101 protein-coding genes and 3 pseudogenes (1 of these 104 running past the window's edge) are annotated in these 114803 nt (G+C 69.9%); 53 read left to right on the top strand and 51 right to left on the bottom strand.

What is annotated here, in order from left to right; all coding sequences use genetic code 11:
• The 6 genes from G5C60_RS01905 to G5C60_RS01880 form a co-directional block, all read left to right on the top strand.
• Positions 1 to 686, top strand: partial view of an ABC transporter permease subunit gene (locus tag G5C60_RS01905; RefSeq protein ID WP_165254371.1) — the 3' portion only. It extends 202 nt beyond the left edge of the window; only the last 686 of its 888 coding nucleotides appear in the window; its start codon lies beyond the left edge, outside the window; it ends in the stop codon at positions 684 to 686.
• On the top strand, positions 670 to 1839 hold the full coding sequence (locus G5C60_RS01900) for a branched-chain amino acid ABC transporter permease (protein ID WP_206438980.1): 1170 nt from the start codon (positions 670 to 672) through the stop codon (positions 1837 to 1839). The genes G5C60_RS01905 and G5C60_RS01900 overlap by 17 nt, the downstream gene beginning before the upstream one ends.
• Complete coding sequence (locus G5C60_RS01895; RefSeq protein WP_165254370.1) at positions 1796 to 2605, top strand: ATP-binding cassette domain-containing protein; 810 nt, start codon at positions 1796 to 1798, stop codon at positions 2603 to 2605. The genes G5C60_RS01900 and G5C60_RS01895 overlap by 44 nt, the downstream gene beginning before the upstream one ends.
• Positions 2595 to 3344, top strand: coding sequence for an ABC transporter ATP-binding protein (locus G5C60_RS01890; protein WP_165254369.1), 750 nt, complete (start codon positions 2595 to 2597; stop codon positions 3342 to 3344). The genes G5C60_RS01895 and G5C60_RS01890 overlap by 11 nt, the downstream gene beginning before the upstream one ends.
• A gap of 63 nt (positions 3345 to 3407) precedes the next feature.
• Positions 3408 to 4370 (top strand): LamG domain-containing protein, encoded by a 963-nt coding sequence (locus tag G5C60_RS01885; protein WP_165254368.1) that lies wholly within the window; start codon positions 3408 to 3410, stop codon positions 4368 to 4370.
• Positions 4371 to 4392: 22 nt separating this feature from the next.
• Complete coding sequence (locus tag G5C60_RS01880) at positions 4393 to 6480, top strand: PQQ-dependent sugar dehydrogenase (RefSeq protein ID WP_165254367.1); 2088 nt, start codon at positions 4393 to 4395, stop codon at positions 6478 to 6480.
• Between the two features lie 106 nt (positions 6481 to 6586).
• Here G5C60_RS01880 and G5C60_RS50910 read toward each other — a convergent pair whose 3' ends face one another.
• The 4 genes from G5C60_RS50910 to G5C60_RS01860 form a co-directional block, all read right to left on the bottom strand.
• Complete coding sequence (locus tag G5C60_RS50910; RefSeq protein WP_206438979.1) at positions 6587 to 6724, bottom strand: hypothetical protein; 138 nt, start codon at positions 6722 to 6724, stop codon at positions 6587 to 6589.
• 507 nt (positions 6725 to 7231) lie between these two features.
• The gene (locus tag G5C60_RS01870; protein WP_165254366.1) at positions 7232 to 8338 is read right to left on the bottom strand and encodes an FAD-dependent oxidoreductase; all 1107 of its coding nucleotides are present in this window, start codon (positions 8336 to 8338) and stop codon (positions 7232 to 7234) included.
• A 190-nt stretch (positions 8339 to 8528) separates the two neighbouring features.
• Positions 8529 to 8891 carry a hypothetical protein gene (locus tag G5C60_RS01865; RefSeq protein WP_206438978.1) on the bottom strand — a complete coding sequence of 121 codons (363 nt, stop codon included), beginning with the start codon at positions 8889 to 8891 and terminating at the stop codon, positions 8529 to 8531.
• Positions 8879 to 9163 carry a hypothetical protein gene (locus G5C60_RS01860; RefSeq protein WP_206438977.1) on the bottom strand — a complete coding sequence of 95 codons (285 nt, stop codon included), beginning with the start codon at positions 9161 to 9163 and terminating at the stop codon, positions 8879 to 8881. The genes G5C60_RS01865 and G5C60_RS01860 overlap by 13 nt, the downstream gene beginning before the upstream one ends.
• A gap of 181 nt (positions 9164 to 9344) precedes the next feature.
• Here G5C60_RS01860 and G5C60_RS01855 point away from each other — a divergent pair, with 181 nt between their 5' ends.
• The gene (locus G5C60_RS01855) at positions 9345 to 10568 is read left to right on the top strand and encodes a cytochrome P450 (RefSeq protein WP_165254365.1); all 1224 of its coding nucleotides are present in this window, start codon (positions 9345 to 9347) and stop codon (positions 10566 to 10568) included.
• Positions 10569 to 10598: 30 nt separating this feature from the next.
• Here the strand turns inward: G5C60_RS01855 and G5C60_RS01850 are convergent, their stop codons facing one another.
• The gene (locus tag G5C60_RS01850) at positions 10599 to 11603 is read right to left on the bottom strand and encodes a LacI family DNA-binding transcriptional regulator (RefSeq protein ID WP_165254364.1); all 1005 of its coding nucleotides are present in this window, start codon (positions 11601 to 11603) and stop codon (positions 10599 to 10601) included.
• 163 nt (positions 11604 to 11766) lie between these two features.
• On the opposite strand from G5C60_RS01850, the gene G5C60_RS01845 reads away from it, so the two are divergent.
• Both G5C60_RS01845 and G5C60_RS01840 read left to right on the top strand, forming a co-directional pair.
• Positions 11767 to 12660: an amidohydrolase family protein gene (locus tag G5C60_RS01845; RefSeq protein ID WP_165254363.1), complete on the top strand. Its 894-nt coding sequence runs from the start codon at positions 11767 to 11769 to the stop codon at positions 12658 to 12660.
• Positions 12657 to 13157 carry a cysteine dioxygenase gene (locus tag G5C60_RS01840; protein ID WP_165254362.1) on the top strand — a complete coding sequence of 167 codons (501 nt, stop codon included), beginning with the start codon at positions 12657 to 12659 and terminating at the stop codon, positions 13155 to 13157. Before G5C60_RS01845 ends, G5C60_RS01840 begins: the two co-directional genes overlap by 4 nt.
• 56 nt (positions 13158 to 13213) lie before the next feature.
• Here the strand turns inward: G5C60_RS01840 and G5C60_RS01835 are convergent, their stop codons facing one another.
• Entirely contained in the window at positions 13214 to 13636 is a 423-nt protein-coding gene (locus G5C60_RS01835; RefSeq protein WP_165254361.1) for a secondary thiamine-phosphate synthase enzyme YjbQ, read from the bottom strand.
• Between the two features lie 136 nt (positions 13637 to 13772).
• On the opposite strand from G5C60_RS01835, the gene G5C60_RS53920 reads away from it, so the two are divergent.
• The 6 genes from G5C60_RS53920 (at position 13773) to G5C60_RS01810 (ending at position 19028) form a co-directional block, all read left to right on the top strand.
• On the top strand, positions 13773 to 13856 hold the full coding sequence (locus G5C60_RS53920; RefSeq protein WP_313884353.1) for a putative leader peptide: 84 nt from the start codon (positions 13773 to 13775) through the stop codon (positions 13854 to 13856).
• Positions 13857 to 13999: 143 nt separating this feature from the next.
• Positions 14000 to 14878, top strand: a complete 879-nt coding sequence (locus G5C60_RS01830; RefSeq protein WP_165254360.1) for an ABC transporter permease — start codon at positions 14000 to 14002, stop codon at positions 14876 to 14878.
• Positions 14851 to 15609 carry an ABC transporter ATP-binding protein gene (locus G5C60_RS01825; RefSeq protein ID WP_165254359.1) on the top strand — a complete coding sequence of 253 codons (759 nt, stop codon included), beginning with the start codon at positions 14851 to 14853 and terminating at the stop codon, positions 15607 to 15609. The genes G5C60_RS01830 and G5C60_RS01825 overlap by 28 nt, the downstream gene beginning before the upstream one ends.
• A 65-nt stretch (positions 15610 to 15674) precedes the next feature.
• On the top strand, positions 15675 to 16721 hold the full coding sequence (locus G5C60_RS01820) for an ABC transporter substrate-binding protein (protein ID WP_165254358.1): 1047 nt from the start codon (positions 15675 to 15677) through the stop codon (positions 16719 to 16721).
• On the top strand, positions 16721 to 17896 hold the full coding sequence (locus G5C60_RS01815; RefSeq protein ID WP_165254357.1) for an LLM class flavin-dependent oxidoreductase: 1176 nt from the start codon (positions 16721 to 16723) through the stop codon (positions 17894 to 17896). Before G5C60_RS01820 ends, G5C60_RS01815 begins: the two co-directional genes overlap by 1 nt.
• Before the next feature lie 37 nt (positions 17897 to 17933).
• A complete protein-coding gene (locus G5C60_RS01810; RefSeq protein ID WP_165254356.1) occupies positions 17934 to 19028 on the top strand; it encodes an NAD(P)-binding domain-containing protein in 1095 nt (364 codons plus the stop codon).
• 18 nt (positions 19029 to 19046) lie between these two features.
• Here the strand turns inward: G5C60_RS01810 and mltG are convergent, their stop codons facing one another.
• The gene (gene mltG / locus G5C60_RS01805; RefSeq protein WP_165254355.1) at positions 19047 to 19880 is read right to left on the bottom strand and encodes an endolytic transglycosylase MltG; all 834 of its coding nucleotides are present in this window, start codon (positions 19878 to 19880) and stop codon (positions 19047 to 19049) included.
• A 43-nt stretch (positions 19881 to 19923) separates the two neighbouring features.
• Entirely contained in the window at positions 19924 to 21723 is a 1800-nt protein-coding gene (locus G5C60_RS01800; RefSeq protein ID WP_165254354.1) for an ABC transporter ATP-binding protein, read from the bottom strand.
• 145 nt (positions 21724 to 21868) lie between these two features.
• On the opposite strand from G5C60_RS01800, the gene G5C60_RS01795 reads away from it, so the two are divergent.
• Positions 21869 to 22333 carry a MarR family winged helix-turn-helix transcriptional regulator gene (locus tag G5C60_RS01795; RefSeq protein WP_165254353.1) on the top strand — a complete coding sequence of 155 codons (465 nt, stop codon included), beginning with the start codon at positions 21869 to 21871 and terminating at the stop codon, positions 22331 to 22333.
• 234 nt (positions 22334 to 22567) lie between these two features.
• Here the strand turns inward: G5C60_RS01795 and G5C60_RS01790 are convergent, their stop codons facing one another.
• Both G5C60_RS01790 and G5C60_RS01785 read right to left on the bottom strand, forming a co-directional pair.
• Entirely contained in the window at positions 22568 to 24025 is a 1458-nt protein-coding gene (locus G5C60_RS01790) for a cation:dicarboxylate symporter family transporter (RefSeq protein WP_165254352.1), read from the bottom strand.
• 142 nt (positions 24026 to 24167) lie between these two features.
• Complete coding sequence (locus G5C60_RS01785) at positions 24168 to 25769, bottom strand: peptide-N4-asparagine amidase (protein ID WP_165254351.1); 1602 nt, start codon at positions 25767 to 25769, stop codon at positions 24168 to 24170.
• Between the two features lie 118 nt (positions 25770 to 25887).
• Between G5C60_RS01785 and G5C60_RS01780 the strand changes: the two genes are divergently transcribed.
• Entirely contained in the window at positions 25888 to 27387 is a 1500-nt protein-coding gene (locus G5C60_RS01780; RefSeq protein ID WP_165254350.1) for a glycosyltransferase family 39 protein, read from the top strand.
• 97 nt (positions 27388 to 27484) lie between these two features.
• On the opposite strand, the gene G5C60_RS01775 is transcribed toward G5C60_RS01780, so the two are convergent.
• Complete coding sequence (locus G5C60_RS01775; RefSeq protein ID WP_206438996.1) at positions 27485 to 28228, bottom strand: hypothetical protein; 744 nt, start codon at positions 28226 to 28228, stop codon at positions 27485 to 27487.
• Between the two features lie 187 nt (positions 28229 to 28415).
• Here G5C60_RS01775 and G5C60_RS01770 point away from each other — a divergent pair, with 187 nt between their 5' ends.
• The 4 genes from G5C60_RS01770 (at position 28416) to G5C60_RS01755 (ending at position 33139) form a co-directional block, all read left to right on the top strand.
• Positions 28416 to 30215, top strand: coding sequence for an ABC transporter ATP-binding protein (locus tag G5C60_RS01770; protein WP_165254349.1), 1800 nt, complete (start codon positions 28416 to 28418; stop codon positions 30213 to 30215).
• Positions 30212 to 32038 carry an ABC transporter ATP-binding protein gene (locus G5C60_RS01765; RefSeq protein WP_165254348.1) on the top strand — a complete coding sequence of 609 codons (1827 nt, stop codon included), beginning with the start codon at positions 30212 to 30214 and terminating at the stop codon, positions 32036 to 32038. Before G5C60_RS01770 ends, G5C60_RS01765 begins: the two co-directional genes overlap by 4 nt.
• A gap of 300 nt (positions 32039 to 32338) precedes the next feature.
• Positions 32339 to 32809, top strand: coding sequence for a DUF5709 domain-containing protein (locus tag G5C60_RS01760; RefSeq protein WP_165254347.1), 471 nt, complete (start codon positions 32339 to 32341; stop codon positions 32807 to 32809).
• Positions 32810 to 32863: 54 nt separating this feature from the next.
• Entirely contained in the window at positions 32864 to 33139 is a 276-nt protein-coding gene (locus G5C60_RS01755) for a type B 50S ribosomal protein L31 (RefSeq protein WP_165254346.1), read from the top strand.
• Between the two features lie 290 nt (positions 33140 to 33429).
• Here the strand turns inward: G5C60_RS01755 and G5C60_RS01750 are convergent, their stop codons facing one another.
• Positions 33430 to 34224 carry a metal-dependent hydrolase gene (locus G5C60_RS01750; RefSeq protein WP_165254345.1) on the bottom strand — a complete coding sequence of 265 codons (795 nt, stop codon included), beginning with the start codon at positions 34222 to 34224 and terminating at the stop codon, positions 33430 to 33432.
• 145 nt (positions 34225 to 34369) lie between these two features.
• On the opposite strand from G5C60_RS01750, the gene G5C60_RS01745 reads away from it, so the two are divergent.
• On the top strand, positions 34370 to 36883 hold the full coding sequence (locus G5C60_RS01745) for a DUF3516 domain-containing protein (protein WP_165254344.1): 2514 nt from the start codon (positions 34370 to 34372) through the stop codon (positions 36881 to 36883).
• A 19-nt stretch (positions 36884 to 36902) separates the two neighbouring features.
• A complete protein-coding gene (locus tag G5C60_RS01740; RefSeq protein ID WP_165254343.1) occupies positions 36903 to 37775 on the top strand; it encodes an acyl-CoA thioesterase in 873 nt (290 codons plus the stop codon).
• Between the two features lie 4 nt (positions 37776 to 37779).
• Here the strand turns inward: G5C60_RS01740 and G5C60_RS01735 are convergent, their stop codons facing one another.
• Together G5C60_RS01735 and G5C60_RS01730 are read right to left on the bottom strand one after the other, a co-directional pair.
• The gene (locus G5C60_RS01735) at positions 37780 to 38784 is read right to left on the bottom strand and encodes a DUF6397 family protein (protein WP_420907331.1); all 1005 of its coding nucleotides are present in this window, start codon (positions 38782 to 38784) and stop codon (positions 37780 to 37782) included.
• Between the two features lie 154 nt (positions 38785 to 38938).
• Positions 38939 to 39352: a roadblock/LC7 domain-containing protein gene (locus G5C60_RS01730; RefSeq protein WP_165254342.1), complete on the bottom strand. Its 414-nt coding sequence runs from the start codon at positions 39350 to 39352 to the stop codon at positions 38939 to 38941.
• A 94-nt stretch (positions 39353 to 39446) separates the two neighbouring features.
• Between G5C60_RS01730 and G5C60_RS01725 the strand changes: the two genes are divergently transcribed.
• Positions 39447 to 39875 carry a PPOX class F420-dependent oxidoreductase gene (locus G5C60_RS01725; RefSeq protein WP_165254341.1) on the top strand — a complete coding sequence of 143 codons (429 nt, stop codon included), beginning with the start codon at positions 39447 to 39449 and terminating at the stop codon, positions 39873 to 39875.
• A 13-nt stretch (positions 39876 to 39888) separates the two neighbouring features.
• On the opposite strand, the gene G5C60_RS01720 is transcribed toward G5C60_RS01725, so the two are convergent.
• From G5C60_RS01720 to G5C60_RS01700, 5 genes are all read right to left on the bottom strand, one after another.
• Positions 39889 to 40494, bottom strand: coding sequence for a GTP-binding protein (locus G5C60_RS01720; protein ID WP_165254340.1), 606 nt, complete (start codon positions 40492 to 40494; stop codon positions 39889 to 39891).
• A gap of 76 nt (positions 40495 to 40570) precedes the next feature.
• Positions 40571 to 40984 (bottom strand): DUF742 domain-containing protein, encoded by a 414-nt coding sequence (locus G5C60_RS01715; protein ID WP_165254339.1) that lies wholly within the window; start codon positions 40982 to 40984, stop codon positions 40571 to 40573.
• A gap of 15 nt (positions 40985 to 40999) precedes the next feature.
• Positions 41000 to 41437, bottom strand: coding sequence for a roadblock/LC7 domain-containing protein (locus G5C60_RS01710; RefSeq protein ID WP_165254338.1), 438 nt, complete (start codon positions 41435 to 41437; stop codon positions 41000 to 41002).
• Complete coding sequence (locus G5C60_RS01705) at positions 41434 to 43974, bottom strand: sensor histidine kinase (protein ID WP_165254337.1); 2541 nt, start codon at positions 43972 to 43974, stop codon at positions 41434 to 41436. Before G5C60_RS01705 ends, G5C60_RS01710 begins: the two co-directional genes overlap by 4 nt.
• A 62-nt stretch (positions 43975 to 44036) precedes the next feature.
• Entirely contained in the window at positions 44037 to 44810 is a 774-nt protein-coding gene (locus tag G5C60_RS01700; RefSeq protein WP_165254336.1) for an MHYT domain-containing protein, read from the bottom strand.
• Between the two features lie 176 nt (positions 44811 to 44986).
• Here G5C60_RS01700 and G5C60_RS01695 point away from each other — a divergent pair, with 176 nt between their 5' ends.
• On the top strand, positions 44987 to 45586 hold the full coding sequence (locus G5C60_RS01695; RefSeq protein ID WP_165254335.1) for a class I SAM-dependent methyltransferase: 600 nt from the start codon (positions 44987 to 44989) through the stop codon (positions 45584 to 45586).
• A 9-nt stretch (positions 45587 to 45595) separates the two neighbouring features.
• On the opposite strand, the pseudogene G5C60_RS01690 reads toward G5C60_RS01695, so the two are convergent.
• A pseudogene (locus tag G5C60_RS01690) lies at positions 45596 to 45736 on the bottom strand (alpha/beta fold hydrolase); the annotation flags it as partial.
• A gap of 197 nt (positions 45737 to 45933) precedes the next feature.
• On the opposite strand from G5C60_RS01690, the gene G5C60_RS01685 reads away from it, so the two are divergent.
• Both G5C60_RS01685 and G5C60_RS01680 read left to right on the top strand, forming a co-directional pair.
• Positions 45934 to 46227: a hypothetical protein gene (locus tag G5C60_RS01685; protein WP_165254392.1), complete on the top strand. Its 294-nt coding sequence runs from the start codon at positions 45934 to 45936 to the stop codon at positions 46225 to 46227.
• 180 nt (positions 46228 to 46407) lie between these two features.
• A complete protein-coding gene (locus tag G5C60_RS01680) occupies positions 46408 to 47259 on the top strand; it encodes a hypothetical protein (protein WP_165254334.1) in 852 nt (283 codons plus the stop codon).
• Positions 47260 to 47495: 236 nt separating this feature from the next.
• Here the strand turns inward: G5C60_RS01680 and G5C60_RS01675 are convergent, their stop codons facing one another.
• Positions 47496 to 47678, bottom strand: a complete 183-nt coding sequence (locus G5C60_RS01675; protein ID WP_165254333.1) for a hypothetical protein — start codon at positions 47676 to 47678, stop codon at positions 47496 to 47498.
• Positions 47679 to 47784: 106 nt separating this feature from the next.
• Positions 47785 to 48828: an acyl-CoA desaturase gene (locus tag G5C60_RS01670; protein ID WP_165254332.1), complete on the bottom strand. Its 1044-nt coding sequence runs from the start codon at positions 48826 to 48828 to the stop codon at positions 47785 to 47787.
• 248 nt (positions 48829 to 49076) lie between these two features.
• Here G5C60_RS01670 and G5C60_RS01665 point away from each other — a divergent pair, with 248 nt between their 5' ends.
• From G5C60_RS01665 to G5C60_RS01655, 3 genes are all read left to right on the top strand, one after another.
• Positions 49077 to 51941, top strand: a complete 2865-nt coding sequence (locus G5C60_RS01665) for an SNF2-related protein (RefSeq protein WP_165254331.1) — start codon at positions 49077 to 49079, stop codon at positions 51939 to 51941.
• Entirely contained in the window at positions 51938 to 53212 is a 1275-nt protein-coding gene (locus tag G5C60_RS01660) for an SWIM zinc finger family protein (RefSeq protein ID WP_165254330.1), read from the top strand. The genes G5C60_RS01665 and G5C60_RS01660 overlap by 4 nt, the downstream gene beginning before the upstream one ends.
• 119 nt (positions 53213 to 53331) lie before the next feature.
• Positions 53332 to 54672, top strand: coding sequence for an esterase-like activity of phytase family protein (locus G5C60_RS01655; RefSeq protein WP_165254329.1), 1341 nt, complete (start codon positions 53332 to 53334; stop codon positions 54670 to 54672).
• A gap of 73 nt (positions 54673 to 54745) precedes the next feature.
• Here G5C60_RS01655 and G5C60_RS51420 read toward each other — a convergent pair whose 3' ends face one another.
• Complete coding sequence (locus G5C60_RS51420) at positions 54746 to 55348, bottom strand: hypothetical protein (RefSeq protein WP_241266409.1); 603 nt, start codon at positions 55346 to 55348, stop codon at positions 54746 to 54748.
• A gap of 383 nt (positions 55349 to 55731) precedes the next feature.
• Positions 55732 to 56898 (bottom strand): xylose isomerase, encoded by a 1167-nt coding sequence (xylA, locus tag G5C60_RS01645; protein ID WP_165254328.1) that lies wholly within the window; start codon positions 56896 to 56898, stop codon positions 55732 to 55734.
• 164 nt (positions 56899 to 57062) lie between these two features.
• Between xylA and xylB the strand changes: the two genes are divergently transcribed.
• From xylB to exaC, 6 genes are all read left to right on the top strand, one after another.
• Positions 57063 to 58508, top strand: coding sequence for a xylulokinase (gene xylB / locus G5C60_RS01640; RefSeq protein ID WP_165254327.1), 1446 nt, complete (start codon positions 57063 to 57065; stop codon positions 58506 to 58508).
• Positions 58509 to 58585: 77 nt separating this feature from the next.
• The gene (locus G5C60_RS01635; RefSeq protein WP_165254326.1) at positions 58586 to 59794 is read left to right on the top strand and encodes an ROK family transcriptional regulator; all 1209 of its coding nucleotides are present in this window, start codon (positions 58586 to 58588) and stop codon (positions 59792 to 59794) included.
• Between the two features lie 302 nt (positions 59795 to 60096).
• The gene (locus G5C60_RS01630) at positions 60097 to 61110 is read left to right on the top strand and encodes an acetamidase/formamidase family protein (protein ID WP_165254325.1); all 1014 of its coding nucleotides are present in this window, start codon (positions 60097 to 60099) and stop codon (positions 61108 to 61110) included.
• 154 nt (positions 61111 to 61264) lie between these two features.
• The gene (locus G5C60_RS01625) at positions 61265 to 61876 is read left to right on the top strand and encodes an N-acetylmuramoyl-L-alanine amidase (RefSeq protein ID WP_165254324.1); all 612 of its coding nucleotides are present in this window, start codon (positions 61265 to 61267) and stop codon (positions 61874 to 61876) included.
• Positions 61877 to 62011: 135 nt separating this feature from the next.
• Positions 62012 to 63280 carry a GAF domain-containing protein gene (locus G5C60_RS01620; protein ID WP_165254323.1) on the top strand — a complete coding sequence of 423 codons (1269 nt, stop codon included), beginning with the start codon at positions 62012 to 62014 and terminating at the stop codon, positions 63278 to 63280.
• A 100-nt stretch (positions 63281 to 63380) separates the two neighbouring features.
• The gene (gene exaC / locus G5C60_RS01615) at positions 63381 to 64904 is read left to right on the top strand and encodes an acetaldehyde dehydrogenase ExaC (protein WP_165254322.1); all 1524 of its coding nucleotides are present in this window, start codon (positions 63381 to 63383) and stop codon (positions 64902 to 64904) included.
• A 240-nt stretch (positions 64905 to 65144) separates the two neighbouring features.
• Here the strand turns inward: exaC and G5C60_RS01610 are convergent, their stop codons facing one another.
• Entirely contained in the window at positions 65145 to 66515 is a 1371-nt protein-coding gene (locus G5C60_RS01610; RefSeq protein WP_241266408.1) for an RICIN domain-containing protein, read from the bottom strand.
• 31 nt (positions 66516 to 66546) lie between these two features.
• On the bottom strand, positions 66547 to 67977 hold the full coding sequence (locus tag G5C60_RS01605) for an endo-1,4-beta-xylanase (protein WP_165254321.1): 1431 nt from the start codon (positions 67975 to 67977) through the stop codon (positions 66547 to 66549).
• A gap of 813 nt (positions 67978 to 68790) precedes the next feature.
• Between G5C60_RS01605 and G5C60_RS01600 the strand changes: the two genes are divergently transcribed.
• Positions 68791 to 70257, top strand: a complete 1467-nt coding sequence (locus G5C60_RS01600) for a non-reducing end alpha-L-arabinofuranosidase family hydrolase (RefSeq protein ID WP_165254320.1) — start codon at positions 68791 to 68793, stop codon at positions 70255 to 70257.
• Positions 70258 to 70349: 92 nt separating this feature from the next.
• Here the strand turns inward: G5C60_RS01600 and G5C60_RS01595 are convergent, their stop codons facing one another.
• The 8 genes and pseudogenes from G5C60_RS01595 to G5C60_RS01565 form a co-directional block, all read right to left on the bottom strand.
• Positions 70350 to 70709, bottom strand: a complete 360-nt coding sequence (locus G5C60_RS01595; RefSeq protein WP_241266417.1) for a hypothetical protein — start codon at positions 70707 to 70709, stop codon at positions 70350 to 70352.
• 108 nt (positions 70710 to 70817) lie between these two features.
• Positions 70818 to 71316 (bottom strand): annotated as a pseudogene (locus G5C60_RS01590) (GtrA domain-containing protein); the annotation flags it as partial.
• 610 nt (positions 71317 to 71926) lie between these two features.
• Positions 71927 to 72133 carry a hypothetical protein gene (locus tag G5C60_RS53485; RefSeq protein ID WP_338145650.1) on the bottom strand — a complete coding sequence of 69 codons (207 nt, stop codon included), beginning with the start codon at positions 72131 to 72133 and terminating at the stop codon, positions 71927 to 71929.
• Between the two features lie 508 nt (positions 72134 to 72641).
• Positions 72642 to 73232, bottom strand: a complete 591-nt coding sequence (locus G5C60_RS01580) for a TetR family transcriptional regulator (protein WP_165254390.1) — start codon at positions 73230 to 73232, stop codon at positions 72642 to 72644.
• Positions 73233 to 73346: 114 nt separating this feature from the next.
• A pseudogene (locus tag G5C60_RS50905) lies at positions 73347 to 73442 on the bottom strand (PaaI family thioesterase); the annotation flags it as partial.
• A 198-nt stretch (positions 73443 to 73640) separates the two neighbouring features.
• On the bottom strand, positions 73641 to 74558 hold the full coding sequence (locus G5C60_RS01575) for an alpha/beta hydrolase (protein WP_338145649.1): 918 nt from the start codon (positions 74556 to 74558) through the stop codon (positions 73641 to 73643).
• A gap of 63 nt (positions 74559 to 74621) precedes the next feature.
• Positions 74622 to 75683: an alkene reductase gene (locus tag G5C60_RS01570; RefSeq protein ID WP_165254318.1), complete on the bottom strand. Its 1062-nt coding sequence runs from the start codon at positions 75681 to 75683 to the stop codon at positions 74622 to 74624.
• A gap of 298 nt (positions 75684 to 75981) precedes the next feature.
• A complete protein-coding gene (locus tag G5C60_RS01565; protein WP_165254317.1) occupies positions 75982 to 76773 on the bottom strand; it encodes an SDR family NAD(P)-dependent oxidoreductase in 792 nt (263 codons plus the stop codon).
• Positions 76774 to 77134: 361 nt separating this feature from the next.
• Here G5C60_RS01565 and G5C60_RS01560 point away from each other — a divergent pair, with 361 nt between their 5' ends.
• Both G5C60_RS01560 and G5C60_RS01550 read left to right on the top strand, forming a co-directional pair.
• Positions 77135 to 77674, top strand: coding sequence for a TetR/AcrR family transcriptional regulator (locus G5C60_RS01560; protein WP_338145648.1), 540 nt, complete (start codon positions 77135 to 77137; stop codon positions 77672 to 77674).
• A 572-nt stretch (positions 77675 to 78246) separates the two neighbouring features.
• The gene (locus tag G5C60_RS01550) at positions 78247 to 79260 is read left to right on the top strand and encodes an NADP-dependent oxidoreductase (protein WP_165254315.1); all 1014 of its coding nucleotides are present in this window, start codon (positions 78247 to 78249) and stop codon (positions 79258 to 79260) included.
• A gap of 101 nt (positions 79261 to 79361) precedes the next feature.
• Here the strand turns inward: G5C60_RS01550 and G5C60_RS01545 are convergent, their stop codons facing one another.
• Together G5C60_RS01545 and G5C60_RS01540 are read right to left on the bottom strand one after the other, a co-directional pair.
• A complete protein-coding gene (locus tag G5C60_RS01545; RefSeq protein WP_165254314.1) occupies positions 79362 to 80372 on the bottom strand; it encodes an enoyl-CoA hydratase/isomerase family protein in 1011 nt (336 codons plus the stop codon).
• Between the two features lie 62 nt (positions 80373 to 80434).
• Positions 80435 to 81157 carry a dehydroquinate synthase/iron-containing alcohol dehydrogenase family protein gene (locus G5C60_RS01540; protein ID WP_338145647.1) on the bottom strand — a complete coding sequence of 241 codons (723 nt, stop codon included), beginning with the start codon at positions 81155 to 81157 and terminating at the stop codon, positions 80435 to 80437.
• Between the two features lie 284 nt (positions 81158 to 81441).
• Between G5C60_RS01540 and G5C60_RS01535 the strand changes: the two genes are divergently transcribed.
• Positions 81442 to 83331 carry a propionyl-CoA synthetase gene (locus tag G5C60_RS01535; protein ID WP_165254313.1) on the top strand — a complete coding sequence of 630 codons (1890 nt, stop codon included), beginning with the start codon at positions 81442 to 81444 and terminating at the stop codon, positions 83329 to 83331.
• 42 nt (positions 83332 to 83373) lie between these two features.
• Here G5C60_RS01535 and G5C60_RS01530 read toward each other — a convergent pair whose 3' ends face one another.
• The 5 genes from G5C60_RS01530 to G5C60_RS01510 all read right to left on the bottom strand — a co-directional run bounded on the left by G5C60_RS01530 (position 83374) and on the right by G5C60_RS01510 (position 90870).
• Positions 83374 to 84273: an AraC family transcriptional regulator gene (locus tag G5C60_RS01530; RefSeq protein ID WP_338145646.1), complete on the bottom strand. Its 900-nt coding sequence runs from the start codon at positions 84271 to 84273 to the stop codon at positions 83374 to 83376.
• Between the two features lie 16 nt (positions 84274 to 84289).
• Positions 84290 to 85120: an alpha/beta fold hydrolase gene (locus tag G5C60_RS01525; RefSeq protein WP_165254312.1), complete on the bottom strand. Its 831-nt coding sequence runs from the start codon at positions 85118 to 85120 to the stop codon at positions 84290 to 84292.
• A 146-nt stretch (positions 85121 to 85266) separates the two neighbouring features.
• The gene (locus tag G5C60_RS01520; RefSeq protein ID WP_165254311.1) at positions 85267 to 86136 is read right to left on the bottom strand and encodes a 3-hydroxybutyryl-CoA dehydrogenase; all 870 of its coding nucleotides are present in this window, start codon (positions 86134 to 86136) and stop codon (positions 85267 to 85269) included.
• A gap of 68 nt (positions 86137 to 86204) precedes the next feature.
• Positions 86205 to 89450: a fused isobutyryl-CoA mutase/GTPase IcmF gene (icmF, locus tag G5C60_RS01515; RefSeq protein WP_165254310.1), complete on the bottom strand. Its 3246-nt coding sequence runs from the start codon at positions 89448 to 89450 to the stop codon at positions 86205 to 86207.
• 202 nt (positions 89451 to 89652) lie between these two features.
• Complete coding sequence (locus G5C60_RS01510) at positions 89653 to 90870, bottom strand: acyl-CoA dehydrogenase family protein (protein WP_165254388.1); 1218 nt, start codon at positions 90868 to 90870, stop codon at positions 89653 to 89655.
• A gap of 225 nt (positions 90871 to 91095) precedes the next feature.
• Here G5C60_RS01510 and G5C60_RS01505 point away from each other — a divergent pair, with 225 nt between their 5' ends.
• The 7 genes from G5C60_RS01505 (at position 91096) to G5C60_RS01475 (ending at position 98986) form a co-directional block, all read left to right on the top strand.
• Positions 91096 to 91920, top strand: a complete 825-nt coding sequence (locus G5C60_RS01505) for an enoyl-CoA hydratase/isomerase family protein (protein WP_165254309.1) — start codon at positions 91096 to 91098, stop codon at positions 91918 to 91920.
• Positions 91921 to 92044: 124 nt separating this feature from the next.
• Positions 92045 to 92689, top strand: a complete 645-nt coding sequence (locus tag G5C60_RS01500) for a hypothetical protein (RefSeq protein ID WP_241266407.1) — start codon at positions 92045 to 92047, stop codon at positions 92687 to 92689.
• Positions 92686 to 95271 carry a putative PEP-binding protein gene (locus G5C60_RS01495; RefSeq protein ID WP_165254308.1) on the top strand — a complete coding sequence of 862 codons (2586 nt, stop codon included), beginning with the start codon at positions 92686 to 92688 and terminating at the stop codon, positions 95269 to 95271. Before G5C60_RS01500 ends, G5C60_RS01495 begins: the two co-directional genes overlap by 4 nt.
• A complete protein-coding gene (locus G5C60_RS01490; RefSeq protein ID WP_165254307.1) occupies positions 95268 to 96395 on the top strand; it encodes an acyl-CoA dehydrogenase family protein in 1128 nt (375 codons plus the stop codon). Before G5C60_RS01495 ends, G5C60_RS01490 begins: the two co-directional genes overlap by 4 nt.
• 92 nt (positions 96396 to 96487) lie before the next feature.
• Positions 96488 to 96931 (top strand): Zn-ribbon domain-containing OB-fold protein, encoded by a 444-nt coding sequence (locus G5C60_RS01485; RefSeq protein ID WP_165254306.1) that lies wholly within the window; start codon positions 96488 to 96490, stop codon positions 96929 to 96931.
• Positions 96928 to 98082, top strand: a complete 1155-nt coding sequence (locus G5C60_RS01480) for a thiolase family protein (RefSeq protein WP_165254305.1) — start codon at positions 96928 to 96930, stop codon at positions 98080 to 98082. The genes G5C60_RS01485 and G5C60_RS01480 overlap by 4 nt, the downstream gene beginning before the upstream one ends.
• 199 nt (positions 98083 to 98281) lie before the next feature.
• Positions 98282 to 98986: an SDR family NAD(P)-dependent oxidoreductase gene (locus tag G5C60_RS01475; RefSeq protein ID WP_165254304.1), complete on the top strand. Its 705-nt coding sequence runs from the start codon at positions 98282 to 98284 to the stop codon at positions 98984 to 98986.
• A gap of 299 nt (positions 98987 to 99285) precedes the next feature.
• Here the strand turns inward: G5C60_RS01475 and G5C60_RS01470 are convergent, their stop codons facing one another.
• Complete coding sequence (locus tag G5C60_RS01470; protein ID WP_165254303.1) at positions 99286 to 99942, bottom strand: TetR/AcrR family transcriptional regulator; 657 nt, start codon at positions 99940 to 99942, stop codon at positions 99286 to 99288.
• 139 nt (positions 99943 to 100081) lie between these two features.
• On the opposite strand from G5C60_RS01470, the gene G5C60_RS01465 reads away from it, so the two are divergent.
• Positions 100082 to 100702 (top strand): TetR/AcrR family transcriptional regulator, encoded by a 621-nt coding sequence (locus G5C60_RS01465; protein ID WP_165254302.1) that lies wholly within the window; start codon positions 100082 to 100084, stop codon positions 100700 to 100702.
• Positions 100703 to 100843: 141 nt separating this feature from the next.
• Here G5C60_RS01465 and G5C60_RS01460 read toward each other — a convergent pair whose 3' ends face one another.
• Positions 100844 to 101530 carry a TetR/AcrR family transcriptional regulator gene (locus G5C60_RS01460; protein WP_165254301.1) on the bottom strand — a complete coding sequence of 229 codons (687 nt, stop codon included), beginning with the start codon at positions 101528 to 101530 and terminating at the stop codon, positions 100844 to 100846.
• 196 nt (positions 101531 to 101726) lie between these two features.
• Here G5C60_RS01460 and G5C60_RS01455 point away from each other — a divergent pair, with 196 nt between their 5' ends.
• The gene (locus G5C60_RS01455) at positions 101727 to 102590 is read left to right on the top strand and encodes an SDR family oxidoreductase (RefSeq protein WP_165254300.1); all 864 of its coding nucleotides are present in this window, start codon (positions 101727 to 101729) and stop codon (positions 102588 to 102590) included.
• Between the two features lie 128 nt (positions 102591 to 102718).
• Here G5C60_RS01455 and G5C60_RS01450 read toward each other — a convergent pair whose 3' ends face one another.
• From G5C60_RS01450 to G5C60_RS01435, 4 genes are all read right to left on the bottom strand, one after another.
• A complete protein-coding gene (locus G5C60_RS01450) occupies positions 102719 to 104263 on the bottom strand; it encodes a 2-oxo acid dehydrogenase subunit E2 (protein ID WP_338145645.1) in 1545 nt (514 codons plus the stop codon).
• Entirely contained in the window at positions 104260 to 105285 is a 1026-nt protein-coding gene (locus G5C60_RS01445; RefSeq protein ID WP_165254299.1) for an alpha-ketoacid dehydrogenase subunit beta, read from the bottom strand. The genes G5C60_RS01450 and G5C60_RS01445 overlap by 4 nt, the downstream gene beginning before the upstream one ends.
• A 5-nt stretch (positions 105286 to 105290) precedes the next feature.
• Positions 105291 to 106310: a thiamine pyrophosphate-dependent dehydrogenase E1 component subunit alpha gene (locus tag G5C60_RS01440; protein WP_241266406.1), complete on the bottom strand. Its 1020-nt coding sequence runs from the start codon at positions 106308 to 106310 to the stop codon at positions 105291 to 105293.
• Positions 106311 to 106415: 105 nt separating this feature from the next.
• Positions 106416 to 106919: a VOC family protein gene (locus tag G5C60_RS01435; RefSeq protein ID WP_338145644.1), complete on the bottom strand. Its 504-nt coding sequence runs from the start codon at positions 106917 to 106919 to the stop codon at positions 106416 to 106418.
• A gap of 249 nt (positions 106920 to 107168) precedes the next feature.
• Between G5C60_RS01435 and G5C60_RS01430 the strand changes: the two genes are divergently transcribed.
• The 4 genes from G5C60_RS01430 (at position 107169) to G5C60_RS01415 (ending at position 111433) form a co-directional block, all read left to right on the top strand.
• Positions 107169 to 108434: an aromatic ring-hydroxylating oxygenase subunit alpha gene (locus G5C60_RS01430; protein WP_338145643.1), complete on the top strand. Its 1266-nt coding sequence runs from the start codon at positions 107169 to 107171 to the stop codon at positions 108432 to 108434.
• Positions 108435 to 108463: 29 nt separating this feature from the next.
• Positions 108464 to 109255: an SDR family NAD(P)-dependent oxidoreductase gene (locus tag G5C60_RS01425; protein ID WP_165254298.1), complete on the top strand. Its 792-nt coding sequence runs from the start codon at positions 108464 to 108466 to the stop codon at positions 109253 to 109255.
• Positions 109252 to 111024: a PEP-utilizing enzyme gene (locus G5C60_RS01420; RefSeq protein WP_338145642.1), complete on the top strand. Its 1773-nt coding sequence runs from the start codon at positions 109252 to 109254 to the stop codon at positions 111022 to 111024. The genes G5C60_RS01425 and G5C60_RS01420 overlap by 4 nt, the downstream gene beginning before the upstream one ends.
• A 70-nt stretch (positions 111025 to 111094) precedes the next feature.
• On the top strand, positions 111095 to 111433 hold the full coding sequence (locus G5C60_RS01415) for a putative quinol monooxygenase (RefSeq protein ID WP_338145641.1): 339 nt from the start codon (positions 111095 to 111097) through the stop codon (positions 111431 to 111433).
• An 83-nt stretch (positions 111434 to 111516) separates the two neighbouring features.
• On the opposite strand, the gene G5C60_RS01410 is transcribed toward G5C60_RS01415, so the two are convergent.
• From G5C60_RS01410 to G5C60_RS01395, 4 genes are read right to left on the bottom strand one after another with little or no spacing between them, the layout of a single operon-like run.
• Positions 111517 to 112548 carry an NADP-dependent oxidoreductase gene (locus tag G5C60_RS01410; RefSeq protein WP_338145640.1) on the bottom strand — a complete coding sequence of 344 codons (1032 nt, stop codon included), beginning with the start codon at positions 112546 to 112548 and terminating at the stop codon, positions 111517 to 111519.
• 4 nt (positions 112549 to 112552) lie between these two features.
• A complete protein-coding gene (locus G5C60_RS01405) occupies positions 112553 to 112768 on the bottom strand; it encodes a transposase (protein ID WP_165254295.1) in 216 nt (71 codons plus the stop codon).
• 5 nt (positions 112769 to 112773) lie between these two features.
• Complete coding sequence (locus G5C60_RS01400; RefSeq protein ID WP_165254294.1) at positions 112774 to 113088, bottom strand: 2Fe-2S iron-sulfur cluster-binding protein; 315 nt, start codon at positions 113086 to 113088, stop codon at positions 112774 to 112776.
• Between the two features lie 2 nt (positions 113089 to 113090).
• Positions 113091 to 114491, bottom strand: coding sequence for an aromatic ring-hydroxylating oxygenase subunit alpha (locus G5C60_RS01395; protein WP_165254293.1), 1401 nt, complete (start codon positions 114489 to 114491; stop codon positions 113091 to 113093).
• Positions 114492 to 114803 lie beyond the last annotated feature (312 nt).

Genomic DNA, 114803 nt, shown 5'->3' with positions numbered 1-114803 from the left:
TGTTCGTCACCGTGCCGCTGTTCTTCGCCGCGGGAGTCGCCATGCAGCGGCTGCTCCTCACCCGGCTCCGCCCGGCGACCCTCACCATGATGTCGGTGCTGCTCACCTTCTCGGTCGCCCTGATCATCGAGGGACTTCTCGGGTACGCCTTCAGCGGCACCCAGCGCCGTATCCGGCTCGGCTACAGCTCGGCCGGTTTCGAGTTCTTCGGGGCGAGGATCGCGGCGGTCAAGCTGATCGCCTTCGGCCTGGCCGCCCTCGCCCTGCTCGGACTGTACGTACTGATGAAGCACAGCCGGTTCGGCCAGGCGCTCCGCGCCACCATCCAGCACCGGGAGGCCGCCCAGCTGCTCGGCATCGACACCGACCGGATCGCCGGCTACGGCTTCGGGCTCGGCCTCGCCACGGCTGCCGTCGGCGGCACGGCACTCGCCCTCGACACCACCATCTACCCCTCGCTGCACTGGCACTGGATCGGCCCGCTGATGGCCATCATCGTCGTCGGCGGACTCGGCAGCGTGCCGGGAGCCGCCATCGCCGCCATGACGCTGGGCATGCTCCAGAGCCTGCTCCAACTCGAACTCTCCACCACCTGGGCGCAGACCGTCTTCTACGTCGCGCTCTTCGCCACCCTGGCCTTCCGGCCACAGGGATTCTTCGGGGGGCGGCTTGCCCAGAGATTCTGAAACCCCGCTGCGGGAAGGCCGGTTCCCGCCCTGGACGGGCAGAGCGCTGCGCCTCGGCGTCCTGCTCGTGGCGGTCGCCGTCGCGCTGTCCTTCCCGTCCATGGCCCCGAGCCCGTACGAGATCACCGTGGGCATCGCGATCCTCAACTACGCGGTGCTCTCCACCTCGTGGAACTTCGTCGGCGGCTTCACCGGCTACATCTCCCTCGGGCACGGAGCCTTCGCCGGACTCGGCGCCTACGGGACGGGACTGTTGGCCACCAAGGCCGAACTCCCGCCCTTCGCCGCGCTGTTCGTGGCCGCCGCGCTGGTCGCCGTGCTCGCCGTGCCGGTCGGCTATGCCGCCCTGCGGGTGCGCGGCGCCTCCTTCGTCATCGTCTCCATCGCCCTGGTCCTCATCCTGCTGCTGGTCTTCCAGAGCTGGGCGTCCTTCACCGGCGGCTCCCGGGGACTGGTCGTGCCACGGCCGTTCCCCGGCATGCTGCGCGCCGATCACCACCGCACCTTCTACTTCCTCTTCGCCGCGCTGCTCGCGGTGGCGCTGCTGGCCTGGTGGCTCATCGACCGCTCGCGGTTCGGCATGGGTCTGAAGGCGATCCGCGAGGACGAGGACAAGGCCCAGTCCCTGGGCACCCCCACCTACACGTACAAACTCGTGGTGTTCGTCGTCTCCGCCACCTTCACCTCGCTGGCCGGCGGGCTCTACGCGCTGTGGTTCGGCGACCTCGACCCGGTCTTCCAGTTCTCGATTCTCAGCGGGGCGTACATGGTGCTGATGGCGCTGCTGGGAGGCGTACGCCATCTGTACGGGCCGCTGCTCGGCGCCGTGATCGTCGGGTACGCGCTGGAGTACTCCAAGCTCGAGTACGGCGACACTCCCATGCACCTGGTCGTGGCGGGGCTGGTGCTGGGCGTCGTCGTGTTGTTCATGCCGGACGGGGTCATCCCGGCCGCCACCGCGCTGCTGGGCCGCTTCCTCAAGACCGACGAAACCTCCATCCGCGAGGTGACCGCCGCCGAATTGCGCGAGCGGAACGACAACGGACAGCGCAACGGAACGGAAGCGACGGACGGTACGGATGGAACGGACGGAACGGAGGTGAGAGACAGTGAGCGAAGCCGAACCGGATCCGGCGGCGGAAGCGGCACCTGAGCCCGAGACCGAGCCCGCGCCTCAGCCCGACCCTCGACCGAGTCTCGCGACCGTCGGGCTCACCAAGGCCTTCGGCGGAGTCACCGCGCTCGACTCCGCCACCGTGACCTTCCAGCACGGCAAGGTCAACGCCCTGATCGGCCCCAACGGCTCCGGCAAGACCACCTTCTTCAACTGCGTCACCGGGATGATCCGCCCGGACGCGGGCCGCACAAGCTACCGCGGCCGCGACATCACCGGAAAGCCCTCGCACCGCATCGCCCGCGCCGGCATCGGGCGCTCCTTCCAACTGTGCCGCGTCTTCCCCCGGATGACCGTGCTGGACAACCTCCTCGCCGCCGTACAGCCGCCCTCCCTCGCGGCGCAGCTTGCCCGCGCGGGCAGGCGGGAGGAGACGGAGCGGGCCCGGGGCTGGCTGGCGCGGATGGGCATCGAGCACCTGGAGCGCGCCGAGGCACGCCAACTGTCCTGGGGGCAGCAGAAGTTGCTGGAACTCGCGGGTGTGCTGATGAGCGAGCCCGAACTGATCCTGCTGGACGAGCCGGCCGGCGGGGTGAACCCGGCGCTCATCGACCGGATCTGCGAACTGGTCCGCGAACTCAACGCCGAGGGACGGACCTTCCTGATCGTCGAGCACAACATGGACCTGGTCATGAGCCTCAGCGACCACGTCGTCGTGTTCGACCGCGGCCGGCCGATCGCCGACGGCCCACCTTCCGTGATCCAGTCCGACGAACGAGTCCTCGGGGCATACCTTGGCGTCTGACTCTGACTCCGCGTTCCTTCTCGAACTCGACGACATACGAGCCGGATACGGCCGCGCGGCACTGGTGCTGCGCGGGCTGACCGTCCAGGTCCCCGCCGGGGCGATCGTCTGCCTGGTGGGGCCGAACGGCGCGGGCAAGTCCACCGTCCTGAAGGTCGCCAGCGGACTCCTTGCCCCGCGCTCGGGCCGGGTCGTGGTCGACGGCGAGGACCTCACCGGCCACGGACCGCAGCGGATGCTCGCCGCCGGAGTCGCCCATGTCCTCCAGGGGCACAGCGTCTTCCGGGAGATGACGGTCGCAGAGAACGTCCTGCTCGGCGGCTACACCCTCCGGGACAAGACGCTCATCGCCGAGCGGGTGAGGTTCGTCCGGGAACTCTTCCCGGTCGTCGGGGAGCGGTGGACGAGCCTCGCCGGGCTGCTCTCCGGCGGCCAGCAGAAACAGGTGGAGTTCGCGCGTTCGCTGATGGTCAAACCCCGGGTGGTGCTCCTCGACGAACCCTCGATGGGGCTCGACCCCAAGACGACCGGTGTCGTCTTCGAGCAGATCGTACGGATGCGGGACGCGGGAACCGCCGTCCTGCTCGTCGAACAGAACGCGCGGCGCGCCTTGGAGGCCGCCGACACCGGCTGCGTCCTCGACCTGGGCCGGGTCCATGTCTCCGGCCCGGCACGGGAGTTGCTCGCCGATCCGCAACTGGGCGAGCTCTACCTCGGAGGCCGGCCCGCGCGCCGATGACGCACATGCGCCCTGGCCCGTGACAAGGCTGTCCGTGATCCGCCTCGCAAAGGAGCGAGTGGAATGTTCATACGACGCAGACGGCACACGGCGGCGGCCCTTGCCGCCTCCCTGACGGCCCTGACCGCGCTGGCCTCGGCACCTGCCGAAGCCGGGGTGGACCGCGGTGCCGTACACCCCTCTCTGAGGCCGCACTTGGCGGCGTACTACGACTTCGAGCACCCGGTGCGCGGTAACCCGGCGAAGGAACGCGATCAGGGCTTCTCCCGTACCGACATCGACCTGGTCAACGGCGGGTCACTGATGCGTACGGCGGACGGGGCGCACCGGGGCAGCCGGAACTCGCTCCAGACGCGGCAGGTGAACCCGGACACGGCGGGCAACGACGACTGGAAGGCGGGCGTGTACGGGGCGACCGGCGTGCCGACGCTGAGAGCCTTCAACGCGGTCAAGGGGATCACCGTCATGGGCTGGTTCAAGATGACCGGCTCGAACCCGGGCCCGAACAGCAACACGCCCGCCCCCGACGACCATTACAACGCCGTGGGTCTGGCGGGCGTGCTGTCGGGGGACTCCGACGGCCACGCGGTCCGCGGCCTGCTGGAGATCATCGAGGTGAACGGCGAGCTGCGGCTTGTGGCCCTCGGCCGGCGCGTCGACGGGGCGAGTTCGCAGACCTTCGCCGCCTCCCAGGACTGGCGGACCCTGCTGCCGGACGGCGCATGGGTCTTCCTCGCCGCGACCTTCGACTTCGACACCGGAGCCATGGCCCTCTACCGCAACGGGCAGCGGCTGGACGGTTTCTACGCCGTCCCCGGCGACCCCTGGGACCTCTCGGGACCTGGACCGCACCGGACCTCGCCCACCGACCCCCGGGGCATCAAGATCGGCGGCAGCTTCCCGCAGAACACCGGTGAACGCAATCCCTGCGACTGCCGCATGGACAGCCTGATGTTCCTCAACCGGGCCGTGGACGGCGACCGGATACGGGCTCAGTACCGGCTGTCGAGCACCGGCCGGAGCTGAGCCCTCAAAAGGAGTGATACCGATGAACACATCCCCCGGCGTCAGACCGAGAGCCCTTTTGCTGGCCCCTCTCGTCGCACTCGCCCTGGTGCTGTCGGTTCTCGTCGCCCTGCCCGGCACGGCGCACGCGGCCGCCGACCCCATCACCGACCCGATCCCGGAGCGGCCCGCGGCCTCCGGGATCGGGCTGACCGTCGAGGAGTACGCCACCTTCCCGAAGACGGAGCCTTCGCCCGGCCCGGTCACCGATCCACGGCTGGTACGGCACGCCCGTATCAACTACTTGAGTGAACTGCCCGACGGATCCGGCCGGATGGCCGTCCCCGACCTCAACGGCAAGCTGTATCTCGTCGAGGACGGCACCCCGCGCCTCTATCTCGACATCGCCGACACCTTCTCCCCCGCCTTCTTCGCCAGCCAGGGCCTCGGCCAGGGCTTCGGGTTCGTCACCTTCGACCCCGGCTTCAAGCGCAACGGCCGCTTCTACACCGTCCACACCGAACTGGCCTCCGCCACCACCGCCGTACCCGACATGCGGCAGCAGGCGACGACGAGGTACCACGGCATCGTCACCGAATGGACGGCCGCCGACCCCTCGGCCGCCACCTTCCAGGGCACCCGCCGCGAGGTGCTGCGCATCGGCTTCGCGGGCACGATCCACGGCATCCAGCAGATCGACTTCAACCCGAACGCCCGGCCCCACACCCCCGACCACGGCCTGCTCTACATCGCCGTCGGCGACGGCGGCCAGGGCGCCAGGAACACCGAGCCGCAGAACCTGTCCCTGCCGCACGGCAAGATCCTGCGCATCGACCCGCGCGGCACGAACAGCGCCAACGGCAAGTACGGGATCCCGGCGCGGAACCCGTTCACCGGCACCGCCGGCGCGCTCGGCGAGATCTACGCGTACGGCATGCGCGATCCGCACCGCTTCAGCTGGGACACCGGCGGCGGCCACCGCATGTACCTCGGCCACATCGGCGAGCACGCCCTCGAATCCGTCTACGAGGTGCGCGCGGGCGACAACTTCGGCTGGAGCGAACGCGAGGGCCCCTTCCGCTTCGAGAAGGCACCGACGGGCCCCTGCGCCCGGATCTTCCCGCTCCCGGAGGACGACGAGCAGTACGGCTACACGTATCCCGTCGCCGCCTACGACCACGACCCGCCCGCCGACTGGAACTGCACCTCAGACGTGGGCCGCGCCATCGTCGGAGGCTTCGTCTACCGCGGCAGTGACCTGCCCGAGCTGCGCGGCAAGTACGTCTTCGGTGACATCGTCGACGGCCGGCTGCTCTTCGCCGACACCAAGGACATGCGGCGCGGCAGCAAGGAACTGGCCCGGCTCTACGACCTGATGCTGTACGACGAGAGCGGCAAGCGCGTCACCATGCGGGACCTGGCCGGGCACACCCGCGTGGACCTGCGCTTCGGGCGGGACGCGGACGGCGAGCTGTATCTGCTCTCCAAGGCCAACGGCAAGATCTGGAAGGTCACCGGGACCCGGAAGTTCGCCTCCTGCGACACCGACGGCTCCACGCTCACGCATGTCATGGCCGGACGGAACTGGTCTCCCGTCACCCCGTCCAAGTGGCGCTTCCCGGGCCACGAGGCCGTCCTCGCCGAGCCCGGCGTCCAGCGTCCCGGCCCCCGCCGGCCCTTCGAGTACGCCGTGCTGGCCGCGGGTCCGGAGTACCGCGACGTACGGATCGATGCCGAAGTGCGCCTCGACACCCCCGTCGAGATCACCAACCGAGACGTGATCATCGTTTTCGGATACCAGTCGGACACGAAGTTCTCCTACGTCCACCTCTCCACGGACAACACCATCTATCCGCACAACGGGATCTTCGTCGTCAACGATGCCGACCGGGTACGGATCGAGGACCAGTGGAACGGCAGGACGGGCGCCCCACCGGCCGTCACCGACGCCGACTGGCACAAGGTGCGGGTGGTGCGCTGCGCGAGCAGTGGCGAGATCGCGGTCTACGTCGACGGCTCGAAACGGCCGCTGATGACCGCCGTCGACACCACGCTCACCTCCGGCAGGGTGGGCTTCGGATCATTCGACAACATCGGGCGGCTCCGCGGACTGAAAGTGTCCTACCGCTGAGGTCGGGCAATTGCCGAACTGGGGCGTTCAGGGCGTCCCAGCACGCCGGGGCGAAGTGTCACAGGGGGCCGCAGACGGCCAAGTGGGAGCGACATTGATCCGCGTTCTACTCGTCGAGAACACCCGCCTCGTGCGGGGAGCGTTCGCCGCTCTCCTCGCTCGTGAGGACGACATCGAGGTGGTGGCCGAAGCCGAGGGTGACGGCGACGTTCTCGCGCGTGCGCTGATGTGCCGCCGGTGTCATCAGTACGAACGCACCGGCGGACCGTCTGGTCCACGGCGTGCGCAAGCTGGTCAGGGGACAGCGCTTCATCGACCCCGAGTTCGCGCTCGTCGCCCTCGACGCGAGAGAACCCCCTGACCCCGCGTGAGGTGGAAGTCCTGCGGATGACCGCTGACGGCACACCCACGCGGGTCCGACGTTTGTGGAGGACGTTCACCCGGGATCACCAACGAGGATTCCGGAGCCGACCGTCGCGGAACACCACCGTTTCTCACGCGTGCGGCGTGAGAACGTCACGTCGGGACCAGGAGAAACGGCGATGCGACCCGGGCGTTTTCGACCGGAGCAGGCGCGGGTCGGCGGCCGACACGGACAGCCCCGTCAGACAGCGCCCAGCGATGAGCGCTGTCGGGCGGACCGGTCCGGCATGCGGTCGGCTCACGCCCGCCGCCGCGACGGTCGACGCCGGCTCGCGGGCCGGGCACTGGCGGCGGCCCACACTTACAGACGGTCTCCGCGTGCTGTGCCTCAGGCCGCGGTGTATCCGAGCTGGCGCCTCATGTAGGGGGTCATGAGGGCCTTGGCCTTGGCCAGGGTGGTGGTGCGGCCGCCGAGGACCGCGGTTTCCCCTCCCAGTACGGGGAGCATGGTCACGCCGTCGGTGGGGCCGAAGGGGACGATGAGCGGCGTGCGGTGGATCGGCCGGTAGGAGCGGGGCTCCTTGCGGTGCTTGCCGGAACTCTGCAGGTACGTGCGGATGTTGTGGGCGGCCAGGTCCGCCTGGGCGAACGCGGCGGGCGTGATCTTGAGCTCGGTGGCGTCATTCACGTCGCCCACCGCGAACACGTCCAGCCACCCCTCGACCCGCAGCGTCCGGTCGACCTTCACGTGCCCGGCCTCGTTCAGCCAGTCGCCATGTCCCGCCAGACGCAGCCAGAGCGTGTTGGGGGTGGTGCCGGTCGCCCAGAAGGAGAGGTCTGCGGCGATGACGTTGCCGCGGGCGTCGCGATAGGTGCCGAAGTCGTTGCCAGGCGACATGAAGGAGTCGAGCTGCACCTCCACGTCGTGGGCCTCCAGCCAGGCGCGGGCCTTGCGCCCGGCTCGTACGCTGCCCGTGGAGTGGAGCAACGCCGGCCCGGAGTGGGCGAGCGTGACCCTGGCGTCCGGCCGGGCCAGGCGGATCTCGGCGCTGAGCTCGACGCCGGAGGGCCCGCCGCCGACGACGAGGACGTGATCGGCGGTGGCGATGTTCTGCTGGTGCTCTGCGAACGACTTGGCCGCCTCCTCGGGGGTGGTGCCGGTGAAACGGGCCGGTTCGGGGTAGTCGGCGCCGCTGGCGATCACCACCACGTCGTACGGCAGCCGCTCGCCCGTGGCCAGCACCACCTGCCGCTCGGTGGTGTCGACGCGGACCGCCTTGCCCACAGCCACGCGGCCGTTGCGCAGCAGCCGGTCGTACGGAATGAAGGGGGCCCCGGTCCACTCCGGGTCCACGCCGGCGCGCAGGGAGGCGATACGGTGGAAGAAGACCTCCTTGCGGTCCACAAGAGTGACCCGCGCCGACCCGTCCAGCCGTTTCGCCAGACGGACACCCGCATAACCGCCGCCGATCACCACTACGTCGCCGTCGTACACACCGAGTCTCCTGTGCCTTGTGGGGGGGAGCGAGTGCCGCGACGGGTCGGCCGCCCTCGGCCACTCGACTGCCGGTGAGCGTAACCCTTGAAACTTAAAGAGACTCACGAACTTCGGTGTGGGTTCTGTGAAGTGACGGCACGGCTGCCGCAGGGGCGCGGGCCTGGCTCGTGTCGGGCGTGGGCTTCCGTCAGGGTGCCGAGCATTCCAGATCGGCGACAATCACCGCGTTCGCCGGAACGATCACAACGTCGTCCTGGTCCTCAGCCTGCTCGAACCGTGTCGTGACGTAGCCCCGCTTGCCGTCCCCGACACACTTCGTGGCGAGGTTTCCGAAGCCGTCCGGGAAGTTGTAGACCTCCGCCGGGGTGTCCTCGCCCGCTTTTCCCTTCACCGGGGCGTCGCCCTTGCCCCGCTCGTCGTCGTGCTCCTGGGAGCAGCCGGTGAGCAGGACGGCGAGCAGCAGCGCACCGCAGGTGGCGACGCCCGCATACGCCGACCGCAGGCGGCGCTTCCCCGACCGCGACCCTGCCGTCATGCTCAGCTCGCGCATGACTCGTCCTTGACGAGCTGTATGTTCGACGGACCGTCGGCGTTCGTCGTGACGTAGGCGCGATAGCCGTGCCCCACGCACTTCGTGGCGAGGTTTCCGAAGCCGTCCGGCATGTTGTACACCTCAGCCGGACTGTCGTCGCCCTCGCGGCCCATCACCGGGGCGTCGCCCTTGCCCCGCTCGTCGTCGTACTCCTGCGAACAGCCCACAAGAAAGCTTCCCGCAGTCAGTACCAGGCCCGCGGCCCAGACCGATGCTCGTACACGCATCATCAGGAGTCCCCCGTACCGGCAAGCTGAATGGTGTCCCTGAAGACAGCGCGGCGACCTCATCCGGTTCCGCCGTTGGCCTCTTGGCATAAACACACCGCCGGAGACGGCACATACCCTTTGAGCGAGTTCCCGGATCAAGACCGGAACTCCAGGAACAAGTACAGGAACAGGGGCAGCTTCTATGGTGACGGCGTGCCGGTTTCCGCTCGGCTCTACGACCACGCTCGCGGAGCTGGAGGACAACCCCCATCCCCGGCTGGCCCTGCTGCGCGCCCACGAACCGGTTTCCTGGCTCCCCGCGCTGGGCGGCTGGCTGGTGACCCGGCGGGATCTCGCCCTGCACGTCATGCGTGACGCGGCCACCTTCACGGTGGACGACCCCCGCTTCTCCACCGCCCAGGTGGTCGGTCCGAGCATGCTCTCCCTGGACGGCGCCGAGCACAAACGGCACCGCGCCCCCTTCACCGACCCGTTCCGCGCGCGGGACGTACACGACCGGTTCGCCGGGTTCGTGGAACAGGAAGCCGCCCGGCTGACGGAGGCGATCCAGCCGCGCGGCAGCGCCGAACTGCGCCGCGAGGTCGCGGGGCCCCTGGCCGTCGCCGTCGTCGCCGAGTCCCTCGGTCTGGTCGACGCGGACGCCAGGGCGGTGCTGTCCTGGTACGACGCCATCGTGAGCACGGTTTCCGACATCACCGCCGGCCGGCCGGCGGACGCCGCCGGAGCAGCGGCCTTCGACGAACTCCGAGAAAGCGTCGAGGCGACGGTCGGCGCACGACGCGATGCGTCGCTGCTCGTCGCGGTGGCCGAGAGCAAGCGCCTGGACCTGCCCGAGGTAGTGGCCAACGCTGCCGTTCTGATGTTCGGCGGCATAGAGACCACCGAGGGCATGATCGCCAATGCGGTACTGCACGTACTGGCCAACCCCGACCAACTCGCTCTGCTGCGAGCCGATCCGAACCTCGTCGACGCGGCGATCGAGGAGTCGTTGCGCCTGGAACCCGCCGCGGCGGTCGTGGACCGCTACGCCACCGCCGACGTGACGATCGGCGGTGCCGAGGTGCGCCGCGGTGATCTGGTGGTCGTCTCGCTCGCCGGCGCGAACCGTGACCCCGATGTCTTCCAGGACCCTGACCGTTTCGACCTACGACGAGCCAACTCGCGCCTCCAGTTGGCCTTCGCCCACGGCCCTCACTTCTGTCTGGGCGCCCACCTCGCCCGCCTGGAGACCCGCGCCTGCCTCAACGCGCTCCTCGACCGCCTCCCGGGCCTGCGGCTCGACGAGACCTCGACTGCGGCGCCCAAGGGTCTGGTCTTCCGCAAGCCACCGGCTCTGCACGTCCGTTGGGACGTGTGGGACGTGTGGGACGTGCCGAAGCACGGCTCCACGAAGGGACGTCAGTAGCCGGCTCGCCCCATTCGGGCCCGCGGTCCGCTACACCCGCACAGCCGATCCCCGCTCACTCATCCGCGGCGCGCAGAGAATCCGCTTCCTCCGCACCCTCGTCCCCTCAATCGCCGCGACGGTCAACCGAGCCGCCTCCGCGGCAATCCCGGCCGGCCCCCAGTCGACGGTGGTCAGCGGCGGCGTGAGTACCCGGGACACCGGATGGTCGTCGAAGCCGACCACGGAGACATTCCGTCCCACCTCCAGCGAGGCCTCCGCCGCAGCCGCGTACACCCCGTACGCCAGCGAATCGGAGAAACAGAAAACGGCGGTCGCGGGCCGCGGTCCCTCCAGCACCCGGCGCGCCACCGCCGTGGCCTCACCCAGTTCCTGGGGACAGGGCACGAGTTCGGTCCGCAGCCCCAGTCGCTCCGCCGCTTCGGACACATATACGTCGGCGGGCCGATCCGGCGTACTGGGCCGGGTCGGCGTCAGCACGGTCACCTGCCGGTGCCCGAGTCCGTGCAGATACTCCAGTACGGCGTCGATGCCGGCCCGGTTGTCGAAGATGACCTGCCCGGCCGTGCGTGCCTTCTGCAGGGAGTCCCCGATGGCCACCACGGGCAGCGCGTCGGCGATCGCGGCCCACGCCTCGGCGGAGGGGTCCACAGGCGACACGAGAAGGGCGTCGACCCGCTGGTCGCGCAGCTGCTTGGCGAGGGCCAGCTGACGGTCGGGGTCGCCGCCCGCGTCGACGGTCAGCGCATAGCGGTCGCAGGCCAGCAGCTCATGGCCGATGGCCGCCATCAGCTGCTGGTGCCAGAGGTCCTGGAGGTCGCCCGCGAGGACACCGACCATGCTGGTACGACCGCTCGCCAGGGCACGGGCGATGGGGTCGGCCTCGTAACCGAGCTCGGCGGCCGCCTTGCGCACCCGCTCCTCGGTCTCCTTGGAGACGTGTTTGCCGCGCAGGGCATACGAGACGGCGGCGGTGGAGAGGCCAGTGGCTTCGGCCACCTCCCGGAGGGTGGTGCGCTTAGTGGGCCTGGCCATACGGGGAAGCCTACCGGGGTCTGTCCGCCCTGGGCCCACCCGGGCCCGCGGGCCCCTCGCGCGCTTGACACAGCATCTTGTTAACCGCTTAACTTAACCGCATCAGTGAAGCGCTTAACTTCTCTCCAACCAAGCTTCTTCACGCCGCCCCGAGGACCGATCCGTGCTCACCGATGTTCACCAGCACATCTGGCCGCCCGAGTTCACCGAGCTACTGCGCGCCCGCACGACACCGCCCTACCTCGACGGCTGGACCCTGCACCTGTCGGGCGAGCCGCCGTACGAGGTCGACCCGGCCGACCACGACATCGCGGCCCGCACCCGACTTGCCGTCGCCGACGGCCTCGACCTGGCCCTGGTCTCGCTCTCCAGCCCGCTGGGCATCGAATACCTGCCGCCCTCCGAGACCTTCGCGCTGCTCGACGCGTTCCACGACGGCGCACTCGCGCTCCCCGCACCCTTCGGCGTCTGGGCCTCGCCCTGCCTGTCAGCACCGGAAACCGATGCGGTCGAACGGGAACTGCGCCGCGGCTGCGCGGGTCTCCAACTCCCCGCCACAGCACTGCTGGACGCGGCCGGCTGGCACCACTGCGCCCCGCTGCTGGACGTCCTCACCCGCCTCGACAAGCCCCTCTTCATCCATCCCGGAGCCGCCCCGCCGACTCCCGGCGCTCCCCCCTGGTGGCCGGCCCTTGTCCCCTACCTCCACCAGATGCATGCGTCCTGGTTCGCCTTCCGCGCCTTCGGCCGCGTACGCCACCCACGTCTGCGCGTCTGCTTCGCCGCACTCGCGGGCTTGGCCCCGCTCCACGGCGAGCGGCTCGCCGCCCGAGGCGGCGGCCGCGGCGAGGTCGACTTCGACGCCTTCTACGAGACCTCGTCGTACGGCACACGCGCGGTGGACGCGCTCGTGCGGGCCGTCGGTATCGACGTGCTCGTCAGTGGCAGCGACCGCCCCTACGCGGCTCCCGTCATCCCCGACCTCGGCGCGGACGCCGCCGTCCACGCCCTGCGCACCGCCAACCCCGCCCGTCTGCTGAAGGGAGCCACCCCATGACGTACGAGGCCCTGCCGGACCGTGTCCTCGACAAGCGCGAGCTGAAGGCGCTGGTGGACGACCTCGCCGCCCGCCCCGGCCTGTGGCGCGAACAGGTCGCGTTCTCCGACGAACAGCGGCACTACGCATCCCTGCACCGCGACGAGTACGTCGACGTCTGGCTGCTGTGCTGGACCCGGCGCAACGACACCGGCTGGCACGACCACGACATCTCCTCCGGCGCGGTCAGCGTCGTCCAGGGCGCGCTGAACGAGTCCAATCCGCGCATCGGCGGCAGCCATCTGTCCGTCACCGTGGGCGCGGGCGAGTCCTTCTGCTTCGGCCCCGAGCACATCCACCGCCTCACCGGCGCCACCGACGACGCGGTCTCCATCCACGCGTACTCGCCGCCGCTGTGGCGCCTCGGCCAGTACGACATCACCGAGGACGGCCTGATGCGCCGGATCTCCGTCTCCTACGCGGACGAACTGCGCCCCCTGGACACCCCGGCCGCCTGAAGCACCGGCCCTGGCTGCCGGGGGTGGTTCGGCGGCCACCCTCAGGACGATCTTGCTCATCCCAGGAAGCTCAGCCTCACATGACGGTTGGCATTGGAGATGTTGGTGTCGACCAGACACACCGACTGCCAAGTCCCCAGTTCCAGGCGGCCACCCAGCACCGGCAGCGTGGCGTGCGGGGGCACGATCGCCGGGAGTACGTGGTCGCGGCCGTGGCCGGGGCTGCCGTGGCGGTGCTGCCAGCGGTCGTCGTCGGGGAGCAGGGTGTGGAGGGTGGCGAGGAGGTCGTCGTCGCTGCCGGCCCCGGTCTCGATGATCGCGATTCCGGCGGTTGCGTGGGGCACGAAGACGTTCAGCAGGCCGTCACGGTCGCCCGCCACCTCCCTGAGGAAGGCCTCGCATTCGTGGGTGAGGTCGACGACTGTCTCCGAGGATCCGGTGGCGACGTTCAGTACACGGGTGGTGAAGGCATCGGACATGAGTCAATCCTCGCTCATCAGCCGGGTTGCGTGCCTGCACCGACCGAGTGCCCGCACCACCCGCCGGGTGATACGCGCAGTCCATTCCGCGAGACGCCATTGACCGTGCACAGCCCATCTGGCTACTTTCAGCCGCATGTTGCGTTCAGCCCTGCTCACCACGCGCGGTCACATCGACCTGCTGCGGGTGGCCTCCGCCGCGTGTCGTCGCGGCCGCTGACGCCCCTCTCCCTCGTATTTCATCTCCGCGCCGCGGCATGCCCGTACGTCTGATCTGAACCGGACGTCGGCGCGCTGACGCGTACCTTCTCCTGCCGCTCTCCCGCCGCTCTCCCGTCGTAGAGCCCCAGTCGTGGAGCACTCATGAGCATCAGCCATGCCCCGCCGGACTCTCACGGGTCCGACATTTCGGGAATATCCAAGTCTGAGAACGCCCTGCCCGAGCTCGAACCCCTCGTCCCCACCTCCGCCCGCAGCACCCGCGTCCCCCGCTGGCTGCGTCGCACCTCCGGCCCCGTCCTCCTCCTCGGACTGTGGCAACTCCTCAGCAGTACAGGCGTGTTGACCCCAGACGTCCTCGCCTCGCCCGGCACCATCGCACGCGTCGCGGGTGATCTGATCTCCGACGGCTCGCTGCCCACGGCGATGGGCGTCTCGCTCCAGCGGGTCGCGGTCGGGCTGCTGCTCGGCACCGTCGTCGGCACCGGACTCGCTCTGGTATCCGGCCTGTTCCGCATCGGCGAGGACCTCGTCGACGCGAGCGTCCAGATGCTGCGGACCGTGCCGTTCGTCGGCCTGATCCCGCTGTTCATCATCTGGTTCGGCATCGGCGAGGCTCCGAAGGTCGCGATCATCACGCTCGGTGTCTCGTTCCCGCTCTATCTCAATGTGTACGCGGGTATCCGCGGCGTCGACTCCCAGCTGATCGAGGCCGGGGAATCCCTCGGCCTGTCCCGCTGGGGACTCGTACGCCATGTGGTCCTGCCGGGCGCGCTGCCCGGTGCGATGACCGGGCTCCGCTACTCGCTCGGCATCGCCTGGCTCGCGCTCGTCTTCGCCGAGCAGATCAACGCGGACGCCGGGATCGGCTTCCTCATGGTCCAGGCGCGCGACTTCCTGCGCACGGACGTCATCGTGGTCTGCCTGATCGTCTACGCCTTCCTCGGCCTGCTCGCCGACTTCATCGTCCGCTCCCTCGAAAGGCTGCTGCTGCAATGGCGACCGACGTTCACCGGCCGGTGACCACCCAAGCCGTACAGGCCGCGCAGGCCGCACAGGCGGTCCATGTCGAGGGGCTGTCCCGCTCCTTCGACGGCCGCGCCGTCATCGACCGTCTTCAACTCGATGTGAGGCCGGGCGAGTTCGTGGCCCTGCTCGGCCGCAGCGGCTGCGGCAAGTCCACCCTGCTGCGCATCCTCGCCGGGCTCGACCGCGACATCGAGGGCACCGTTCTAGTCCCGCGCCGCAAGGCCGTCGCGTTCCAGGCGCCGCGGCTCATGCCGTGGAAGAAGGTGTGGCGCAACGTGCTGCTCGGACTGCCGGGGAAGCCCGAACGGGCCGTCGCCGAGCGGGCGTTGGCGGAGGTCGGTCTCAGCCACCGCTCCAACGCCTGGCCCAAGACGCTCTCCGGCGGCGAGGCCCAACGCGCCTCACTGGCCCGCGCGCTGGTACGCGAGCCCGACCTGCTGCTCCTCGACGAACCCTTCGGCGCGCTGGACGCGCTGACCCGGATCAACGCACAACGGCTCGTCGGCGAACTGTGGCAGCGGCGCGGCTGCGCGGTGCTCCTGGTCACGCACGACGTGGAGGAGGCGGTACTGCTCGCCGACCGCGTCCTCGTGATGGACGGCGGCGTCATCGCGTACGAGACCCGCGTCGAGCTGGACCGCCCGCGTGACATCGCCGACCCCCGGTTCGCGGAGCTCCGCGCCGGTCTGCTGGAACGCCTGGGCGTCGATACCGCCGCCATCTGAACTGCCACTTCTGAACTCCCCCCTCCTGAACTCCCCTTCTCCAGAACGAATTGAACGGATGCACCATGCGACGACGCCTCGTCCCCGCCCTGCTCCTTCCCCTGTCTCTCCTGTCCCTTCTGTCTCTCCTGCTCACCGCCTGTGGCGGGAATTCGGCAGCCGACACCTCGGCGGGCGGCGGGACCGACGGCAAGGGGTCCCTCACCCTCAACGTCGGTGACCAGAAGGGTGGTTCCGAGGCCGTCCTGCGGGCCGCAGGAGAGCTGGAGAACCTCGACTACAAGATCAAGTGGTCGACGTTCACGTCCGGTCCACCACTCTTGGAAGCCGTCAACGCCAAGGCCGTCGACATCGGCGGCGTCGGCAACACGCCGCCGGTCTTCGCGGCCGGCGCCGACTCGAAGATCTCCGTCGTCGCGGCCTGGCACGGCACGTCCAAGGGCGAGGCCATCCTCGTACCGACGAACTCGTCGCTGAGGACGACCGAGCAGCTCAAGGGCAAAGCGGTCGCGGTGGCGCAGGGTTCGTCCGCCCACTACCAGCTGGTCGCCTCCCTGAAGGAGGCCGGGCTGAAGCTGAGCGATGTCAAGGTGAAGTACCTGCAGCCCGCGGACGCGCTGGCCGCGTTCACCGGCGGCAAGGTCGACGCGTGGGCGGTCTGGGACCCGTACACCTCGCAGGTTCTCCAGGCCGAGCAGGGCCGCGTCCTGACGGACGGCGACGGTGTGGTCAACGGCCTCACCTTCCAGGTGGCGGCGCCGGGCGCGCTCGCGGACAAGAAGAAGACCGCGGCCATCGGTGACTACCTGGAGCGGCTGCGGCGCGCCCAGAACTGGGTCTACGACCACCCCGAGGAGTGGGCACAGGTGTGGGCGAAGGACACCGGGCTCCCCTACGAGGTGGCGCTGGCCTCGGTGAAGCGTACGAACGCCTCACGCATCCCGGTCGCCGTCGACAAGCCGCTCATCGCCTCCGAACAGCAAATCGCCGACACATTCACGGAGTTGAAGCTCATCCCGCGCAAGGTCGACTTCGCCGGCTTCGTCGACCCCCGCTTCAACGGCGACCTGCCGGCGTCCACCACAGCTCCCCGCACGTCGAAGGAGTCCTGATGACCGTCCATCTGCACTGGTTCCTGCCGACCGGCGGCGACGGCCGCACCCTCGTGGACCGGCACGCCTACGCCTCCAATCCCGTCGACCCCGCCAAGCCGGTCAGCGGCGTGCGCGCCCCCGACATCGAGTATCTGGCCCAGATCGCCAAGGCCGCCGAGCAGTTGGGCTTCGAGGCGGTGCTGACGCCGACCGGCACCTGGTGCGAGGACGCCTGGCTGACGACGGTGGCGCTGGCCCAGCACACCGAGCGGCTGAAGTTCCTGGTGGCGTTCCGGCCCGGCGTCATCTCGCCGACGCTCGCCGCGCAGATGGCGGCCACGTATCAGCGCATCACACGCGGTCGGCTCCTGCTCAACGTGGTCACCGGCGGCGACTCCGGTGAGCAGCGGCGCTTCGGCGACCATCTCGATCACGACCGGCGGTATGCCCGTACGGACGAGTTCCTGTCGGTCGTACGAGGGGTGTGGCGCGGGCAGCCGTACGACTTCGACGGTGCGCACTATCAGATCGAGGGCGGGCTCACCGCGCTGCCGCCGGACCCGCTGCCGGAGATCTTCTTCGGCGGTTCGTCGGCGGCCGCGGGGCCGGTCGCCGCCCGGCACGCGGATGTGTATCTGACCTGGGGCGAGTCCCCGGCGCAGGTCAAGGAGAAGACCGACTGGATTCGCGGGCTCGCCGAGCGCGAGGGCCGTACGGTCCGCTTCGGCATCCGCTTGCACACGATCTCCCGTGACTCGTCGGCCGAGGCCTGGGCGACCGCGCGGCACCTGCTCGACGACCTCGACCCGGAGACCATCGCGGCCGCCCAGGCGGCGCTCGGCCGCAGTGAGTCGGTCGGCCAGCAGCGCATGCTCGCGTTGCACGGCGGCTCCCGGGACCGGCTGGAGATCTCCCCGAACCTGTGGGCGGGTGTGGGTCTCGTCCGTGGTGGGGCGGGCACCGCGCTCGTCGGCAGCCACGCCGAGGTCGCCGACCGGATCGAGGAGTACCACGCGCTGGGCATCGAGCATTTCGTGCTGTCCGGGTATCCGCATCTGGAGGAGGCGTACTGGTTCGGGGAGGGTGTGATGCCCGAGCTGGCCGTACGCGGTCTGCTGCCGGGCGCTCCGACGGCCGCGGGACCGGTCGCCGCGCGGGAAGGCGCACCGCTGTTCGTGGCGAGCGGGCGCTGACGGGAAGATCGGGGCCCCCGGTCGAGTTAGTAGAAGCGTGAACGAAACCGGGGTTCAAGACGCGGCACAGGAAGTCGACGTGGTCGTCATAGGCGCTGGACAGGCCGGATTGTCCAGCGCCTATCACCTGCGACGTACCGGCTTCGAGCCGGAGCGGGACTTCGTGGTCCTGGACCACGCGCCGCAGCCGGGCGGTGCCTGGCAGTTCCGGTGGCCGTCGCTCACCTACGGCAAAGTCCATGGCATGCATGCGCTGCCGGGCATGGAGCTGACGGACGCGGACCCGGCACGCCCGTCCTCCGAGGTCATCGCGGAGTACTTCGACGCCTACGAGCGCGCCTTCGACCTGCGGGTGCGCCGGCCCGTCGACGTACGGGCCGTGCGGGAGGGCGACGGGGGCCGGTTGCTCGTCGAGACCTCGGCCGGGACGTGGTCGGCCCGGGCGCTGATCAATGCGACGGGCACGTGGGACCGGCCGTTCTGGCCCCGCTATCCGGGCCAGGAGACCTTCCGGGGGCGGCAGTTGCACACCGCCCAGTACCCCGGCCCGGAGGCGTTCGCCGGACAGCGGGTCGTGGTGGTCGGCGGGGGCGCGTCCGGTACACAGCACCTGATGGAGATCGCGCCCTACGCGGCGGAGACGACCTGGGTGACGCGTCGGCCGCCGGTCTTCCGTGAGGGGCCCTTCACCGAAGACGTGGGCCGGGAGGCGGTCGCGCTCGTGGAAGAGCGGGTCCGTCAGGGACTGCCGCCGAAGAGTGTCGTGTCGGTGACCGGGCTGCCGCTCAACGACGCGATCCGGCAGGCGATCGATGACGGCGTGCTGGACCGGCAGCCGATGTTCGACCGGATCACTCCGGACGGCGTGGAATGGGACGACGGGCGTCGCATGGACGCCGACGTCATCCTGTGGGCGACCGGTTTCCGCGCGGCGATCGACCATCTGGCACCCCTGCGACTGCGCGAGCCGGGCGGCGGCATCCGTGTCGAGGGGACCCGTGCGGTCGCCGATCCGCGCATCCATCTGGTCGGCTACGGGCCGTCGGCCAGCACGATCGGCGCCAACCGCGCCGGGCGCTCGGCGGTACGGGACATCCGGCGACTGCTGGCCAGGGTGCCGGTCGCGGCGTGAAAATGACCGAAGCTCGGCTCAGTGCGAGGCAGTCGCGCTCCGGCTGTTCCGGTCGAACTTCGCGACGTTCCTCTGGTGCTCCAAGTAGTCCGCCGTGAAGCGTGTGTCGCCCAGCTTGACGGTGACGAAGTACAGCCAGTCGCCCTGCGCCGGACTGACCGCGGCGCGCATCGCGTCCTTGCCGGGGTTGGCGATCGGCGTCGGCGGCAGCCCCATCCGCTGGTACGTGTTGTACGGGCTGTTGAGCCTCGTGTCGCTCTGGCTGGTGCGGAGCGCGGTGCGGTTCAGCGCGTAGTTGATCGTGGAGTCCAGCTGGAGCGGCATACCGCGTTCGAGGCGGTTGTAGATGACGCGGGCCACCTTGCCCATGTCCGCCTTGGTGGCCGCCTCGGCCTGAACCATGCTCGCGACGGTGACCGTTTGATAGACGTTCATCGCGTTCCGCTCTGCCCCGGCCGTGACCGTGCTGCCGCTGAACTTCTTGTTCGCCGTATTGACCATGTACGAGAGCAGGGATGCCGGAGTCGACTTCTCGTCGATCGGATACGTGCCCGGGAAGAGGTAGCCCTCAGGATTGCCGTTCGCGTCGTCAGGGAGCTTGAGACGAGCCTTGCCCAGGGACTTCTTCGTGGTGCCTGCGGGCAGGGCCAGGGCCTTGTCGACGGCCTTGTACACCTGGCTGGACCGCCAGCCCTCGGGGACCACCAGGGACATTGGCCCTTCGGCCTCGTCCGTGCTCAGCAGCGGGACCGCCACCGCGGTGGCCGCCGCGACGGCTCCGGTCGCGATGAGGGCGATCCGGCCCCGGCGCGTCAGTCGAATCGTTCTCCGTGGCTGAGTGTGGGTCTGCATGCGGGCACGCTAACCCGCAAAGATGGGCAAACCTGGCATATCTTCATTTCGTTGGCTCCAGTTGGGCGTCTCGGCGGACCAGGGCGGCGTAACGGCCCTCGCGCTCCAACAGCTCCTCGTGCGTACCGCGTTCGACCGCGCGCCCGGAGTCCAGGACCACGATCTGGTCGGCACCCCGAATGGTGGACAGCCGGTGCGCGATGGTGAGCGTCGTCCGATTGGCCGACAGGGCGTCGATGGCCTCCTGCACGGCGCGCTCGGTGCGGGTGTCCAGGGCGCTGGTCGCTTCGTCGAGGATCAGCACGGGCGGGTCGCGCAGGATGGTGCGGGCGATGGCGAGGCGCTGCTTCTCGCCACCGGAGAAGCGATGACCGCGTTCGCCCACCATCGTGTCGTAGCCGTCGGGCAGGGAGGCGATGTGATCGTGGATCTGGGCGGCCTTCGCGGCGTCGTGCAGTTCCTCGTCGGTGGCGTCCGGCTTGGCGAAGCGCAGGTTGTCGGCGACGGAGGCGTGGAAGAGGTACGTCTCCTGGGAGACGACGCCGACCGCACGCGCGAGCGTGTCGAAGTCCAGGTCGCGTACGTCGACCCCGTCGAGCGTGACGCGACCGCCCGTGACGTCGTACAGCCGTGGCACGAGATAGCTGAGCGTGGACTTTCCGGCGCCGGTGGGGCCGACGACGGCGAGGCTGCCGCCCGCGGGGACGGTGATGTCGATGCCGTCCAGCATCGGTCCGCTCTTGTCGTCGTAACGGAACTCGACGCCCTCGAAGCGGACTTCACCCTTGACCCGGTCGAGGCGGATCGGGCGCTCGGGCTCGGTGATGTCGATGGGCAGGTCGAGGTACTCGAAGATGCGCTGGAACAGGGCGAGGGAGGCCTGGATCTGCACACCGGTGGACAGCAGGCTGACGGCCGGCCGGAACAGGCCCTGCTGAAGCGAGACGAAGGCCACGAGCGTACCGATGGAGACGGCGGGCCCACCGAACTGAAGCGCCAGGCCGGCGGTCCAGTAGATGACGGCGGGCATGGCGGCCATGACGATCGAGATGACGGCCATACGCCAGCGGCCCGCCATGTTCGACCGCACTTCGAGATCGACGAGGCCCTCGGACTCCTCCGCGAAGGACCGGGTGAGCGAGTCGGAGCGGCCCATCGTGCGGCCGAGCAGGATGCCGCCGACGGAGAGCGACTCGGTGACCGTGGCGGCCATCACCGCCATCTGTTTCTGCCGCTGGGTGGTGATCTTCTTGCGTTCGTTGCCGACCCTGCGGCTGATCCATACGAACACCGGCAGCAGAAGCAGCGAGACGACGGTCAGCCGCCAGTCCAGGGCGAGCATCGCGACGATCGTGGCGACGACGCTCGTGACGTTGGAGACCAGCGATGTGGCCGTCGAGGTGACCGTGGCCTGCATGCCGCCGATGTCGTTCGCGATGCGCGACTGGACCTCTCCGGTGCGCGTTCTGGTGAAGAAGGCCAGCGACATGCGCTGCAGCCGGTCATAGACCGCCGTGCGCAGGTCGTGCATGACGCGCTGGCCCACTGTCGTGGAGATGAGGGTCTGCAGCACGCCGAAGACGCTGGTGAGTACGGCGCTGAGGATCATCCCGAGCGCGAGCAGGCTCAGCAGGCCGGTGCGGCCCTGCGGGATCGCGGTGTCGAGGATCTCCTTCAGCAGGAAGGGTGTGGCGACCGAGACCAGCGACGCGGCGCCGACCAGCAGGCCGACGACGGCCAGCCGGCCGCGGTACGGGCGGAAGAGCTTCAGGATGCGGCGCACCTGCCGCGGCTGTGCGGCCTCGGCGGTTGGCGGTGTCCAGGAGAGTTCGTCGGGACGCATGGGCTCCTACGGGATGTGGGACGACGACGGATGGTGGTGCGCCGGGATGGATGGTGGGCTGGGACGAGAGGCAATTTTGACTGGAGGAGCATAGCTCATTGTTACCTATACTCACAATGAACGAGGTCCTGATATTGTTCCCGCTATGAACACCCCCGAGGCCGACGGCCTGCTCGCCGAGCAGTTGCTGCGGTTGACCCGTCGTGTGCACCGCATCCAGAAGCGTCATCTGGAGAAGCGCGGGCTCGGCATCACTCCGGCCCAGTCCCGGCTGCTGCGTACCCTCGCGCACTACAGCTCACCGCCGCGCATGACCGATCTGGCCGCGCGTCTCGAGGTGGTGCCCCGGGCCGTGACGACGCTGGTCGACGGTCTGGAGACGAGCGGCAAGGTGTGTCGCGTACCCGACCCGACCAATCGCCGGGTCATACGGATCGAGCTCACGGACGACGGACGCCGGGCCCTGCGGGAACTGCGCGGTGCGCGCCGGGCCGCCGCGGAGGACATCCTGGCGCCCTTGACGGACGAGCAGCGCAAGGTGCTCGGGGGGTTGCTGGACACGCTGGTCGACGGGATGGGCGCGGTGGAGGAGCCGGACCGGCGGTGCTGAGTCCGACTCCCGGTCCTGCGCGTCGTCGGCATCGCCGGAGCGGGGCTGGGCGTCGGTCAGGGACGAGACCGCCGAGGGCCGCGGCCAAGGCGGGGGTCGCGGCCAAGGTGGGGGTCGCGGGACAGCCCGCCCCGGCGACGCACACGAAGGGCGAGCACGACTGCGTCGGCTCGGAGAAGCCGGAGGACTGACGGAGCGGGGCCCGGCGGTGAGCGGTACGCCGGGCCCCGTGTCTCAACTTGCCTCGCCCGCGGGCTCCTTGGCTGTCGAAGCCTTGGCCTCGACAGGGTCTTGCGCCTCGGAAGCGGGCTCCTCGGCCTTCGGCGTGTTCCCGGTGTCCTTCTTCGGCGCCTTGTCGGCGTCCTCCTTCGACGCCTTCTCGGTGTCCTCCTCCACGAACGCGATCTCGCCGTCGAGCATCTTCTTCGCCCGTTCGGTGTCCAGCGCGCCTTCCCAGCGGGACACCGCGAAGACCGCGACGCAGTTGCCGAGCAGGTTGGTGGCGACGCGCATCGAGTCCATGATGCGATCCACGCCGAGGAGCAGGGCGACGGCGCCGGCGGGGATGACTCCGAGCGAGGATGCGGTCGCCGACAGGGCGAGGAATGCCGAACCCGGTACGCCCGCCATGCCCTTACTGGTCAGCATCAGCACCAGGATCACGGTGATCTGCTGGCTCAGGCTGAGGTCGACGCCCACGGCCTGAGCGATGAACAGCGTGCCGATGGAGAGGTAGATGGAGGCGCCGTCGAGGTTGAAGGAGTAGCCGGTGGGCAGCACGAGGCCCACGGCGTCGTCCCGGGCACCGGCCTGGCGCAGCTTCTGCATCAGGCGGGGCATGACGGTCTCACTGGACGCGGTGCCGAGCGCGAGCAGCAACTCCTCGCGGGTGTAGCGCACGAACTTCCACAGGCTCAGCCCCGTGACCACCTTCAGCGCCACGGCGAGCAGCGCCAGGAACAGCGCCGCCACCGCGTAGCAGAGGACGATGAGCTTGCCGTATGTCTCGATCACCCCGAGGCCGTACTCCCCCACCAGGTGGACCATCGCGCCGAACACGGCGAGCGGCGCGAGCTTCATGACGAAGCCGACGATCGCGAAGATGACCTCCTGGGCCTGCTCGATGGCGGGCAGGATCGCGGGCACCTTGGTGTTGCCCAGGTGGAGCAGCGCGGCGCCCACCAGGCAGGCCAGCACCAGGACTTGGAGCAGGGCGTTCTCGGCGAACGCGCCGATCGCGCTCTGCGGGAGTGCCTCCAGGATGAACTCGCTGGTCGACGGCAGCGAGCCGCCGCCGGTCTTGTCCTCGACCGCCGAGGAGTTGAGCTGGGACGGGTCGACGTTCATGCCCGATCCCGGGCCGAAGACGTTGGCGGCGATCAGACCGATGAGCAGCGCGGCCGTGGAGGCGACCTCGAACCAGATCAGGGCCTTGAGCCCGATCCGTCCGAAGGCCTTCAGATTGCCGGCCTTGGCGATGCCGACGACGACCACGCAGAACACGAGCGGCGAGATGACGGTCTTGATGAGGCGCACGAAACCGTCGCCGAGCGGCTGGAAGGTCGTGGCCGTGTCCGGCCACAACCTTCCGACGACGATTCCGAGCACAAGCGCGCAGGCGACCTGCGCGAACAATGAGGTACGCAGTATGCGTGCGACGCGTCGCGGCAGGGACGGTACAGACGGCGGCACGGGCACTCCTCCGAAGTGACTTCTGGGATGCGGAAAGCGGATTCCGCGGTGATCACTATCGGGGGAGATTGCTACCGCAGGAGACCTCTACGTCACACACGTGTAAATCATCGAGGATGTGTCAGGTCCCACACGTTCAGGCTCAGCAGCCGCTTCTGTCCTCCGTGACCGTCCCCTGCACGGTGACCAGACTCCGGTCGTAGCACCCGCCCGAGCCGTGCAGCCGGTAGCGCTCGCTCGTCGTCCCGACCGCATGCCGCTGGTCGCGCGGCACATTCGCCGTATACGTCGCGTCGCCCGCGTAGGTGTCGTCGAGCCGTGACCACGCGGTGCGTAGACCACCCCTCGTCTCCACGACCGCGGCCCGGTCCCCCAGCGACATGACCGTCCGCAGCCGGTCACCCGCGCCGAGGGTCGTGGCGCCGTCCATCGTGTATGTGCGGTGCGTGCGGGTCGACTTGGCCGGTCCGCGCCCGTCGACGGTGACCGTCTCGTCGTCGGTCCAGGTGGCCTTCAGGGCGTCCGTGTTCTCACCGTCGGTCCACCGGTGCACGGAGTTGTTGGCCAGCTGGCGGCTGACGGTGGTCGTCACGCGACCGTGCGAGGTGTCGACGTACCCGGACACGGTCAGCCGGTGGCCGGCCTCGGTGTCCAGCCGATGCTCCGAACCTGGCGTGTACGTCGAGGAGTTGGCGAGCTCGCCCACCTTGTGGGCGGTCACCTTTCCGGTGACCCGCTCGCTCTTGGCGTCCTGCGAGACCAGGACGTTCACGGGGGCGCTCCAGCCGGTCTGCCCCTCCGGAACGCCCACTACGGAGACCTCGATCCGGTGCGGGCGACCGTCGTTGAGGAGCCCCGCGAAGGGGGTCAGGTCGTACTCGATGGGCTTGATGTCGAAGGCACGCGGGCCCGGAATCACGTACCAGAGGAAGGGATTGGACCAGCCGCCGGTCCACACGGTCGGGAACGGCGTGGCGATGCCCGCCAGTCGGCCGTCGACCTTGATCTGCACCTCGCGGTAGGGACCGTGGTCCGCCTTGCAGGAGTACGGCGCGGCGTCGGGCACCGTCAGATACCAGTACTCCTCGCAGCCGCCACCCGATCCCGTGGCGTACACCTCGGCGACGATGCGTTCGCTGTTGCGGGGCGTGGTGAGGGCGCCGTCCTTGAGGGTGAGGACGCGGTCCGGAGTGGTGGCCGTGGGCCGGCCCTCGTAGAAGGTCAGCGTCACCTTGACGTCGAGGATGCCCGTATACGTGTCGTCGACGACGTTTCCGATGAGCATCTCGACGTCCTGGCTCCGCCGGAACGTGTCGCTGTAGCGCGTGACGTCCTTCTCCACCGACCACTCGATGCCGTCCGGCGAGGGCTGCGGAGTAGACGTACGCAAGACCTCGACTCCGCCGATGTGCAGATAGCCGAGCCGGTCGAACTGCCGTCCCTTGACCTTGCCATCGAGCCGCAGCACGACCTTGCTCCAGCGGTCACCGCAGCCGCTCGGGGGTGCGTACGTGCCCTTGTAGGGCGTGAAGTCGCGGAACTGCGCCTCGGCGACTGTGACTTCGCAGGACTTCGCGTCAGGTCTGGTGACGGGCGGTGCGGCGGTCAGGGGGTCGTGCCAGTCGGTGCCGAACTCGGCGGGCGGATCAGCGGATTGGGCGGCGGGGGCAGGTGTCGCGCCGAGGAGGGTGCTCGCCATGAGGGTCACTCCGGCGAGCATGGACATGATGATCCGTCTTCTCATGGCCCGTGTTCTACGGGGAGTTGGCGCCGCTCGCAATGAGCCCTCGGCGTATGACGGCACTCTCGACGGGTTTCTGCCTCCTCAGTACGGTGGTGCGACCGGTTGGCGAGGGGGCGCTATGGATCGGGAACGGGACGATGACGTACTGGCCGAGCCACCTCGCCTCGCCACCGTTCCGGTCGCCTGTCTGGCCGTCGGTTTCGCCGCCCTACTGACCGCGCTGTCCGGCCGGTACGGGTACCACCGGGACGAGTTGTACTTCCTCGCGGCGGGCGATCACCTGGCGTGGGGGTATGTCGACCAGCCGCCGCTGACGCCGCTCATCGCGCGGGCGGCCACCGCGCTGTTCGGGGACTCGACGGTCGGGCTGCGGGTCGCGGCAACGCTCGCGTTCATGGCCGTCATCTTCGTGGTCGCGTTGCTGGCAAGGGAGTTGGGCGGCGACCGAAGGACGCAGATGCTCGCCGCGGGGCTGGCGGGTCTGGGCGCACAGCCGTTGGCGGTCGGGCACATGGTGTCGACCGCGACCTTCGATCTGCTGGCGTGGCTGGTGATCTGCTGGCTGGTGCTGCGGCTGCTGCGCACCGGCGACGGGCGGTGGTGGCCGGCGATCGGCCTGTGCGTGGGGATCGGTCTGCTGAACAAGTACCTCGTGGCGCTGCTGGTCGTGGCGCTGCTCACGGCGGTCCTCGCCGTGGGGCCGCGGCGGGTGCTGCGCACTCCGTGGCTGCTCGTCGGCGCCGCTGTCGCCCTGGCGGTGGCGGCACCCAACCTGTGGTGGCAGGCCGACCACGACTGGCCGCAGTGGACCGTCGCGGAGGGGATCAACTCGGACGACGGGACCGAGAACCGGATCCTGTTCCTCCCCGAGCAACTCATCTATCTCTCACCGCTGTTCGTGCCCGTCTGGGTGGCGGGGTGGCTGCGGCTGTGGCGCGATCCGGCGCTGCGCTGGGCCCGGGCGACGGCCGTGGCGTATCCGCTGCTGTGTGTGCTGGTCCTCGGGCTGGGCGGCAAGGGATATTACGCCCTGCCACTGCTGATCGTGCTGCTGGTGGCGGGCTGCGAGCCGGTCCTCGCCTGGACGCGTCGGCATGGCCGTACGTGGTTCGTGGTCGCCGTCGTACTGACCTCGGCGATCAACGCGATGGTGACGCTGCCGGTGCTGCCGCAGAGCGCGCTCGCCGTACCGATGGCGCTCAACAAGGAACAGGGAGAGCAGGTCGGTTGGCCCGCACTGGCCGACGCGGCGCGGGAAGGGTGGTCCCAGATACCTGCGGACGATCAGGCTCGCGCCGTGATTTTCACGCAGAACTACGGCGAGGCCGGCGCCCTTGACCGCTACGGGCCCGCACGCGGGCTGCCCCGGCCCTATTCCGGCCATATGAGCTACGCCGACTGGGGTCCTCCGCCGGACTCGGCCGACGGAGCTGTGCTCCTCGTCCGGCAGGAGGACGCGCGCGCCATCGAGCGGTATTTCACCGGCTGCCGTCAGGTCGCCCGCGTCGACAACGGGCACGGTGTGGAGAACGAGGAGCAGGACGCGGCGATCGTCCTCTGCTCGGGAACGACCGAGCCGTGGTCAAGGCTGTGGCCCTCGCTCCGGCACTACTACTGAGGACCCGGATACATAGGAATCGGATACTGAGGACCTGGACTTGTGGCTGGTGGGAGCTGGTCGGGCCGTGCCGATGGACAGATCGATGGCGGGCTCGTCAGGCTTTGAGGTCCGCCTCGTCGCCCATCACCACGACCGGGTCCTTGGCCGGGTCGAGAGTACGCAGCAGGTACTCCATGCCCGACTTGGGCAGGCTCACACAGGCCGACGTACCGCTGCCGTGGTCCATGTGCAGCCAGATGCTGCCGCCCTTGGACTGGCCCTCGGGGCGGGTCGGGTCGTTGGGCGAGGTCCCTTTGACGCGGTTGTAGTTGATGGCGATGACGTAGTCGAAGTCGTGCCAGTGCGACTTGGCCCAGTAGCGCGGGGCCTGGAAGCCCGCGGACCGGGTGTACGGGAGCTTGGCGCCCGGGTCGGGGAGGACGCCGCCCGCGTCGCTGAGCGTGAACACGCCGACAGGGCTGCGCTTGTCGCCCTCGCTGTGGTCGGTGGTCCAGCCCTTTTTGCCGTTGTGACCCTGCCAGCTACGGGTCTGGTCCCAGGTGGAACCGGACTTGGTGTAGAGCACGATCTTGGAGTCCGCCGAGTCCTTGCTCTCGCCGTAGACCGCCACGACCTGGCGGGAGTTGGCGGGAATCTGCTTGTGAAGCCTGTCGCCGACGTCGGGGATCCGCTTGAGGTCGACGGTGCGTGCCTGTGCCTGCCGAGGCCGGTCACTCGACTTCGCGTCGCTCGCACGACCGCTCCCGCCGTCCGAACCGCCACAGGCCGTCAGGGACATGAGAAGGGCACCACAGGCCGCAGCCGCGGCTGTCGTACGCATCGCACCGCCTATTCGCATGCGTTCCATCGTCGCACCGTGTTCCGGACGATTGCGCCCGGGCCCTGGGTATCCCGGCCATATCGGGCGGTCCGGGCCGAATCTTTGCCCGGCGGCGGAAAATCGTTTGCCTGCGGACACGCTGTGACGCGAACCTTTCACGGTTTGTTGCCTCCCCCCACCCCGTTCTACGAGCCCCTGGGACGTCATGCAGATTCAAGACCTTCCGTATCCCGACCCGGGTGTGCCGGACGCGCGCTCGGGTCCCCGATTCCTGGTGTGGCTCGGCCGGAATCAACTCGGCGGACAACTGAAGTCCCTGGCCTGGGGACTGCTGCACTTCCTTTCCGTGTCCGCACTGCCCTTCTGTGTCGGCTTCGCCGTCCAGGCCGTCGTGGACCGCTCCGGTGGGCGGCTCGCCCTGGCGGGTGGGCTGATCGCGCTGTGCGGGCTCGGTATCGCGGTGGGCGACACCATGCTGCACCGGGCCGCGGTCACCAACTGGATCACCGCGGCCGCCCGCGTCCAGCAGCTGCTGGCCCGCAGGACCGCCCAGTTGGGCTCCGCGCTCACGCGGCGCGTCGCGGCCGGTGAGGTCGTCGCGGTCTCCACCGGAGACGTGGAGAAGATCGGCTGGTTCGTGGAGGCCGTGTCGCGGTTCACCGCGGCCGCCGTGACGATCGTCCTCGTCTGCGTCGCCCTGGTCGTGTACGAGCCCGCCCTCGGGATCATCGTCGCCGTGGGTGTGCCCATCCTGGCGCTCGCGGTGCTGCCGCTGCTGCCGCGCGCGACCCGGCGTGCCGACTTCCAGCGCGAGAAGGCGGGCCGCGCCACCGAGCTGGCCTCGGACACGGTCGCGGGTCTGCGCGTGCTGCGCGGCATCGGCGGCGAGGAGCTGTTCCTGGACCGATACCGCCGGGCCTCGCAGGAGGTACGGCGGGCCGCCGTCCGCAGCGCCCGGATGTGGTCGCTGATCTCCGCGATCCAGGTGCTGCTGCCTGGTCTGCTGCTGATCGCGGTCATCTGGCACGGCGTCCATCTGGCCCGTGAGGGGCGGATCACCATCGGCGAGATGGTCACCGTGTACAGCGCCGTCATGATCCTCACGTATCCCCTGCACCACTTCGAGGAGATCGCGATGGCGTACTCCTTCTCCCGGCCGTCCGCGAAACGTGCGGCCCGGGTGCTGGCACTGGAGCGGGCGACGGACAGCGACGGCTCGCGTGAGGCTGTCGTGCCGGCCGGGGATCTGTACGACCCCGCGACCGGTGTGCTCGCTCCGGCCGGGCGGCTCACCGCCGTGGTGTGCGGGGACCCGGACGCGGCGGGTGTGCTGGCCGAGCGGCTCGGCGGACACGCCGCGGCCGCCTCGGACCTGCCGTCCGCGTTCCTCGGCGGCGTACCGCTGGACGAACTGCCCCTCGACTCCGCCCGCACAGCCGTCCTCGTCCAGGACAAGGACCCTGTGCTGCTGTCCGGCAGCCTCCGCGAACTGCTCGACGTGCCCGCCTCGGGCGACGTGAGCGCCGAGGAGGCGCTGGCCGCCGCGCAGTGCGGCGACGTCCTGGACGCGCTCGCCCAGGGGTCGCTGGACGCCGAGGACCCGATGGACGCCCGGATCACCGAACGAGGGCGTTCTCTGTCGGGAGGCCAGCGCCAGCGGCTCGCGCTGGCGCGGTCCCTGGTCACGGACCCGGAGGTGCTCGTCCTCGACGAGCCGACGTCCGCCGTGGACTCGCACACCGAGGCGCGGATCGCCGACGGCATCCGGTCCCTGCGGGAGGGGCGTACGACCGTGGTCTTCACCTCGTCCCCGCTGCTCCTGGACCACGCGGACCGGATCGTGTTCGTCCACGAGGGCGAGGTCGCCGCGGTCGGCGTGCACCGCGAACTGGTGCACAGCGAACCCCGGTACCGCGCCGTGGTGACCCGTGAGACCGACGACGAGGCCGCCGCACGCGACATGGACCACCTGGAAGCACTCGAAGAGATCGAGGAGACCGCATGATCGGCGTGGCGCCACCGGCCTACGACCCGGCGGCCCCGACGACGGCGAACACCCTGCCCGTCGGCGCCCCCGCGACCGTACGCGCCTACGTGGCCGAACTGTTCCAACGGCACCGCCGGGCCTTCCTGCTGCTCATCACCGTCAACACGGTCGCTGTCGTCGCCTCGATGGTGGGCCCCTACCTGCTGGGCTCGCTGGTCGAGCGCGTCTCCGACGGAGCGGTCGCGGCGCGCGAGCTGCATCTGGAACGTACCGTCGCGGTCTTCGCCCTGGCCCTGGTCGTCCAGGCGGTGTTCGTACGCCAGGTGCGGCTGCGCGGCGCCATGCTCGGCGAGCGGATGCTGGCCGACCTGCGCGAGGACTTCCTCGTACGGTCGGTGGGGCTGCCGCCGGGCGTCCTGGAGCGGGCAGGCACGGGCGACCTGCTGTCCCGGATCACGACGGACATCGACCGGCTGGCCAACGCCATGCGCGAGGCCGTACCACAGCTGGCCATCGGTGTGGTGTGGGTGACGCTGCTGCTCGGCGGGCTCGCCGTGACCGCGCCGCCGCTCGCGCCCGCCGTGCTGGTCGCCGTCCCGCTCCTCGTGGCCGGCTGCCGCTGGTACTTCAAACGCGCGCCGTCGGCCTACCGCTCGGAGGCCGCCGGGTACGCCGCCGTGGCCGCCGTCCTCGCCGAGACCGTGGATGCCGGACGCACCGTCGAGGCCCACCGCCTGGGCGAGCGCCGCATCGAACTGTCCGACCGGCGGGTCAAGGAGTGGACCGCCTGGGAGCGGTACACCATGTGGCTGCGCTCGGTGCTCTTCCCGGTCATCAACATCACGCATGTCACGGTCCTCGGTTCGGTCCTGATGATCGGCGGGTTCTTCGTGCTCCAGGGCTGGATCGGGGTCGGCCAGCTGACGACGGGCGCGCTCATCGCGCAGATGCTCGTCGACCCGGTGGGCCTGATCCTGCGCTGGTACGACGAGCTGCAGGTGGCCCACGTCTCGCTGGCCCGGCTGGTCGGCGTCCGCGACATCGAGCCGGACGCCGGTGACGGATCGCTGGACCCGGACGGGCGGGACGTGCGCGCCGACCAGGTGCACTTCGGCTACCGGGCCGGCGTCGACGTCCTGCGCAAAGTCTCGCTGGAGGTCGCGCCGGGCACCCGGCTGGCTCTGGTCGGCCCGTCCGGCGCGGGCAAATCCACGCTGGGCAGGCTGCTCGCCGGGATCTACGCGCCCCGCGTCGGCCGCATCACCCTGGGCGACGCCGAACTGTCCCGGATGTCCGCCGAGCAGGTCCGCTCCCATGTGGCGCTGGTCAACCAGGAACACCACGTCTTCGTGGGGTCCCTGCGCGACAACCTGCTGCTCGCCCTCCCCCACTCTCGGCTTCGCTCGAGCGGGGGGACCCCCATGGATGCCCATGACTCCGAGCTGTGGGCGGCTCTGGGCGCGGTCGACGCCGACGGCTGGGCGCGGGCTCTGGACGACGGTCTGGACACCGAGGTCGGCTCGGGCGGGCTGGGTCTCACCCCGGCCCAGGCCCAGCAGATCGCGCTCGCCCGGCTGGTCCTCGCCGATCCGCACACGCTGGTCCTGGACGAGGCCACCTCGCTCCTCGATCCGCGCGCGGCCCGCCACCTGGAACAGTCCCTGGCCCGTGTCCTCGACGGCCGCACGGTGGTCGCCATCGCCCACCGGCTGCACACCGCCCACGACGCCGACGTCATCGCCGTCGTCGAGAACGGCCGCATCAGCGAACTCGGCAGCCACGACCAGTTGGTCGCCGCCGACGGCGCGTACGCGGCGCTGTGGCGGTCCTGGCACGGCTGAGCCGCCGCTCCGGCATCCGGTCCGCCTGTGTTCGGGCGGGCCGGCCCCGCGGCCGTACCGGTGGCCGGGCCAGCAGCGCCCAGGGCCCGTGTCATCCCGAAAGGGCCGGGCCCTGGCCAGGCATCGGCTCCGTGGCGTTGCGGTGTGTCGACGAGGGGTGGAAGGCTGGATGTCGGCACGGGCTCGGGGAACGCCCAGGCACCACCCGGTTCGACATGGGCGAGGCCTGAGCCCAGCGGCCCGTGCGCCCGCCGCCGAACGCGGTGACAGCGGGTCGGCCCGCATCACCTGGAGGTACCCGTGGACAGCGCCGACGGATGGGGAGACGACGTCTACCAGCCGGACGGATCCGAGGTTCAGGACGACGCCGGGTTGCTCGACGCCGAAGACACCCTGGAATCCGACGGTGTGGACGATCCTCTGGACCGCGGCTGGTCCCCGCCGGAGCGGCCGTGGGCCGTGGAGCGCAGAGACGTGACCGCGGCCGAACGGCATCGAGGCGAGACGCTGGACGAACGCCTCGCGGAAGAACTGCCGGAGGTGGCGCCTCTTGACGGAGACGGTATCGGCGACAGCCCGGACTCCGACGGCGAGGCCCTGGACAACGAGGTGGGCGCCGTCCGCTCCGGACGTCTCGTGGCGCCCGACGAAGGTGCGCACGAGGACGAGGAGAGCCGGCTGATCGCCACCGACGTGGGCATCGACGGTGCCGCCGCCTCGGCGGAGGAGGCTGCCATGCACATCGTCGACGAGGACGCCCAGTCCGGCTGATCCACCTGTTCCGGCGCCCTGTCCGCGCACAGACTCCCCCTTCAAGGAGCACTCATGCAGCAGGACCAGCACCCCGACTACCACCCGGTCGTCTTCCGCGACCGCGCCGCCGGTTACGCCTTCCTCACCCGCTCGACCGCGACGAGCGACCGGACGATCGACTGGGACGACGGCCGGACGTACCCCGTCGTCGATGTGGAGATCTCCTCGGAGAGCCACCCCTTCTACACCGGCACGGCACGGACCGTGGACACGGAGGGGCGGATCGCCCGCTTCGAGAAGCGGTACGGCAGCCCAAGCCCGGCGTCCGGCGGGGACGACGCGGCGTGAGTCCGTCCGGCCGGGGCCGGTAACGGGTGGTAAGGCTCGCCGACCCGTGCCGGTAACGGGTAAGGCTCGCCGATCGGAGACGGCGCCGGGTACGGCTTGGCGGCCGAAGGCTGCAGCGGGTGGGCCGGTCCGGTCGGGGAGGGCGATGCGTGTGTCTTGCCGGCCGGACACGGCAACGGATACCTCTCGTCGACCGGACTCGGGATCGGGTCCGCCTCGGCAGCCGGAGACCGTGTCCCGAGCGCGCGTCCGGCTGACGGCGACACCGTCCCCGTAGCCGACGCGGTCGCTCAGATGACGTTGAGCGCCGCTGCGCAGCCCACTCCGCCGAGCAGCATGAACGCCGGCATCAGCACCTTCAGCTCGACCCAGCTGCCCGCCCTGAACCGCATCACCTTGGGCGGCCCCACCGGGTACCAGCGCTTGCGGCCGATCGGTATCGGCCACAGGATCGGGCAGCCGGACACCGTCAGCGCATCCCCGATGTCGTGCACCAGCGCGCCCAGGACAACCGGCAGCCCAAGCCACAGGTACTCCTGGCCCGGCGCCGTGAACAGCCAGTCGGAGCCGTTGCCCGGCTCGTCCAAGACCCCCGCCAGGATCCAGGCACTCGTCGCGGCGAGCAGCCAGACCAGGACGTCGGCGCTTGAGCCACGCGTCGCCCGCCACAGCAGCCCCTCGATGGCGAGCACTATGTGCACGAAGAGGATGGCCAGGACCGCCCAGCGCTCGCCTGTGATCGCGATGACGGAGGTGCCCGCACCGATCAACGCCGCCCACAGCCAGGTGTGCGTCAGCGTGCGGTGCCCGCCCGAGCGACGCGGATCGCCCTGCTTCTTCGTCCCCTTGTAGACGGCGTACGAAAGCTTGTCGACGATCTCGCACAGACCCCGTGAGAGGGGTCCGAAGGCCCGCGAGATGGTGGCCGCCTTGTGGTCGAGGTCCGGGGCGAGCGCGGCGCCGGCGCAGATCAGCGCGCCGACCAGGAGCACCGGCCAGGGCATCGTGTGCCCCGCGGCGGCCGCCGCGGCTCCGACGCCCAGCCAGGCCGCAGCCCCCGACAGTGAGTGTGCTGGTCCCATCATGGCCGTGCCCCGCCCCATTCCTCTTGTGCTCGCGCCCAGTTGCCCAGGTGCGCTGATGCCTCGTCGGCGCCACAGCGTAGCGTTCGTGATCTTCGGCTCGGCAACCGATTCCCTCATTGCGTGGGATCACAGGCAAGATGGGAACGTGACCCTTATCGATCAGCTGCCGCAGACCGCGGATCCCGACGCCCTCTACGAAGCCTTCGAGTCGTGGGCCGGGGAACGTGGTCTCACGCTCTATCCCCACCAGGAGGAGGCGCTGATCGAGGTCGTCTCGGGTGCGAACGTGATCGTGTCGACGCCCACCGGATCGGGCAAGAGCATGATCGCGGCCGGTGCGCACTTCGCGTCCCTCGCCCGTGACGAGGTCACCTTCTACACGGCGCCGATCAAGGCTCTCGTCTCGGAGAAGTTCTTCGAGCTGTGCAAGCTCTTCGGCACCGAGAACGTCGGCATGCTGACCGGCGACGCCTCCGTCAACGCCGACGCCCCCGTCATCTGCTGCACCGCCGAGGTGCTCGCCTCCATAGCGCTGCGCGACGGCAAGAACGCCGATGTCGGCCAGGTCGTCATGGACGAGTTCCATTTCTACGCCGAGGCCGACCGCGGCTGGGCCTGGCAGATCCCGATCCTCGAACTGCCACAGGCCCAGTTCATCCTGATGTCGGCCACGCTCGGCGACGTCTCGATGTTCGAGAAGGACCTCACCCGCCGGACCGGCCGTCCTACCGCGGTCGTCCGCTCGGTGACGCGGCCCGTGCCCCTCTCCTACGAGTACAAGCTGACGCCGCTCACGGAGACACTCACCGAACTTCTCGAGACCAAGCAGGCACCCGTCTACATCGTGCACTTCACCCAGGCCCAGGCCGTGGAGCGGGCCCAGGCGTTGATGAGCATCAACATGTGCACGCGTGCGGAGAAGGACCAGATCGCCGAGCTGATCGGCAACTTCCGCTTCACCACCAAGTTCGGCCGCAATCTCTCCCGTTACGTGCGGCACGGCATCGGCGTGCATCACGCCGGCATGCTGCCCAAGTACCGGCGCCTGGTGGAGAAGCTGGCCCAGGCCGGTCTTTTGAAAGTCATCTGCGGCACGGACACCCTCGGTGTCGGCGTCAACGTCCCCATCCGCACGGTGCTGTTCACGGCTCTGACGAAGTACGACGGCAACCGTGTGCGGACGCTGCGCGCGCGGGAGTTCCACCAGATCGCGGGCCGCGCCGGGCGGGCAGGATTCGACACGGCGGGATTCGTCGTCGCCCAGGCTCCCGAGCACGTCGTCGAGAACGAGAAGGCCCTCGCCAAGGCGGGCGACGATCCGAAGAAGCGTCGCAAGGTGGTCCGCAAGAAGGCCCCCGAGGGGTTCGTCGGCTGGACGGAGAACACCTTCGCCAAGCTCATCTCCTCCGATCCGGAGCCGCTCACCTCCCGCTTCCGGGTCACGCACACCATGCTTCTGTCGGTGATCGCCCGGCCCGGCAACGCCTTCGCCGCGATGCGGCATCTGCTGGAGGACAACCACGAGCCGCGCAAGCAGCAGTTGCGGCACATCCGCCGCGCGATCGCCATCTACCGCTCGCTTCTCGACGGCGGCATCGTCGAGAAGCTCGAAGAGCCGGACGCCGAAGGCCGCATCGTGCGCCTGACGGTCGACCTGCAGCAGGACTTCGCGCTCAACCAGCCGCTGTCCACCTTCGCGCTCGCGGCGTTCGAACTCCTGGAGCCCGAGTCCCCCTCCTACGCGCTGGACATGGTGTCCGTCGTCGAGTCGACGCTGGACGACCCCCGGCAGATCCTCGCCGCCCAGCAGAACAAGGCCCGCGGCGAGGCCGTCGCGACGATGAAGGCGGACGGCGTCGAGTACGAGGACCGGATGGAGCGGCTCCAGGACGTGTCGTACCCCAAGCCGCTGGAAGAGCTCCTCTTCCACGCATACGACACCTACCGCAAGAGCCACCCGTGGGTCGGCGACCACCCGCTGTCGCCGAAGTCCGTCATCCGTGACATGTACGAACGGGCCATGTCCTTCACGGAGTTCGTCTCCTTCTACGAGCTCGCCCGCACCGAGGGCATCGTGCTGCGCTACCTCGCGAGCGCGTTCAAGGCCCTCGACCACACCGTGCCGGACGACCTCAAGTCCGACGATCTGGAGGATCTGATCGCCTGGCTCGGCGAGATGGTGCGTCAGGTCGACTCCAGCCTCCTCGACGAGTGGGAACAGCTCGCCAACCCGGAGGAGATGACGGCCGAAGAGGCCCAGGAAAAGGCCGATCAGGTCAAACCGGTCACCTCGAACGCGCGCGCCTTCCGCGTCCTCGTCCGCAATGCCATGTTCCGCCGCGTCGAGCTCGCCGCCCTGGACCACGTCGAAGAACTCGGCGAGATGGACGCCGAGTCCGGGTGGGACGCCGATGCCTGGGGCGAGGCCATGGACAAGTACTGGGACGAGTACGACGACCTCGGCACCGGCCCAGACGCTCGCGGCCCCAAGCTGCTGCTCATCGAGGAGGAGCCGCAGAACGGCCTGTGGCGCGTCCGGCAGACCTTCGCGGACCCGAATGGCGATCATGACTGGGGCATCAGCGCGGAGATCGACCTCGCGGCTTCCGACGCCGAGGGACGTGCCATCGTCAAGGTCACCGATGTCGGCCAGCTGTGAGCACAGGAGAACGTGACACATGACGAACCCAGCGGAACGACTCGTCGATCTGCTCGACCTGGAACAGATCGAGGTCAACATCTTCCGTGGCCGCAGCCCGCAGGAGTCCCTGCAGCGGGTCTTCGGCGGGCAGGTCGCGGGCCAGGCTCTCGTCGCCGCCGGTCGCACGACCGACGCGGAACGGCCCGTGCACTCGCTGCACGCGTACTTCCTGCGTCCGGGCCGGCCGGGTGTGCCGATCGTGTACCAGGTCGAACGGGTCCGCGACGGGCGGTCGTTCACCACGCGCCGCGTCACCGCCGTGCAGCAGGGACGCACGATCTTCAATCTGACCGCCTCCTTTCACAAACCTGAAGTGGGGAGCTTCGAGCACCAGCTGCCGCCGGCCCGCGAGGTCCCGGATCCTGAGTCGCTCCCGACCGTCACTCAGGAGATCAAGGAGCATCTGGGCGCGCTCCCCGAGACGTTGGAGCGCATGGCCCGACGCCAGCCCTTCGACATCCGCTATGTGGACCGGATGCGGTGGACCCCCGAGGAGGTCGAGCACGCCGAGCCGCGCAGCGCCGTGTGGATGCGCGCCGTCGGGCCGCTGGGCGACGACCCGCTCGTTCACACCTGCGCGCTCACGTACGCCAGCGACATGACTCTCCTCGACGCCGTCCGCATCCCGGTGGAGCCGCTCTGGGGTCCGCGCGGCTTCGACATGGCGTCTCTGGACCACGCCATGTGGTTCCACCGGCCGTTCCGCGCCGACGAGTGGTTCCTGTACGACCAGGAGTCGCCGATCGCCACGGGTGGCCGGGGTCTGGCCCGTGGTCGCATCTACGACCGCGAGGGGCAGCTGCTCGTCTCGGTCGTCCAGGAAGGACTGTTCCGCAAGCTCGAGGCCTGACGGGTCAGGGGTTTCTGCGGCGCAGCCATCCGAGGAGGCCGCGCGAGCGTTCCGGTTCCTCGACGGTCTGCCGCTCCTCGATCGGCCGGGGTTTCCGACTCGTATGCGCTGTCTCGACGCCGCTCACCGTGCCGAGCGGCGTAACGGCCGACGTGGTGGGCGCCGGTGTGGCCGGAGGCGCGGGCCTCGGTGTCGGACGCGGAGCGGGCCGCTCCGTGCGCGCTTCCTCGATTGCGTCAGCCAAGTCGGTACGGAGCCAGTTGATCTCGTCTGGGTCCTCCGCCGTCATGATCCGCGCGGCGACGTGGGCGGCTGGTGAATCGGGCGCGCCGGGGGCCGGCTGTTCTGGCCGGAAGCGGTTCAGATAGGCGCGTTCGTACGGGTCCTCGACGATCTCCGCGACCTGCACGGGATCCAGCAGGGACGCCACGGCCGCGGCTCGCACCCAGGGATCCTCGCTCTGCCGCAGCAGAAATCCCACATGCCGGCCCCGCCAGTTGCGGGCTCGAAGGTCCACGCCCGCGTCCAACTGGTCGCGCAGCCCCTCGGGCGTACGGCCGCTCAGCAGCGGGGCGTTCTCCTTGCTCGCGGCGAACTGCCGCACTTCCTCGGCCAGATACAGCCAGACCACCGCTCGGTAGCGGTTCAGGTAGAACTTGACGGGCGCGATCAGGCCCAGGCGCGCGAACCGTGTGAACCGGGCTGCTGTCACGCCCATGAGGGCCGCGCCCTCCGAGGTGCCCACGGCCTTGACGCGCTCCCGCAGCGCGTCGGGAAAACCGGCTTCGGAACGGACCCGGTCGATCTCCGTGCGGGCCACGCGACGGCCTCCGCCCCCTTCGTCCGGAACAGTCCTGATACATCCGAGTCGGACGGCGAGGTCGAACTCGCCTCGTTTGAGCTCCAGTTCCCGCGCGGCGCGGCTCGGCGAGAGCGACGGCCGGACCGCCGCCGCGGCGGCCGGAGTCGTCGTGGGCATGGCGGACTGCGTGATCGTGTTGCCGGACATGATGGTTCTCCCCCGTACAGCGACGTGCATTGCGTGCGTTTGCCTTGCTTGCGCTGACTTGCATGCGCGCTTGCTTCGGGAAAAACCGTAGCCGGTTCGCCGCTCCTCGCGCCGAGCCTGTGGATAACTTTGAGCGCGTCCACGTCTCCGCAGGTCAGAGGTCTATGGCGGGTGCGTGCTCCGGGTGTCGCGCATCGACGCGGAGATGTTCGCCAACGCGATTGACCAGGAGCGTCATCTCGTAGGCGACCTGGCCGATGTCTGCTTCGGCCGCGCTCAGCACGCACAGGCAGCTGCCGGCGCCCGCTGCCGTGACGAAGAGCACCGCGTCGTCGAACTCGATCATCGTCTGGCGGACTTGACCGGCGCCGAAGTGCCGGCCCGAACCCTTGGCCAGGCTGTGCAGGCCCGATGACACGGCGGCGAGGTGTTCGGCGTCCTCGCGCCTGAGGCCCGTGCTCGCTCCCGTCACCAGCCCGTCGTTGGACAGCACCAGCGCATGCCGTACGTGTTCGACGCGCTCGGTCAGGTCGTCCAGCAGCCAGCCTAATCCCTGGTTCTGCGCCATGATCTGTCTCCCCGTGTTGTGAGTCACTCCTGGCCGAAGGATCTGACGAGCCAGCCTTCCCCACAGCCGCCGTCCGAGCAAGCAGGATGGGTGTATGGCACAGAAGATGACTGATGACGAATGGCGGGCGTTCGTCTCGCACGGCACCCGCACCGGCAAGCTGTCGACTGTTCGAGCCGACGGAAGTCCGCACGTGACACCGATCTGGTTTCTGCTCGACGGAGACGATCTGGTCTTCAACACCGGAAAGGACAGCGTCAAGGGACGGAATCTGACCCGGGACGACCGGATCGCCCTGTGCGTGGACGACGACCGGCCCCCGTACGCCTTCGTGGTCCTGCGAGGGCGCGCCCGGATCTCGGAGGATCTCGATGAGGTTCGGCTCTGGGCCGGGCGGATAGGGACGCGCTACATGGGCGAGGACCGGGCCGAGGAGTTCGCTGCCCGCAACGGCGTGCCGGGCGAACTCCTCGTGCGGGTGAGCATCGAGAAGGTCCTCGCGCAGGCCGCTGTCTCGGACTGAGCGAGCCGAAACGTCATCCGACGGAGTCGAGCAGCCGGGCGGTGTGCATCCGCCCGGCGTACTCCACGAGTCGTATCAGGACCTCCTTTCCCGAGTCGCGATCACGGGCGTCGCAGAGCACCACGGGTGTGCCCTGGTCGAGGTCGAGGGCGCGTGACACCTCGTGGGCGCCGTACGTACGCGCGTCCGCGAAACAGTTGACGGCCACGACGAACGGGATGCGCCGGTGCTCGAAGTAGTCGACCGCGGGGAAGCAGTCCCCGAGCCGCCGGGTGTCCGCGAGGACAACGGCGCCGAGGGCACCCTGCGACAGTTCGTCCCACAGGAACCAGAACCGGTCCTGGCCCGGCGTGCCGAACAGGTAGAGCGACAGACCTGACCTGATGGTGATGCGTCCGAAGTCCATGGCGACGGTCGTCGTGACCTTCTGGTCCACACCGTCGGTGTGATCCACCGACTGGCCCGCCTCACTCAGCTGTTCCTCGGTGCGCAGCGGCCTGATCTCGCTGACCGCTCCCACCAGGGTCGTCTTGCCCACGCCGAATCCGCCGGCGACCAGGATCTTCAACGCCAGAGGGGCCGTCTCGCCGTTCGGGGCGCCGGGCTGCTCGGAGACCATCGATCACTTCTCTCGCTTCTGATCCGTCATTGACAGCGCTCTCACTCGCTGGATCGCAGTGTTCTCAGTCCTTTGATCACAGCGCTCTCAGTCCCTCGATGACCTCGCGCAGGATGCGCTCGTCGGGCAGCTGGGCGGGCGGCACCGGGCGGCTGACCGTGACGCAGCGCAGCTCCAGGAGGTCGCCGAGGAGCACCCTGACCACGCCGACGGGCAGGTCGGCGCCCGCGGCCAGTTCGGCGACCGACTGGGTCTCGGCACGGCAGAGTTCGATGAGGGCCAGGTGTTCCGGGCCGAGCGCGGTGTCGTCGTCGGCGTCCGGGGCGCCCGTGTCCAGTGTGACGAGCGCGATCAGGTCGAAGCGCACGCCCGTGGGACCGGGTTTGGTGCGTCCTCCTGTCATGGCGTACGGGCGGACGAGCGGCCCGGCCTCGCTGTCGTACCACTGGCTGCCCGGCTGCTCGGGGTGGCCTTTTCTGTCCTCGGTCATGTCCGCCGCCTTCGCTCACCCGGAGGCGGGCGGTCGCGCGGTGACACGCGGCGCCGTGGAGAGGTGCTCGCCCACCCGTTTGACCAGACGCGCCATCTCGTAGGCGACCAGCCCGATGTCGGCCGTCACGGCGCTGAGAACGGCGAGGCAGGAGCCGTCACCGGCGGCCGCCACGAACAGGAAACCGTCGTCCATCTCGACCATGGTCTGGCGTACGCCGCCGACGCCGAAGTGCCGGCCCGCGCCCTTGGCCAGGCTGTTGAAGCCCGAGGCGACCGCGGCGAGGTGCTCCGCGTCCTCCCGCCTAAGGTCGCTGGAAGCGCCCATCGCGAGGCCGTCGTTGGAGAGCACCACGGCGTGCCGTACGTCGCCGACACGCAGCACCAAGTCGTCCAGCAGCCAGTCGAGTTCACCGGTCCGTGGTGCGGTCCTCATGCCCGGGTCCTGGATCACGCGGGGTCTCCTTCGCTGCCGTCGCCGCCCGCTATGGGGTCGGGGGTTGCGCCGAGGCCGGGTGAACGGCCGCCGCCGCGGGTCCAGCCGGCGCGGTAGGCCGCCATGCGGTCCCGTACCAGTTCAGGGGTGCGCTCGTCGTCAACCTGCGGGTCCGCCGCTTCCGCGGGCTCGGCTGGGCGCTCCGCACGCAGCTGCGGGGCGAGACTGGCCTGTCGTACGCGCCGTGGGAGCCCGTCGGATTCCTCGGCGTCGTCAGGTGGGCGGTGCAGCCGCAGGGTTGTGACGCCGGGCGGCGGGCCTTCTTGCGAGCCGTCGCCGAGGGCGTGCGTGCCTGCTTGTGCGGGGGCCACCAGTGCGGGCCGCTCGTACAGGGACTCTACGGAGTCTTGTTGCGAGGCGGCGACGGGCACGCGCGCGTACTCGCGTTCCGCGGGCGCCCCTGTCTCCACCCGGTCGGCATCGGAACGTTCCGCCGTGGCCGTGTGAAGCAGCGCGGTGGGCAGCAGGACGACCGCGGTGGTGCCGCCGTAGGGCGAGGTCCGCAGATGCACCTTGATGCCGTGCCGGGCGGCGAGCCTGCTCACCACGAAGAGTCCGAGCCGGTCGCTGTCGAAGAGGTCGAGCGTCTTGGACTGCTCGATGCGGCGGTTCGCCTCGGCGACGGTCTCCTTGCCCATGCCGAGCCCCCGGTCCTCGATCTCCACCGCATAACCGTTGCCGACCGGCTCACCGGTGATCCGCACCTTGGTGTGGGGCGGTGAGAACTGGGCGGCGTTCTCGACGATTTCGGCCAACAGGTGCGTGAGGTCTGCGACCGCGGCTCCGATGACCGACGTCTCCGGGAGGTGTCGTACCTCCACGCGCGCGTAGTCCTCGACTTCGGAGACGGCGGCACGGACCACGTTCGTGAGCGACACCGGCATCCGCCACGCCCGGCCGGGAGCGGCCCCGGACAGGATGATCAGGCTCTCGGCATGCCGGCGCATGCGCGTGGTGAGGTGGTCGAGCCGGAACAGGTCGCTCAGTTCGTTCGCGTCGTCGGACCGGCGTTCCATGCTGTCCAGCAGGTTGAGTTGGCGATGCACGAGGACCTGGCTGCGGCGGGCGAGATTGACGAAGACTCCGGAGATGCCGCTGGCCAGTTCCGCACGTTCGACCGCGGCACGCAGGGCGGCGCGGTGCACGGTGCTCAGTGCCTCCGCGACCTGGCCTGCCTCGTCCTCCGCGGGCGGGCCGGGAGGAGCCTCGGCGCGGACGTCGATCTCCTCTCCCTCCCGCAGCCTGTGCATGGCGTCCGGGAGTTTGCGGCGGGCGATCTCCAGGGCGTTGTTGCGCAGGCTCACCAGCTCGACGACGAGGCCGCGTCCGATGCGTACGGAGATGACGAGCGACGCCGTCACCGCGACGAGCCCCAGGAGGACCGCGGCACCGGCCGGCGAGAGCAGGCCGCGCGGGAACGGGTCGCCGCGATCCGCGACGCCGTGGCCCGCACTCGCCTCGATCGTCCGCATGTCGTCCTGCACGCGCGCGTGCGCCGCGTTCCAGGTCGCCTCGGGCGCGGCCTGGACGGCCTTGGCGCCGGGCCGGCTTCCGAGCACCTTGTCCTCGACGGCGCGTACGGCAACGTACGCGCTCCCCTCCGCCAGGTCGCGCCAGGCGGCTCGTTCGGGCCCGCGCAGGTCCGCGACAGTGGATTCGGTGAGCAACCGGCGTGCGTCGACAGCGCCGGTGAACAGCCGCAGCCGCTCTCCGTCGAGGGTTCCGGCGAGCCGGGCCCCGGCGAGCACCGCGCCCTCCTGTGCCAGCGCCTCCGCCGCGCGGGAGAACTCGAGCACCACGCGCGCGTCGGAGCCGAGATCGGCCTCCTGGATGCCGGTGAGCGCGCCGCCCACTCCGAAGGCCGTCGAAATGGTCTGCGTGTACTGCGCGTACGTCTCTTGCCATCCTGTCCGCCGATGGAGCACGGCGGTCCGCAGGGAGCGCAGTTGTTCGGCTCGGGTGACGAATGTTTCAAGGCGCTGTGCCACTCCGGAGGGCAGCTCTTCGCTGTCGGCGACGGTGTTGTGCTCCCCGAGTCGCAGCTTCGCCACGGCCCGGTCGGTGCGTGCCGCCAGTTGCTTGAGGGCGCTCTCCTGCTCGGCGGCGGGGTCGGTCGCACGGCGCACGGCCGCGGTGCGTTCGGCCTGGAGCGCGGCGACAGCGGCAGCCACTGGGGCACGTACCTGGGAGTCCACCCGTTGCAACTGCCTCAGACGTGAGACGTCCTGGGCGGTGGTGACGGTGGCGTACCCCCAGAGGGCGAGCAAGGAGATGACGGGGACCATCAACAGGCAGACGATCTTGGCCCGTACGGTGCGGGGGCGCGGACTCCAGCGACCCGCGCGCGTGGGCGTCGCACTCGGCGCTGTGCCGGCCGGCTCTTCCGAAGCCGAGCCTTCGTCTGCCGGGGGTCCGGCGTGCGCGCGGCGGCCCCGTGCGGGAGCCGGGGGTGGCGGCTGGGAGCCGCCTGTTGGGTTCCTACGGGGTGTACGCATGGCCTCCTCGCTCGGAGTGGTTCTGGCGGGCGCCTGCCGAGTCGCCGGTCCGGGATCGGCCGCTAGCGGGCGGCGCTCTCTGCGGGTCGCCGGGCCGATGCGGACGCCTCGTGTTCTCCAGCGGTCGGGGAGAGCGCGACGAACGCCGATGTCAGGAAGAGATAGGACCCGAGGCCGACGGCGAGGGGGAAGATGAACTGCATCGCCGTGGCCCCGGGCAAGGCCTCGCCGGACGGGGAGACACGCACGCTGACCGCGATCATTCCGGTGTAGTGCATGCTGCTCACCGCCACTCCCATGACGAGGGAGGCGACGGCGACCGCGATGGGCGACTTGATGTTCAGCGCCGCCCACAGGGCCGCGGTCGCCGCGACGACAGCGATCACGACCGACATCCCGACGAGCACCGGGTCGTAGTTCACGTCACCGTGCAGCCGCAGCGCGAGCATGCCCAGGTAGTGCATGCTCGCCACGCCGAGGCCGGTGGTGAGGCCGCCGAGGACCAGTGCCCGACCGCGGTCACGGCCATAGCCGACCGCGAAGACACCGGCGCCGACGACAGCCATGGCGACGAGCAGGCTGAGGATGGTCAGTGGCACGTCGTAGCGGATCTCGGTGCCGCTGACACTGAAGCCGAGCATGGCCACGAAGTGCATGGTCCAGATACCGATGCCGATCGCCGAGGCCGCGGTGAGCAGCCAGTTGCGGCGCGACCGCCCCGAGGCGCCGAGGGCGCGGATCGTACAGAGCAGCCCGAGGGCGGCGCCTGTGCAGGCCATCACGTACGACAGCACGGGGGTCAGCCAGCCGAAGGTGGCGTGGTCCAAGTGTCCCATGGCCCCGGGACGCTAGTCCGACCCGGGGCGCATGAAGGGGGCGCATTTCGAAAGCTGTTGTTATTTGACGCAGGCTGTACCTGAACGATCGCATCACGCTCGAACGTGTGCACCGCCTCCCGGTTCAGGTCGGAGTCGTCCATGTCGCTCGGCGCCGATGCGAGATCATGCGGAGCATGAGCGACGACCACGCACACGTGCAGGAGTTCTTCACGGCCCGCGCGGCCGACTGGGACGCCCGGTTCCCCGACGACGGTCCGGCGTACGCGGCGGCGGTCGCCGAACTCGGCCTGCGAAAGGGCGACCGTGTGCTGGACGCGGGCTGCGGCACGGGACGTGCCCTGCCGCCGCTGAGGGAGGCCGTGGGGGCCTCCGGAGTGGTTCTCGGCGTGGACCTGACTCCTGCCATGCTGGAGGCGGCGGTAAGGGCGGGACGGGATCGTGCGGGACAGCTGCTGCTTGCCGATGTGGCCACGCTTCCGCTGCGCACGGGGTCGCTCGACGCCGTCTTCGCAGCGGGCCTCGTCGCGCACCTGGCGGACCCCACCGAGAATCTGCGGGAGTTGGCGCGAGTCGTGCGCCCCGGCGGGAAGCTGGCGCTCTTCCATCCCATCGGCCGGGCCGCGCTCGCGGCACGCCAGGGTCGGCAGATCACACCGGACGACCTGCGCGCGGAGGCCAACCTCGGCCCGCTGCTGTCCGGCTCCGGCTGGCGCATGACGTCGTACTTCGACGAGGACGCCCGGTTCCTCGCACTGGCCGTACGCGAAGGCTGAGGACGCGCCTCACGACGCTTCGGCGACCGCCTCGGCGAAGGCGTCCGGGTTGTCGAACATGATGTTGTGCCCCGCGTCGGGCACGGTCACCACACGCACTCCGGCGGCCTCCAGGGCTTGCCTTCCTTGGAGTTCGCCACGAGCCCACCCAGAAGGAGAGCACCCTGTAGCCGGCGATCAAGCGGCTCGGAAGGCAGGCGGTGGTCCGGGCGGCGGAACCCGGCGCCGTGACGCTTCAGCGCACCGTTCCCCTTCTGATGCCGAGACTTCAACTCTACGTTGATAAGCAGCAGGTGAACGATCAGCGATGGCAACCACGCAGGGGGAAGGTGGCCCGCATGTCCGGCATGTTAGCCAGACTCCGCAAGTTCGTTTCACGCCCGGGAACGGTCGGGTCTCAGGAGGACCGGCGTCCGCAGAAGCGCACTCACAACCTGTTCGAGGCGGCCGCGGCCTATGTGTCGGCGTGCGCCGAGGACGACCAGGACGGCATCGACGAGGCCGCCGCCTGGGTGTCGCCGGAGGCGTTGTCGTTCGGAGTGAACGAGCTGGCGTGCCGGGCGGTCATCGCCCTCGCGCGGGAACGCGACGAGTCGCCCGCTGCGGTGGCACGGACACTCCTCGGGCTGCCCGCGACCTGACGGCGGGCAGCCTGTACCGAACGGGGTCCAGGGCGTGGCGGTCGGCCCGGAGGCGTGATGGACGGCCGTTTCGTCCCATCCAGCCGGATAGCTGCAGCTCCGCGTGCACCCTGGCTCCGTGACAACAGCCGAGCGATCGCATTAAGGTGCGCCGACGGACGTAGCTATGGGGAGGCTGGGATGGCCGGGACGGATGATGTCGCCGTCGCCGCCGAGGACGACGACGCGCTGTATGTGCTGACGGCGGTGCTCTTGACGCCCGCGCAGTTCCCCAGCGTGCTGGGCGACGACTACCCGGAGGCCTGTGCGGCGCTCGGACTGGCACCGCTCGCCGACGGGTACGGCCTGGTGCTCGGGCAGGACGGGGACGGAGCGCGGTGGACGGTCGTCGTCGACGACGTCTCGCTGGTCGCCGTAGCCATCGCGTCCTGGGACTGCGGCATGGAGTACGACCTGTCGCCCGACGAGCGCTCGATGGTCGCGGCGCTGCCCGGGTGGCCGCTGGCCGTGGCCGTCGCGGCACCCGGCGTACCCGCCCCCCACGACCCCGCACCCGAAGTCGCCGAACAGCAGCCGCTGTCCCCGCCGGACACCTCCGTCTGGGGCCCGGCCCAGCGGCGGCTCGGGGCGGACGAGATAGCGCTCCAGTGGGCGGCCTGGCGGGAGCAGATCGACGACGAGGAGTTCGTGCGTCCGGGCGGCGAGGCCCCCACCGAGGAGACCACACAGAGCGCGGACGACACGGACGAGGGCGGGAGCGAACCGCGCAGCGGTATTCAGCGCGTCCTCTCCGAGGCCCGCTCGTATGTGAACACACCACCACCCCTCGGCCGCGTACGCTCATCCTTCGCGCCGGGTGACGCGCGGACCTTGCGGGCCGACGGTCCGGGCTGGTCGATGGTGGCCAGGACCGACGACATCGCCTTCGTGCTGCTCGACGAGAAGCCCGGCGAGATCCTTCCCGTGGGCCGCGGGCCGGAGCTGCCCGGCCTGCTGGATGCCCTCGACAAGATGGCCGTACGCCCGAGCTGAGCTCATGCCGACAGAATGGGACCCGCCCACCGGCGTGCCCCGGCTTATCGCTTCGGCACGAGATGAGGACCTGAACACAGCAGCCGGGTTCCCTGTGGGCCCGGCACCCGTCCACGTTCGACGCACTCAGTGCATGGGTGAAGAGCCGCCCGCGAGCCGTGCCGTCGGCAGGCCCGCGAGCGGCGAAGTGGTCAACTCCTGTGTCGTGGAAGGGAACTGACCGGGTTGGTGCAGTCTCAGCGGCCGAGCTCCTTGCGCGTGACGCGGCGCAGCCTGCGCCGCTGTGAGGGGTCCAGCGTCAGATACGCTGCCGCCGGAACTCCCAGAATGATCAGGAAGGCAGCCCACCAGGGCAGCCAGATCAGCAGGATGAGTCCGGCCGCCACGCCTCCTGCGGCGATCTTCGCGTTCTTCGACATCTTGTGTCGCCTCCTTCGCGGCCACTGCCGCTCTCTGTCCTGAGAACGGGTCCATGCCCTCGGCGGTTCCAGGCCGCGACCCTGATACGACCCTGAGGCGCGCCCCCTACTCGACCCTGAGGGGTTCCCCGACCTCGTGCATGTGGCGCAGGGCCTCACGGTAGGAGTCCACGAGACCCGTCTCCGCGTAAGGGATACCCAACTCTCGGCAGTGGGACCGCACCAGGGGCTGGGCCAGCCTCAGGTGCGGGCGCGGCATGCTCGGGAACAGGTGGTGCTCGATCTGGTAGTTGAGGCCCCCGAGGAACCAGTCGGTGACGATGCCGCCCCGGATGTTGCGGGACGTGAGCACCTGGCGGCGCAGATGACCCCAGCGCTCGCCCTCGGGGTCCGGCATTTCCATGCCCTTGTGGTTCGGTGCGAAGGCCATGCCCAGGTGGAGGCCGAAGAGTGCCTGATGGAGCGCGGCGAAGGCCAGAGCCTGACCGAGCGACATGGAGGTGAGCAGCAGCGTCGCGTAGGCGGCGATATGGGTCACCAGCAGAATGCCCTCCACCATGCGCTCGCGCGCGGGCTGCCGACGCAGGTCCTGGAAGCCGTGGATCTTCAGAGCGACGCCTTCGAGGAGGGTGAGCGGGAAGAACAGCCAGGCCTGGTTGCGGGTGAGCCAGCGGCGGAAGCCGGACCGGCCCCTGGCCTGTTCGCAGGTGAAGACGAGGACGTCGGCGACGACGTCGGGATCCTTGTCGATGTGATTGGGGTTGGCGTGGTGGCGGTTGTGCTTGTCGTTCCACCACGAGTAGCTCATGCCCAGCAGCAGGTTGCCGTGGACGAGCCCGATCAGACGGCTCGCGGACCGGTTGCCGGTGATCTGGGAGTGGCCCGCGTCGTGGCCTATGAAGGCCGTTCGCGCGGACAGGACGGCGAGCAGCGGGGCCAGGAGGAGCACCCACCAGGAGTGGCCGATCAGGACGACGCCGACGACGACAGCGGTCAGGGACAGTGCGTTGACGGTGATGCCGAGCGCATACCAACCGTGCCTGCGCTCGAGGAGATCCTGGCCTTTGACGGTACGCAGGAGCGGCGTGAACTCGCTCCCGGCCAAAGCTCCGGGAGGGGGTTCCGCGACTACTGCGGCGGTCTGGGGCATGGTGGTCTCCGGTCTCTCAGGGAATGGGCTGACCTGAAGAAACGTACGGATCAGTGACCTTGAGCGACTATGGCGGCACCACCCGTGTCCGTGCGGGGGGATTCACCCCGCCTTCGGGTGGACCTGCCAACACCCTCAGGCAGAGTGACCCACGTCATACCCCCACCAAGCCCCTCGAGCGCCCCGGTGCTGTACCCTCGGCCACCTTGCCCTCTCTGGTAGTCAAATTTGAGGAATAAGCTATCGCTGTGCAGAGAATTCCTGCGCCAACCCCCTTCGAGATCTCCGAACTGGCCCGCTGCTGCGCCGTGTTCGTGGCCGCCGAACCGGCCCGCACCGGCAGCATCGCTTTCTGGCGCCCCGACGGCGATGATCCTCCCGCCGTGGGATCCGGCTCCGTCGAGGAGCTGACCGTCGTCCTGCCCTGCGAGGACGGTGTCGAACTGGTGACCGTGTCTGCGGTGCTGCTGCCGGTACGAGCGGCGCTGCCGGTCCTCACGCGCGCGCGTGCCGCCGCGTACGCACACAGAGCGGCTGCCTTCTGGGGCGCGGCGGCCGTGCTCGCGCTCCAATTCGCCGCACGTGGACTGCTGTTGCCCGGTCTGAGCGCCGGAGACCATGACGCGTGGCGTGCGGGTCCACTCCGGGCGGCGGACGTGGAGCGGATTCGCGAACTCGCCGCCGCCATGCCACCGGATGCGCACGCGATACCGGTCGACGAGACCGAGCCGCTGCGCCTGCCGGACCCGGAGCGGCTGGTGCGGGCCTTCCTCGACGCGGTCGCCGACACGCTCCCCCGGTCCACTGCGGCGTCGCTCGCAACGGGCGGTCCTGCCTTCGCGGCCCCCGCACCACAGCACATTCCCGAGCAGCGCGCGTGGGCCGTCGACGTCGCCGCGGGACACGACGCGGGCGTACGGATCTCGCTGCGCATCGAGGTGCCGGGCCTCGCCTCGGCCGTGTCGGACGGGACTCGGCTGCCCTTCCGTTCGGTGCTCCAGCTGCACAGTGTGAGTGATCCCGCTCTGATCGCGGACGCCGCCGAGGTCTGGGCCGGGACGGGCGCGTCGGGCCCGGCCTTCGGCCCGCGTGCGCGACTGGACGCGCTGCTCGCGCTGCGCCGCGCGGCCCGGGCCTGGGCTCCGCTCACGCCCCTGCTGTCGGCGGCCGTGCCCGACGCGGTCGAACTCGCGGACGAGGAGGTCACCGAGCTTCTCGGCGAAGGTGCGCGGACGCTCGCGGCTGCCGGGGTGGAGGTGCACTGGCCCAAGGAGCTGGCGGGCAGGCTGACGGCCCGTGCGGTCATCGGACCGCCGGATGAGGAGCAGAACCCGGGCAGGCTGTCGTCGGACACCCCGTCGTTCCTGTCGGCCGACGCGCTGCTGGCCTTCAACTGGTCATTCGCCCTGGGTGATCAGCAGCTGACGCGGCAGGAGCTGGACCGGCTCGCCGAGGCGAACCGCCCCATGGTGCGCCTGCGCGACCAGTGGGTGCTCGTCGACCCGCGGGAGGTGCGCCGCGCCCGTGCCGAGCAGGATCGCAAGCTCACGCCCATCGACGCGCTGAGCGCCGCTCTGACGGGCTCCACGGAGGTCGACGGCCGCCTGGTCGACGTACGGCCCACGGGGTGGCTGGCGACGCTGCGGGAGCGGCTCGCTGACCCGGAGGGGCAGGAGCCGGTCGGGCAGCCCGCCGCGCTCGCCGCGACTTTGCGTGACTACCAGCTGCGTGGCCTCAACTGGCTCGCTCGGATGACCTCGTTGGGACTGGGCGGCTGTCTGGCCGACGACATGGGCCTGGGCAAGACCATCACGTTGATCGCCCTGCATCTGCACCGGCAGACCGACGAGTCGGCAGCGGGCCCCACGCTCGTCGTCTGCCCGACGTCCCTGATGGGCAACTGGCAGCGCGAGATCGAGAGGTTCGCTCCGGGCACCCCCGTGCGCCGTTTTCATGGGCCGCGGCGGAGCCTGGAGGCGCTGGCCGACGGTGAGTTCGTGCTCACGACATACGGCACGATGCGTCTCGACGCGCAGCGTCTGGCCGGAGCGTCGTGGGGCATGGTCGTCGCGGACGAGGCACAGCACGTGAAGAACCCGTACTCGGACACGGCACGCCGGCTGCGGACGATCGGCGCACGCGCGCGCGTGGCGCTCACCGGAACTCCGGTGGAGAACAATCTCTCCGAGCTGTGGGCGATTCTCGACTGGACGACTCCGGGACTGCTGGGCAGGCTCGGCACATTCCGCAGCCGGCACGCGCAGGCCGTCGAGAGCGGCCAGGATCCAGCGGCGGCGGATCGACTCGCCGAGCTCGTACGGCCGTTCCTGTTGCGCCGTCGCAAGTCGGACCCGGGCATCGCGCCCGAGCTGCCGCCGAAGACCGAGACCGACCGTGCCGTGTCGCTCACCAAGGAACAGGCGGGTCTGTACGAGGCGGTGGTCCGCGAGACGCTCGCGGAGATTTCCGGCGCCGACAGCATGGCGCGTCGCGGCCTGATCGTGAAGCTGCTCACCGGGCTGAAGCAGATCTGCAATCACCCGGCGCAGTTCCTCAAGGAGGAGAGCCCGAAAATCGCGGGCCGCTCCGGAAAGCTGGAGCTGCTGGACGAGCTGCTCGACACCATCCTCTCCGAGGGAGCGAGTGTTCTGGTCTTCACGCAGTACGTGCGGATGGCGCGGCTGATCGAGCGCCACTTGGCGGCGCGTGGCGTGCCGTCTCAATTCCTGCACGGCGGCACGCCGGTCGCCGAGCGGGAAGCCATGGTGGAGCGCTTCCAGGAGGGCGAAGTGCCTGTCTTCTTGTTGTCGTTGAAGGCCGCGGGCACCGGTCTGAACCTGACACGGGCCGAGCACGTCGTGCACTACGACCGCTGGTGGAACCCGGCCGTCGAAGCACAGGCCACCGATCGTGCGTACCGCATCGGCCAGACCCAGCCGGTGCAGGTGCACCGGCTGATCGCCGAGGGGACGATCGAGGACCGCATCGCGGACATGCTGCTGCGCAAGCGGGAGTTGGCGGACTCGGTGCTCGGCTCCGGGGAGTCGGCGCTCACCGAACTGACCGACACCGAACTGGCCGACCTGGTGGAGCTGCGAGGAGGCGCGCGATGAACGACCCGCACGACGAGACCCAGGAGCGCACCTTCGCCGCGCTGCCGCCCGCGCACGGGCGAGGCTTCGCGCAGACGTGGTGGGGGCAGGCCTGGCTGAAGGCGCTGGAGGACGCCGCGCTCGATTCGGAGCAGGTGAGGACAGGTCGCCGGCTCGCGCGCGCGGGAACCGTGGGAGCCGTGTCGGTGCGCCCCGGGCGCATCACCGCGGTTGTTCAGGACCGCGACCGCACTCCGCACCGCGCCGATGTACTGCTCCAGCAACTGTCCGAGGACCAGTGGGACCAGTTCCTGGACATGGCCGTGGAACGGGCCGGGCACATCGCGGCGCTGCTCGACCGTGAGATGCCGCCGCATCTGGTCGAGGACGCGGCAGCCGCCGGTGTCGAACTCCTGCCGGGCCTGGGTGATCTGGAGCCGGAATGCGGCTGTGGCGGGTGGGACCACTGCGGCCACACCGCGGCGTTGTGCTACCAGGTGGCACGGCTGCTGGACCAGGACCCGTTCGTGCTGCTGCTGATGCGCGGTCGTGGCGAGCGCGAGCTGCTGGACGAGTTGCAGGCGCGCAGTGCCCCGCGGGCCGAAGCGGCCCCCGTGCAGGATGAGCCGCACGAGGGCGTGGACGCGGCCGAGGCGTACGCGGCGGTGGACATCCTGCCCACGCTGCCCGCCACGCCTCCCCTGCCCGGGAGTCCGGGACAGCCGCCCTCGCTGGACACGGAAGCGGGCCCCGCGCCCGGGATCGACCCGACCGCTCTGGAGTTCCTGGCGACGCAGACGGCCCGTGAGGCGCACCGGCTGCTCGCCGAGGCGCTCAGGCCCGGGCACGAACAGCATCCTGTGCAGGAGGAGTTGACGGTCGCGCAGGACGCCGTACGGCTGGCCGCGGGCACCCCTGAGGCACCTGTGACCGAACGGCTCGCCGAAGGGTCGGACCGCGACCGCGAGGGGCTGACGCTCGCCGTCCGCGCCTGGGAACACGGAGGTGTGGCCGCGCTCGACGTGCTGGAGGCCGAGTGGACGGTGGGGGCGGAAACACTCGCACGCGCGCGTGCCGCTCTCGAGTCGGCCTGGGAGGAGGACGAGCGGCCGCAGCTGCGCACGTCCCGCAATCGCTGGACCGCCGTCGGCAGGCCGGCACAGCTGCGACTGGGGCTCGACGGCCGCTGGTGGCCGTATCGCAAGGAACGGGGGCGATGGGCTCCCGCGGGCCCGGCCGCCCAGGATCCGGCGACGGCCCTGGCCCTGGCCCTGGCGGAAGGAGACGAATGACCCTGACGCCGCCCATCGGATGAGTGGTTGACGCGCGGCGTTCATCTGTCGGCCGTACGACGTTCGGGACGGGGGCGAAATCTGGCCGCTGTCCACGAACTTGTGCCTCAGGAGGCCCGATGTCCCCGCATGCCGTCGGTCGGCGCCGCGTTCACCGTTCCGTCGCCGCGGGCCTGCCGCTCGCCGTGCTGGCCGCGTTCGCGGTGGCAGGCCCGGCTGTCGGTGCCCCCTCCGGGGACCCGCGTGTCACGGGAACCGCGACGCTCGGCGACACCCCGCTCGGCGTGTTCAGCAACGCTCTGCTGCCGGGCACAGTGGGCAATGACCGCGGTGTGGACCTCGGTGGCATCGGTAGCGACATGTATCCGGCCGACCGCAAGGGCGAGTTCTGGACGGTCACCGATCGCGGTCCCAACGGCCAGATCACGGTGGACGGCACGAAGCGCCGTACGTTCCCCGTGCCCGGCTTCGATCCGGCCATCGTGAAGATCCGCGCGTCCGGGGACACCGTCAGGGTGCTGGACGCGATCCCGATCACCACCTCCTCCGGGCAGCCCGTCACCGGTCTGTCCAACCAGAAGGGGCGCGACGAGGCGCCGTACTCGTACGACGCGAAGACGCCGCTCTCGTACAACCCGAACGGTGTGGACACCGAGGGCATCGTGCGCGCCAAGGACGGCAGCTTCTGGCTCGTGGACGAGTACGGGCCTTCCCTGATCCATGTCTCCGCGCGCGGGAGCGTGCTCACCCGTTACGTGCCCGAGGGGCTGAACCTGACCGGCACGGACTACCCGGTGGTCGAGGCGCTGCCCTCGATCCTGCTGCACCGGAAGGTCAACCGGGGCTTCGAGGGTCTCGCTCAACTTCCGGGCGGTGACCTGGTGATGGCCGTGCAGAGCCCGCTGTCCGTACCGGACAAGGATGCGGGTGAGGCCTCGCTCACGACGCGCTTCCTGCGCTTCTCGCCGAAGAAGATGGCTGTCACCGCCGAGTACGCGTACCGCTTCGACCCGGTGAACGTGGTCGATCCGAGCGAGGACGACACGTCCGAGCTGAAGATCTCCTCCGTGGTCGCCGTCGGCCGTGACCGGCTCCTCGTCGAGGAGCGCACCGACAAGGCCGCCAGGTTGCATGTCGTGAAGCTGAGCCACGGCGCGGACATCCTCGGTGACAAGTGGGACGACGACACCACGTCCCCGTCTCTGGAGCAGATCGACGACCCTGCCGCCGCTGGTGTTCCCGTGCTGCACAAGCGCCTCGTTGTCGACCTCGGCAGGGTCGAGGGAGTGCCCGGGAAGATCGAGGGCATCGCGCGCGTGGATCACGACATACTCGCCCTCATCAACGACAACGACTTCGGGATGACGGACGGCGCGGGCGCGTTCGACGCACAGGGACGCCTGGTGGACAGTGGGATCGAGACGACGGTGACGTACGTACGGCTCCCGCGCGGGATCTGAACGTCTGGTTCCGCTCAGCGTTTTCATGCGGCACACGCGCGTAGCTCACGTTCGTACGGCACGCGCGCGTGGCTCACGTCAACGGCTTGGTGAGCTTGCGGTTCCCGGCGGGGTCCGCGGCCAGACTGCACGCGACGTTGTCGATGCCGAGCTTGAAGCCGGTGGAGTCCGGATACTGCACCAAGGTGCCGCGCACGGTCCCGGCCGGTTGCTTGACCGCCTTGTCCTGCAGAGGCTTCTCGCACAGCTCCGATGCCGCCTTCTTGAGGGCGGCATCGGTCGTGTAAGTGCCTTCCAGCTCGGTCACTTTCACGACTTCAGCATCATGCGCCGTACGGCACGACCGCTTTGCCGCCTGGCCCGGCTTGCTGCCGTCGACGTTGAAGCAGTCACCGGTCTTCAGCATGTAGTACGGCACTTCGTCTCCCGCGGGAGACGGGAGCAGTGACTCCAGGTCACTGGGCAGGCCGCTGGGCAGACCACTCGGCAGATCGGACGGCACGTCGGAGGGCAGGGAGGGCAGTTCGCTGGGCACCTGCGACGGGATGCTCAGCGACGGCGTGGGGGTACGCCCTGTGGTGCCGCTGCTCCCTGCGGGCGATTTCTTGCCCGACGAGCCGTCGTCGCTGGTGGCCACCAGTACCACCGCGGCGACGACCCCCACCGCCACGATCACGGCTAGCAGAACGAAGAGCGCGTTGCGGCGCCTTCCCGGACCGCCGGGTGATCCAGGAGGCGGCGGTGGCTGCCAGCCTCCGCCGCCCTGCCATGGCGGACCATCGCCTCCGGGAGGCGGGCCGTATCCCCCGGGAGGTGGGCCATAGCCCTCGGGGGGCGGGCCGAAGCCTCCGGGAGGCGGGCCGAAGCCGCCGTTGCCCGGAGGCGGCGTGTCGTCCGGTGGCCGAGGAGGCTGGGGCGGTAAGGGCGGCATGGCCATACCGTCAAGAGTCGCCTCGAACCGGTCATGATGCGACCCCTGCGCGGAACTTGATACGGACTCATGGCATGGATCGCACGATTCCGGAGAATTCCGCGCAGGGTCTCACCAGTTGAGGCCGATCAGCCCCGCGCGCCCAGCAGATGGTCCATGGCCAGCTGGTCCAGGCGCTCGAACGCCATCCCGCGCGCGGCAGCCACCTCCACGTCGAACTCCTCGAAGGCCGCACGGTCGGCGAGCAGCGCCTGCAGGCCGTCCGCGGCGGTGGGCTGTGCCAGTTCGTCCAGGCGCGAGGCGCGCAGGGCCTCCTGGACCTCCGGGTCGGCGCGGAAAGCGGCCGAACGCTCCTTCAGGATGAGGTAGTTGCGCATGCAGCCCGCGGCCGACGCCCACACACCGTCGAGGTCCTCGGTCCGCGGCGGCTTGAAGTCGAAGTGCTTCGGCCCCGCGTAACCGGCGCGCTCCAGGAGATCCACCAGCCAGAACGCCGCCCGCAGATCACCCGCTCCGAAGCGCAGGTCCTGGTCGTACTTGATGCCGGACTGGCCGTTGAGGTCGATGTGGAAGAGCTTGCCCGCCCACAGGGCCTGGGCGATGCCGTGCGGGAAGTTCAGCCCGGCCATCTGCTCGTGGCCGACTTCGGGGTTGACGCCGTACAGCTCCGGCCGCTCCAGGCGCTCGATGAACGCCAGCGCGTGGCCGACCGTCGGCAGGAGGATGTCGCCCCGGGGCTCGTTCGGCTTGGGCTCGATCGCGAAGCGCAGGTCGTACCCCTGGGAGGTCACGTACTCGCCGAGGAGGTCGAAGGCCTCCTTCATGCGGTCGAGTGCGACGCGTACGTCCTTGGCGCCGCCGGACTCGGCACCTTCCCGGCCACCCCAGGCGACGTAGATCTGCGCGCCCAGTTCAACCGCGAGGTCGATGTTGCGGATCGTCTTGCGCAGCGCGTAGCGGCGCACGTCCCGGTCGTTGGCGGTGAACGCGCCGTCCTTGAAGACGGGGTGCGTGAACAGGTTCGTGGTGGCCATCGGCACGGTCATGCCGGTCGTGTCGAGCGCCTGGCGGAAGCGCTTGATGTGCGACTCGCGCTCGGTGTCCGAGGATCCGAAGGGGATCAGGTCGTCGTCGTGGAAGGTCACTCCGTAGGCACCCAGTTCCGACAGGCGCTGCACCGACTCGACCGGGTCCAGGGCGCGCCGGGTGGCGTCGCCGAACGGGTCCCTTCCCTGCCAGCCGACGGTCCACAAGCCGAAGGTGAACCTGTCCTCGGGGGTGGGCTGGTAGTTCATGCCGCGGCTCCTTGTTCGCTCCGACTATTTCGTCATGGCGCTTAACAAATTAGTATGCGGAGGCATCTCTGGGAAGAGACGAGGTGTGAAACCCGGGCCGTGTCGGTCCGGGCACCCTGAAACCGGCCGTACCCCGCGGAGCCGCGGAAAAGAGGGAGAGCCCGATGTCAGCAGCCGAGGGTCCGCTCGTCGTCGGCGTGGACACGTCCACCCAGTCCACCAAAGCACTGGTCGTGGACGCGGCCACCGGAGAGGTGGTGGCGAGCGGACAGGCACCGCACACCGTCTCTTCCGGGGCGGGTCGCGAAAGCGATCCACGGCAGTGGTGGGACGCGCTGTGCGAGGCGCTGCACCAGTGCGGCGACGCGGCGCGGGAGGCCGCGGCGGTGTCCGTGGGCGGCCAGCAGCACGGACTCGTCACGCTCGACGCCCAGGGCGTTCCGGTACGCCCTGCCCTGCTGTGGAACGACGTGCGGTCGGCGCCGCAGGCCCGCCGCCTGGTGGACGAAATGGGCGGCCCGAAGGCCTGGGCCGAGCGCACGGGCAGCGTGCCGGGCCCGTCCTTCACGGTCACGAAGTGGGCGTGGCTCGCCGAGCACGAGCCCGAGGCTGTCCGTGCGACCGCGGCCGTGCGGCTGCCCCACGACTACCTCACCGAGCGCCTGACGGGGCTGGGCACGACCGACCGGGGTGATGCGTCCGGTACGGGTTGGTGGGCGTCCGGGACCGAGACGTACGACGAGGAGATCCTCCGCCACGTGGGGCTCGACCCGGCCCTGCTGCCCCGGGTCGTCCGACCCGGTGAGGTGGTCGGGACCGTACGCGACAGCGGCGACCTGCCCTTCTCCAAAGGCACGCTGGTCGCACCGGGCACCGGGGACAACGCCGCCGCCGCGCTCGGACTCGGGCTGCGCCCGGGCACCGCGGTGCTCAGCCTCGGCACGTCCGGCACGGTGTACGCGGTCTCGACCCGACGGCCCACCGACCCGACCGGGACCGTGGCGGGCTTCGCCGACGCGCGCGGCGACTGGCTGCCGCTGGCCTGCACCCTCAACTGCACGCTCGCCGTGGACCGCGTCGCCACCCTGCTGGGCATCGACCGCGAGGCCGTCGAGCCGGGCACGAACGTGACCCTGCTCCCCTACCTGGACGGCGAGCGCACTCCGGACCTGCCGCACGCCTCGGGGCTGCTGCACGGACTGCGCCACGACACAACGCCCGGGCAGCTGCTGCAGGCCGCGTACGACGGCGCGGTCCACTCACTGCTGGGCGCTCTCGACCTGGTGCTCGACGCGGACACGGACCGCTCGGCTCCGATCCTGCTCATCGGCGGGGGCGCTCGCGGAACGGCCTGGCAGCAGACCGTGCGCCGCCTGTCGGGACGCCCCGTTCAGGTACCCGAGGCCAAGGAACTGGTCGCACTCGGCGCCGCCGCGCAGGCCGCGGGAGTGCTGACCGGCGAGGACGCGGCGGCGGTGGCCCGGCGCTGGGACACAGCGCGCGGACCGGTGCTCGATGCCGTGGAGCGGGACGAGGCGGCGCTCGCACGAATCGCCGGGGTACTCTCCGACGCGGCCCCGCTGCTGGAGCGCCAATCGGACGGGCACTGACGAAACCCCTGCGGGCGCGGCCCCGCACTGACCAGGACAGCCCTTATGGGGCCCACCGGACGAGGACTGACGGAGGCATGACCGCACCGCTGCACGAGGCCCACCCCAGCAGTCCCGGACGCCGCCTGCCCGACACCCAGCAGGGCATGCGCCGCCGCAACCTCTCCCGCGTGATGCACACCGTCAACGCCGAGGGGCCGCTGTCCCGTGCCGCCGTCGCCTCCCGCATCGGGCTGACCCGGGCGGCCGTCTCCACCCTCGTGGACGAGCTGATCCGCTCGGGGCTCCTCGAAGAGCTGGGCCCGGAGCGGCCAGGACGGGTGGGGCGGCCCGGCTCGGCGCTGGCCGTCAGCGGGCACGGTCCCGCCGGGATCGGCGCGGAAGTCGGCGTCGACCATCTCGCCGTGTGCGCGGTGGACCTGCGCGGCAAGGTGCGGGCACGGGCGGTCCGGCACGGCGCCAACCGCGGCCGGTCACCCGAGCCGGTACTGAGGGAACTGACCGCGCTGGTACGCCAGGTCGTCGCCGAGGCGGACCGTGAAGGCCTGTGGCCCGCGGGTCTCGCCGTCGCCGTGCCCGGCCTGGTGGCCCGCGACGCCCGGACCGTGGTCCGTGCCCCCAACCTCGACTGGCAGGACACGGACCTCGGGGCACTGCTGCCCGGCGAGCTCCCGCTGACGGTCGACAACGAGGCGAACTTCGGGGGTCTCGCCGAACTCTGGCTCAACGAGGCGGCACCGCGTGACTTTCTGCATGTCTCCGCGGAAATCGGCATCGGCGGGGCCGTGGTCGTGGACGGCCGGCTGCTGCGCGGCAGGCACGGGTTCGCGGGTGAGTTGGGGCATGTGCCGGTACGTCCCGACGGGCCGGCATGTGCGTGTGGTGGGCGGGGCTGTCTCGAGCAGTACGCGGGCGAGGAGGCCGTGCTGCACGCGGCCGGCCTGGAACCGGGCGAGGACCGCGTCGGACTGCTGGCCGAGCGCGCCGCGCAGGATGACCAGGACGTGCGACGGGCTCTGCGCGGCGCCGGGACCGCGCTGGGCATCGCGCTGACCGGCGCGGTCAATCTGCTGGACCCTGAGGCCGTGGTGCTGGGCGGGGCCCTGTCCGAGCTCGCGCCCTGGCTGCTGCCGTCGCTGGAACGGGAGTTGGCACGGCGCACGGCCGGCCCTGCGTGCGCGGTGTTCGTCTCCCGGCTCGGGCCTGAGGGTCCGCTGCTGGGCGCCGCGCACTCGGTGGTGCGGGCGGTGCTCGATGATCCGGCGGCGGTGGGAGGCGGGACATAGGGCCGCGGCTCACTCCTCCTCCCCCGGCGTCGCGAGCTCTTCCGGCGATATCCCGCGACCGTATCCCCTGCGTCAATCACTCTTACGGGTTACCGAGTTATCCACATTTACAGTGTTGTCCACGGATCTGGCTGACCCACTTCCGCCTCAACCGGCAAGCGCCGTACCGTAATTCACGCGAGGCGCCGCTGTCAGGGCGGCAGAGGCAAGTCCATGGACCGCGTGTCCAAGGACCGGGGGGATCGGGGGATTCACATGTCAGAACTGGTGCTGCTGCGGAGCCAGAACGGAGCTGTGCAGCCATGAGCGACCCACGGATCTTGACAGTGCGCCCAGAACCGGGCGAGTACGCGTGGACGTTCGGCGGTGCGCCGCCCGTGGCGCGGATCGCGCCGGGCACGGTTCTCGACCTGTATACCGAGGACTGTTTCGCCGGACGTGTGCGGTCCGAGAAGGACCTGGTGTCCGAGGTGTGCGAGTTCCCGTTCCTCAATCCGCAGACAGGGCCGTTCCATGTGGAAGGCGCGGAGCCCGGCGACACGGTCGCGGTGCATTTCGTGTCGATCGAACCAGCCCGCGACTGGGCCGCGTCGACGACGGTCCCCCTGTTCGGGGCACTGACATCCACGCACACCACGGCCACGCTGCAACCGCCGTTGCCGGAAACCGTGTGGATCTGGCAGCTCGACCTGGCCAGGCGAACCGCGCTGTTCAGCGCGCGGGACAGCGACATCAAAGTCGAACTGCCCCTGGACCCCATGCACGGGACGGTGGGAGTGGCGCCCGCCAACCTGGAGGTGCGCTCCGCCCTGGTGCCCGACGCGCACGGCGGGAACATGGACACGCCGGAGATGCGAGCCGGTGTCACCTGCTATCTCGGAGTGAACGTCGAGGGCGCGCTGCTCAGCCTGGGCGACGGGCACGCTCGGCAGGGTGAGGGCGAGAGCTGTGGAGTCGCCGTCGAGTGCGCGATGAACACGGTGGTGATCGTCGAGCTGCTCAAGGGGGTGGCCACACCCTGGCCCCGGCTCGAGTCCGACACCCACATCATCTCGACCGGTTCGGCTCGCCCTTTGGAGGACGCGTTCCGGATATCCCAGCTCGACCTGGTGCAGTGGCTGGCGCGGGACTACGGGTTCAGCGAGCTGGACGCCTACCAGTTCGCGACCCAGGCCGTCGAGTCTCCGCTCGCCAACGTCTGCGACACCAACTACACGTGCGTGGCCAAGCTCCGCAAGGAGTGGCTGCCCCAGCGCGAGACACATCGCGGGCTGCACGCACGACTGCGCGAAACGGCGGCGACGCTGGGGCGTTGAGGGACGTTGAGCCCGGCCCTTCGTCCGGCCCTGCACTTCGGCGCCGACCACAGCACGTCCCCCCCCCCCCCGCGTATTTCGCCGCTCGCGGCGCGACCGCGTCGCCTCGGATCACCCGAGCACATCACCACTTCCACCGAGAGGCAGTTCCTCCTTGAACCGAGCCGGCTTCTGGCCCAGGCCGCTTCCCAGCAGGCGGCGCATCCTCCAGAGCGCAGCCCTCGCCACACTCTCCACCGCCTTACTGCCCAGTACACGAGCCGGCGCGAAGACACAGGCATTCGATTACCCGCCGGCCGAATGGGTCCCGGCGAGCGCGTCCAACTACACGGCATCCGACCGTCCGACGAGCCATCCCGTCGACTTCGTGATCATTCACGTGACGCAGGCGACCTATGCGAACACCCTGCGCATCTTCCAGAACCCGAAGAAGCAGGTGTCCGCGCACTACGTCGTGCGGTCGGCCGACGGCCATGTCGTACAGATGATGCGGGAGCACGACATCGCCTGGCACGCGGGCAACTGGGACTACAACACACGCAGCATCGGTATCGAGCACGAGGGCTGGGTGGACAAGCCCGCATACTTCACCGACGCCATGTACGGAGAGTCGGCGAAGCTGACCTCGGCGATCTGCACCAAGTACGGCATCCCGAAGGACCGCGCGCACATCATCGCCCACTATGAAGTACCGGGCTCGGACCATACCGATCCAGGGCCGAACTGGGACTGGGAGCGGTACATAAAGCTGGTCAGCTCCGCCTGACCGACGAGCCCATGAAAGGGCCGAAAGAGCCGCCGGTCGTGGCGGGCCCGCACCAGGCATCGCCGCGACGCTTGTCCCCGCTCCCCACCGGAGTAACGATGTCCCCAGCCGCATCGCCTTCCGGGGAGGCCCGAGTTGACCGATCCATGGGTGGCCCTGGAACCGGGGACCGATCCCGTAGAGAGGGTGCGGGTGCTCCGCCGCGCCCACGAGACGTTCACGGAGGCGGGCACGGTATCGCGGCCGGTACGTTCCGTGGTGGCCGACTCGTGGCGGCGCTCGGCGCGGGCCGGTGTCGGACCGGACGGCACCGCATGCGTGGAGCTCACCGACGGTGACCTGGGCTCCTACCGTGCGGAGCACCCGCTGTCCCAAGTGATGCCGCTGTTCCGTGAACTCATGGGCACGTTCGCGGCGGACGGCGAGCACCTCCTCGCGGTGTGCGACGCGCAGGGCAGGCTCCTGTGGGTCGAGGGCCATTCGGGGACCCGGCAGAGGGCGGACGCGATGAACTTCGTACCGGGCGCGCGCTGGGCGGAGTCGGCGGTCGGCACCAACGCCCCGGGTACGGCGGTGGCTCTCGACCGGCCGGTGCAGGTCTTCGCGGCCGAGCACTTCATCCGGCAGGTCCAGCCGTGGACGTGCGCGGCCGCTCCCGTGCACGATCCGCGCACCGGGAGGCTGCTGGGTGCGGTCGACATCACCGGTGGGGACGGGCTCGCGCATCCGCACAGCCTGGGTTTCGTGCAGGCGGTGGCCCGAGCGGCGGAGTCCCAACTGGCGTTGCTGGACCCGGCCCCGGCCACCACCGACGCGCTCAGGCTGACCGCGCTGGGCCGTGACGAGGCGCTGGTCCTGGCTGGCGGCCGCAAGCTGCGCCTGAGCCGCAGGCACAGTGAGATCGTGGTGCTCCTGTCCAGGCACCCAGAGGGGCTGACCGGCGACGAGCTGCTGTGCGCGCTGTACGAGGACGAGTCGGTGACGCCGGTGACGTTGCGTGCGGAACTGGCCCGGTTGCGGCGTCTCCTGGGCGCGGGGCTGCTCGGCTCGCGGCCTTACCGGCTGACGGTTCCCGTGGAGTCCGACGTGGCGGTCGTGGAGCGTACGCTCAGCGCCGGTGCGGTCACGGCGGCGGCGAGGGCGTACACGGGTCCGCTGCTGCCAGGCTCGCAGGCGCCGGCGGTGGTGCGGCTGCGCCGAAGGCTCGCCGACGGGCTGCGCGCGGCGCTCGTCGCCCGCCGCGACCCGGACCTGCTGGCGGACTGGGCCCACGCGCCGTGGGGCGAGGACGACCTCGACGTATGGCGGACGCTCGCCGCGGTACGCCGGACGGCGCCCGTACAAGCTCGTCTGAAGGAGCTGGAGGACGAGCAGTCGGCGCCGCACGGGTGGGCAGGACACTGACGGCCACCGCCCACGCAACGTACCTGCAACCTCTCCACTCCTACGCTCGCGCCCAGAGCCGCCCAACGGCGGACGGCCCTTCCCTGGGAGGCAGAACAGCATGACCCGTTACGCAGCGCCCGGCACCGACGGCGCGATCGTCTCCTACCAGGCGCGCTACGACCACTTCATCGGCGGAGAGTACGTGCCGCCGGCCCGCGGGCAGTACTTCGAGAACCCGAGTCCGGTGAACGGTCAGCCGTTCACCGAGATCGCTCGGGGCACGGCTGAGGACGTGGAGCGCGCGCTGGACGCGGCGCACGCAGCCGCCCCCGCCTGGGGCCGCGCCTCGGTGACCGCACGCGCCGACGTCCTCCTCAAGATCGCCGACCGTATGGAGGCGAACCTGGAGCAGCTGGCGGTCGCGGAGAGCTGGGAGAACGGCAAGCCGGTCCGCGAGACCCTGGCCGCCGACATCCCCCTCGCCATCGACCACTTCCGCTACTTCGCGGGAGCGATCCGTGCGCAGGAGGGCTCGCTCGGCGAGCTGGACGACGACACCGTCGCGTACCACTTCCATGAGCCACTGGGCGTAGTGGCGCAGATCATCCCGTGGAACTTCCCCATCCTGATGGCGACTTGGAAGCTCGCCCCGGCGCTCGCCGCGGGCAACGCGGTCGTCATCAAGCCCGCCGAGCAGACACCGGCGTCGATCCACTACTGGATGAGTCTGATCGCGGATCTGCTGCCGCCGGGCGTCGTGAACATCGTCAACGGGTTCGGGGTCGAGGCGGGCAAGCCGCTCGCGTCCAGCCCGCGCGTGGCGAAGGTCGCCTTCACCGGGGAGACCACGACGGGGCGGTTGATCATGCAGTACGCCTCCGAGAACATCAAGCCGGTCACGCTCGAACTCGGCGGCAAGTCACCCAACATCTTCTTCGACGACGTATGGGCGCAGGACGACGACTTCCGTGACAAGGCCCTCGAAGGCTTCACGATGTTCGCGCTCAACCAGGGCGAGGTGTGCACCTGTCCGTCCCGGGCGCTCGTCCAGCAGGGCCACTACAGCGAGTTCCTCGACGCCGCGGTCGCCCGCACCGAGCAGATCAAGCCCGGTCACCCGCTGGACACCGAGACGATGATCGGCGCCCAGGCCTCCAACGACCAGCTGGAGAAGATCCTCTCCTATCTGGACATCGGCCAGCAGGAGGGCGCCAAGGTGCTGACGGGCGGACACCGTATCGAGTACGACGGTGAGTTGGCGGGTGGCTACTACGTCCAGCCGACGATCTTCCAGGGCGACAACCGGATGCGGATCTTCCAGGAGGAGATCTTCGGTCCGGTCGTCTCGGTCACGTCGTTCGCCGACTTCGACGACGCCATCAAGCTCGCCAACGACACGTTGTACGGGCTGGGGGCCGGCGTATGGACGCGGGACATCAACACGGCGTACCGCGCGGGCCGTTCGATCCAGGCGGGCCGGGTGTGGACGAACTGCTACCACGCATATCCGGCGCATGCGGCGTTCGGTGGTTACAAGCAGTCCGGCATCGGCCGCGAGAACCACAAGATGATGCTGGAGCACTACCAGCAGACGAAGAACCTTCTGGTGTCGTACTCACCGCAGAAGCTGGGCTTCTTCTAGCGCGTGAAGTCGGTTGCCTGGAGGCATCGTTGTACGCCAGGCGACCGACAGGCCGCCGAGATCTCCCTCCGCGAGGGCGTTTTCTTCGAACGCCACTTCTCCCACGGCCTGGTCGTCGGCCGTGCCCCATCCGAAGGCGTGGGAGCTCTCCTGAAAAGGTCTCTCCATCCTTCAATCTGGGATGGACGTCGACGGAGTGGAGCCAGGGTCATCCTGGCTCCACTCCGTGGTGCGGGCGTGTCACTGGAACTGTGCGAAGAACCTCCAGATCTCTGCTTTGGTCCAGGTGGTGACGCCGCTTTCGCCGGAGGAGCCGTCGACCGGACCGGGTATGTGGCCTCCGTCGAACGCGGCCCATTGGACCGGGTATCCGGCACGGCAGCCCGAGTAGGTGGTGGTGATGTGCGTTCGGCTGCCCGGGGCGGGCTCGCGCGGGCTTTGGGCAGTGCAGCCGTTGTTGGCGACGAACTTGTCGCGCAGGGACCGTCCTTGCCCGATGTTGAGGACGTTGTCGCTGATGCCGTGGATTCCGAAGTAGGCGATGGGCTGGTTGCCGCCGCTGCACCCGCTGATCTGAGCGCCGGAGATGACCGCGACGGCCCTGAAGACGTTCGCCCGGCTGCAGGCGAGTGCGTAGCTCATGCCGCCGCCCCAGCTGAATCCCGTGGCGAAACGCTGTGCCGGGTTGACACAGAGGCCGCCCTCGATGCGACGGATCATGTCGTCGACGAAGGTGACGTCCTCACCGCCCGAATTGGCCCAGCCGTTGCCGAGGCCCTGGGGGGCGACGAGGATCGCGCCGTTGTTCGACTGTTCCTGTTGGCCGTAGTAGGACCAGGCGTTCGCGCTCGTGCCGCCCGAGGCGACTTCGCCGGCGGTTCCGCCCCGCCAGTGGAACGCGAAGATCAGCCGGTAGCGGTGGCTGTTGTCGTAGTTGGCGGGAACCCTGAGGATGAAGCTGCGGCTCTTGCCGCCGCTCTGAATCGTGTGCGTACCGCTCGCCAGAGTCGGGGCGCTGCCGCATCCGCCGCCGCCACCGGACGACAGCTTGATCATCTGCCATTGCTGGTTGGCGCCGCCCCAGTCGGAGTACTGGACGACGTTGCCGCCGTCGGCGGTGGAGGCGCCCTGCACCTCCACCGCCTTGCCGCTGGTGCGGTTGATCAGCCGGACGTGGCCCGCGTCGGAATCGGCCAGGCGGAACTGCTGATTGGCCCCGTTGCCGTCGGCCCACTGCTGGATCGCGGCACCGTCTGCGGTCGAGGCGCCGGCCACGTCGAGAACCTTGCCCGAATGCCGGGCCTTGAGCCGGTAGAAGCCGCCGCCGGAGTCCACGAACTGCCACTGCTGGTTGGTTCCGTCGTTGCGCGTCCACTGGCTGACCCGCGCGCCGTCGGCGGTGGACGCGCCGGAGACGTCCAGCGCCTTGCCGCTGGTGCGATTGACCAGGACGTACCAGGCGTTGGTGTCCACCGTCGCCGCCTCGGCGGGCGCCGGATTCACCGCGGAGAGCATGCCGATCGCGAGGGCCGCCGCCACCACGGCCGCGACCCGGGACCACCAGCGATGTCTGCGTGGAGGGGCGGGGGAAGCCGCACCGTAGGTCTTCATCGACTCACCCTTTCGTCAGTGGCAGGTCCCATCAGGTGCGGGCCCAGCGTTGGTTGCTGCCGCTCGAGCAGGAGTAGAGCTGGATCAGGGTGCCGTTGGCGGTGCCGCTTGCGACGGCGTCGAGGCAGAGGCCGGACTGGACGCCGACGATGGAACCGTCGGAGTTGAGGCGCCATTTCTGGTTGTCGGCGCCCCAGCAGCTGTAGATCTGGACTTTGGTGCCGGTGCCGGTGCCGGCGGCGTCCAGACACTTGTTGCCGTAGACCCTGAGCTCGCCGGCGGATGTGTACGTCCACTGCTGGTTGGTGCCGTTGTTGCAGTCCCACAGATTGAGCTGGGTGCCGTCGGTGGTACTGGTGCCGGGCACGTCCAGGCAGCGGCCCGATGCGACGCCCTTGATCGGTCCGGATTCCGACGGAGGATTGGTGGAACCGCCGTTGAGTGCGTTGAGGACGGCGGTGTAGGCGGGCTTCTTGCTGCCGTTGCCGTTGAACAGCAGCGGCGTGTCCCCCGGTCGCCAGGAGTCGGTGTCGCGCACTCCCCAGACGGTGATGCCCAGGCAGCGCGGGACGGCCAGGCAGTCGTTGGTCACGTTGGCGTAGGTCGTGGCCGAGGCGCCCTGGATGTCGAGTTCGGTGATGGCCACGTCGACGCCGAGGGCGGCGAAGTTCTGCAAGGTGGTGCGGAAGTTGCTGTTGTAGGGGCTGCCGCTGTTGAAGTGCGACTGGAACCCGACGCAGTCGATCGGCACGCCGCGCTGCTTGAAGTCGCGGACCATGGCGTACATGGCCTGGGTTTTGGCCCAGGTCCAGTTCTCGACGTTGTAGTCGTTGTAGCAGAGCTTGGCGGCCGGGTCGGCGGCGCGCGCGGTGCGGAAGGCGACCTCGATCCAGTCGTTGCCGGTGCGTTGCAGGTTGGAGTCGCGCCGGGCTCCGGAACTGCCGTCGGCGAAGGCCTCGTTCACGACGTCCCACTGGGCGATCTTGCCCTTGTAGTGGGCCATCACGCCGTTGATGTGGCCGATCATCGCCTGGCGCAGCGTGCTGCCGCTGAGGCTCTGCATCCAGCCGGGCTGCTGGGAGTGCCAGGCCAGGGTGTGGCCGCGCACCTGCTTGCCGTTCTGCACCGCCCAGTTGTAGACGCGGTCAGCGGCGGTGAAGTTGAACTGGCCCCGCTGCGGTTCGGTGGCGTCGATCTTCATCTCGTTCTCGGCCGTCACCGAGTTGAACTCACGGCCCGCGATCGTCGTGTACGCCGAGTCGCCCAGCCTGCCCGAGGCGATGGCGGTGCCGAAGTAGCGGCCGCTCTGCGCCGCCGCGGCGCCGAGCGTGGTCTCGGCGGCGTGTGCGGGCGGCGGCGCGACCAGTGCGGTGACCACACCGAGGACGCCGACGATCAGCGCCAGCAGCAGGCCGCGTATCTTTCGGCGGATAACGGGTCTGGGAAGGGCATACGAGCCCATGACTGTGCCTCCAAGGTAGAAATCACGGAAGGACTGAAGAGCAGGGGAATGCGTCATCCGCCCCCACTAGGCAGACGGACGGGGCGGGCCGGAACCCGGGCAGCACGGAATCACCGGACACCGCGGTCATGGGACCGGGACGATCCCACAGGCACGGACGGCACCGGGTCGGCCGTCGGGTGACGTACGGCGGGCGGCGGGCGGCGGGCGGCAGCGGTGTTTCGACACAGGCATGGGGGCACTCCATCGCAGCTCAGCCGGGGGACCGCCACGCGGCGTCGCGTACCTCTCCAATGCGCGAACAGCCAGGATGCGCTGGTGCGAACCTCACCGGAACGAAACGGGGTGGCGCAGGTGCTTCGGTGCGCGGATCTGCGGTGCAGCTCTGCGTGGATCTGTCGTGCAGCACAGCTGCTCAGGGCGACGTAGTTCGGAATCTCGAACTACGGTCGGTCACTCAGAGAGGGATGATTGAGGGATTGACGGTGAATCGTCAATACTCACCACAGAGAAAGTTTCTGTTGGCTGCTCGAATCTTTCGGAATCCCGAGAAGCGGCAGACGGCGCTCGCTCAACCCCGCTTCCCCGCGCGAACCCTTGGACTGGCGAGCCTTATCGCGAACTTCCGGAGTGCTGGGAGGAACTGTTTGTGGACAGATCGGCGACAGACCTTGACCGGAGGGCTCCACATTCCTAACTTGTGGCGTCAAAGGTTCGGAGAGGTCTTCGAAAGTTTCGATACTCTCTGCCCCCAGTACGGCCGCTCCGCGGTTCATCGGCGTCACCTCACCCCGCCCCCAAGGAGGCCTTCTGATGTGGTTTCGCCACTCGTCCCCGGTCCGTCTGAGACGCTTACTCGCAGTTCTTTCGCCCTTGCTGCTCGTGGCTACTCTCCTCGGTGCCCAGCCCGCCGACGCGGCGACCGTAGAGCCCAACGCCTCGTATGTGCTGGTCAACCGCAACAGCGGCAAAGCCCTGGACGTCTACAACCTGGCGACCAACGACGGCGCCCGCATCACCCAGTGGACCAGGAACGACCAGAACCAGCAGCAGTGGCAGTTCGTCGACTCCGGGGGCGGCTACTACCGCATCAAGTCCCGCCACTCCGGCAAGGTCCTGGACGTCAACAACGGGTCCACCGCCAACGGCGGCGCGATCGTCCAGCGGACTGACCTGAACAGCACCAACCAGCAGTGGCGGCTGGCCGACAGCTCGGACGGCTACGTGAGGCTCATCGCGCGCCACAGCAACAAGGCCCTCGAAGTACAAGGCGCCTCCACCGCCGACAACGCGAACATCGTCCAGTACGACGACTGGGGCGGCACCAACCAGCAGTGGCAGCTCGTCAAGGTCGGCGGCGACAATCCCGGCCAGTGCGATCTTCCGTCGACATACCGCTGGACATCAACGGGCGCGCTGGCGCAGCCCAAGCCGGGGTGGGTCTCGCTCAAGGACTTCACCGTCGTCCCCTACAACGGCAGGCAACTCGTCTATGCGACGACGCACGACACGGGGACGAGTTGGGGTTCGATGAACTTCGGCCTGTTCACCAACTGGTCGGAGATGGCCTCGGCCAGCCAGAACACGATGTCGAATTCCACCGTCGCGCCCACGCTCTTCTACTTCGCGCCGAAGAACATCTGGGTGCTCGCCTACCAGTGGGGTGGGACCGCCTTCTCCTACCGGACGTCGAGCGACCCGACCAACCCGAATGGCTGGTCATCCCAGCAGGTGCTCTCCACCGCCAGCATCAGCGACTCCGGGACAGGACCCATCGACCAGACGCTCATCGGTGACGGCACGAACATGTACCTGTTCTTCGCCGGTGACAACGGCAAGATCTACCGGGCCAGTATGCCGATCGGGAACTTCCCGGGCAGCTTCGGCGCGACCGCGACAGTGGTCATGAGTGACACGAGGAACAACCTGTTCGAAGCCCCGCAGGTCTACAAGCTCCAGGGCCAGAACCGCTACCTCATGATCGTCGAGGCGATCGGCTCGCAGGGCCGCTACTTCCGCTCGTTCACGGCCACCAGTCTGAACGGCTCATGGACACCCCAGGCCGCGACCGAGAGCAATCCCTTCGCCGGCAAGGCCAACAGCGGCGCCACCTGGACCAACGACATCAGCCATGGCGAACTGATCCGCACCAGCGCCGATCAGACCATGACCGTCGATCCCTGCAATCTGCAGTTGCTCTACCAGGGGCGCAGCCCCAACTCCGGCGGCGACTACGGCCTCCTGCCCTACCGTCCGGGTCTGCTGACACTGCGGCGCTGACGGCGTGACACGAGTTCGGCTCCGGTATGGAGCCGACGGGGCGGGCTCGGCGGAAGGCCGAGCCCGCTCGGGTCACGCGACAACGTCAGGGCTCATACGGCGACGGAGCGCGGGGGCGGGCAACGCTCACCAGCCCGAGGCCGTCCCGCGACGCGGTGCCGCCGCCGGTCGCGCTTGCCAACGGTCCAAGCGCACTGGGTCGCCTGGTGCGCTGCGGCGGACGAGCCGGCCTTCGGTGATGCGGGTGAACATCGCCTCGGCCGGTGAACATCGCCTCGGCCGCACCGCTCGGGTCGTGGGCGGCCGATGCGCTCGTACACGCGGCGATGGCCGCGGTTGGAGGCGACGCACATGGCGCGCTCGGGTCGGCTCATGTACCGCGCGGTGTTGGCGACCTGGCTCTCCAGCGCGCGGACCACCCCACGGGCGATGCGGTTTCCCGACGCCTGCATGATGACGTCGTGGAAAGCGATCCAGCTCGCCCGGCGCGGCCGGTGAAGGGGACACCTTGACGTCCGTTTCCCGCGCTGGCGCCGGGCTCACGACCCGCACTGTGGTCCGGGTCCGGCCACCGGCGAAGACGAACACACGCAGCACCAGGAAACGTCCGATACCGGCGAGCCCGGCGGCGGTGAGGTAGACGACCTGCTCGTAGAGCACTCCGGCCGACGGCTGCACGAGGTGCAGGACGAGCACCGCGGTGGAGGTCACCACGTAGGCGGCCGTGGCCGACCCCGCGGACTGCCAGTGCTGGCGCCACCCGGCATGCCCCGCCCCGAAGGTGAAGCGTGCGTGGAGCTCCGTACTGAGGAGAGTCGAGGCGACGGTGATCAGAGCATTCGCCACAGCCCAGGGCATCAGTCCGGCGAGCCCGGCCACGGCGGTGCTCGACGCGACCCCTACACCGCCGCCGAACAGGACGAACCGGGCGAAGGAGGCGAGTGGACCGGGAGCGCCCGAGTTCCGTCGCACCGCGGCCGTATCGGTGTCCGTCCGTTCCGCACCCCGCACCTCGTCCGCTGCCTCCGGCGTCGCCTTCGGCAAGATCAGCGACTTCATGGGAAGTCCCTTTCGACTGGGAGAGTTGCTGGGCCTCTTTGGCCGGCGGGTTCGCAGGGCGCTGCGCCCGTGCGTTCATCGAGACTTTTGAATTACGACCGTACGACAATAAGCAGGGGATCGACCCGCGGACAAGGTCCTGGCCAGATTTGGGATTATGACCGTACTCACATGAGTGGCCGGGGAGAGCAGGTTCACCACGGCGCAGGCGCCCGGCGCGACGACCGCTCCGCTGCCGCGAGGCCACCGGCCCGGGCAGCACCCCTTCCCGCGGCTTCTCCCTCGATGCCCCTCCACGCGCAACCTGCAGCGGCACGGGAACAGGCCTGACGCCGAACCGGGGAGACTCCGCTACCGACCGCTGCACACAACTGCCCGCGCGCAATTCCGTCGGCAGCCGCCCGGTCCCGAAGGCGGGTCCTGCCGCGGGCGGTGCACGTTGATCGGCCAGCCAGGCCAGGACCGGTCCGACCCGGTCCGGTCCGGTCCGGTCCGGTCCGCAATGACGGTGTCCGCAGCGACGCCAAAGGCAAAAGCCCTGTTCTGACACCGCCGCGCCAGGGCTCCGTACGGGCCTCCTACCTGCTCCCGGGCAGCACCTCGGACTCGGTCACGGCAACCCGGTCCGCCGCCGCTTCGGGGCATGGTGCTGTGTCACCTGGATGTGCCGCAGGCCGAACCAGGCGACCAGCGCCATCAGCGCGAAGGCCACCCCAGCGAGGACGAAGCTGAGGGTGAACGGCGATTCGGCGGGCAGTGCCGGGGAACCGGCGGGGAGGTGCCGGACGCTCTTGGAGGCCGGCACGGTAGTGATCACCGCGCTGCCGATGGCGCTGCCAGTGGAACGGGAGATGGAACCGGCCGGTGGACGAACATCCGCATGTCGACCAGCGGTTCCGGCACCTGCCGCTCGACCAGCACCCATACGGCACCCATGGCGGCGGCACCTGCGAAGGAGCCGATCGTACTCAGTGAGGACCAGCCCCACCCGTGCCCCTGAGTGACCGGCAGCAGAAGCAGCACGAGAGGCGCGGCAGCGCACGGAACGCGCGGCTCCCTGCGTTCGGCCCGGGCGAATTGATGCGTACGTGCGGTGGTACGGCCGTCAGCCGAGGCCGCGGCCTCGGCCGGGAGCGCTGCCCGGTGCGAGCCGTGAAATGCCCGTCGCGGTTCAGGGCGCAGGGAACGGAAAGAGCATGCGGCTGCTGGCGGCGCAGGGATGATCCCCGGTGGCGTCGGCTGAGTCCCACCTGGAGAGCGCCTGGCGGCTTCGGTCCGCTCCCCCCAAGGTCCACAGTCTGGGGTCGGGGATGTGGTGCGGTGTGTCAGACGCGCTGCCCGGCGTCCAGCAGAGTGAGGGCGTTGTTGACCCCCTGTTCGAGGAGCTCGTGGGCGAGTTGGCTGTCGGTCAGGGCGCGGGAGAGCTGCAGTGTCCCGGCCATCAGGCCGAGGAGGCTGAGCGCCTTCACGCGTGCGGAGGACGGGTCCTCGGGCGCCATGCGGGCGGCAATACCGTCGATGAGGATCAGCACGCCGTCGGTGTACGCCTGCCTGGTGGCGTCCGTGCAGCGCCCGATCTCGTCGAGCAGAGCGGCGTTGGGGCAGCCCTCGCCCAGGCTGTCGCGGTGCTGGGGCGACAGGTACCCGCGCACGATCTGCTCGAGTCCGGCACGGCCCGGTGCAGCCCGCGCCACGACACTCTCGGCCTGCGCCTTCAACTGCTCGGCGATGGCCGTGGCGACGAGGTCATCCTTGGATTCGAAGTGAGCGTAGAAGGCCCCGTTGGTCAGCCCCGCGTCCTTCATGAGCGTCGAGACCCCGGAGCCGTCGATACCGTCCTGCTTGAGCCGGCGGCCCGCCATCTCGATGATCCGCCGCCTCGTCTCCTGCTTGTGCTCTTTTGCGTACCGCACCACAGCACACGCTCCTTCGCCGACCCGGAAGGACCGGTTGCCCTTCACCGACTCCCCCAGCCTATGGTATTGCGAACGTAATCCAAAAAATCGACGAGTCACCAAGGACCAGCGGGCCGCCGCCGAGTCGAGCAGGGTGGCGAAGACGCCGCCGTGCACGCTGCCGATCGGGTTGTAGTGCTCCTCCCCCGGCGTCAGCGAGAAGACCGCCTTGGTCGCGCGCGGCGGTGCGCGCGCGTAGCTGAAGCCGCCGTCGTGGTCGGCCGTCCCGACCGTCGCCTGCCGGACCGGGACGAGATCGCGGGCGTCGCGAACCTGCGCGTGACCGCAGGCCATGTCGGCGTCCGTCCACCGTCCCGATCCGGCAGGCGCGCGGATCTTGCAACTGCCGCGCCCGTCCGTACCGCTCGGTCAGATCTTCGTCTTCTCCCGGACCCACGCGCCGATCTGTGCGATGGCGGCGTCGACCTCCGGAATCCGGCCGGCACCGTAGACGTACGAGTGCTGGCCTCCAGGGACCACCACGGTCGCCGTGTCGATTCCGGCGTCCTTGACGCGGGCGGCGAACTCCTCGTCCTCGCCGGCCAGGACCTCGTACGTTCCCCAGGAGACGAGGGTCGGGGGGAGACCGCTCAGGTCCGCCCGGTTCAGATTGATCCGGGTGTCCGTGAACTCGATGCCCGTGCCGCCGATCCAAGCCTCCCGGAAGAACTCCAGTAGTTCCTTGCTGAGAATCTTGTCCGTCTCGGCCTTGGTCACCATGGTCTCGTTGGCGATCTCGAGGTCGCACCAGGGGGAGATCGACACGATGGCGCCGGGCAGCGGCTGCTTCTTGTCGCGGAGGCGAAGCGCCAGGGCGACGGCGATGAACCCGCCGATCGAGTGGCCGATCGTGATGATGTTTCCCGGCTCATACCCTTCGGAGAGCAGCCAGTTGAAGGCCGCCTCCGCGTCGTCCACCTGAGCCGGGTACTTGTGTTCCGGTGCTCGCCGGAAGTCCAGGACCAGTACGGGGGCCCCTGCGGCCTTGGCGATATGGCCGGCGAGCTTTCGGTCGACGAATGCCGACGACAGAACGGAGCCCCCGGCGTGACCGTGCAGGAGGACGTAGTCGGTGTTGGCATCGACCGGCTCGCACCAGATTCCCAGCACGCCACCCGCGTCCACCTCCCGATAAGTGACGCCTTCCGGCTCCCGGGCCGTGAGATGGACGAGCTCCGACCGGGTGCGAATCGCATCCACTTCGGACTCGGGAATCACCAGTCCGGCCATAAAGTTCTCGAACTCGATCGCTTCCTGGCTCAGTTCAACAGCAGCGTGATCAGACACGTGGCACCTCCATGGGGCCATCTGGGCACACCGGCCCGCCAGGACCGGTACAGCCGGGGTTTGTCAGGCGGTGAGGGTGGGGTAGTCGGTGTAGCCGGCCTCGCCGCCGCCGTAGAAGCTGGCGGGGTCGGGGGTGTTCAGGGGTGCGCCGGTGCGTACGCGCTCGACGAGGTCGGGGTTGGCGAGGGCCATGGTGCCGACGGTGACGATGTCGGCCAGGCCGTCTTCGATGTCCTTCGCGCGGGTGGCGATGTCGGCGCCGGCCCGGTTGAGAATCAAGGTGTTCGGCCACTGCTTGCGGAGGGTGTGCAGGAGTTCGTCGTCGCCGCAGTTGCCGATGTGCAGGTAGGCGAGGTCGAGCGGGGCGAGGGCGCGCACGAGTGCCGGGTACAGCTCGTGGGTGTCGCTCTCCGCGATGTCGTTGAACGGGTTGCCGGGAGAGATCCGGAAGCCGGTGCGGCCGGCGCCGATCTCGTCCGCCACCGCGGTGGCGACCTCCACCGCGAAGCGGATGCGGTTGTCGATGGAGCCGCCGTACTGGTCGGTGCGCTGGTTGGTGTTGGTGGCGAAGAACTGGTGCAGGAGGTAGCCGTTGGCGCCGTGGATCTCGACGCCGTCGGCGCCGGCCGCGATCGCGGCCGCGGCGGCGCGACGGAAGTCGTCGACCGTGGCGGCGACCTCCTCGGTGGACAACTCGCGCGGTACTGGCATCTCCTGAGGGCCGGACGGGGTGAACATGACGCCCGCCGGCTGGACCGGGGAGGGGGCGACCGGCTGCCGATGGTGGAGGGTGTTGTCGGGGTGGGACATCCGTCCGACGTGCATGAGCTGGATGACGACGCGTCCGTCGACGCCGTGCACGGCGTCGGTGACCTTGCGCCACCCGGCGATGTGCTCCTCGGAGTAGATGCCGGGGGTGAGCGGGTAGCCCTGTCCGTCGGCGTTGGGCTGGGTGCCCTCGGTGATGATGAGGGCGTGCGAGGCGCGCTGGGCGTAGTACTCGGCGTTCAGCTCGGTGGGTATGCCTTCCGGGGTGGACCGGTTCCGCGTCATGGGGGCCATCGCCAGCCGGTGCGGCAGGGAGATCTCTCCGGCGACGATCGGGTTCCACAGGGCGTTCAACATGGATGTTTCCTCAAATAAGGGTGAGAGAGAGCTGCGGGGTGGCGGGCTGCCTGCCCCGCGGGTAGCGCGAAGGCGGTAACGGGCCGGACGGCCTCGGTGACCTTCCACCGTGGAAGTGGAAGGCGGACTGCGTGGAGAGGCGGCAAGCAAGGGAGGAGGCCCAGCGCGTCGGTCCTCCCCCCGGCCCACGCCGGAGGACGCATCGGTCGTGTGCAGCAGCGGCCGTGCCGTTATCACAAAGGGACGACTCCCGCACCGGAGTCGGAGTGGCGGTCAGCCGCCGGAGTCGGAGCGGCGGTCAGCCGCGGTAGCGATCGGCCGGGACGCGCTGCGACAGGTTCGGGATGAGCGTCTGACGCGCCTTCTCGAACGACTCCCAGTCGCTGATCTGGGGCAGTGACGGGATGGTGACGGGCTCCCCGGCGTCGAGGCCGGCGAGCGCCGCGTCGACGGCGTCGTCCGCGCTCATGATCCACTCGTCGGGGAACGCCGCGAGGTCGAGGCCGGAGCCGTCCCAGAACTCCGTGCGGACGGCGCCCGGCAGCACGGCCTGCACCACGATGGGGCTCTCGGCGAGTTCCTGCTGCAGGGCCTGGGTGAACGTCAGCACGTAGCTCTTGGTGCCGCTGTAGACGGCGCTGACGGGCAGGATGTTGAGAGCCAGGGCGGAGGAGATGTTCACCACGGTGCCGTGCCCGCGGGCCGTCAGGCCCGGCAGGACCGCGGTGGTCAGCCTGGTCAGCGAGGTCACGTTGAGGTTGATCAATGCCTCGGAGGCCGCGGCGTCGGAGGTCGCCAGCGGGGTGAACAGCGACCCACCGGCGTTGTTGATCAGCACCGCGATGCTCTCGTCGGTCCGTAGCCGCTCCTCGACCACGGAGATCTGTGCCGCATCGGTGAGGTCGGCGGTGACGACGTCCACTGCGCGACCGGTGCGGCTGCGGATGTCCGACGCCAGCGTTTCCAGCCGCGCAGTGTTCCGGGCCACCAGGATCAGGTCGTAGCCCCGGTCGGCAAGCCGCTGTGCGTAGGCGGCCCCCAGGCCGGCGGACGCGCCGGTGACGACGGCGGTCTTGTTCTGCGTGGTCATGGGTGGGTCTCATTTCTGGACTGGCGGATGAGCGGGGGCCAAAGCCTCGGCCTCGCTTTAGATTACGATAGGTATCTAAAGTCCTCGAGTCAACGCCCCCGGATGCCGTTCGCCACCGCACTCGGCCGGAGACCGCTCGACGTGCATGCGGGGCTCAGGTCGGCGGTCGATCAGGCTCGGATGCGGGCCCACGAGTTCCTCGCCTTGCGACGACGAGAAAGAGCCGTACGGACTAAAGAGCCGTACGGAATACGGAAAGAGGGCGCCGCGGTCGGCCGCCCGGCACTTCGCGTACCATAGATGCTCTTTACTATCTAACGTGGGCAGGTGACTGATGAGTCGGGTTTCGCAGGCACAAGCGATGGAGAACCGCAGGCGCGCGGTCGCCGCGGCGTCCCAGCTCTTCCGGGAGCGCGGCGTGAACGGCATCAGCGTCGCCGATCTGATGAAGTCCATCGGGCTGACGACGGGCGGCTTCTACAAGCAGTTCCCCTCAAAGGAGGCCCTGGTAGCCGAGGCGGCTCAAGCCGCTTTCGGGGACCTTGATCTACTCCTGGCGTCGTTCGACACGGCCCACGGCGATCACGACACCGCGCGCGGCGCCCTCGTCGACTTCTACCTGTCGGCCGAGCACCGTGACCAGCCCGGCACCGGTTGCCCCACCGCGGGATTCGCAGGGGACATGGCTCGCGAGCCCACAGCCGGGGAGGTGCGCGAAACGTACGCAGCCGGAGTCGAGGAATTCGCCGGGTGGATGTCCACCGACGCCAACGACGGCCTACCCATGGTGGCCACTCTGGTCGGCGCGCTCCTGCTTGCCCGGGCCACGGCGGGCACAGAGCTGTCGGAGAAGATCCTGGAGTCGACCCACAAAGCCCTGACTGCACCACACGGGCCTTGACCCGGAATCCTGGACGCGGGCTATGCGGCTGGGGCCCAACGCCACCTGGCTAAAGGGGCGTTGGGCCCGTCAACTGAACCCACCACCGGCAGACTGAGCCACCACGAACTCCTGCCGCACCGCGCTCAGCTCACCCGGCGGACCTCATACGAAATGCCGGGCGGCCTGGGACGCTCTTCGATGTCTCCCGCCCTCACGGCGTGGCCCCGTTCGCAGCGGATCTGGACCTCGACGTGCGCGCCGCATCCGCGGTGTCGCGCCAGTACGGCCGGACCCTCCGGGCCTGGGCGGTAGCGGTCGCCCCACTGCAGGAGCCACATCACGGCCGGGGCCAGATCCATGCCCTTGTGCGTGATCACCTACTTCGGCCGGCTCCGCGAGCCCAGCCTGTTCCTTGTAGGTCTCGGTGGCCATGGGGTGACCCCAACTCCCCCTGAGTTTACTTTTCTATACTCAGGAAGTAGCGTCGCGACCAGCACATCAACCCGGCCGCACGCGACAAACGGGCGCGCAGGGGGACCTGCGCGAAGAATCACAACAACCACCGGAACACCCACAGAAAGGCGGCCGGCATGAAGGCATTCGTCGTCGACAAGTACGGCAAGAACGGCGCGCGCGCCGCTGAGGTACCCGAGCCCACGGTCGGGGACCGGGACGTCCTGGTCAGAGTGAGCGCCGCCAGTATCAACCCGCTGGACAAAATGGTCCGCAACGGGGAGTTCAAGCAGGTCCTGAAGTACAAGCGTCCGTTCGTACTGGGCCACGACGTGGCCGGCGTCGTGACGCGGGCCGGCTCCGCCGTACACGGCATCGACGTCGGCGACGAGGTCTACGCCCGTCCGCGCGACCTGCGGATCGGAGGCTTCGCGGAGTTCATCGCGATCGACATGGACGATGTCGCGCCCAAGCCGGCCTCGCTCACCCTCCAAGAGGCGGCCGCGGTGCCGCTGGTGGCCCTGGCCGCCTGGCAGGTTCTCGTCGACCGTGCCCACGTGAAGCCGGGGCAGAAGGTGCTCGTCCACGCCGGTGCCGGTGGCCTCGGCTCGACGGTCATCCAGCTCGCCAAACACCTCGGCGCGACCGTGGCGACGACCACGAACACCGACACCGAGAAGTTGGTCAGGGACCTGGGCGCCGACGTCGTCATCGACTACACCAAGGAAGACTTCTCGAAGGTGCTGTCCGGCTACGACCTGGTGCTGGACTCGCTGGGCGGGGCGAACCTCGAGAAGTCGCTGACCGTACTGAAGCCCGGCGGCCTGGCCATCAGTGTCGTCGGCCCGCCGGACGCCGACTTCGCCAAGCAGCTCGGCGCCCCCTCCTTCATGGGCCTGGTCATGTACGTGCTCAGCCGCAAGATTCGCAAGCAGGCCAAAGCACTGGGCGTGCGCTACCAGTTCCTCTTCATGCAGGCCAACGGCTCCCAGCTGCGCAAACTCGGCGCCCTCTACGACAGCGGGAAGCTCCGCCCGGTCATCGACAGCACCTTCCCGTTCGACCAGACGCTCGAGGCGATGGCGCACGTCGAGCAGGGCCGTACCAAGGCCGGCAAGGTCGTGGTCTCGATGGTGCCCGACAACGACTGAGACCGTGCCGGCCACAGACCCTCCGTCCGGCACGGCCACCGGAAGGGCACCGACGCCCTCTCACTCGTTGCGTGTCGGGAGTGTGATCACCGCGGACATGCTCAGGACGGCAGCGCCCGCTCGCCGAGCGACGCACGCTGCCAGTCGGGAGTGCGGTCCTTGTCGACCAGGGCGGCGCGGACGCCCTCCAGGAAGTCCGGCGTGCGGATGGTCGTGCGCGTGAGGGCGAGTTCGGTGTCGAGGCACTCGCGCAAGGTGTGCTGCCTGCCCCGGGCCAGCAGGGCGTGAGTGATCTCCAGGCTCTGCGGCGAGGCGGACTCCAGGGCGACCAGTGCGTCTGCAGCCCAGGGGGTGTCGAGGTGGCGCAGGCGTTTCTCGATCTCGCCGAGGGTCGGCGCGCCGAACGCCCAGTCCACATCCCCGCGTACCTCCGCCAGCCTGCTGCCTGCCACCGGGGAGCGGCCGGCGAGACGGTTCAGGACCACGTCCACCGGGTCGCCGGGGTTGTCGGCCAGGGCGTCCCCGACCGCGTCGAGCCCGTCCGCGGGGACGAAGTGCGTGGCCAGCCCCGTGTACAGGGCGTCGGCCGCGTCGAGCCGGTGCCCGGTCAGTCCGAGGTACATGCCGATCGCGCCGGGCAGCCTCGGCAGAAAGTAGCTGGCCCCGATGTCCGGGAAGAACCCGATCGCGGTCTCTGGCATCGCGAGCACCGCGTGCTCGGTGACGACGCGGAACGAGCCGTGGACGGACAGACCGAGACCGCCGCCCATGCACACGCCGTCGATGAGCGACACGACCGGCACGGGATATTCGGCGATCCGGGCGTTGAGCCGGTACTCGGAGGCGAAGAACCGCTCACTGGCCTCGGCATCCCCGGCGAGGCTGTGCTCGCGGATCGTGCGGATGTCTCCGCCGGCGCAGAACGCCTTCGTGCTGGTACTGGCGAGCACCACAGCAGAAAGGGGTGTGTGCTCCCACTCGGCGAGCACACGGTCGATGGCGGCGACCATTCCTGTCGTCAGGGCGTTGAGCGCCTTGGGCCGGTTCAAAAGGATGCGGCCGACGCCCCGGTGGACGTCGGCGAGAATCTCGACCGCAGCGGTATCAGTCATCGGTCGTCATCTCATCATCCGCTCGGACCTGGCTGTCGTAGCCATCAGCCATCAGGGTTTCCTCACTCGCCGGGTGTCAGGCGTAGATCTGCGCGTAGAGATCCTGGATCTCGTGCACGGTGGGTACGACGGGGTTGTTGGCGGGCGATCCGGACGCGAGCGTCTGCTCGGCCATGACTCGGCCATGAGGGGCAGCAGGCGGAACCACTCGTCCTTGTCGATGCCGTGGGCTTGGGGGTGGGCACCTCAAGATCCTGACACAGGGCTTGGAGCGCCTCCGTGAGCTTATCGGTGGCCAAGGCGTCACCGTCGCGGTCGGTGGCGGCTCCGAGGGCGCGGGCGCAGTCGGCGTACCGGCTCTCGGCGGCGTGCGCGGGGAACGCGGTCACCGCGGGGAAGAGCATTGCGTTCGACAGACCGTGGGCGACGTGGAAGAGGACGCCGATCGGACGGCTCATGCCGTGCACCAGCGCCACGCTGGAGTTGGAGAAGGCGATACCGGCCTGAGTCGCGGCGAGCAGCATCTTCGCCTCGCGAGCCTCGATGTCTCCCCCGTCGGCGTAGACGCGGCGGAGGTGGTGGCCGATGGTCCGGATCGCGTTCAGCGCGAGGCCGTCGGAGAACGGATCGGCCTTGCGGCTCACGTACGCCTCGACGGCGTGAGTGAGCGCGTCGACGCCGGTGTCCGCGGTCAGCCGGGCCGGCATCGACAGAGTCAGTCCGAAGTCGACGACGGTGGCCGGCCGCCAGGAACGCCGGCCCACTCGATGCCCGAAGGCCGGCACTCGTTGTCCTGGGCGCCGGGCGGGTACCCGAGGTGGACCAGGCGATCCAGCGGATGGGTCAGTGGCTCCGTAAGCACCTCGGCGCGTGAGCAGCAGCTGCACCTGACGGCGGGCTTGCTGACGGCCGGGCCGCTTCGCCGAACCACCGCCATGCCGGTGACCGGTCCGCCGGTCTCCGGCATCCCGCTCGACCATGCGGGCCGGCATGCGGTACTTGTGTCCGACACCGTTCCGCACACGGCCCCACCACCCCACCGTCCCTCGATGCCACAAAGGAGCGCGCGATGGGAACGTACGAGGATGTCTTCCGCGCCAGTACGGAGGACCCGGAGAGCTTCTGGCTGAAGGCGGCCGAGGGCATCGACTGGGATGTCGCTCCGCGGCGCGCCCTGGATTCCTCGGGCGCACCCTTCTACCGCTGGTTTCCCGACGGACGGCTCAACGTCTGTTTCAACGCGCTCGACCGGCACGTCGAGGCCGGCCGCGGCGACCAGCCCGCGATCGTCTACGACTCACCCGTGACCGACACCCAACGCACCTACACTTACGCGCAGTTGAGGAACGAGGTGGCGGCCTTCGCCGGAGCGCTCGCACAGCTCGGCGTGGGGCACGGCGACCGGGTGGTCATCTACATGCCGATGGTCCCCGAGGCCGCGATCGCGATGCTGGCCTGTGCGCGCATCGGCGCGGTCCACTCGGTCGTCTTCGGCGGGTTCGCCCCGCGCGAACTCGCCCTCCGTATCGACGACGCGGCCCCCAAGGTGGTGGTCTCCGCCTCCTGCGGCATCGAGGGCAAGCGGGTCATCGCGTACAAGCCCCTGCTCGACCAGGCCATCGAACTCGCCGTCCACAAGCCGGAGAAGAGTGTGATCCTGCAACGCCCGCAGGAGCGGGCCGAGTTGGGGCCGGACGATCTCGACTGGGGCGAGCTGGTCGCCTCCGCGCCGCCGGCCGACTGCGCTCCCGTCGCCGCCACCGATCCCCTGTACATCCTCTACACGTCCGGAACGACCGGAAAGCCCAAGGGAGTTGTGCGTGACTGCGGCGGTTACGCGGTCGCCCTGCACTGGTCGATGGGCGCCGTGTACGACGTGGGGCCGGGCGAGACGATGTTCACCGGCTCCGATGTCGGCTGGGTCGTCGGGCACTCGTACATCGTCTACGCGCCCCTGCTGGCCGGCGCCACGACGGTCCTGTACGAGGGTAAGCCGGTCGGCACGCCGGACGCGGGCCAGTTCTGGCGCGTCGCCGCCGAGTACCGGGTCAAGACCATGTTCACGGCGCCCACCGCCTTCCGGGCGATCAGGAAGGAGGACCCGAAGGGGGCGCTCACCGCTGGCTACGACCTCTCCCACCTGCGCTACCTCTTCCTGGCCGGTGAGCGCCTCGACCCGGAGACGTATCACTGGGCGAGCGCTCTCCTGGGCGTTCCGGTGATCGACCACTGGTGGCAGACCGAGACCGGCTGGCCCATCGTCGCCAATCCGGTCGGCATCGAAGCCGCTCCCGTCAAACCCGGCTCGCCCACCCGCCCGCTGCCGGGCTGGGACGTCCGCGTCCTCGACCCTTCGGGCGAGCCGGTGCCCGCGGGTGTCGACGGCGCGATCGTCGTGCGGCTCCCCCTGCCACCCGGCGCACTCCCCACCCTCTGGAACGACGACGACCGCTACGTCGCCTCCTACCTCTCCGCTTACGACGGCTACTACCTCACCGGCGACAGCGGCCACATCGACGAAGACGGCTACGTCTTCGTCATGGGCCGCACGGACGACGTCATCAACGTCGCCGGACACCGCCTGTCCACCGGCAGCATGGAAGAGGCTCTGGCCGCCCACCCCGACGTCGCCGAATGCGCCGTCATCGGCGTCGCCGACGAACTCAAGGGACAGATCCCGCGCGGCTTCGTCGTCCTGAAAGCCGGCAGCGACCGCGCCCCGAGCGAGGTCGAGGCCGAACTCGTCCAGCTCGTACGCGAGCGCATCGGCGCCGTCGCCTCCCTCAAGGACGTCACGGTCGTCGCCGCCCTGCCCAAGACCCGCTCGGGCAAGATCCTGCGCAAGACCATGCGCGGCATCGCCGACGGCCGCGACGAACCCATCCCGTCCACGGTGGACGACCCGGACGTCATCGAAGTCCTGCGCCCGGTCCTCCGCCGCGCAGGTCACACCCCGTGAACGGCCGACAGCGCCCTGGCCGACGCAGTGTCTGGATCACTATCAGTGCCGGGGCGACCGAGGGTCGAGGATGCCTTCACCACCCGTCACGGCGATCCGGGTCGGCGATGAAGTCGGCCATGCCACGTCGTCGATCGCGAGCCATGGCGCGACAGCCACGGCCTTGGGGGTAAGCCCGGTGAACGCCTTGACCTCGCGGTGGAGATGGGGTTGGTCGACGTAGCCGCTCTCGATGGCAGCGCCGGCGGCGGTGTGACCCGCCGCGAGAAGGTGGGCGGCGTGGTCGAAGCGCACCAGTCGGGCGGCCTGTTTGGGTGTGATGCCGAGCTGGGACCGGAAGCGAGCCGACAGGTGCTTGCGGCTCCAGCCGGTCTCGTCCGCCAGGCCGTCGATGCGCACCCGCCCCCGCCGGGTGAGTGTGCGCCGCCAGGTGTACGCGACCTCCGGGTCGACCCGTGGGCGGGCGCCCCGCCGTCGGCGGAGGATGTCCGCCGCGATGGTGAACCGTTCGTCCCACGACTCGGCGGCGCGCAGCCTGTCCTCGGCTCGCCCGGCGTCACGGCCCCAGACATCCTCGAGGGGTACCACCGTCCCGGTGAGGTCGGTCGTTGCGCCGAGCACCGCGGCCGCCACGGCCGGCTGCAGTCGGATCTGGAGGCACTCCCCCACCCGGCCGCCGGTCCGGAGATCGCCGGGAAGGAGCCCGACGACGACACTGCCGTGCCCGTGCCGGCCAGGGGTGTCGTAGACGAGGCCGTCTCCGTCGCTCAGATCGATGAGCAGGGTGACGGACGGGTGCGCGACCATGGCGACGGAGACGTCCACGGGTGCGGGGGCCCGCATGCGGAACCCGGCCATGCTGATTCCCGGCAGCCGATCCGACGGGCGTGGGACCGCGATGTCCACGCTCGTCCAGTCGGGCGGTGTCCCGGTCGACAACACGTGACCAGTCTAGGTCTCAGGGGCCAACGGGCGGGATGTCGGCGCCCGTTGCCGTAAAGCCGAGGAGCAGTTCGCTGGTCCTCTCAGGCTCTTCGAACATGGCCAGGTGCCCGACGCCGGGCAGCAGCTCGACCCGAGCGTTCGGCACCGCGTCGTACTGGTGCGCCGACGACGGCTCCCAGCGGGGGTCGGCGGTGCCGAAGAGCACCAGGACGGGGACTTCGAGGTCGGTGAGACGTTCGGGCACGCTCCGCTCGGCGATGTAGGCGCCGTTGCGACGCAGCACTCTCCTGAGCACGCGGTACTTGATGTCCCGTACCTCGGCGACCACGTCGTCCGGGACGTCCACCGGGCGAGCGGCCGTCATGCTGATCCCCTTGCGGATCATCGCGTCCGAGCGCCTCGCCCAGAGGAGCGGGCCGAGCGGCGGGGCCAACAGGATCCGGTGGAGGAACGGCTGCGGAAGGAGCGCGTCGGGACTCGGGCCGGAGCTGATCAGCACGAGCGACCTGACCAGGTCGGGGCGCTGTTCGGCGAGCGCGGTGGCTACGTAGCCGCCGCTGGAGTGTCCGACCGCGGCGACGCGACGAAGGCCGAGGTCGTCGAGCACCGCCGCCACCCGGCCCGCCTGCGCGGGCACGTCGTACGACGGCGCGGGCGGGGACTGGCCGCAGCCCGGAAGGTCGACCCGGATGACGTGATGACGGCCGGCCAGTTTCGGGACCATCGGGCCCCAGGTGGCGCCCGAGGCCCCTGACCCGTGGATGAGCAACAGCGGGGTCGCCTGCTGCGGACCGTCGTGGACCACGTGCATCCCATGCGCCTGCTCAACGTCGTATTCACCCATGCGGGGATGATGCATGGGCTGCCGAGGGTCGGTCTTGTACGTATGTCGTCTGGCGTCTGGCGTCTGGCGTCGCGGAGTTGACGACCACCGGGCTCCGCGCCGACAAGCGCCCGGAAGCCGGGCCTCTAAGCAGCTCCCTGCGGTTGTCAGGCGGTGTGGTCGTAGAACCCGTGGCCGCTCTTGCGGCCCAGGCGGCCGGCGGCGACCATGCGCCGGAGCAGCGCGGGCGGCGCGTAGAGAGGCTCCTTGAACTCCTCGTACATCGACTCTGCCACCGCCTGGGCCGTGTCGAGCCCGATGAGGTCGAGCAGACGCAGCGGGCCCATCGGGTGGGCACAGCCCAGTTCCATCCCTCGGTCGATGTCCTCGGGGCTCGCGGATCCGGACTCGACCATGCGCACGGCGGCGAGCAGGTAGGGCACGAGGAGGGCGTTGACCACGAATCCGGAGCGGTCGGGCGCCTCGACGACCTCCTTGCCCAGGGCTTCGGAGGCGAACGCCCGTGCCCGTACGAGGGTGTCGGGGCTCGTGGTGAGGGCCGGGATGATCTCGACCAGCGTCTGCACGGGTACGGGGTTGAAGAAGTGCAGACCCAGGACGTGGGTGGGCCGCTGGGTCGCCACCGCCAGGTCGACCACGGGAATCGACGAGGTGTTGGTGGCCAGAATCGCTTCGGGGTCGGTGACGACCTGGTCGAGGGTCTTCATGAGGCCGGTCTTGAGGTCGCGGTTCTCGGCGATGGCCTCGATCACGAACTGCCGGTCGGCCATGGCCTTGAGGTCGTCGGTGTAGCTCAGCCGGGACCGCGCGCCGTCCCGCGCCTCCTCGCTGATCTTGCCGCGTCGCAGGGCGCGGTCGAGGGAGGCCTCGACGCGGCGGCGGCCGGCCTCGGCGGCTTCGGGGGACGACTCGGCGACCAGTACGTCGATGCCGCTGCCGCCGAGGGCGGCGACCTCGGCGATCCCGGAGCCCATGAGGCCGCAGCCGACGACGCCGAGACGGGTGACAGTTTCCATGCGGGTGGCCCTTTGCGTGGGACGAAGAGAGGGAGGAGAGGGAAGAAAGGGGTGTCCGAGCGGATGCTTCAGACGTTGCGGCGGTACTTTCCGCCGACTTCGAAGAACGCCTCGGTGATCTCCTGGAGCGAGCAGACCCTGGCCGCGTCCATCAGTACGGCGAAGGCGTTCTCACCACTGGTCGCGGCGCGCCTGAGTTCGGCGAGAGCGGCCTGCGCCTCGGCGCGGTGGCGGGTGCGGAAATCCTGGACGCGGGTGAGCTGGGCCTGCTTCTCCCCCTCGGTGGCGCGGGCCAGTTCCACCGTCCCGTGGTCGGCGTCACCGCCGGGCTTGCGGAAGGTGTTGACGCCGATGATCGGCAGCGTGCCGTCGTGCTTGCGCTGCTCGTAGAGCATCGACTCGTCCTGGATGCGGCCGCGCTGGTAGCCGGTCTCCATGGCGCCGAGGACTCCGCCGCGTTCGCTGATCCGCTCGAACTCCTGGAGGACGGCTTCTTCGACGAGGTCGGTGAGTTCGTCGATGATGTACGAGCCCTGCAGCGGGTTCTCGTTCATCGCCAGGCCCCACTCGCGGTTGATGATCAGCTGGATGGCGAGGGCCCGGCGGACGGAGTCCTCGGTGGGGGTGGTGACGGCCTCGTCGTAGGCGTTGGTGTGCAAGCTGTTGCAGTTGTCGTAGACGGCGATGAGCGCCTGCAGGGTGGTGCGGATGTCGTTGAAGTCCATCTCCTGGGCGTGCAGGGAGCGGCCGGAAGTCTGGACGTGGTACTTCAGCTTCTGGCTGCGCTCGCCCGCTCCGAACCGGTCGCGCATCGCCACCGCCCAGATGCGGCGGGCGACCCGGCCGAGGACGGTGTACTCGGGGTCCATGCCGTTGGAGAAGAAGAAGGACAGGTTGGGCGCGAAGTCGTCGACGTCCATGCCGCGGGCCAGGTACGCCTCGACGTAGGTGAAGCCGTTGGCGAGGGTGAAGGCGAGCTGGCTGATGGGGTTCGCGCCGGCTTCGGCTATGTGGTAGCCGGAGATGGACACCGAGTAGAAGTTGCGCACGCCCTGCTCGATGAACCATTCCTGGATGTCGGCCATCATCCGCAAGGAGAACTCGGTGGAGAACAGGCAGGTGTTCTGGCCCTGGTCCTCCTTGAGGATGTCGGCCTGGACGGTGCCCCGCACGGTCCGCAGCACATGTGCCCGGATTTCCGCGGCCTCCTCGGCGGTGGGCTCGCGGCCGTGTTCGGCAGTGAAGGCGTCTAGTCGCTGGTCGATGGCCGTGTTGAGGAAGAAGGCCAGGACGGTGGGCGCCGGGCCGTTGATGGTCATGGAGACCGAGGTGGTCGGGGAGATCAGGTCGAAGCCCGCGTAGAGCGCCTTCATGTCGTCGAGGGTGGCGACGGAGACGCCCGATGTGCCGATCTTGCCGTAGATGTCGGGGCGCAGGGCGGGGTCGTGGCCGTAGAGGGTGACGGAGTCGAAGGCTGTGGACAGCCGGGTGGCCTCGCTGTGCTTGGAGAGGTAGTGGAAGCGGCGGTTGGTGCGCTGCGGGTCGCCTTCGCCGGCGAACATCCGGGCCGGGTCCTCGCCCTCCCGCTTGAACGGGAAGACGCCGGCCGTGAAAGGGAACCGGCCGGGCAGGTTCTCCGCGCGCAGGAAGCGCAGCAGTTCGCCGTGGTCCTCGTAGCGGGGCAGGGCGACGCGGGGTACGAGGTTGCCGGAGAGGGACTCGCGGACCAGCCGGGTGCGCAGTTCGCGGCCGCGGGTGACGGTCACGAGTTCCTCGCCCGAGTACGCCTGAACGGTCTCCGGCCAGTCCTCCAGCAGGTGGCGCGCGGCCGGGTCGAGGCGCTCCTCGGCGTCGGCGAGCAGTTTCTCGACGTCCGCGGTGGGTGCTTCGACCGCGCTCAGCTCGTCCCGTACGGAGCCCAGCCGCTGGACGCGCCGGGCGGCGTCGCCCTGGGTGCGGGTGTCGGCGTGGTAGCGGCGTACGGTCTCGGCGATTTCGGCGAGGTAGCGCACCCTGGCCGTGGGCACGATCTGCGCGGCGCCGGTGGAGTGCCGCACGGTGGCCACGGCGAGGGTGCCGGGGTCGGACGGGAGGCCTTGTGCGGTGAGCAGGCCGAGCAGGTGCTGGTAGAGGGCGGTGACGCCGTCGTCGTTGAAGGTGGCGGCACTGGTGCCGAAGACCGGCATGTCCTCGGGTCGCGTGCCGAACGCCTCGCGGTTGCGCACCAGTTGGCGCCCGACGTCACGCATCGCGTCCGCCGCCCCGCGTCGCTCGAACTTGTTGATGGCGACCACGTCGGCGAAGTCCAGCATGTCGATCTTCTCGAGCTGGGAGGCGGCGCCGAACTCGGGTGTCATGACGTACAGCGAGACGTCCGAGTACGGGACGATGGCGGCGTCGCCCTGTCCGATGCCGGGGGTCTCCACGATCACCAGGTCGTATCCGGCGGCCTTGCATGCGGCGATGGAGTCGGTGAGGCCCTCGGGGAGTTCGTGGTGGCCGCGGGTGGCCAGGGAACGGAAGAAGACCCGGTCCCCGTCCAGGCTGTTCATGCGGATCCGGTCGCCGAGCAGGGCGCCGCCGCCGCGCCGCCGGGTGGGGTCGACGGCGAGCACGGCCACCCTCAGCTTGTCCTGCTGGTCGACACGCAGCCGTCGTACGAGTTCGTCGGTGAGGGAGGACTTGCCCGCGCCGCCGGTGCCGGTGATGCCGAGGACCGGTACGGAGCGGGCGGCCGCGGCCTGGCGCAGGATCCGCAGGTCCTCGTCCGGGACGGTGGCGGACTGCAGGCCGCTGAGCAGCCGGCCGAGCGCGGGGCGTTCACCCGCCAGTACCGCGGTGAGCCGGGCGGGGGTGTCCTGCCAGGGGGCGGTGTCGCAGTCCCTGACGATGGTGTTGATCATGCCCGCGAGGCCGAGGCGCTGTCCGTCCTCCGGGGTGAAGATCCGCACCCCGGCCTCGGCGAGCCGCTGGATCTCCTCGGGGACGATCACTCCTCCGCCGCCGCCGAAGATCCTCACATGGCCGGCGCCGCGTTCGCGGAGCAGCTCGGCGAGGTATTCGAAGTACTCGACGTGGCCGCCCTGGTAGGAGCTGACGGCCACGCCCTGGACGTCCTCCTCCACGGCGGCGTCGACGATCTCGCCGACCGAGCGGTTGTGACCGAGGTGGATGACCTCGGCCCCCTGCGCCTGGAGGATGCGCCGCATGATGTTGATCGAGGCGTCGTGGCCGTCGAAGAGGCTGGATGCGGTGACCAGGCGTACGGGGTGCTCGGCCCGGTGCGGCTGCGGTGCGTCGTTGTCAGCGGACACGTGTTCTCCGGACGGCCTGCCCGTGGTGGCGGGCAACGGACAGGGAAATTACTAGGACGTCCTAGTAATTGGTGGCGGGAAAGCCGTACGATCCGGGGAGCAAGACCCGCTTCGCACGGCTTTCAGAAGCTTCCTGCATCAGCTTCCCTCATCGACTGACTGTAGTCAATGACAAGAAAGTAAGGCTCCGGCCAACCCCCCGTCAGGAGTCGGCGACTTCAGCGGAACGGGGCCGCCGGTACGGCTTCACCGCGCGGCGGGCGATGGCGAACCGGTGGGTCTCGGACGGTCCGTCGTAGATCCGGAACGGCCGCACCTCCCTGACCAGCCGGGACAGCGGAGTGTCGGCCGAGATGCCCAGCGCGCCACAGATCTGCACCGCCCGGTCGACCACCCGGCCCACCGCCTCCGCCACGAAGACCTTGGACACCGAGGAGAACTGCGCGGCGGCCGCGGAGCCGTTGTCGAGTTCCCAGGCGGTACGCCAGATCAGCGCACGGCTCGCCTCGATGTCGATCTCGGAGTCGGCCAGCATCTGCTGCACCATGCCGAGGTCGCCCAGCAGCGACCCGAAGGCCTCGCGGGTTCCCGCTCGCTCCAGTGCGACGTCCTGGGCCCGGCGCGCGGCCCCGAGCCAGCGCATGCAGTGCGTCAGCCGGGCCGGACCGAGGCGGACCTGGGCGTTCTCGAAGCCCCTGTTCACCTGACCGAGCACGCGGTCCTCGCCCACCACGCACTCCTCGAACACGACCTCGCTGTGCCCGGCGAAGAGCCCCTCGTCCAGGGTCTCGATGTCCCTGACGATGCGCATGCCCGGGTTGTCGGCGTCGACGAGGAACATGGTGGCGCCGCCCGGGTCGCCGGGGCCGCCCTCGGTGCGGGCCATCACGATGGCGAAGTCGGCGCCGCTCGCCCCGCTGATGAACCACTTGTGCCCGTCGATGCGCCAGCCGCCCGGGACCCGTACCGCCGTGGTCCGCAGCGCCCGGGGGTCGGCGCCCGCACCCGGCGCCGGCTCGGTCATCGCGAAGCACGAGCGGTACTCGCCTGCGGCCAGTGGGCGCAGATAGCGCGCCTGCTGCTCCTCGGAGGCCACCTTCTCGAGCAGGTGCATATTGCCCTCGTCGGGAGCCGCGCAGTTCAGCGCCAGCGGGCCGAGCACGGAGTATCCGGCGGCTTCGAACACCACCGCCTGTCCCCGCAGGTCGAGGCCGTGCCCGCCCCACCGCCCGGGGACGTGCGGCGCGAAGACACCGGCCTCGCGGGCCCCCTTCTGCAGGGCTTCCCGCAGGGCCTGCGGGGCGTCATGGACGGACCCGCCGCTCTCCCGCTCGGCCGGGATCACCACCTCGCGGACGAACTCGGCGGTGGCCTCGGCGAGCCGGGCGACGAACGGATCGACTTCGAACTGGATCGGCACGATTCCTCCAGCCGACGGGCGTACGGGCGCCAGTGCCCGTCGCATCGCGGAAACTGTACAACGGATAAAGTATCTTTCCGGCTGCGTCGGCCGCGAGGTGCTGCCGTAGTGCCGAACTCCACAGGAAAAGGAAGCTCGGCCGTTGCCGAAACTAGAGGGCGGGGCCAGTATGTGAGCCCTTTCCTGCTGATTCCCCCGCCCCCGCCGACTGAGAGAAGACCTCCCATGAGCACCCAGCCGGTCCGGGTCGTCCGCCACTCCGACGGGGTTGTCGAGCTGTTGCTGGACGACCCCACACGCGGAAACGCCCTTGATCTCCCGACCGCTGAGGCCCTGCGCGACGCAGCCGGCCACATCACCGCGGACCCTGGCGACGCGGTCCTGCTGCGGGCTGCGGGCAACAACTTCTGCGTCGGCGGTGACCTGCGCGCCTTCGCCGGCCGGGGTGCCGACACCGGCCCCTATGTGCACGCGGTCGCCACCGCCGCCCACGCTGCCGTACGCGCCCTGCATGAACTGCCCGTCCCCGTGGTGACCGCCGTGCGGGGCGCGGCCGCGGGCGGTGGCATCGGACTCGCCCTGGCCGGCGACATCGTGGTGGCCGCCCGGTCGGCACGGTTCCGGCTGGCCTACACGGCGATCGGGCTCACTCCGGACTGTGGTGCCTCATGGGTACTCCAGCGCCTGGTGGGACCCCGGCGGGCCGCGGACCTCATCCTCACCAACCGGGTGCTGACCGGCGACGACGCCGAGCGATGGGGCCTGGTGTCCCAGGTCGTGGAGGACGCCGAACTGGACGACACGGCGTACCGGACGGCCGCCGCGCTGGCCGCCGGGTCCGGCGCCGCGCTGCGGGCCGCGAAGGAACTGCTGCGGGCGGGCGCCGACGCGCCGCTGGAGCAGCAGTTGGCGGCGGAGGCGGACTCGATCGCCGCTCTGGCGGGCGGCGCGGAGGCCCAGGCCGCGATGGAGTCGTTCCTCGCCGCACGGTCCCGCGACAGGAGGCCGACCGGGCGGTCGGCGGACCAGAAGCCGCAAAGTGTTTCTTGACTACCTCTTCACTAACAGGCTCGCTGGAGCGTAACCTCCGGGCAACACAGATCGCAGTTCCCTGCGACCCGGCAACCGTCGCCGCGCGGCTGAGCCCGCGCCCCCACAGGAAAAAGGTGTGGAGATGCACTCTGCTGCCGTGGAGCGGACAGACACCCTCGACAACTCCCTCAGCGAGGCCCAGGCCGAAGCCGTCATCGACCTCGTCCTGCGCGGCATGTGGCGCGGTACGCCGGAGTCCGAGCACCGTCCACTGGTCGACGCCGGGCTCGCCATGGTGAAGGGCCCGATGGTGCTGCCCACCGAGCGCGCCAAGCAGGCCGTCGCGCAGATGCTGAGGATTCCCGCGGGGTCCGAGTCCCAGGAGCGGATCACCGCGGTCTACGAGGCGTTCCTGCCGGTCAACAGGAAGGTGCGCGAGGTCTGCACGGCCTGGCAGTGCCGTCCGGACGGCACCGTCAACGACCACACCGACAGTGTTTACGACGCCGAAGTGCGCGAGATGCTGGAGGACGTCCACGAGGCCATCCAGCCCGTACTGCGCAGGCTGGAACGGCTGCTCGCGAACAGCGACCGGTATCTCACCGGCCTGGAAGAGGCTCTCGACCGGTTCGACGACGGCGGCGCCCAGTGGCTGGCCTCCCCCCTGTGCGACTCGTACCACACGGTGTGGATGCGGCTGCACCAGGAACTGCTGCTGGTCCTGGGGATCAGCCGGGCCGAGGACGAGGCCCGCGAGGAAGAACTGGTCCGAAGGAGCCGAGGTTGAGCGTCACCGACGGCACGACCGGCGTCGTCACACAGCCGGAGGCTCCCGGCCTGGCCCTGGTGCCCTACGGCCAGGGGCGGATCCGGGGCCTGGACGCCGATGAACTGGGCGCGCACGGCATCGCGATGGACCGACTGGTGGCTCTCGGGCTGCCGGTGGTACCGGGGCTGACGGTGCCCGCGGGCTCCGCTGGGTCGCTGGGCGAGCCCGGCACCGCCCGTGCCGCCGTCGAACTGGTCGGGCAGATGTCGGGACGCCGGGTCGGTGACGCGACCCGGCCCTTGCTGCTGCGCCTGTCGGCGAGCGCGCCGGGCGAGGTCGCCGGGCTGCCGCCCGATCTCCCCTGCATCGGCGTCACCCCGGACAACGCCGGGGACCTGTGCGCCGTCATCGGCCGCGCCGAGGCGCTGGACGAGGTGTGGGCGGGCACCGTCCGGATGATCGCGGAGTACGCCCTCGGCGTACCGGCCGCTCTGCTGGACGACGCTCTCCTCGACGCCCCCGAACCCCGCGCCCGGGTCGAGGCGCTGCTCTCCCTGGTCACGCGGCACACCGGGCGTCCCTACCCCGACGACCCGGCGGAGCAGCTCGCCCTGGCCGCACGGGCGGTCCTCGCCCGCTGGGACTCGCCGCGCGCCAGAAGATCGCGCCGGGCCCAGAAGCTGCCCGCCGAGCTGGGTATCGCCCTGCACGTACAGGCGCTGCGCATCGGCCCCGCGGACCGCTCCGGTTACGGGACGGCGGTCAGCCGCCACCCCGAGACCGGCCGCTTCGCACCGCAGGGCTCCTTCTTCCGGGGCGTACGCCGCAGCGCGCCACCCCCGCACACCGGCGAAGCGCTGGAGAGACTGACCGGCGGCACGACGCTGCTCGAGCATTCCCTCCTCACCCTCGAACGCCATCTGCACGCGCCGGTATCCGTCGACTTCGAGGTGCGCGACGGTGAGATCTCGCTGCTCGCCGCCTCCGTGCAGAGCCGTCCGCCCCTGCGCGCCTCGGTGTGTCTGGCGGTCGACCTGGCCCGGGACGGGATCCTCGGCAAGGAGGAGGCGGTACGCCGGATCGGCCCCGCGCAGGTGCAGGAGCTGCTGCACCCGCAGCTGAGGCTGACGGGGGGCGAGGAACTTCTCGTACGAGGGCTGCCCGCCTCCCCGGGGGCCGCGGCCGGCCGGATCGCGCTCTCCAGCGAACGAGCCCTGGAACTGGGCGCGGAGGGCACCCCCGTCGTACTCGTCACCCATGAGACCACCCCCGCCGACGTCCCCGGGATGCTGGCATCCGCCGCCGTACTGACCGGCACCGGCGGCATCGCCTCGCACGCGGCGGTGGTGGCGCGGGGCGCCGGCAAGCCGGCGGTGTGCGGCGCCGCGGGACTGCGCGTGGACATGGCGACCGGCACGGTACGGATCGGCGACCGGGTGCTGCACGAGGGCGACCCGGTGTCGCTCGACGGCCGTACCGGCGCCGTCTACGCCGGAACGCTGAGCGTCAGTGTCGCCGGTCCGCCACCGGAGCTGTCCACCCTGCTGGAGTGGGCGGACGGGGCGCGACGGCTCGGGGTACGGGTCAACGCCGACACCGCGGCGGAGGTGAGCACCGCCGTCGCCCTCGGCGCGGAGGGTGTGGGACTGTGCCGTACGGAACACCAGTTCCTCGGCGACCGGCTGCCGCTGATCCGCAGCGTCATCCTGGCCGCGGACCCTGCGGCCCGTGACGAGGCGCTGATCGCCCTGGAGCGCGCACAGCACGAGGACTTCAAGGCGCTGCTGGCCGCGGTCGGCGACCGCCCGGTCACCGTGCGCCTGCTGGACGCACCGCTGCACGAGTTCCTGCCCGCGCCCGGAGAGGCCGGAGCAGCCGGTGACACAGCGGCGGAACAGCGGGCCGCGGCGCTGCGGGAGGCCAACCCCATGCTCGGGCTGCGCGGTGTGCGCCTGGCCATGCTGCACGAGAGGCTGTACCCGGCCCAGGCCGAGGCGCTCTTCTCGGCGTGGGCCGATGTCGCCGCCACCGGTGTCACGCCCCAGCTGGAGGTGATGATCCCGCTGGTCAGCCTGCCGGAGGAGCTGGAGGCCGCGGCCGGATTCGTACGCGCCGCCGCCGAGACGGTGGCCGCCCGCACCGGGGTGGAGGTGCCGTACCGGCTCGGGACGATGATCGAGACTCCGCGGGCCGCCCTGCTGGCCGCCGAACTCGCGGAGCACGCCGAGTTCTTCTCGTTCGGCACGAACGACCTCACCCAGCTCACCTACGGGTTCTCCCGGGACGACGTCGAACGCCAGGTGCTCACCTCGTACCAGGAGCGCGGGTTCCTCACCGCCAGCCCGTTCGCCCGGCTCGACCCGCACGGGGTAGGCGCGCTGATCGCACTGGCCGTGGAGCGAGCCAGAAGCGTGCGGCCGGACATCAAGCTCGGCGTGTGCGGTGAGCACGGCGGGGACCCCGAGTCGATCGCGTTCTGCGACGGCCTGGGACTGGACTACGTCTCCTGCTCCGCGCACCGCGTGCCGGTAGCCCGGATGGCGGCCGCGCACAGCGCGCTGCGCGCGCGTGGCAGTGACGAGAACGGGACGACAGCATGACCACTGTGACCGACCCCGCCGGGCAAGTGACGGGGATGTCCGAGGCCGAACTGGACGATCTGCGCGAGACCGTGCGGTCCGTGTGCGCGGACGCGGGCGGCATCGCGTCGGTGCGAGGGCTCGACGAGCACTCCCCCGGCATCGACTCCGAGCTGTGGGACACCCTCGGCCGGCAGGTGGGCCTCGCGGCTCTCGGCCTGCCGGAGGCGGTGGGAGGCATCGGCGGCCTCGCGGAGATCGCCGTGGTCTGCGAGGAGCTGGGCAGGACGCTGGCGCCGGTGCCGCTGCTGTCCTCCACCGTGCTGGCCGGGCAGGTGCTGGCCGGCTGTGGTACGGCCGACGCCGCGCTGGCGGAGCTGGCCGAGGGCAGGGTGCACGCACTTGCCGTGGCCGCGCCCGACGGCGCCTGGCGGCCCGAGGCCGTGCCGGTGTCCGTGACCTGGCGCGGCGGCGTCCCGGTGCTCGACGGCACCGCGCCGTTCGTCCTGGACGGTGCCGACGCCGAAGCCCTGGTGGTCGCGGCCACCGGTCCCGAGGGCGTGGACCTCTTCCTCGCCGACCCGCGAGAGCCGGGGGTGGCGGTCCGCCGGGTGTCCACGCTGGACCTCAGCCGGGGCCAGGCGGTGGTCACGTTCTCCGGTGCCCGGGTGCGCGCGCTGACCGCCGGGGGTGAGGGAACGGAGCTCGTCACCCGCGCCCTGGACGTGTCCCTGGTGGCGCTGGCCGCCGAACAGCTCGGCGGTGCGCAGGCGGCCCTGGACATGACAGTGGCGCATGTGCGGGAGCGTACGCAGTTCGGCAGGGCCATCGGCAGCTTCCAGGCGGTCAAGCACACCTGCGCGGACATGCTTCTTCAGGTCGAGTCCGCGCGGTCCGCGGTGGTGCGGGCGGTTCGTGCGGCCGGGTCCCCCGACGCGCTCGCGGAGGCCGCCGCGGTGGCTCAGTCCTGGTGCGGCGAGGCGTTCACGTCCGTCGCGGCGGAGTGCGTCCAGTTGCACGGCGGCATGGGCTTCACCTGGGAGCACGACGCCCACCTGTACTTCCGCCGCGCGCAGTCCGACGCCGTGCTGCTGGGCGGCACCGCACACCACCGGGAACGACTCGCCGGGCTGCTGGGCTGGTAACAGGACGGCTGGTCAAAGGACAGCTGGTCAGAGGACGGCTGGTCAGACGACGGCTGGTCAGAGGACGGCTGGTCAGAGAACAGGACGAGAGCATGACGACCAAACTCATCGACGAGAGCCTCTTCGAGGGCGTGGATCCGCCGTGCCTGGTGGGCGCGCGCTGCTCCGGGTGCGACACCGTCGTCTTCCCCCGCCAGGACTCGTGCCCCAAGTGCTCGGACGGGACCATGAACGCGCATGCGCTGCCGGTGAGCGGGCGCGTGTGGTCATGGACGCTGCAGGCGTTCCCGCCCAAGCCGCCGTACCGAGCGCCGTCCGGGGGTCACCAGCCGTATCACGTGGGTTACGTGGACCTCGGTGAGGTGCTGATCGAGGCACGCCTGGCGGTCTCCCGCACGGATATCCGGATCGGCCTTCCGGTCCGGCTCACCACAGTGCCCGCGTACCACGACGAGGACGGGACCGAGGTGCTGACCTTCGCGTTCCGCCCCGACTTGGTCCCCGGCCCGCGCCGCGGCCCGGAGGAGCGGCGATGAGCCGGGCCGACGAGGTGTACGTGGTCGGATGCGGGATGCATCCCTTCGGCCGCGACGAGTCCGTCACCGGGATGGACATGGCGGTACGGGCGGTACGGGAGGCGCTGGCCGACGCCGGTGTGGCCTGGGAGGACATCGGTTACGCGGCGGGCGGCTCCGACGTCTCCGGCAAGCCCGACACGCTCGTGGGCCGTCTCGGGCTGACCGGTGTGCCGTTCGTCAATGTGCAGAACGGCTGCGCGACCGGCGCCTCGACGGTGCTCGCGGTGGCCAACGCGCTGCGGGCCGGCGAGGCGTCGCTAGGGCTGGCCGTCGGGTTCGACAAGCATGAGCGGGGCGCGTTCCACGTCTCCGCGGCCCGTTACGGCCTCCCCGACTGGTACGCCGAGACCGGGATGATGCTGACGACGCAGTTCTTCGCGCTGAAGACGCAGCGCTACCTGCACGAGTACGGAATACCGGAGCGGGCCCTGGCCATGGTGGCCGCGCGCGCCTTCCGCAACGGCTCCCGCCATCCTCTGGCCTGGCGGCGCAAGGAGCTGACGGAGGAGGAGATCCTCAACTCCGCCGAAGTGAGCCCGCCGCTCACCCAGTACATGTTCTGCTCGCCGGGTCAGGGCGCGGCCGCGCTGGTGCTCGCGCGCGGCGACCGCGCGTTCGACCTGTGCGAACGGCCGGTCAGGCTGGCCTCGTTGGCCTTCCGGACGAGGCGGTTCGGCTCGTTCGAGGTGTTCTCGCCCTGGCTGCCGCCGGGACCGCATCGCAGCCCGAGCGTCGACGCGGCGGAGGCCGTCTTCCGTGGATCCGGTCTGCGGCCCGCCGATGTGCGGGTGGCCCAGTTGCAGGACACCGACAGTGGCTCGGAGTTGATCCATCTGGCGGAGACCGGGCTGTGCGGGCACGGGGAGCAGGAGGAACTGCTGTCCTCGGGCGCCACCGACCCGACGGGCCGGATCCCGGTCAACACCGACGGCGGCTGCCTGGCCGGCGGCGAGCCCGTCGGCGCCTCGGGACTGCGTCAGTTCCACGAGGTCGTACGGCAGTTGCAGGGCCGCGCTCCGGGTGTGCAGGTGCCCGATGGCCCACGAGTGGGCTTCACCCATGTGTACGGGGCTCCCGGCATCAGCGCATGCGCGCTGCTGACGGTCTGACCACAGCGGCGCGGCAGCGCCCCGAAGGGGCGCGGGGCTGTGACATGTGCGGCTCCGCCGCGATGGGGGTCCCCCCGCTCGAGCGCAGCCGAGAGTGGGGGAGCGACCAGCCACGACGTACCCGCAGATGGCACACCGAATTTCCAGCGGAGCGTTTTGGCGTCCGCTGCCCATGGGCGGAGAACTGAGGAGAACTGTCATGAGCGAGAGCAGAACCGCCCTGGTCACCGGTGGGGCACGCGGAATCGGCGCGGAGATCTGCCGACAGCTCGCGGACCGCGGTCTGCGGGTCCTGGTCGGCGCGCGGCAGTTGGAGGCGGCCGAAGAGGCGTGCCGTGTCATCGGCCCGGCGGCGCTGCCGCTGGCCCTGGACGTGACGTCGGCGAAGAGCGTCACCGAGGCGGTGCGGGAGGCCGGGGAACTGGTCGGCGGCGGGATCGACGTACTGGTGAACAACGCCGGGGTGTCCCTGGACGGCGACCTGCGGCCGCCGGACCTCGACGAGGCGGTTCTGCGCGCCACCCTGGACACCAATCTCGTGGGGGCCTGGCGCATGGCCGAGGCCGTCGTCCCGGGCATGGTGCGGGCGGGCTACGGACGGGTGGTCAACCTGACCAGCTCCTACGGTTCGCTGGCGCTGATGGACTCCGGCCGGCACCCGGCCTACCGCGTCTCCAAGACCGCGCTCAACGCGCTGACCCGCATGCTCGCGGGCGAGCTGGCCGGCACGGGCGTCCTGGTCAACGCCGCCGACCCGGGCTGGACCCGCAGCGGCATGGGCGGTCCGTCAGCCCCGCGCGGGCCGGAGGAGGGCGCGGACACCCCCGTATGGCTGGCGACCCTTCCCGAGGGCGATGACACGACGGGCGGGCTGTTCGCCGGCCGCGAGCCACTGCCGTGGTGACCGGACCTGCCGAAACCCCCGTCCGGCAGACCACCCTCCCCGAGGGCTGGGGCACGGCGGGCGGGCGCTTCGCCAGCCGCGAGCCACTGCCGTGGCGGCCCGGCTCCCCGGGCCCGTACTCGGGCCGGGGCAGTGCACGCGGCGCAGGCGGCGCCGTTGCCGCCCGGCCGTCCACGGACACCGCCACGGCCTCCCGCGCCGCAGGGCTGCGCCGGGCACCGCACCACGGAAGACGCCTTCCCGGAATGACTCCGGCCGGTCCGGCCGGGCGACCGCCGGCTCCGCGGGACCTGACGGGCTCAGGCCGGTGCCCCCGCGGTCGCCTCCCGGGCGGCGATGATCCGCAGCGCCAGGGACCTGACCGCCTCGTGCACCGACTGGGACGGCATTCCGGACAGCGGCCCGCCCTCCGCCCGCATCGCGGTCACGAGGATGGTCGTGCTGATCAGGGTGCGGACCGCGAGCGCCTGCGAGGCGTGCCGTGCCTTGGCCGCCCGGGGGCTGCGAGTGGTGCCCTCGGGCAGATAGTCGTACGCGCGCTGGATGTGCCGCTGCTCGAACTCGTCGCGCAGCAGCTTGATGTTGCCGTTGGCGGAGGCGATCTGGACCTGGTAGAACCGGGCTTCGTCCGGATTCCTCTCGACCCAGTCCCACACGGCGTCGATGACGCGCAGCAGGCCTTCGGCGTCGCCCGGTTCGGTCTCCGGCCGGGCCTCCTCCACGACCGCGTTGAGCTGGTCGAAGACCCGCCGCATGGCGAGTTCGAGCAGTTCTTCCTTGCCTGCGAAGTGGTAGTAGACGGCTGTGGGCACCACCTGGGCCTCGTCCGCGATGTCCTGCACGCTGGTCTCCGCGAACCCGTTACGGCCGAACACCCTGACCGCGGCACTGATGATGTGCTGCCGTCGCGAGGGACGGTGGGCGGGCTGCTTGCCGTTCTGCGTGGTGGCCATCATGCTCCCTGGCGGTTGCCGTGACCGGTGCCCGTGTGACCGGTGTACTGCCCATGCTATCCAGTAAGTCTGCCTGGTCGGAACGGTAATTCCCACTCCCCGGGTGTCCCTGGAGAACGAAGAGCCCGGCATACTTGACACCATGACTACATCCGGAACCCGCGCAGCTCACCGCCCTTCGCGCAGGCAGTGGGTGATCGAGGCAGCCACCGAGCTGTTCGCCACCCAGCCGCCGGACGAAGTGACGGTGGCCGACATCGCCGCGCGGGCGGAGATGACGTCGGCCGCGGTGTACTACCACTTCTCCTCCAAGGACCAGGTCCTCGTGGAGGGTATGCGGGTGTTCGCCGCCGCGCTGCGCGAGCAGCTGGAGAAACTGACGGAGGCGCACGAGCCCGGTTCGGGCATCGGTCCTGCGGTCACAGGGCTGGTGGCCTGGCTGGGCGAACACCGGTCCGCCGCGACCGTGTTCTTCGTGTCCTCGGCCGGCATGAGCCAGGAGGCGGAGGCCCTGCGCCACGAGATCCGTACGCAACTGCTGGACGAACTGGTGGGGCTGGTCCGGAAGGTCCGTCAGCCGGTCACGGACGCGGAGGCGGCGGTGGTCGGGGTGGGTGTGCTGGCGCTGCTGGAGACCGCGGCGATCTCGCAGGTCCGGGGGGATGACGTCTACCGCTCCCTCGGGCACCGCTCCTTCATCCGCGAGATCGGCCGTCTCGCGGAGCAGATCACCGACCCGGCGGACGAGCAGCGGCCTGCCTGAGCGCTCCGCTGGAAGGGCGGTCACGAACCTGCGGGCCGGTGGGGGCTGGTCGTGCCCACGCGGCGGAGCCGCATATTGATACAGCCCCGCGCCCCTTACGGGGCGCGATACCGCACCGGACTTAACCAAGGCCGCGCCGGATCAGCGTTGCAGCCACTCGTCGAGAAGCGCGGCTTCAGCCTTGCTGAGGCTGGGCAGTTCGGGCAGGACCGTGCGGAAGGCCGCAACGACGGCCGCCGGGTCCTCGGTGGGGACGGCGGGCCCGTCCACGAGGATGGCGCGGGCGATCGCCTCGAAGGCGGCATCGGCCAACTGTGGGTCGCTTTGCCCTGGCGGCAGGGTCAGCAGGGTGTGGACGGTTCCGACCCCCGCCGAGCGGATGAGGTTGACGGCGCGTTCCTCGCTCACCCGAAGCCGCCCGGCGGCGGCGATTCTGTGCACCCGCTCGGCAAGGACCAGCACACCCTTGACCTGTGCCGGGGTGTCGCGTGCGCGAGCCGGGTCGAGCAACAGGCCGTAGACGTACGGGTTGGCCAGGCCGAAGCTGATCTGCGTGTTCCATCCGGCGCGGAGGTCTTCTACAGGGTCGTCCGAGGGCGCGCTGGTCTGCTTGCTCGCCACATGTTCGGTGAAGACATGCTCCGCGGCGGCATCCAGCAGGTCGTCCTTGTCCTGGAAGAAGCGGTAGAGAGCAGGAGGCTGCAGCCCGGCCTGCTGGGCCACGCGGCGCGTGGTCACCGCGGCCGGCCCCTGGTCGCGCAGCAGGCCGGCCGCGGCCTTCACGATGCGGTCCCGAGTGATGTCCCGCCGCTGCGTGTTCGGTGCCATGGAGACGATGGTATCGCCCAGGCGTGACAGGCGTTGTTATCGGCGATACCGCCAACTCTCTGTTGTACGTCTTGCATGAAACTGCTGGCATTCATGAGCAAGCCCCGGACGAACGCATTCTGTTGCAACCAACGGAATTATCAGTGTTACCGTAATCTGAGTTCCGTTGGAAACATCCTCAGATTGGGAGTCACCGATGCTGATCGTCACGGGAGCCACCGGCCACCTCGGGGCCTTGATCGTCAACCGCCTGCTGGATCGGGTACCGGCCGACAGGATCGGCGTCAGTGTGCGCGATGTGAGCAAGGCCGCCGACCTCGCCGAGCGCGGCGTCCGGGTCCGGGCGGGAGACTTCACCGAACCCGACAGTCTGAAGCACGCCTTCGAAGGTGCCGAGCGCCTCCTGGTCGTCTCCACAGCCATCCGGGGCGGCGGCGCGGTGACCGCCAACACCGCGGCGATCGACGCGGCACGGGAAGCGGGCGCCCGACGCATCCTGTACACCAGCCACCAGGCCGCCTCTCCCACGTCGCTCTTCCCGCCGCAGAAGGTCCACGCGGCCACCGAGGAACACCTCAAGCAGCAAGAAGTCCCCTACACCGCCCTGCGCAACGGGTTCTACACCTCCACCTTGGGCTACTACATCGGCGCGGCGCTGGAGACCGGCACGCTCGCCGTGCCGCAGGACGGCCCGGTGTCCTGGACGGCCCACGAGGACCTGGCAGAAGCCGCGGCCGTCGCTCTGACCGAAGACGGAGCTCTCGAAGGCATCACGCCGCCGCTGACAGCCACCCACACGCTGGACTTCGCCGACGTCGCCGGAATACTCAGCCGCATCACCGGCCGGACCATCACCCGAGTCGTCATGGACGACGACGAGTGGATCTCCGCAGCAGTCGCCGGCGGGATGCCGCGGCCGGCTGCGGAGTTCACCTTGACGATGTTCGCTGCATCGCGCAACGGCGAGTTCAAGGCCACCGATCCCACGCTGGAAGCCACCATCGGCCATCCTGCGAAGACCGTCCACGAGGTCTTGGAGGGCGTCGTACGCTCCCGGTAACCACTGGAGAGCCGCGCCCGCCGACCGCATAGGGGTACGGCCGACGGGCGCGGGGTCGGGGTGGGGTCGGTCGTGCCCCTATGCGGTCGGGGTCGGGCAAAACCGGGTCCCGAGACGGAGACGCGGACTCAGATCAGGAGCCGCAGGGGTGTGCGCAGCAGCGCACCGACCGTGCGCAGATACTCGGCCGCCGGCGCCCCGTCCACGGCACGGTGGTCGAAAGTGAGGCTCAGGGTGAGCACTTGCGTCCGCCGCGGCTGGTCGTCCACCCAGTCGACGCCGTCCCTGAGCCGGCCCACTCCGAGGATGGCGACGTTGCCGGGGTTGACCACGGGGGTGAAGAAGTCGACGCCGTAGCCGCCCAGTGAGGTGACGGTGAAGGTGGCGCCTTCCATCTGCGCCGGGGAGATGCGGCCGGCGCGGGCACTCTCGGCCAGTTCCCTGGACCGCGCGGCCAGATCGGGCAGCGGAAGAGCGGCGGCGTCCTCGATCACGGGGACGAGCAGGCCGCCCGGCACCGCGACCGCGAACCCGACGTTGATGTCCTCGAAGAGATGGATGCCGTCCTCGAGCACCCCCGCGTTGAGCAGCGGGTGTTCACGCAGCGCCAGGGCGGCGGCCTTCACGAGGAAGTCGTTGAGACTGGGCACCTGCAACTCGCTGTCGGCCCACTCCTGCTTGAGCTGGGCCCGCAGTGCGACGACGGCGTCCATCCGCACTTCGTAACCGTGCGTCAGCTGCGCCATCTCCTGGAGGCTGGCGTGCATCCTGCGGGCGATGGTGCCGCGCATTCCGGTGAGCGGGAGGACGTCGCCGGGCATCGGTGCCTTGGACCGCGAGGCGCTGCGGCCCCCGGGGGCGGGAGCGTGTTCCGGCACGGGCGGAACCTGCGGAGCGAAGGCCTCGATGTCGGCCCGGCGGACCCGTCCGCCCAGCCCGGTGCCGGGCACCTCGCCGAGGTCGATTCCACGCTCCTTCGCCAGGCGGCGCACCAGCGGGGAGACCGGTACCACCGCGCCGTCGGACGGGCCGGCCGGCGCCTGCGTCCCGAGGTCGCCGGTCGCAGCGGGCGCGGCGGCGAGGGCGAGCAGGTACTCCTCCACGTCCTCGGAGACGATCCGGCCTCCGGGCCCGGTGCCGCGTACGGCGGTGAGGTCCACGCCGGATTCTGCGGCCACCCGCCGGGCGTTCGGGGAGGCGAGGAGCCGCCCGCCGACGCCGGTCGGAGCCGTCGTGCCGTTGAGGCCGACGGTGGTGCGGTCGGCACCACCGGTGCCGTTGAGGCCCGCCGGCCCGGGAGAAGAGGGCGCTGCGGGCGAGGCACCTTCGGGCGCGGACACCGAGGCGCCTGCGGCCACTGGCACCGGGGCACCGTTCGCCCCGGGCCCGGCAGGCAACGGCGTGCCCCCCGGGCCTGGCGGCTGCTCGCCTTCGGCCAGCAGCCAGCCGATGAGTGCCCCCGCCGGGACGGTCGCCCCGGCCGGGACCACGGGGTGGAACACTCCCCCGGCCTCCGCCTCGACATCGACGTCGACCTTGTCGGTGGCCAGCCGCACCAGCGGGTCGCCCTCGGAGACGGCGGTGCCCGTCGGCACCAGCCACTCGTCGATCGTGCCCTCCTGCATGGTCAGGCCGATCTTCGGCAGCAGAACCTCGACCGCCACTTCGGTCACGACCTTTCGAGGAGACGACGGCAGCCCTGCGCGATGCGGGCGTGGTCGGGGACGTACGCCTTCTCCAGCACCGGGGAGAACGGCACCGGGGAGAAGGGCGCGCCGATTCGCAGGATGGGGGCGTCCAGGTAGTCGAAGGCCGCGTCCTGGATCTGGGCGGCGATCTCCCCGCCGAGCCCGCCGAAGGTGACGGCCTCATGCACGACGAGGGCCCGGTTGGTGCGTCGGACCGAGGCGATCATGGTCTCGGTGTCCAGGGGCTGCACGGTACGCGGGTCGATCACCTCGACCTCGATGCCCTCGGCGGCGAGTTCGTCGGCCGCCGCGAGGGCTTCGCCCACCATGCGGCCCAGGGCGATGACGGTGACGTCGGAGCCCTGCCGTGCGGTGTGGGCCTGGCCCAGGGGGATGCCGTAGATCGGCTCGGGCACCACGCTCTTGCTGCCCAGCAGGACCTTGTTCAGCATCACGACGACCGGGTTGTCGTCCCGGATCGCCGAGACGGTCAGGCCCTTGGCGGTGTACGCGTCGCACGGCATCACGACCTTGAGGCCGGGCACGTGGGCGAGCCAGGCCTCCAGGCTCTGGCTGTGCTGGGCGGCGGCGCCGAGGCCCGCGCCGGAAGCTGTGGTGATGGTGAGCGGCACCGACACGGAGCCGCCGAACATGTACTTCATCTTGGCGGCCTGGTTGACGATCTGGTCCAGGCAGACACCGATGAAGTCCATGAACATCAGGTCGACGACGGGACGCAGGCCCCGGGCGGCGGCCCCCACGCCCAGGCCGACGAGCGCGGCCTCGGAGATCGGGGTGTCGATCATGCGGCGGGGGCCGAACTCGTCGAGCAGGTTGTCGAACATGCGGAAGACGCCGCCGTACCCGGCCACGTCCTCGCCGGCGACGAAGACGTTCTCGTCCTCGCGCATGGCCTGCGCCAGGCCCTCGTTGAAGGCCTTGACATAGGTGAGCTTGCGGTCGGTGCCCTCCGGGGCGGCGGCCGGTGCTTCGGTGATGGTGGTCATCGCGGTCACCCCGAGTAGACGTTGAGCAGCAGGTCAGCGGTATCGGGCAGCGGGCTGGCCTCGGCGTACGCGATGGCCTCGGCGATCTCGTCGCGGGTGCGCTGCCAGGTGTCGTCCAGTTCCGCGCGGGTGGCGGTGCCGTCGGCGACGGCACGGGCCTCCAGCAGGTCGATCGGGTCGCGGGCCTTCCACTCCTCGACCTCCTCGTCCGAGCGGTAGGGGTGACGCAGTCCCTTGACGCCCTGGTGGTCGTAGAAGCGGTAGGTCTTGGCCTCGATCATCATCGGGCCCTCGCCCGCCCGGGCCCGTTCGACGGCCTCGACGGCGGCGCGGTGGACGGCGACCGCGTCCATGCCGTCGACGATCACGCTGGGCATGCCATAGGCGGCGGCCCGGTCGGCGACGTCGGTGACCAGCATGTGCTTCGACTGCGGGGTGAACTCGGCGTAGCCGTTGTTCTCGCAGATGAACAGGACCGGCAGGCGCAGGATCGCGGCCATGTTGGCGCCCTCGTGGAAGGCGCCGATGTTGGTGGCGCCGTCACCGAAGAAGGTGGCGGCGATGTTGTCCTCGCCGCGGTACTGGGCGGCGAAGGCCGCGCCGACTGCGATCGGGACGCCGGCGCCGACGATGCCGTTGGCGCCCAGCATGCCGAGGCTGACGTCGTTGATGTGCATGCTTCCGCCGCGGCCGAGGCAGGCGCCGGTGACGCGGCCGTACAGCTCGGCGTACATGTGCTTGAAGCTGACGCCCTTCGCGACGGCGTGCCCGTGTCCCCGGTGGGTGGAGGTGATCTGGTCGTCGTCGCGCAGTGCCGCCATCACCCCCGCGGCCACGGCTTCCTGGCCGACGTAGAGGTGCAGGAAGCCGGGCAGCTTGCCGGCCTCCATGAGTTTTCCCGCCTCGGTCTCGAACAGCCGGATGCGCACCATGCGCTCGTGCAGATCCCTGACGACCTGCGCGGATACCTGGTTCGCGGCCGGATCGGCCGACTTCTTCGATGCCCTTTGAGCCCTTTGAGCCATCGTCCGCCCCTTCGCCCCGAGCGAGGTGTTCCCAGCAATCGGACTTTGTTGTGTCGGTCTACAGTAACCAGCACGGGGCACCTTACTGAACAGGTTCTCTAATTACTACGCCTCGGACCGACCCGGCTCCGGATGGCGTCCGCGCCCGTCGACGAGCTCCAGCGCATTGCCCTCCGGATCCGCCCAGAAGCTGATCCGGCGGCCGCGCGCCTCGACGACGACCGGGTCCGAGAGCGGCCGGGCACCTCCGGCCGCCAGAGCCGTCACGACCGGGTCCATGTCGTCCAGATGGAAGGTGAGATACGACAGCCCCCGGCGCCCGGTCAGCGGCAGAGCCGACTGAATGGGAGTCGCGGCGAACTGAGGCCGGATCAGCTTGACGCGCCCCCCGGAGGGCACCTGAAGCCAGACGACGAGCAGCTCGCCGCCCAGCCCTGCCGGGGTGCCGATGGATGCCGGAATGAGAGAGCGGTGCACTTCGAAGCAGCCGAGCACCTCGCCGTAGAAGCGCGCCATCAGACCCAGGTCGCGCACGACGACACCGACCTCGAACGGCTCGGTCATGCGCGCCCGCGCCACGGACACCGGATCGACCCCGTCGTCGGCCACCACACCGCCTCCCTGTCGAGTGTGCGGCCATCACACCCCCGCAACTGGAGCCGGTCAATAGAAAGATCACCTCACGTCTGGACCTTTTTGTCCCGGGCGAAGGCGATGTGACCTGCGGGTCATCGAGCGGCCACTTCCTCACTTTCTATTGACAGAGAACACTTACCCCTGTTGTCGTGTCGCTCACAGCCCAGCTGCCGCATCCGAAGCCCTTCCCAAGCTCGCGGCTGGAAGGATTGTGAGGACATCGTGGTCCAGACCAGTTCCCCGGAGATCGGGGCGGCCGACGCCGATCGTCAGCCGCCCCCGGCGCCGGAATACAACTCGTGGATCGGCCAGGACCGCTCCACCGACGCCGCGGGCATCGCCATGCGGCGGGAGGCGGCCGAGCTCGTCGAGCGTGTCATGAAGCACTACCGTGACAACACGACGCACGAGGCCGAGGACCAGTGGACGGAACCCGTCGCCAACTACCTCGACGCCGATCGCTGGCAGCGCGAGACGGACGCCGTCCACCGGAGTGTCCCGCTGCCGCTCGCGATGTCCTGCGAACTTCCCGGGCCGGGCACCTACAAGGCCCTGGACGTGCTCGGCATCCCTGTTCTGATCACCCGGGACCGGCAGGGCGTCGTCCACGCGATGATCAACGCCTGCCGCCACCGCGGCGCCCAGCTCGTCGAACCGGGATGCGGTGTGTCCAAGCGGATCACCTGCCCGTATCACTCCTGGTCCTACGACCTGGCCGGGGAACTGCGCGGCGTGTACGCCGAGAAGACCTTCGGTGATGTGCCGCGTGAGGGACGCAGCCTGGTGCGGCTTCCCGCCGGTGAGCGCGCCGGGATCGTCTTCGTGTCGCTCGACCCGGCCGCCGAGCACGACCTGGACGCCTGGCTGGGAGATCTTCAGCCGCTGCTCGAGGGGCTCCGCTTCGCGGACTGCCACCACTACGCGAGCCGTGAGCTGCTCAGCCCCAACTGGAAGGTCACCCTCGACGGGTACCTGGAGACGTACCACTTCGCCTCGCTGCACCCGAAGACGGTCTTCGAGACGAACTTCTCCAACATGATGGCCCACGACACCTGGGGCCCCCACCAGCGTCTCGCGGCTGCACTGCGGCCCATCGCCGACGTGGTGGACGTGCCGGCCGACCAGCGTGACCCCGGTGACCTCGTCGGAGCCATCTACTGGCTCTTCCCAGGCCTTGCCATCGCGGGCACCTGGCGCAACAAGATCGCCGTCTCCATCGTGATCCCGCGTTCGGCCACCGAGTCGGTGACCCAGCAGATCATCCTGCTGCGCGAGCCGGCCGTCACCGAGGAGGAGCGCCAGGCCGCCGACCAGTTCGGCGAGTGGTTCTACGAGGTGGTCCGCGACGAGGACTACGCGACCACCTACGGCGTCCAGCGGGGCCTGAAGGCGCTGAACGGCACCGACTTCGTCTTCGGACGCAACGAGCCCGGACTCCAGCACTTCCACCGCACCATTCACAGCCTCTTGGACGCAGCGTCCAAGTGACTAACTCACAGCACTCGCAGGAGAACAGCATGGTGGCTACGGGCAGCCTCGACGGACGTGTCGCGGTGATCACGGGCAGCACGCGCAGCATCGGACGGGCCATCGCCGAGGCCTTCCTGGCCCAGGGCGCCACGGTCGTCATCAGCGGCCGCTCCGAGCTCAAGGGCAAGCAGGCCCTGGAGGAGATCGGCGCCGGGGACCGGGCGGTCTTCCACCCCTGCGACGCCAATCGCCAGGAGGACATCGAGGGCCTCGCGGACTTCGCCGCGGAGCGCTTCGGCCGGCTCGACATCTGGGTCAACAACGTCGGCGGCACCTCGGGCTTCGCGCCCGTGCACCAGCTCAGCGACGAGGCCTGGCACAACGCCCTCAACCTGAACCTCAACGCCTACTTCTACGGCACCCGGAGGGCGCTGCCGAAGATGCTGGAGGGCGGCTGGGGCCGCATCATCAACATCTCCTCCGTCGAGGGCAAGCAGGCCAACAAGCCGGCGATCAGCCACTACATCACCAACAAGCACGCCATCCACGGCCTGACCAAGGCGACCGCCTTCGAGTACGGCACCCAGGGCATCACCTGCAACGCCATCTGCCCCGGTGCCGTCGACACCGACCTGATGCGGGAAGCCGGTCCGGCCGCGGCCGAGGCCGAGGGCATCTCGTACGAGGAGTGGCTGGGCCGGTTCGCCGAGCACGCCGCCACCAAGAAGATCACCACCGTGGAGCAGATCGCGGGCGTCGCCTCGCTGCTCGCGAGTGACGCAGGCGCGGGCATCACGGGCACGCTGATCAGCGTCGACGGCGGAACGTCGCAGTGGTGAGCGAGGGAACGGACGGCGGGAGCCCCATCGCCATGAAGCACTGGATCACCGACTGGCAGCGCAGCGAGCGACTGCCCCACTACACCCGGGCCAACGCGGGCGAGACCCTGCCGGACCCGGCCAGCCCGCTGGGCTGGAGCCTGGTCTGGGGGCGCGGTCTGCAGGGCTGGCGCCGCGGCTTCGTCGAGTTCGGCATCTACCGCGGCGACGAGATCACCGGCCCCCGGCCTCCGTTCGTGGGGATCTTCGGCGGCTACTTCTACCTCAACCTGTCGCACCTGCGGCTGTTCGGCATCCGTATGGGGCAGACCGCGGCCGATATCGACGCGGCCTTCGTCGGCCAGCGCTCGGACACACCGGCGTACGTGGCCCACCCCGACGACCAGGACGCGGAGCTGACGGCCAAGGCCACGGCGACGCTCCAGCGGATGCTCGGCCAGGCCGACTACCCGGAGGGCGACGCCGACCATGAGCGGCTGCGCCGGATCCGGCACGGGCGCCCCGGCCTGGCGGCTCTGTCCGACGCCGAGCTGGTGGCGTACGCCCGCTCGCTGCTGGACGAGGTGGAGATCACCTTCCAGCGGCATGTCGAGTCCTCGCTGCCCGCGTCGGTCGGACCGGCGATCCTCGGCCCGCTGTGCGCGAGCGTCGACCGTCCCGGCGCGATGCTCGACCTCATCGGCGGCCTTGGCGACGTGGACTCGGCCTCTCCGTCGACCGGCCTGTGGACGCTGTCGCGCCAGGTGGCGGCCTCGGCGGAGCTGACGGCTCTGTTCGACCAGGGCCCGGCCGCGGTGGAGCAGGCCCTCGCAGGGGCGACCGGAGACGTCAAGGCGTTCCGGGACTCCTTCGACGAGTTCCTGGCCGAGTCCGGCGACCGCGGTCCCAACGAGTGGGACATCCACGCGCTGTCCTGGGAGGCGGCGCCGGTCCAGGCGCTGGCCCTGGTGGACCGTATCCGGCAGAGCTCCGACGACAACTCCCCGGCCGAGCGGCATCGCAAGCTGACGGAGCGCCGTACGGAGATCGCCGCTGAGATCCGAGCCGCCCTTCCGGAGGGCTCACAGCCGATGTTCGACGCCGGGATGCACGCTTCCCAGGTGTGGATCCCGGCCCGCGAGCGGACCAAGGCGAACTGTGTGACCGTCATCAACGAGATCCGGATGGCGGTACGGGAGCTCGGCCGCCGCGGGGTCGAAGCGGGCCGCATCGCGAAGCCCGAGGACGTGATGATGCTGCTGGACACCGAACTCGACGACTATGTCGCCGACCCAGGCCGTTTCGGACCGGTCATCGCCCAGCGGCTCGAGGAGTACGCCGGACTCGGCGCGCTGGAACCGCCGTTCTTCATCGCGGAGGACGCCCAGACCGAGATCGACGCGTGGCCGCGACGCACCGACGAGGGAATCGCGGCCGCGACCGAGGCCGATGTGCTCACGGGTGTCGGCGGCAGCCACGGCACGTACACCGGCAGGGTGCGCGTGGTCAGCGACCCGGCCTCGTGCGAGGCACTGGAGCCGGGCGAGGTACTGGTGGCGCCGATCACCGACGCGGCCTGGACGCCGCTGTTCCTCGTCGCCGGAGCGGCCGTCGTGGACGTGGGCGCCCTCAACAGCCACGCCGTCGTGGTCTGCCGCGAGCTGGGCATCCCGGCGGTGATCTCCGTCGAGGGCGGCACACAGCGGCTGCGGGACGGCATGGTGATCACGGTCGACGGCACAAAGGGCACGGTCACCGTGGACAGCGTCCCGGCGGCACTCGGCATCTGAACGGCCGCGGGCCCGTCGCCCACCTGACAGGGGCGGCGGGCCCGCGGGCATGACCATGGAAAGGACCACCGTGTCACAGGACATGACCGCGGACAGCACCGCGGAGATCATCGTCTCCGGCTGGATGGACTACGAGCCCGGCGACCGCGACACGATGCTGGGCCATCTCGTGGAGCTGGGCCACCGGACCCGCGAGGACGAACCAGGCTGCCTGGACTACGCGATGACCGCCGACCCGACGGACGAGCGACGCATCCGCGTGTACGAGCGGTGGACCTCCCAGCAGGCGCTCGACGAGCACTTCACCACCGCGCACATCAAGGACTTCCGTGCTGCGGTGTCCGGGCTCACCCGGGAGGGCGTCAGTCTCCAGGTGCACACCGTGGCGGCGTCGCGCGACATGCGCTGAGGCACGCGGACGTCCGGACTCGGCAAAGAGTGGGGTGGCCCTGACACCAGGGCCACCCCACTCTTCCGTCGTCACGGTCCCGCCTACAGGGAACCGCCCAGCCTCACCAGCATCTTGCCGACATTGCCGCCGCCGAGCAGGGACAGCAGTGCACCCGCCGCGTTCTCCAGGCCGTCCACCACCGTCTCCCGGGCGACCACCTCACCCGAGCGCAGCCAGCCGGCGACCCGGCTCTCGAACTCCGGCCGCAGGTCCTCGTGGTCGCGGACGATGAAGCCGCGCAGGGTCAGCCGCTTGAGGACCGCCTGGATCAGCTGGTTGATGTCGGCGGACTGCCGGTCGCCGCCGAACTGCGACATCATGCCGCACAGGGCGACGCGGCCGCCGGGCCGCAGCGCGTGCAGCGCCGCGGCGAGCTGCCGGCCGCCCACGTTGTCGAAGTAGACGTCGATGCCCTCCGGCGCCATCTTGGCCAGCGCCTCCCGGACCGGCTCGGCGCGGTAGTCCGCGGCGGCGTCGTAGCCGAACTCCTTCACCAGCAGGGCACACTTGTCCGGCCCGCCGGCGGTCCCGATGACACGCTCCGCGCCCAGCATCCGGGCGAACTGCCCGGCGGCGCTGCCCACGGCCCCGGCCGCCGCCGAGACGAACACGGTGTCGCCGGGGCGGACTTCGGCGATCCGGGCCAGTCCGGCGTAGGCGGTGAAGCCGGTCTGTCCGAGAAGGCCCAACCAGGTCGGCAGGGGCGCGAGTCCGGGGTCGATGCGCCCGGCGCCGTCGGTGGCCGTGGCGTCGAGGACGGCCCGTTCCCGCCAGCCGAGCTGATGGCGTACGAAGGTGCCGGCCGGCACCGACGCACAACGGCTCTCCTCCACGACACCCAACGCCCGGCCGTCCAGCGGCGAGCCGGGCGTGAAGTTGTGGGTGTAGTGCTTCTCGGTGCTCTCCAGCCGGCCGCGCATCGAGGGGTCGACGCTCATGTAGAGGTTGCGGACGAGCAGTTGGTCCTCGCCGAGCGGTGGGAGCGGACGCTCCTCGATCGCGAAGTCGCCGGGGACCGGCTCTCCGTCCGGGCGGCGCAGCAGGCAGACCGTCCGAGTGGTGCGGGCTGTCACCGGCTCAGTCCTCGGGATGCGGTGCGGATCGCCGCTGGGCGAGGCGGCCCACCCAGCCGGCCATCTGGAGGTCGGCATGGCGCAGTTCGCCCGACTGCCAGCGGGCCTGGAAGTCGAAGATGCCCTGCGCGCCGGTCTTGGGGTCGGTCACCTCGACCAGTCCGTCCTCGGTGAGCCGGTACACATGCCCGGTCAGCGGATGGGTCACTTGCTTGGACACGGGGCTCACTCCTGCACTTGGCGGCGTACGCCGCGTTTGGTCACGGTCACCGGGCCGGCGACCCGCATCTGGCAGGCGAGCCGGGTCAGGCCGTCCACCGGCCGGCGGAGGGCCTGGATGCCCTCGCGCTCCAGCGGGCCCACGGGTGAGCAGTTGTCGGCGCCCTCGTCGACCTCCACGAAGCAGGTGCGGCAGGTGCCCTTGCCGCCGCAGACGGTGGGCCAGCGGTAGCCGAGCCGCTGGGCGGCACTGAACAGGTCCTCGCCGTCGCACACCTCCAGCTCGGCGCCGGAAGGCCTGACCGCCACACGGTGGGTCACGGTCACTTGTCCATCCACCGGTCGAGCGTCTGGTTGAAGTGACGGATGCGGCTCTCCTGGTAGTTGGCCAGGGTCAAGCCCGGCTTGCGCGTCGCCTTGAGGCCCTGCTGGACGTACGGCAGGTTCTCGCAGTCCTGGTCGAAGACCGGCCCGAGCAGCCCGAGTTCGGGGATGTCGGCGAAGAGCGTGTCCTCCGCCACCCACCGGATCTTGGCCGGCGGCGGCATCTCGGCGGACTTCGGCGCCGACATGAAGATGATCTCGGCGGTGCAGGAGTCGGGGTCGAGACCGTTGGGCCTGAACCGGTAGATGATGTTGGACTTGGCTCCGCCCCACGGGTTGAAGTTGGGGAACAACAGGTAGTTGATGGCGTCCAGCAGCTCGCTGTCGGAGGTCCCTGAGAAGTCCTGGTCCGAGGTGGCCGCCAGCTGCTCCCGCATGCGGTCCGCGAGGACCTGGCGGGCGGTGCCGCCGGGCGGGATCTCGGGCAGCTCGCCCTCGGGCATCACCAGGTCCCGGCCCTGGGTCGACGCGTAGAAGGCGCGCGAGTAGTAGAACGTCTCCAGTACGTCCTCCTCCGTGACGGAGTCCGCCACGTGGGGGCTGGGGGCGCCCTGGATGTTGTGCATCCGGTTCCAGTTGGGCTGGTCCGCCATGACGTCGTACTGGGAGTTGGCGTCGGCGAGCCAGGGCAGCATCTGCGGGTGCGTGGCGATCACGTGGAAGGACTCGATGAACGCGTCCTGCGCGACCTTCCAGTTGCAGGGCAGCACCTTGGCGATGTGCAGCGACTTGTAGCGGTTCTCCAGCGGCCAGATGTAGTACTGGTCGAAGGTGCCCCGGTAGCTTTCGAAGGACTCCGCGTACGGGTCCATGTTGATGAAGACGAAGCCGCGCCAGGTGGCCACCTTGGCCTCCGGCAGCGCGAACTTCTCCGGGGTGACATGCGGGAAGTCCCAGGCGCAGGGCGGCGACTGCATCGTCCCGTCGAGGTTCCAGGCGAAGCCGTGGAAGGGGCAGCGGAACTCGGCGACGTTGCCCCCGCCGGTGCGCAGTTTGCGGCCCCGGTGCAGACAGGCGTTGACGAACGCGCGGATCTCGTCCGGTGCCGTGCGCACGATGATCAGTGAGTCGTTGCCGATCTCGTAGACCTCGTGGTCGCCGACCTCGGGGATCTCGCTCTCCAGACAGGCGAACTGCCAGACGCGGCGCCACACCTGTTCCATCTCGCGCTCGGCCCATTCGCGGGAGACGAAGCGTGTGACGTCGACGTCCTCGCTGCCGAGGTGGTCGTTGTGCTCGTACCTCAGCGCAGGGGGAACCGGCCGGCTGTCCCGGTCGAGGTAATCCTGGACGCTGGGCCCGGGGCACCGTGCCGTGACCGACTCCGACGATCCGTCCATCTTCACTCCTCCGGCAGAAACTATAGATGGAGTGTAGTTACTGATCGCGTGCCGGAGCAACAGCTGTGACGGCACCCGACAGCCCGTTGTCCGAGGTATGGAGAAATTCCGGCGCCGGGCCTCGAATTTATTGCGACTGCCCCCTCCCCAAGCCGGTTGCGGCGTGTCACACTCCGACGCACTCGAGACTGTAGTACCTCACAAGTTTCTACGTCCGGGAACACAGCCTGCACCTGTTCCCGCCAAGCGCCGCACGGTCATGCCGTCGGCCACCGCGCCGCCCCTCCCCCCTCGACGGCGACCGCCATGGCC

It is taken from the genome of Streptomyces scabichelini (assembly GCF_011045015.1).
Classification (GTDB): domain Bacteria; phylum Actinomycetota; class Actinomycetes; order Streptomycetales; family Streptomycetaceae; genus Streptomyces; species Streptomyces scabichelini.
Note: the sequence above shows the minus strand (reverse complement) of the source record. Positions and strands in the feature narration are given on the sequence as shown.

Bases quoted from the DNA above. Each gene is read 5' to 3' on its own strand.
- G5C60_RS01785 (WP_165254351.1), bottom strand. From the start codon at position 25,769: ATGAGAAGACGGATCATCATGTCCATGCTCGCCGGAGTGACCCTCATG.
- G5C60_RS01395 (WP_165254293.1), bottom strand. From the start codon at position 114,491: ATGGACGGATCGTCGGAGTCGGTCACGGCACGGTGCCCCGGGCCCAGC.
- G5C60_RS01740 (WP_165254343.1), top strand. From the start codon at position 36,903: ATGACGAACCCAGCGGAACGACTCGTCGATCTGCTCGACCTGGAACAG.
- G5C60_RS01855 (WP_165254365.1), top strand. From the start codon at position 9,345: ATGGTGACGGCGTGCCGGTTTCCGCTCGGCTCTACGACCACGCTCGCG.
- G5C60_RS01755 (WP_165254346.1), top strand. From the start codon at position 32,864: ATGCAGCAGGACCAGCACCCCGACTACCACCCGGTCGTCTTCCGCGAC.
- G5C60_RS01605 (WP_165254321.1), bottom strand. From the start codon at position 67,977: ATGGGCTCGTATGCCCTTCCCAGACCCGTTATCCGCCGAAAGATACGC.
- G5C60_RS01775 (WP_206438996.1), bottom strand. From the start codon at position 28,228: ATGCGAATAGGCGGTGCGATGCGTACGACAGCCGCGGCTGCGGCCTGT.
- G5C60_RS01735 (WP_420907331.1), bottom strand. From the start codon at position 38,784: ATGTCCGGCAACACGATCACGCAGTCCGCCATGCCCACGACGACTCCG.
- G5C60_RS01480 (WP_165254305.1), top strand. From the start codon at position 96,928: ATGAGCCGGGCCGACGAGGTGTACGTGGTCGGATGCGGGATGCATCCC.
- G5C60_RS01850 (WP_165254364.1), bottom strand. From the start codon at position 11,603: ATGGCCAGGCCCACTAAGCGCACCACCCTCCGGGAGGTGGCCGAAGCC.
- G5C60_RS01525 (WP_165254312.1), bottom strand. From the start codon at position 85,120: ATGGGTGAATACGACGTTGAGCAGGCGCATGGGATGCACGTGGTCCAC.
- G5C60_RS01465 (WP_165254302.1), top strand. From the start codon at position 100,082: ATGACTACATCCGGAACCCGCGCAGCTCACCGCCCTTCGCGCAGGCAG.
- G5C60_RS01795 (WP_165254353.1), top strand. From the start codon at position 21,869: ATGAACACCCCCGAGGCCGACGGCCTGCTCGCCGAGCAGTTGCTGCGG.
- G5C60_RS01470 (WP_165254303.1), bottom strand. From the start codon at position 99,942: ATGATGGCCACCACGCAGAACGGCAAGCAGCCCGCCCACCGTCCCTCG.
- G5C60_RS01505 (WP_165254309.1), top strand. From the start codon at position 91,096: ATGAGCACCCAGCCGGTCCGGGTCGTCCGCCACTCCGACGGGGTTGTC.
- exaC (WP_165254322.1), top strand. From the start codon at position 63,381: ATGACCCGTTACGCAGCGCCCGGCACCGACGGCGCGATCGTCTCCTAC.
- G5C60_RS50910 (WP_206438979.1), bottom strand. From the start codon at position 6,724: ATGACACCGGCGGCACATCAGCGCACGCGCGAGAACGTCGCCGTCACC.
- G5C60_RS01455 (WP_165254300.1), top strand. From the start codon at position 101,727: ATGCTGATCGTCACGGGAGCCACCGGCCACCTCGGGGCCTTGATCGTC.
- G5C60_RS01780 (WP_165254350.1), top strand. From the start codon at position 25,888: ATGGATCGGGAACGGGACGATGACGTACTGGCCGAGCCACCTCGCCTC.
- G5C60_RS01705 (WP_165254337.1), bottom strand. From the start codon at position 43,974: ATGCGTACACCCCGTAGGAACCCAACAGGCGGCTCCCAGCCGCCACCC.
- G5C60_RS01765 (WP_165254348.1), top strand. From the start codon at position 30,212: ATGATCGGCGTGGCGCCACCGGCCTACGACCCGGCGGCCCCGACGACG.
- xylB (WP_165254327.1), top strand. From the start codon at position 57,063: ATGTCAGCAGCCGAGGGTCCGCTCGTCGTCGGCGTGGACACGTCCACC.
- G5C60_RS01490 (WP_165254307.1), top strand. From the start codon at position 95,268: ATGACCACTGTGACCGACCCCGCCGGGCAAGTGACGGGGATGTCCGAG.
- G5C60_RS01695 (WP_165254335.1), top strand. From the start codon at position 44,987: ATGAGCGACGACCACGCACACGTGCAGGAGTTCTTCACGGCCCGCGCG.
- G5C60_RS01570 (WP_165254318.1), bottom strand. From the start codon at position 75,683: ATGTTGAACGCCCTGTGGAACCCGATCGTCGCCGGAGAGATCTCCCTG.
- G5C60_RS01445 (WP_165254299.1), bottom strand. From the start codon at position 105,285: ATGACCACCATCACCGAAGCACCGGCCGCCGCCCCGGAGGGCACCGAC.
- G5C60_RS01685 (WP_165254392.1), top strand. From the start codon at position 45,934: ATGTTAGCCAGACTCCGCAAGTTCGTTTCACGCCCGGGAACGGTCGGG.
- G5C60_RS01700 (WP_165254336.1), bottom strand. From the start codon at position 44,810: ATGGGACACTTGGACCACGCCACCTTCGGCTGGCTGACCCCCGTGCTG.
- G5C60_RS01440 (WP_241266406.1), bottom strand. From the start codon at position 106,310: ATGGCTCAAAGGGCTCAAAGGGCATCGAAGAAGTCGGCCGATCCGGCC.
- G5C60_RS01840 (WP_165254362.1), top strand. From the start codon at position 12,657: ATGACGTACGAGGCCCTGCCGGACCGTGTCCTCGACAAGCGCGAGCTG.
- G5C60_RS01560 (WP_338145648.1), top strand. From the start codon at position 77,135: ATGGAGAACCGCAGGCGCGCGGTCGCCGCGGCGTCCCAGCTCTTCCGG.
- G5C60_RS53920 (WP_313884353.1), top strand. From the start codon at position 13,773: ATGTTGCGTTCAGCCCTGCTCACCACGCGCGGTCACATCGACCTGCTG.
- xylA (WP_165254328.1), bottom strand. From the start codon at position 56,898: ATGAACTACCAGCCCACCCCCGAGGACAGGTTCACCTTCGGCTTGTGG.
- G5C60_RS01885 (WP_165254368.1), top strand. From the start codon at position 3,408: ATGTTCATACGACGCAGACGGCACACGGCGGCGGCCCTTGCCGCCTCC.
- G5C60_RS01820 (WP_165254358.1), top strand. From the start codon at position 15,675: ATGCGACGACGCCTCGTCCCCGCCCTGCTCCTTCCCCTGTCTCTCCTG.
- G5C60_RS01635 (WP_165254326.1), top strand. From the start codon at position 58,586: ATGACCGCACCGCTGCACGAGGCCCACCCCAGCAGTCCCGGACGCCGC.
- G5C60_RS01630 (WP_165254325.1), top strand. From the start codon at position 60,097: ATGAGCGACCCACGGATCTTGACAGTGCGCCCAGAACCGGGCGAGTAC.
- G5C60_RS01550 (WP_165254315.1), top strand. From the start codon at position 78,247: ATGAAGGCATTCGTCGTCGACAAGTACGGCAAGAACGGCGCGCGCGCC.
- G5C60_RS01595 (WP_241266417.1), bottom strand. From the start codon at position 70,709: ATGCAGGCGTCGGGAAACCGCATCGCCCGTGGGGTGGTCCGCGCGCTG.
- G5C60_RS01800 (WP_165254354.1), bottom strand. From the start codon at position 21,723: ATGCGTCCCGACGAACTCTCCTGGACACCGCCAACCGCCGAGGCCGCA.
- G5C60_RS01720 (WP_165254340.1), bottom strand. From the start codon at position 40,494: ATGGTCTCCGAGCAGCCCGGCGCCCCGAACGGCGAGACGGCCCCTCTG.
- G5C60_RS01460 (WP_165254301.1), bottom strand. From the start codon at position 101,530: ATGGCACCGAACACGCAGCGGCGGGACATCACTCGGGACCGCATCGTG.
- G5C60_RS01715 (WP_165254339.1), bottom strand. From the start codon at position 40,984: ATGACCGAGGACAGAAAAGGCCACCCCGAGCAGCCGGGCAGCCAGTGG.
- G5C60_RS01770 (WP_165254349.1), top strand. From the start codon at position 28,416: ATGCAGATTCAAGACCTTCCGTATCCCGACCCGGGTGTGCCGGACGCG.
- G5C60_RS01750 (WP_165254345.1), bottom strand. From the start codon at position 34,224: ATGATGGGACCAGCACACTCACTGTCGGGGGCTGCGGCCTGGCTGGGC.
- G5C60_RS01565 (WP_165254317.1), bottom strand. From the start codon at position 76,773: ATGACCACGCAGAACAAGACCGCCGTCGTCACCGGCGCGTCCGCCGGC.
- G5C60_RS01865 (WP_206438978.1), bottom strand. From the start codon at position 8,891: ATGCGCGAGCTGAGCATGACGGCAGGGTCGCGGTCGGGGAAGCGCCGC.
- G5C60_RS01520 (WP_165254311.1), bottom strand. From the start codon at position 86,136: ATGGAAACTGTCACCCGTCTCGGCGTCGTCGGCTGCGGCCTCATGGGC.
- G5C60_RS01610 (WP_241266408.1), bottom strand. From the start codon at position 66,515: ATGAAGACCTACGGTGCGGCTTCCCCCGCCCCTCCACGCAGACATCGC.
- G5C60_RS01660 (WP_165254330.1), top strand. From the start codon at position 51,938: ATGAACGACCCGCACGACGAGACCCAGGAGCGCACCTTCGCCGCGCTG.
- G5C60_RS01425 (WP_165254298.1), top strand. From the start codon at position 108,464: ATGGTGGCTACGGGCAGCCTCGACGGACGTGTCGCGGTGATCACGGGC.
- G5C60_RS01860 (WP_206438977.1), bottom strand. From the start codon at position 9,163: ATGATGCGTGTACGAGCATCGGTCTGGGCCGCGGGCCTGGTACTGACT.
- G5C60_RS01485 (WP_165254306.1), top strand. From the start codon at position 96,488: ATGACGACCAAACTCATCGACGAGAGCCTCTTCGAGGGCGTGGATCCG.
- G5C60_RS01655 (WP_165254329.1), top strand. From the start codon at position 53,332: ATGTCCCCGCATGCCGTCGGTCGGCGCCGCGTTCACCGTTCCGTCGCC.
- G5C60_RS01725 (WP_165254341.1), top strand. From the start codon at position 39,447: ATGGCACAGAAGATGACTGATGACGAATGGCGGGCGTTCGTCTCGCAC.
- G5C60_RS01825 (WP_165254359.1), top strand. From the start codon at position 14,851: ATGGCGACCGACGTTCACCGGCCGGTGACCACCCAAGCCGTACAGGCC.
- G5C60_RS01730 (WP_165254342.1), bottom strand. From the start codon at position 39,352: ATGGCGCAGAACCAGGGATTAGGCTGGCTGCTGGACGACCTGACCGAG.
- G5C60_RS01830 (WP_165254360.1), top strand. From the start codon at position 14,000: ATGAGCATCAGCCATGCCCCGCCGGACTCTCACGGGTCCGACATTTCG.
- G5C60_RS01680 (WP_165254334.1), top strand. From the start codon at position 46,408: ATGGCCGGGACGGATGATGTCGCCGTCGCCGCCGAGGACGACGACGCG.
- G5C60_RS01535 (WP_165254313.1), top strand. From the start codon at position 81,442: ATGGGAACGTACGAGGATGTCTTCCGCGCCAGTACGGAGGACCCGGAG.
- G5C60_RS01475 (WP_165254304.1), top strand. From the start codon at position 98,282: ATGAGCGAGAGCAGAACCGCCCTGGTCACCGGTGGGGCACGCGGAATC.
- G5C60_RS01815 (WP_165254357.1), top strand. From the start codon at position 16,721: ATGACCGTCCATCTGCACTGGTTCCTGCCGACCGGCGGCGACGGCCGC.
- G5C60_RS01675 (WP_165254333.1), bottom strand. From the start codon at position 47,678: ATGTCGAAGAACGCGAAGATCGCCGCAGGAGGCGTGGCGGCCGGACTC.
- mltG (WP_165254355.1), bottom strand. From the start codon at position 19,880: ATGCAGACCCACACTCAGCCACGGAGAACGATTCGACTGACGCGCCGG.
- G5C60_RS01600 (WP_165254320.1), top strand. From the start codon at position 68,791: ATGTGGTTTCGCCACTCGTCCCCGGTCCGTCTGAGACGCTTACTCGCA.
- G5C60_RS01835 (WP_165254361.1), bottom strand. From the start codon at position 13,636: ATGTCCGATGCCTTCACCACCCGTGTACTGAACGTCGCCACCGGATCC.
- G5C60_RS01500 (WP_241266407.1), top strand. From the start codon at position 92,045: ATGCACTCTGCTGCCGTGGAGCGGACAGACACCCTCGACAACTCCCTC.
- G5C60_RS01670 (WP_165254332.1), bottom strand. From the start codon at position 48,828: ATGCCCCAGACCGCCGCAGTAGTCGCGGAACCCCCTCCCGGAGCTTTG.
- G5C60_RS01880 (WP_165254367.1), top strand. From the start codon at position 4,393: ATGAACACATCCCCCGGCGTCAGACCGAGAGCCCTTTTGCTGGCCCCT.
- G5C60_RS01545 (WP_165254314.1), bottom strand. From the start codon at position 80,372: ATGACTGATACCGCTGCGGTCGAGATTCTCGCCGACGTCCACCGGGGC.